This is a genomic window from Telluria sp. ZB4P36, assembly GCF_059685865.1.
In genome coordinates this window covers 226,135-338,860 of record NZ_JCASIE010000001.1, presented here as the reverse complement: position 1 = coordinate 338,860, position 112,726 = coordinate 226,135, and the positions used below count along the sequence as shown (strand labels likewise).

General features: G+C 65.6%; 105 protein-coding genes, 1 tRNA gene and 1 pseudogene (2 of these 107 running past the window's edge). 64 read left to right on the top strand and 43 right to left on the bottom strand.

All coding sequences use genetic code 11. From position 1 onward, the window contains the following. The 6 genes from rplI to pulA all read left to right on the top strand — a co-directional run. Window positions 1–137, top strand: partial view of a 50S ribosomal protein L9 gene (rplI, locus tag AC56LK_RS01620; RefSeq protein WP_497182817.1) — the 3' portion only. It extends 316 nt beyond the left edge of the window; 137 of the gene's 453 nt are visible here — the last part of the coding sequence; the start codon falls outside the window, past its left edge; the stop codon is at window positions 135–137. A gap of 116 nt (window positions 138–253) precedes the next feature. Then, window positions 254–1,639, top strand: a complete 1,386-nt coding sequence (locus tag AC56LK_RS01615) for a replicative DNA helicase (protein ID WP_436104940.1) — start codon at window positions 254–256, stop codon at window positions 1,637–1,639. Between the two features lie 90 nt (window positions 1,640–1,729). Beyond that, window positions 1,730–2,356: a DUF47 domain-containing protein gene (locus tag AC56LK_RS01610; protein WP_436104941.1), complete on the top strand. Its 627-nt coding sequence runs from the start codon at window positions 1,730–1,732 to the stop codon at window positions 2,354–2,356. A 35-nt stretch (window positions 2,357–2,391) separates the two neighbouring features. Further along, complete coding sequence (locus AC56LK_RS01605) at window positions 2,392–3,402, top strand: inorganic phosphate transporter (RefSeq protein WP_497182816.1); 1,011 nt, start codon at window positions 2,392–2,394, stop codon at window positions 3,400–3,402. A 121-nt stretch (window positions 3,403–3,523) separates the two neighbouring features. Continuing rightward, window positions 3,524–6,253: a bifunctional diguanylate cyclase/phosphodiesterase gene (locus tag AC56LK_RS01600; protein ID WP_497182815.1), complete on the top strand. Its 2,730-nt coding sequence runs from the start codon at window positions 3,524–3,526 to the stop codon at window positions 6,251–6,253. A 161-nt stretch (window positions 6,254–6,414) separates the two neighbouring features. Beyond that, complete coding sequence (gene pulA / locus AC56LK_RS01595; protein ID WP_497182814.1) at window positions 6,415–9,504, top strand: pullulanase-type alpha-1,6-glucosidase; 3,090 nt, start codon at window positions 6,415–6,417, stop codon at window positions 9,502–9,504. A 25-nt stretch (window positions 9,505–9,529) separates the two neighbouring features. On the opposite strand, the gene AC56LK_RS01590 is transcribed toward pulA, so the two are convergent. The 3 genes from AC56LK_RS01590 to AC56LK_RS01580 all read right to left on the bottom strand — a co-directional run bounded on the left by AC56LK_RS01590 (window position 9,530) and on the right by AC56LK_RS01580 (window position 13,111). Continuing rightward, a complete protein-coding gene (locus tag AC56LK_RS01590; protein ID WP_497182813.1) occupies window positions 9,530–9,763 on the bottom strand; it encodes a hypothetical protein in 234 nt (77 codons plus the stop codon). A gap of 109 nt (window positions 9,764–9,872) precedes the next feature. Beyond that, window positions 9,873–12,215, bottom strand: a complete 2,343-nt coding sequence (locus tag AC56LK_RS01585) for a GspE/PulE family protein (RefSeq protein WP_497182812.1) — start codon at window positions 12,213–12,215, stop codon at window positions 9,873–9,875. Then, window positions 12,212–13,111, bottom strand: a complete 900-nt coding sequence (locus AC56LK_RS01580; protein ID WP_497182811.1) for an MBL fold metallo-hydrolase — start codon at window positions 13,109–13,111, stop codon at window positions 12,212–12,214. The genes AC56LK_RS01585 and AC56LK_RS01580 overlap by 4 nt, the downstream gene beginning before the upstream one ends. A 222-nt stretch (window positions 13,112–13,333) precedes the next feature. On the opposite strand from AC56LK_RS01580, the gene AC56LK_RS01575 reads away from it, so the two are divergent. The 5 genes from AC56LK_RS01575 to AC56LK_RS01555 all read left to right on the top strand — a co-directional run bounded on the left by AC56LK_RS01575 (window position 13,334) and on the right by AC56LK_RS01555 (window position 23,419). Continuing rightward, window positions 13,334–14,953 carry a GAF and HD-GYP domain-containing protein gene (locus AC56LK_RS01575; RefSeq protein ID WP_497182810.1) on the top strand — a complete coding sequence of 540 codons (1,620 nt, stop codon included), beginning with the start codon at window positions 13,334–13,336 and terminating at the stop codon, window positions 14,951–14,953. A 13-nt stretch (window positions 14,954–14,966) separates the two neighbouring features. After that, window positions 14,967–17,231 carry a CHASE2 domain-containing protein gene (locus tag AC56LK_RS01570; RefSeq protein ID WP_497182809.1) on the top strand — a complete coding sequence of 755 codons (2,265 nt, stop codon included), beginning with the start codon at window positions 14,967–14,969 and terminating at the stop codon, window positions 17,229–17,231. 188 nt (window positions 17,232–17,419) lie between these two features. Next, on the top strand, window positions 17,420–19,030 hold the full coding sequence (locus AC56LK_RS01565) for a ShlB/FhaC/HecB family hemolysin secretion/activation protein (protein ID WP_497182808.1): 1,611 nt from the start codon (window positions 17,420–17,422) through the stop codon (window positions 19,028–19,030). A gap of 8 nt (window positions 19,031–19,038) precedes the next feature. Continuing rightward, window positions 19,039–22,692 (top strand): two-partner secretion domain-containing protein, encoded by a 3,654-nt coding sequence (locus AC56LK_RS01560; protein WP_497182807.1) that lies wholly within the window; start codon window positions 19,039–19,041, stop codon window positions 22,690–22,692. Then, window positions 22,658–23,419: a FecR family protein gene (locus tag AC56LK_RS01555; protein ID WP_497182806.1), complete on the top strand. Its 762-nt coding sequence runs from the start codon at window positions 22,658–22,660 to the stop codon at window positions 23,417–23,419. The genes AC56LK_RS01560 and AC56LK_RS01555 overlap by 35 nt, the downstream gene beginning before the upstream one ends. 5 nt (window positions 23,420–23,424) lie before the next feature. Here the strand turns inward: AC56LK_RS01555 and AC56LK_RS01550 are convergent, their stop codons facing one another. The 10 genes from AC56LK_RS01550 to AC56LK_RS01505 form a co-directional block, all read right to left on the bottom strand. Then, window positions 23,425–24,696 (bottom strand): RNA polymerase sigma factor, encoded by a 1,272-nt coding sequence (locus AC56LK_RS01550; protein WP_497182805.1) that lies wholly within the window; start codon window positions 24,694–24,696, stop codon window positions 23,425–23,427. After that, window positions 24,696–25,124 carry a VOC family protein gene (locus AC56LK_RS01545; RefSeq protein ID WP_497182804.1) on the bottom strand — a complete coding sequence of 143 codons (429 nt, stop codon included), beginning with the start codon at window positions 25,122–25,124 and terminating at the stop codon, window positions 24,696–24,698. The genes AC56LK_RS01550 and AC56LK_RS01545 overlap by 1 nt, the downstream gene beginning before the upstream one ends. A 19-nt stretch (window positions 25,125–25,143) precedes the next feature. After that, on the bottom strand, window positions 25,144–25,575 hold the full coding sequence (locus tag AC56LK_RS01540; protein WP_497182803.1) for a VOC family protein: 432 nt from the start codon (window positions 25,573–25,575) through the stop codon (window positions 25,144–25,146). Window positions 25,576–25,597: 22 nt separating this feature from the next. Beyond that, the gene (locus AC56LK_RS01535; RefSeq protein ID WP_497182802.1) at window positions 25,598–25,966 is read right to left on the bottom strand and encodes a YciI family protein; all 369 of its coding nucleotides are present in this window, start codon (window positions 25,964–25,966) and stop codon (window positions 25,598–25,600) included. A gap of 110 nt (window positions 25,967–26,076) precedes the next feature. After that, entirely contained in the window at window positions 26,077–26,436 is a 360-nt protein-coding gene (locus tag AC56LK_RS01530) for a YciI family protein (protein WP_497182801.1), read from the bottom strand. Next, complete coding sequence (locus AC56LK_RS01525) at window positions 26,411–27,223, bottom strand: hypothetical protein (RefSeq protein ID WP_497182800.1); 813 nt, start codon at window positions 27,221–27,223, stop codon at window positions 26,411–26,413. Before AC56LK_RS01525 ends, AC56LK_RS01530 begins: the two co-directional genes overlap by 26 nt. Window positions 27,224–27,297: 74 nt before the next feature. After that, complete coding sequence (locus tag AC56LK_RS01520) at window positions 27,298–29,139, bottom strand: PhoH family protein (RefSeq protein ID WP_497182799.1); 1,842 nt, start codon at window positions 29,137–29,139, stop codon at window positions 27,298–27,300. Window positions 29,140–29,381: 242 nt separating this feature from the next. Next, window positions 29,382–29,852, bottom strand: coding sequence for a peroxiredoxin (locus tag AC56LK_RS01515; RefSeq protein ID WP_497182798.1), 471 nt, complete (start codon window positions 29,850–29,852; stop codon window positions 29,382–29,384). A gap of 166 nt (window positions 29,853–30,018) precedes the next feature. Beyond that, entirely contained in the window at window positions 30,019–30,393 is a 375-nt protein-coding gene (locus AC56LK_RS01510; RefSeq protein WP_497182797.1) for an SMR family transporter, read from the bottom strand. A gap of 88 nt (window positions 30,394–30,481) precedes the next feature. Next, on the bottom strand, window positions 30,482–30,868 hold the full coding sequence (locus AC56LK_RS01505; RefSeq protein ID WP_497182796.1) for an Mth938-like domain-containing protein: 387 nt from the start codon (window positions 30,866–30,868) through the stop codon (window positions 30,482–30,484). A 129-nt stretch (window positions 30,869–30,997) separates the two neighbouring features. Here AC56LK_RS01505 and AC56LK_RS01500 point away from each other — a divergent pair, with 129 nt between their 5' ends. Together AC56LK_RS01500 and AC56LK_RS01495 are read left to right on the top strand one after the other, a co-directional pair. Then, window positions 30,998–32,224 (top strand): pyridoxal phosphate-dependent aminotransferase, encoded by a 1,227-nt coding sequence (locus AC56LK_RS01500; protein ID WP_497182795.1) that lies wholly within the window; start codon window positions 30,998–31,000, stop codon window positions 32,222–32,224. A 36-nt stretch (window positions 32,225–32,260) separates the two neighbouring features. Further along, window positions 32,261–33,580: a homoserine dehydrogenase gene (locus tag AC56LK_RS01495; RefSeq protein ID WP_497182794.1), complete on the top strand. Its 1,320-nt coding sequence runs from the start codon at window positions 32,261–32,263 to the stop codon at window positions 33,578–33,580. A gap of 81 nt (window positions 33,581–33,661) precedes the next feature. Here the strand turns inward: AC56LK_RS01495 and AC56LK_RS01490 are convergent, their stop codons facing one another. Further along, complete coding sequence (locus AC56LK_RS01490; protein ID WP_497182793.1) at window positions 33,662–33,844, bottom strand: hypothetical protein; 183 nt, start codon at window positions 33,842–33,844, stop codon at window positions 33,662–33,664. Window positions 33,845–34,103: 259 nt separating this feature from the next. On the opposite strand from AC56LK_RS01490, the gene AC56LK_RS01485 reads away from it, so the two are divergent. Next, window positions 34,104–35,990 (top strand): MFS transporter, encoded by a 1,887-nt coding sequence (locus AC56LK_RS01485; RefSeq protein ID WP_497182792.1) that lies wholly within the window; start codon window positions 34,104–34,106, stop codon window positions 35,988–35,990. Between the two features lie 402 nt (window positions 35,991–36,392). Here AC56LK_RS01485 and AC56LK_RS01480 read toward each other — a convergent pair. The 6 genes from AC56LK_RS01480 to AC56LK_RS01455 all read right to left on the bottom strand — a co-directional run bounded on the left by AC56LK_RS01480 (window position 36,393) and on the right by AC56LK_RS01455 (window position 40,600). Continuing rightward, window positions 36,393–36,469: transfer RNA gene (locus AC56LK_RS01480), tRNA-Pro, on the bottom strand. Window positions 36,470–36,621: 152 nt separating this feature from the next. Further along, window positions 36,622–37,182: a D-glycero-alpha-D-manno-heptose-1,7-bisphosphate 7-phosphatase gene (locus AC56LK_RS01475; protein WP_497182791.1), complete on the bottom strand. Its 561-nt coding sequence runs from the start codon at window positions 37,180–37,182 to the stop codon at window positions 36,622–36,624. Then, complete coding sequence (locus AC56LK_RS01470) at window positions 37,179–38,549, bottom strand: glycosyltransferase (protein ID WP_497182790.1); 1,371 nt, start codon at window positions 38,547–38,549, stop codon at window positions 37,179–37,181. The genes AC56LK_RS01475 and AC56LK_RS01470 overlap by 4 nt, the downstream gene beginning before the upstream one ends. Before the next feature lie 7 nt (window positions 38,550–38,556). Continuing rightward, window positions 38,557–39,555, bottom strand: coding sequence for a glycosyltransferase family 2 protein (locus AC56LK_RS01465; RefSeq protein WP_497182789.1), 999 nt, complete (start codon window positions 39,553–39,555; stop codon window positions 38,557–38,559). A 212-nt stretch (window positions 39,556–39,767) separates the two neighbouring features. After that, window positions 39,768–40,085, bottom strand: a complete 318-nt coding sequence (locus AC56LK_RS01460; RefSeq protein ID WP_497182788.1) for a hypothetical protein — start codon at window positions 40,083–40,085, stop codon at window positions 39,768–39,770. Then, entirely contained in the window at window positions 40,082–40,600 is a 519-nt protein-coding gene (locus tag AC56LK_RS01455) for a hypothetical protein (RefSeq protein ID WP_497182787.1), read from the bottom strand. The genes AC56LK_RS01460 and AC56LK_RS01455 overlap by 4 nt, the downstream gene beginning before the upstream one ends. Window positions 40,601–40,917: 317 nt before the next feature. Between AC56LK_RS01455 and AC56LK_RS01450 the strand changes: the two genes are divergently transcribed. The 5 genes from AC56LK_RS01450 (at window position 40,918) to AC56LK_RS01430 (ending at window position 44,561) form a co-directional block, all read left to right on the top strand. Further along, window positions 40,918–41,226, top strand: coding sequence for a KGG domain-containing protein (locus AC56LK_RS01450; protein ID WP_497182786.1), 309 nt, complete (start codon window positions 40,918–40,920; stop codon window positions 41,224–41,226). Between the two features lie 149 nt (window positions 41,227–41,375). After that, window positions 41,376–41,780 carry a hypothetical protein gene (locus tag AC56LK_RS01445; RefSeq protein ID WP_497182785.1) on the top strand — a complete coding sequence of 135 codons (405 nt, stop codon included), beginning with the start codon at window positions 41,376–41,378 and terminating at the stop codon, window positions 41,778–41,780. A gap of 34 nt (window positions 41,781–41,814) precedes the next feature. Continuing rightward, entirely contained in the window at window positions 41,815–42,936 is a 1,122-nt protein-coding gene (locus AC56LK_RS01440) for a M14 family metallopeptidase (RefSeq protein ID WP_497182784.1), read from the top strand. 9 nt (window positions 42,937–42,945) lie between these two features. Beyond that, a complete protein-coding gene (locus tag AC56LK_RS01435) occupies window positions 42,946–43,419 on the top strand; it encodes a CYTH domain-containing protein (protein ID WP_497182783.1) in 474 nt (157 codons plus the stop codon). Continuing rightward, window positions 43,416–44,561, top strand: a complete 1,146-nt coding sequence (locus AC56LK_RS01430) for a serine hydrolase domain-containing protein (protein WP_497182782.1) — start codon at window positions 43,416–43,418, stop codon at window positions 44,559–44,561. The genes AC56LK_RS01435 and AC56LK_RS01430 overlap by 4 nt, the downstream gene beginning before the upstream one ends. Before the next feature lie 274 nt (window positions 44,562–44,835). Here the strand turns inward: AC56LK_RS01430 and AC56LK_RS01425 are convergent, their stop codons facing one another. Then, a complete protein-coding gene (locus AC56LK_RS01425) occupies window positions 44,836–46,089 on the bottom strand; it encodes a DUF2863 family protein (RefSeq protein ID WP_497182781.1) in 1,254 nt (417 codons plus the stop codon). Window positions 46,090–46,306: 217 nt separating this feature from the next. On the opposite strand from AC56LK_RS01425, the gene AC56LK_RS01420 reads away from it, so the two are divergent. After that, window positions 46,307–48,646, top strand: a complete 2,340-nt coding sequence (locus AC56LK_RS01420; protein ID WP_497182780.1) for a TonB-dependent receptor — start codon at window positions 46,307–46,309, stop codon at window positions 48,644–48,646. Window positions 48,647–48,731: 85 nt separating this feature from the next. Further along, window positions 48,732–49,415: a Fe2+-dependent dioxygenase gene (locus AC56LK_RS01415; protein ID WP_497182779.1), complete on the top strand. Its 684-nt coding sequence runs from the start codon at window positions 48,732–48,734 to the stop codon at window positions 49,413–49,415. A 48-nt stretch (window positions 49,416–49,463) separates the two neighbouring features. On the opposite strand, the gene AC56LK_RS01410 is transcribed toward AC56LK_RS01415, so the two are convergent. Beyond that, window positions 49,464–49,610, bottom strand: coding sequence for a lmo0937 family membrane protein (locus tag AC56LK_RS01410; protein ID WP_436104988.1), 147 nt, complete (start codon window positions 49,608–49,610; stop codon window positions 49,464–49,466). Between the two features lie 257 nt (window positions 49,611–49,867). Between AC56LK_RS01410 and AC56LK_RS01405 the strand changes: the two genes are divergently transcribed. From AC56LK_RS01405 to AC56LK_RS01395, 3 genes are all read left to right on the top strand, one after another. Continuing rightward, window positions 49,868–50,281: an ANTAR domain-containing protein gene (locus tag AC56LK_RS01405; RefSeq protein ID WP_497182778.1), complete on the top strand. Its 414-nt coding sequence runs from the start codon at window positions 49,868–49,870 to the stop codon at window positions 50,279–50,281. A gap of 100 nt (window positions 50,282–50,381) precedes the next feature. Beyond that, window positions 50,382–50,768, top strand: coding sequence for a response regulator (locus tag AC56LK_RS01400; protein WP_497182777.1), 387 nt, complete (start codon window positions 50,382–50,384; stop codon window positions 50,766–50,768). A gap of 146 nt (window positions 50,769–50,914) precedes the next feature. Next, window positions 50,915–51,130, top strand: coding sequence for a hypothetical protein (locus tag AC56LK_RS01395; RefSeq protein WP_497182776.1), 216 nt, complete (start codon window positions 50,915–50,917; stop codon window positions 51,128–51,130). 107 nt (window positions 51,131–51,237) lie between these two features. Here AC56LK_RS01395 and acnA read toward each other — a convergent pair whose 3' ends face one another. The 4 genes from acnA to AC56LK_RS01375 form a co-directional block, all read right to left on the bottom strand. Beyond that, window positions 51,238–53,943, bottom strand: a complete 2,706-nt coding sequence (gene acnA, locus AC56LK_RS01390; protein WP_497182775.1) for an aconitate hydratase AcnA — start codon at window positions 53,941–53,943, stop codon at window positions 51,238–51,240. Between the two features lie 72 nt (window positions 53,944–54,015). After that, on the bottom strand, window positions 54,016–54,546 hold the full coding sequence (locus tag AC56LK_RS01385) for a hypothetical protein (protein WP_497182774.1): 531 nt from the start codon (window positions 54,544–54,546) through the stop codon (window positions 54,016–54,018). Continuing rightward, window positions 54,543–55,535: an HpcH/HpaI aldolase/citrate lyase family protein gene (locus AC56LK_RS01380; protein WP_497182773.1), complete on the bottom strand. Its 993-nt coding sequence runs from the start codon at window positions 55,533–55,535 to the stop codon at window positions 54,543–54,545. The genes AC56LK_RS01385 and AC56LK_RS01380 overlap by 4 nt, the downstream gene beginning before the upstream one ends. A 99-nt stretch (window positions 55,536–55,634) precedes the next feature. Continuing rightward, window positions 55,635–56,624 carry a malate dehydrogenase gene (locus AC56LK_RS01375; protein ID WP_497182772.1) on the bottom strand — a complete coding sequence of 330 codons (990 nt, stop codon included), beginning with the start codon at window positions 56,622–56,624 and terminating at the stop codon, window positions 55,635–55,637. A 257-nt stretch (window positions 56,625–56,881) separates the two neighbouring features. Here AC56LK_RS01375 and AC56LK_RS01370 point away from each other — a divergent pair, with 257 nt between their 5' ends. The 18 genes from AC56LK_RS01370 (at window position 56,882) to AC56LK_RS01285 (ending at window position 74,129) form a co-directional block, all read left to right on the top strand. Next, a complete protein-coding gene (locus tag AC56LK_RS01370; RefSeq protein WP_497182771.1) occupies window positions 56,882–57,646 on the top strand; it encodes a GntR family transcriptional regulator in 765 nt (254 codons plus the stop codon). A gap of 212 nt (window positions 57,647–57,858) precedes the next feature. Further along, window positions 57,859–58,284 (top strand): succinate dehydrogenase, cytochrome b556 subunit, encoded by a 426-nt coding sequence (gene sdhC, locus AC56LK_RS01365; RefSeq protein ID WP_497182770.1) that lies wholly within the window; start codon window positions 57,859–57,861, stop codon window positions 58,282–58,284. Window positions 58,285–58,286: 2 nt separating this feature from the next. Then, the gene (gene sdhD, locus AC56LK_RS01360) at window positions 58,287–58,655 is read left to right on the top strand and encodes a succinate dehydrogenase, hydrophobic membrane anchor protein (protein ID WP_497182769.1); all 369 of its coding nucleotides are present in this window, start codon (window positions 58,287–58,289) and stop codon (window positions 58,653–58,655) included. Between the two features lie 2 nt (window positions 58,656–58,657). Further along, complete coding sequence (gene sdhA, locus AC56LK_RS01355) at window positions 58,658–60,436, top strand: succinate dehydrogenase flavoprotein subunit (RefSeq protein ID WP_497182768.1); 1,779 nt, start codon at window positions 58,658–58,660, stop codon at window positions 60,434–60,436. 51 nt (window positions 60,437–60,487) lie between these two features. After that, entirely contained in the window at window positions 60,488–61,198 is a 711-nt protein-coding gene (locus AC56LK_RS01350) for a succinate dehydrogenase iron-sulfur subunit (protein ID WP_436105000.1), read from the top strand. Window positions 61,199–61,333: 135 nt separating this feature from the next. Then, window positions 61,334–61,624 (top strand): FAD assembly factor SdhE, encoded by a 291-nt coding sequence (locus AC56LK_RS01345; RefSeq protein ID WP_436105001.1) that lies wholly within the window; start codon window positions 61,334–61,336, stop codon window positions 61,622–61,624. Between the two features lie 67 nt (window positions 61,625–61,691). Next, window positions 61,692–62,993, top strand: a complete 1,302-nt coding sequence (gene gltA, locus AC56LK_RS01340; RefSeq protein ID WP_497182767.1) for a citrate synthase — start codon at window positions 61,692–61,694, stop codon at window positions 62,991–62,993. Between the two features lie 100 nt (window positions 62,994–63,093). Then, window positions 63,094–63,972, top strand: a complete 879-nt coding sequence (locus tag AC56LK_RS01335; protein ID WP_497182766.1) for a PhzF family phenazine biosynthesis protein — start codon at window positions 63,094–63,096, stop codon at window positions 63,970–63,972. A gap of 17 nt (window positions 63,973–63,989) precedes the next feature. Next, entirely contained in the window at window positions 63,990–64,394 is a 405-nt protein-coding gene (locus tag AC56LK_RS01330; RefSeq protein WP_497182765.1) for a GFA family protein, read from the top strand. 134 nt (window positions 64,395–64,528) lie between these two features. After that, window positions 64,529–64,837, top strand: a complete 309-nt coding sequence (locus AC56LK_RS01325; RefSeq protein ID WP_497182764.1) for a hypothetical protein — start codon at window positions 64,529–64,531, stop codon at window positions 64,835–64,837. Between the two features lie 81 nt (window positions 64,838–64,918). Further along, window positions 64,919–66,892: a TonB-dependent receptor gene (locus AC56LK_RS01320; RefSeq protein ID WP_497182763.1), complete on the top strand. Its 1,974-nt coding sequence runs from the start codon at window positions 64,919–64,921 to the stop codon at window positions 66,890–66,892. 44 nt (window positions 66,893–66,936) lie between these two features. Then, complete coding sequence (locus AC56LK_RS01315) at window positions 66,937–67,320, top strand: hypothetical protein (RefSeq protein ID WP_497182762.1); 384 nt, start codon at window positions 66,937–66,939, stop codon at window positions 67,318–67,320. A gap of 85 nt (window positions 67,321–67,405) precedes the next feature. Beyond that, window positions 67,406–68,614: a TolC family protein gene (locus AC56LK_RS01310; RefSeq protein ID WP_497182761.1), complete on the top strand. Its 1,209-nt coding sequence runs from the start codon at window positions 67,406–67,408 to the stop codon at window positions 68,612–68,614. Next, a complete protein-coding gene (locus AC56LK_RS01305; RefSeq protein ID WP_497182760.1) occupies window positions 68,611–69,159 on the top strand; it encodes a hypothetical protein in 549 nt (182 codons plus the stop codon). The genes AC56LK_RS01310 and AC56LK_RS01305 overlap by 4 nt, the downstream gene beginning before the upstream one ends. Before the next feature lie 2 nt (window positions 69,160–69,161). Beyond that, window positions 69,162–70,271, top strand: a complete 1,110-nt coding sequence (locus AC56LK_RS01300) for an efflux RND transporter periplasmic adaptor subunit (RefSeq protein WP_497182759.1) — start codon at window positions 69,162–69,164, stop codon at window positions 70,269–70,271. Window positions 70,272–70,277: 6 nt separating this feature from the next. Next, window positions 70,278–73,376 carry an efflux RND transporter permease subunit gene (locus tag AC56LK_RS01295; RefSeq protein ID WP_497182758.1) on the top strand — a complete coding sequence of 1,033 codons (3,099 nt, stop codon included), beginning with the start codon at window positions 70,278–70,280 and terminating at the stop codon, window positions 73,374–73,376. A gap of 23 nt (window positions 73,377–73,399) precedes the next feature. Next, the gene (locus AC56LK_RS01290) at window positions 73,400–73,774 is read left to right on the top strand and encodes a hypothetical protein (protein ID WP_497182757.1); all 375 of its coding nucleotides are present in this window, start codon (window positions 73,400–73,402) and stop codon (window positions 73,772–73,774) included. Window positions 73,775–73,778: 4 nt separating this feature from the next. Next, window positions 73,779–74,129 (top strand): DUF3147 family protein, encoded by a 351-nt coding sequence (locus tag AC56LK_RS01285; RefSeq protein ID WP_497182756.1) that lies wholly within the window; start codon window positions 73,779–73,781, stop codon window positions 74,127–74,129. 6 nt (window positions 74,130–74,135) lie between these two features. On the opposite strand, the gene AC56LK_RS01280 is transcribed toward AC56LK_RS01285, so the two are convergent. Next, window positions 74,136–74,549, bottom strand: a complete 414-nt coding sequence (locus AC56LK_RS01280) for a hypothetical protein (RefSeq protein ID WP_497182755.1) — start codon at window positions 74,547–74,549, stop codon at window positions 74,136–74,138. A 115-nt stretch (window positions 74,550–74,664) separates the two neighbouring features. Between AC56LK_RS01280 and AC56LK_RS01275 the strand changes: the two genes are divergently transcribed. From AC56LK_RS01275 to gluQRS, 9 genes are all read left to right on the top strand, one after another. Then, the gene (locus AC56LK_RS01275; RefSeq protein WP_497182754.1) at window positions 74,665–74,988 is read left to right on the top strand and encodes a TfoX/Sxy family protein; all 324 of its coding nucleotides are present in this window, start codon (window positions 74,665–74,667) and stop codon (window positions 74,986–74,988) included. Between the two features lie 232 nt (window positions 74,989–75,220). Then, on the top strand, window positions 75,221–75,880 hold the full coding sequence (paoA, locus tag AC56LK_RS01270) for an aldehyde dehydrogenase iron-sulfur subunit PaoA (RefSeq protein WP_497182753.1): 660 nt from the start codon (window positions 75,221–75,223) through the stop codon (window positions 75,878–75,880). Continuing rightward, window positions 75,877–76,827, top strand: coding sequence for an FAD binding domain-containing protein (locus tag AC56LK_RS01265; RefSeq protein ID WP_497182752.1), 951 nt, complete (start codon window positions 75,877–75,879; stop codon window positions 76,825–76,827). The genes paoA and AC56LK_RS01265 overlap by 4 nt, the downstream gene beginning before the upstream one ends. Before the next feature lie 14 nt (window positions 76,828–76,841). After that, window positions 76,842–79,100 (top strand): aldehyde oxidoreductase molybdenum-binding subunit PaoC, encoded by a 2,259-nt coding sequence (paoC, locus tag AC56LK_RS01260; RefSeq protein WP_497182751.1) that lies wholly within the window; start codon window positions 76,842–76,844, stop codon window positions 79,098–79,100. A gap of 126 nt (window positions 79,101–79,226) precedes the next feature. Further along, window positions 79,227–79,388: a hypothetical protein gene (locus AC56LK_RS01255; RefSeq protein ID WP_497182750.1), complete on the top strand. Its 162-nt coding sequence runs from the start codon at window positions 79,227–79,229 to the stop codon at window positions 79,386–79,388. An 8-nt stretch (window positions 79,389–79,396) separates the two neighbouring features. Further along, a complete protein-coding gene (locus AC56LK_RS01250; protein ID WP_497182749.1) occupies window positions 79,397–80,341 on the top strand; it encodes a hypothetical protein in 945 nt (314 codons plus the stop codon). A gap of 328 nt (window positions 80,342–80,669) precedes the next feature. Next, on the top strand, window positions 80,670–81,077 hold the full coding sequence (rnk, locus tag AC56LK_RS01245) for a nucleoside diphosphate kinase regulator (RefSeq protein ID WP_497182748.1): 408 nt from the start codon (window positions 80,670–80,672) through the stop codon (window positions 81,075–81,077). Between the two features lie 68 nt (window positions 81,078–81,145). Next, window positions 81,146–81,622 carry a nuclear transport factor 2 family protein gene (locus tag AC56LK_RS01240; RefSeq protein WP_497182747.1) on the top strand — a complete coding sequence of 159 codons (477 nt, stop codon included), beginning with the start codon at window positions 81,146–81,148 and terminating at the stop codon, window positions 81,620–81,622. Further along, the gene (gene gluQRS, locus AC56LK_RS01235; protein ID WP_497182746.1) at window positions 81,622–82,548 is read left to right on the top strand and encodes a tRNA glutamyl-Q(34) synthetase GluQRS; all 927 of its coding nucleotides are present in this window, start codon (window positions 81,622–81,624) and stop codon (window positions 82,546–82,548) included. The genes AC56LK_RS01240 and gluQRS overlap by 1 nt, the downstream gene beginning before the upstream one ends. On the opposite strand, the gene AC56LK_RS01230 is transcribed toward gluQRS, so the two are convergent. The 3 genes from AC56LK_RS01230 to AC56LK_RS01220 form a co-directional block, all read right to left on the bottom strand. Continuing rightward, entirely contained in the window at window positions 82,514–83,101 is a 588-nt protein-coding gene (locus tag AC56LK_RS01230; RefSeq protein WP_497182745.1) for a CHRD domain-containing protein, read from the bottom strand. The two genes, gluQRS and AC56LK_RS01230, sit on opposite strands and share 35 nt — an antisense overlap. Window positions 83,102–83,249: 148 nt before the next feature. Further along, on the bottom strand, window positions 83,250–83,840 hold the full coding sequence (locus AC56LK_RS01225) for a CHRD domain-containing protein (protein ID WP_497182744.1): 591 nt from the start codon (window positions 83,838–83,840) through the stop codon (window positions 83,250–83,252). A 148-nt stretch (window positions 83,841–83,988) separates the two neighbouring features. Then, entirely contained in the window at window positions 83,989–84,453 is a 465-nt protein-coding gene (locus tag AC56LK_RS01220) for a DUF421 domain-containing protein (protein ID WP_497182743.1), read from the bottom strand. Between the two features lie 486 nt (window positions 84,454–84,939). Between AC56LK_RS01220 and AC56LK_RS01215 the strand changes: the two are divergent. After that, window positions 84,940–85,291 (top strand): annotated as a pseudogene (locus AC56LK_RS01215) (IS30 family transposase); the annotation flags it as partial. A 550-nt stretch (window positions 85,292–85,841) separates the two neighbouring features. Here the strand turns inward: AC56LK_RS01215 and AC56LK_RS01210 are convergent. The 6 genes from AC56LK_RS01210 to AC56LK_RS01185 form a co-directional block, all read right to left on the bottom strand. After that, on the bottom strand, window positions 85,842–86,498 hold the full coding sequence (locus AC56LK_RS01210; RefSeq protein ID WP_497182742.1) for a hypothetical protein: 657 nt from the start codon (window positions 86,496–86,498) through the stop codon (window positions 85,842–85,844). A gap of 76 nt (window positions 86,499–86,574) precedes the next feature. Further along, entirely contained in the window at window positions 86,575–87,447 is an 873-nt protein-coding gene (locus AC56LK_RS01205) for a hypothetical protein (protein ID WP_497182741.1), read from the bottom strand. A gap of 1,053 nt (window positions 87,448–88,500) precedes the next feature. Next, a complete protein-coding gene (locus AC56LK_RS01200; protein WP_497182740.1) occupies window positions 88,501–88,881 on the bottom strand; it encodes a BlaI/MecI/CopY family transcriptional regulator in 381 nt (126 codons plus the stop codon). Window positions 88,882–88,929: 48 nt separating this feature from the next. Further along, window positions 88,930–89,373: a hypothetical protein gene (locus tag AC56LK_RS01195; RefSeq protein WP_497182739.1), complete on the bottom strand. Its 444-nt coding sequence runs from the start codon at window positions 89,371–89,373 to the stop codon at window positions 88,930–88,932. Between the two features lie 87 nt (window positions 89,374–89,460). Then, window positions 89,461–90,123 carry a response regulator gene (locus tag AC56LK_RS01190; RefSeq protein ID WP_497182738.1) on the bottom strand — a complete coding sequence of 221 codons (663 nt, stop codon included), beginning with the start codon at window positions 90,121–90,123 and terminating at the stop codon, window positions 89,461–89,463. Then, complete coding sequence (locus AC56LK_RS01185; RefSeq protein ID WP_497182737.1) at window positions 90,120–91,676, bottom strand: ATP-binding protein; 1,557 nt, start codon at window positions 91,674–91,676, stop codon at window positions 90,120–90,122. Before AC56LK_RS01185 ends, AC56LK_RS01190 begins: the two co-directional genes overlap by 4 nt. 256 nt (window positions 91,677–91,932) lie before the next feature. On the opposite strand from AC56LK_RS01185, the gene AC56LK_RS01180 reads away from it, so the two are divergent. Then, window positions 91,933–92,244, top strand: a complete 312-nt coding sequence (locus tag AC56LK_RS01180; protein WP_497182736.1) for a KGG domain-containing protein — start codon at window positions 91,933–91,935, stop codon at window positions 92,242–92,244. Between the two features lie 46 nt (window positions 92,245–92,290). Here the strand turns inward: AC56LK_RS01180 and AC56LK_RS01175 are convergent, their stop codons facing one another. Genes AC56LK_RS01175 through AC56LK_RS01155 form a run of 5 tightly spaced genes read right to left on the bottom strand, consistent with a single transcriptional unit; the run spans window position 92,291 to window position 96,694 of the window. After that, window positions 92,291–93,631 carry a sulfite reductase subunit alpha gene (locus AC56LK_RS01175; protein WP_497182735.1) on the bottom strand — a complete coding sequence of 447 codons (1,341 nt, stop codon included), beginning with the start codon at window positions 93,629–93,631 and terminating at the stop codon, window positions 92,291–92,293. After that, window positions 93,628–94,632: an FAD:protein FMN transferase gene (locus AC56LK_RS01170; protein WP_497182734.1), complete on the bottom strand. Its 1,005-nt coding sequence runs from the start codon at window positions 94,630–94,632 to the stop codon at window positions 93,628–93,630. The genes AC56LK_RS01175 and AC56LK_RS01170 overlap by 4 nt, the downstream gene beginning before the upstream one ends. Window positions 94,633–94,635: 3 nt before the next feature. Beyond that, the gene (locus tag AC56LK_RS01165; protein ID WP_497182733.1) at window positions 94,636–95,451 is read right to left on the bottom strand and encodes a DUF4198 domain-containing protein; all 816 of its coding nucleotides are present in this window, start codon (window positions 95,449–95,451) and stop codon (window positions 94,636–94,638) included. A 17-nt stretch (window positions 95,452–95,468) separates the two neighbouring features. Beyond that, complete coding sequence (locus AC56LK_RS01160; protein ID WP_497182732.1) at window positions 95,469–95,972, bottom strand: DUF2271 domain-containing protein; 504 nt, start codon at window positions 95,970–95,972, stop codon at window positions 95,469–95,471. 47 nt (window positions 95,973–96,019) lie between these two features. Beyond that, window positions 96,020–96,694 (bottom strand): PepSY-associated TM helix domain-containing protein, encoded by a 675-nt coding sequence (locus AC56LK_RS01155; protein ID WP_497182731.1) that lies wholly within the window; start codon window positions 96,692–96,694, stop codon window positions 96,020–96,022. Window positions 96,695–96,994: 300 nt separating this feature from the next. Between AC56LK_RS01155 and AC56LK_RS01150 the strand changes: the two genes are divergently transcribed. From AC56LK_RS01150 to AC56LK_RS01125, 6 genes are all read left to right on the top strand, one after another. Then, window positions 96,995–99,850 carry a 2-oxoglutarate dehydrogenase E1 component gene (locus AC56LK_RS01150; RefSeq protein ID WP_497182730.1) on the top strand — a complete coding sequence of 952 codons (2,856 nt, stop codon included), beginning with the start codon at window positions 96,995–96,997 and terminating at the stop codon, window positions 99,848–99,850. 70 nt (window positions 99,851–99,920) lie between these two features. Next, entirely contained in the window at window positions 99,921–101,171 is a 1,251-nt protein-coding gene (gene odhB / locus AC56LK_RS01145; RefSeq protein WP_497182729.1) for a 2-oxoglutarate dehydrogenase complex dihydrolipoyllysine-residue succinyltransferase, read from the top strand. A gap of 97 nt (window positions 101,172–101,268) precedes the next feature. Beyond that, window positions 101,269–101,634: a PspC domain-containing protein gene (locus tag AC56LK_RS01140; RefSeq protein WP_497182728.1), complete on the top strand. Its 366-nt coding sequence runs from the start codon at window positions 101,269–101,271 to the stop codon at window positions 101,632–101,634. A gap of 15 nt (window positions 101,635–101,649) precedes the next feature. Then, window positions 101,650–103,083, top strand: coding sequence for a dihydrolipoyl dehydrogenase (lpdA, locus tag AC56LK_RS01135; protein WP_497182727.1), 1,434 nt, complete (start codon window positions 101,650–101,652; stop codon window positions 103,081–103,083). 74 nt (window positions 103,084–103,157) lie between these two features. Continuing rightward, complete coding sequence (gene zapE / locus AC56LK_RS01130; RefSeq protein WP_497182726.1) at window positions 103,158–104,255, top strand: cell division protein ZapE; 1,098 nt, start codon at window positions 103,158–103,160, stop codon at window positions 104,253–104,255. 13 nt (window positions 104,256–104,268) lie between these two features. Beyond that, the gene (locus tag AC56LK_RS01125; protein WP_497182725.1) at window positions 104,269–104,952 is read left to right on the top strand and encodes a hypothetical protein; all 684 of its coding nucleotides are present in this window, start codon (window positions 104,269–104,271) and stop codon (window positions 104,950–104,952) included. Window positions 104,953–104,980: 28 nt separating this feature from the next. Here AC56LK_RS01125 and AC56LK_RS01120 read toward each other — a convergent pair whose 3' ends face one another. Then, window positions 104,981–105,787 (bottom strand): PP2C family protein-serine/threonine phosphatase, encoded by an 807-nt coding sequence (locus tag AC56LK_RS01120; protein WP_497182724.1) that lies wholly within the window; start codon window positions 105,785–105,787, stop codon window positions 104,981–104,983. Between the two features lie 185 nt (window positions 105,788–105,972). Here AC56LK_RS01120 and AC56LK_RS01115 point away from each other — a divergent pair, with 185 nt between their 5' ends. After that, complete coding sequence (locus tag AC56LK_RS01115) at window positions 105,973–106,173, top strand: YdcH family protein (RefSeq protein WP_027867157.1); 201 nt, start codon at window positions 105,973–105,975, stop codon at window positions 106,171–106,173. Between the two features lie 20 nt (window positions 106,174–106,193). Continuing rightward, window positions 106,194–108,275, top strand: a complete 2,082-nt coding sequence (gene yoaA, locus AC56LK_RS01110; RefSeq protein WP_497182723.1) for a DNA repair helicase YoaA — start codon at window positions 106,194–106,196, stop codon at window positions 108,273–108,275. 1 nt (window position 108,276) lies between these two features. Here yoaA and AC56LK_RS01105 read toward each other — a convergent pair whose 3' ends face one another. Beyond that, window positions 108,277–109,251, bottom strand: coding sequence for an NADPH:quinone oxidoreductase family protein (locus tag AC56LK_RS01105; RefSeq protein ID WP_497182722.1), 975 nt, complete (start codon window positions 109,249–109,251; stop codon window positions 108,277–108,279). Between the two features lie 177 nt (window positions 109,252–109,428). On the opposite strand from AC56LK_RS01105, the gene AC56LK_RS01100 reads away from it, so the two are divergent. From AC56LK_RS01100 to surE, 3 genes are all read left to right on the top strand, one after another. Then, a complete protein-coding gene (locus AC56LK_RS01100; RefSeq protein ID WP_497182721.1) occupies window positions 109,429–110,037 on the top strand; it encodes a toll/interleukin-1 receptor domain-containing protein in 609 nt (202 codons plus the stop codon). A gap of 11 nt (window positions 110,038–110,048) precedes the next feature. Beyond that, window positions 110,049–112,127, top strand: coding sequence for a tetratricopeptide repeat protein (locus AC56LK_RS01095; RefSeq protein ID WP_497182720.1), 2,079 nt, complete (start codon window positions 110,049–110,051; stop codon window positions 112,125–112,127). Between the two features lie 115 nt (window positions 112,128–112,242). Continuing rightward, a protein-coding gene (gene surE / locus AC56LK_RS01090; protein WP_497182719.1) for a 5'/3'-nucleotidase SurE crosses the window boundary here: on the top strand, window positions 112,243–112,726 show its 5' portion. It continues 251 nt past the right edge of the window; only the first 484 of its 735 coding nucleotides appear in the window; the start codon lies at window positions 112,243–112,245; its stop codon lies beyond the right edge, outside the window.

Here is a 112,726-nt window from a genome sequence, read left to right as displayed (position 1 = left end):
GCTTCCCGGTCGAGAAGTCGCAGGTTCGCCTGCCGACCGGCCCGCTGAAGACCACCGGTGAATTCCCGGTCGCCGTCGCGCTGCACACCGACGTCGTGTCGGAAATCACCATCGCCGTCGTCGGCGAAGCTGCTTAATTTGATGTAAGCAGTTGTTGTATAAATGAAAAAGCCGGGTTCGCCCGGCTTTTTTATTGCCGGAAATTCTCGCCAATTATGTCAGCCGTGTGACCGGAAAAGGTATAATGCCCGCCATGAATTCCCCAGCCGATCCGCAAGTCGATTCCCTGCGCATCCCGCCGCATTCCATCGAAGCAGAGCAGTCCGTCATCGGCGGCCTCCTGCGCGACAATGCCGCGTGGGACCGCATCGCCGACTTCATGAACGCGGACGATTTCTACCGCTACGACCACCGCATCATCTTCGAACAGATGGTCCGCCTGATCAACGCCGGCAAGCCGGCCGACGTGATCACGGTCTACGAGGCCTGCAACAACCTCGGCAAGGCCGAGGAAGTGGGCGGCCTGCAGTACCTGAACGCGATGGCGCAGAACACGCCGTCGGCGGCCAACATCCGCCGCTATGCCGAGATCGTGCGCGACCGCGGCATCCTGCGCAAGCTCATCACCGTCGCCGACGAGATCTCGGGCAATGCCTTCAACCCGCAGGGCAAGGAAGTCAAGCAGATGCTCGACGAAGCCGAGTCGAAGATCTTCGCGATCGCCGAAACCGGTTCCCGCGGCCAGCAGGGCTGGAACCCGATCCAGCCGCTGCTGACCCAGGTCGTCGAACGCATCGACGAGCTGTATTCGCGCGAGAACCAGGGCGAGATCACCGGCGTGCCGACCGGCTTCATCGACCTCGACCGCATGACCTCGGGCCTGCAGCCGGGCGACCTGGTCATCGTCGCCGGCCGTCCGTCGATGGGCAAGACCGCGTTTTCGGTCAATATCGGCGAGAACGTCGCGATCGAAGCCGGCCTGCCGGTGGCCGTGTTCTCGATGGAGATGGGCGGCGCCCAGCTGGCCATGCGTATGCTCGGCTCGGTCGGCCAGCTCGACCAGCACCGCCTGCGTACCGGCCGCCTCAACGACGAGGACTGGCCGCGCCTGACGCACGCCATTCAGAAAATGAATGATGCCCAGCTCTACATCGACGAGACCCCGGCGCTGAACCCGATCGAGATGCGCGCACGGGCACGACGCCTGGCGCGCCAGTGCGGCAAGCTCGGCCTGATCATCGTCGACTACCTGCAGCTGATGCAGGGCAGCCAGCCGGGCGACAACCGCGCGGCCGAGATCTCGGAGATCTCGCGTTCGCTCAAGGGCCTGGCCAAGGAACTGCATTGCCCCGTCATCGCACTGTCCCAGCTGAACCGTTCGCTGGAACAGCGCCCCAACAAACGCCCCGTCATGTCCGACCTGCGCGAATCCGGCGCTATCGAACAGGATGCGGACGTGATCATCTTCCTGTATCGCGACGAGGTCTACAATCCCGACTCGCCCGATAAAGGAACCGCCGAGATCATCATCGGTAAGCAGCGTAACGGCCCGATCGGGGCGATTCGCCTTACCTGGATCGGCTCCTATACCAAGTTCGGCAACTACAGCGGCAACCTGAGCGTCTACCAGGGCGATTAAGTTTCAACAAGCCGCGGATTCACCACCTTACGCCGCTGCCAGCCGTGGCAGCGGTTTCGAAGTCCCCAGAGATTCACAACGGAGAACAATATGTTTGGACGCCTGATGCCCCAGGAGGGCAAGTTTTTTGACCTGTTCAACCAGCACGCCGCACTGTGCGTGAAGGGTGCGCAAGAGATGGTTGGCCTGATGACCAACTTCGACGACCTGGAAAACCGCACCCACGCCGTGGAAAGCATCGAGAAGCAGGCGGACAAGATCACCTACGAATGCGTCGACCTGCTGCACAAGACCTTCATCACCCCGCTCGACCGTGACGACATCCACAAGCTGATCACCCGCATGGACGACATCCTCGACATGATGGAAGACGCGGCCCAGACCGTCTCGCTGTACGACCTGCACGCGGTGACCCCGGAAGCCGCGCGCCTGGCCGAGCTGTGCCTGTCGGCCTGCAAGAAGGTCCAGGAAGCCGTCGGCCTGCTGCACGACATGGGCAACGCCCAGAAGATCGTCGCCATCTGCGAAGAGATCGACCGCTTCGAGTCGGACGCCGACCACGTCATGCGCGCCGCCATGTCCAAGCTGTTCCGCGACGAGCCGGACGTGCGCAACCTGATCAAGATGAAGGCCATCTACGAGATCCTCGAGACCGTCACCGACCGCTGCGAAGATGTGGCGAACATCGTCGAAGGCATCATCGTCGAGAACGCGTAACGGACAACAGCGCCACGCGCACAACAAGAATAAACATGGAAACTATTAACATCAGCATTTACGTGCTGGGCATGCTGGTGCTGCTGGCACTGGTGTTCGACTTCATGAACGGCTTCCACGATTCGGCGAACTCGATCGCCACCGTGGTGTCGACCGGCGTGCTGAAGCCGCACCACGCGGTGGCGATGGCGGCCTTCTTCAACTTCATCGCGATCTTCGTGGTCAGCATGAAAGTGGCCCAGACCATCGGCAAGGGCACCATCGATCCGCACGTGGTGGACCATTACGTCATCTTCGGGGCCCTGGTCGGCGCAATCACCTGGAACATCATCACCTGGTACTACGGCATCCCGTCCTCGTCCTCGCACGCGCTGATCGGCGGCCTGGTGGGCGCCGCGGTGGCCAAGTCGGGTACCGGCGCGCTGATCTCCGCCGGCCTGATCAAGACCGTGGTGTTCATCGTCGTCGCGCCCCTGATGGGCTTCATCCTGGGTTCGACCATCATGCTGATGGTCTCATGGATCTTCGTGAAGTCGACGCCGCGCAAGGTGGACGTCTGGTTCCGCCGCCTGCAGCTGGCCTCGGCGGCCGGCTACTCGCTCGGCCACGGCGGCAACGACGCCCAGAAGACCATGGGCATCATCTGGATGCTGCTGATCGCCGCCGGCGTCACCAGCCCGGACGATGCGCTGCCTCCGGCCTGGGTGATCATCTCGTGCTACGCCGCGATCGCCTTCGGCACCCTGTTCGGCGGCTGGCGCATCGTCAAGACCATGGGCCAGAAGATCACCAAGCTCAAGCCCGTGGGCGGCTTCTGCGCGGAGACCGGCGGCGCCATGACCCTGCTGATGGCCAGCTTCTTCGGCATCCCGGTCTCGACCACCCACACCATCACCGGCGCGATCGTCGGCGTGGGCGCCTCGCAGAAGATGTCGGCGGTGCGCTGGGGCGTGGCCGGCAACATCGTCTGGGCCTGGATCTTCACCATCCCGGCATCGGCCTTCATGGCCGCGATCGCCTGGTGGATCGGCACCCACATCATGTAAGAGCGTCTGCTCTCTGGAAGCCCGGCATTGCCGGGCTTTTTTTTGCCCCCGTAGCGGACTGGCGGCGCCGTCCCGCGGGTTATACTGAATCCGCCGCTGTCCATGCCGTACCGGAGGCTCAATGAATCCGCGTGTCGACAAGACCATGCCGGCCGGAACCTCGAACGGTCTCGGGGCGCTCGGCCCGCTACGCCCCTTCCTGGCCTTCCTGCGCCGGCGGGTGTCGATGCTGCTCGTCTGGCCGGCGGCCGCCCTGGTCGCCGCGGCCGCCTGGTGGGGCTACGTCTTGCGCGACATCGAGCTCGAGCGCCGCGAGCGCGTGGCCGAGATCGAACAGCAGGCCGACGCCTATGCGCAGAGCCTGGTCACCCGCACCCGGCGCTCGATCGCCGAGACCGACCGCCTGCTGCTGCTGCTGCGCCACAACTGGGTCACATCCGGCTACCGCAGCAGCCTGGCAGGCACCATGGAATCCGGAATTTTTTCCCAGCAGTATATGTCTGCCGTCGCCCTGATCGACCGCCAGGGGATCGTGACGACCAGCACGCACCCGTTCGCGGTGGGCAGGTATTTCGGCGACAAGCCCTACTTCATCGAGCAGCAGCGTGCCGATGGCGACCGGCTCTACCTGAGCGGCCCGCTCGACGGCCAGCTGACCGGCCGCGAAGTGGTGGCCTTGTCGCGCCCGCTGCTGTCGCCCGAGGAGCGCTTCGACGGCATCGTCCTGATCACCGTCTTGCCGGCGTTTTTCACCCAGCACTACGCCGAGCCCATCCTGCGCGAGCATGGTTTCGTGGCGGTGACGCGCGGCAGCGGCGCCATTCTTGCCAGCCGCGACGGCGCCAGCGTCCATTCATACAAGACACCTTTCCTGCTGACACCGATGCCCGCCGACCAGGCGCAAGGCGTGGCCCGCCTCGACGGCCGCGCATGGTTTGCCGACGGACGCGCCCGCGTGACCGCCTGGCGGCGCTTTCCCGACCTCGACCTGGTCGGCATCGTCGCGGTCGACGAGATCACGGCCATGGCGCCTTACTTTGCGCACCGCGATGCGCAGCTGGCCGGCGCCTGGCGGAGCAGCGCCGGCTTCCTGCTGGCCGCACTGATAGCCACCGGTCTGTACGTGCAGCTGCGCTGGCGCCAGTTCCAGGTCGAGTCGATCCGCGCCACCTACCGCCTGGCGACCGAGGACGCGGGCGAGGGCTTCTTCATCAACCGCCCCCTGCGCGACCTGCACGACGTGGTGCGCGATTTCTCGATCGTCGACTGTAACCAGCACGGGGCCGCCATGTTCGGCAAGCGTCCCGAGGAATTGATCGGGCACCGCCTGTCGGAGTTCTACCAGGGCGAGCTGTTCCGCAAGTCCTGCGAGCGGCTGTGCCAGGCGCTCGACACCGGCATCTACGACCGCGAACTGCCGGTGGCGGCGGCGCCCGACCAGCCCCTGAAGGCGCGCTGGATCCGCTACAAGGCGGTGCGCGCCGGCACCGACCTGGCGGTGACGATCCGCGACATCAGCGAGTCCAAGGCGCACCTGACCGAGCTCGAACGCAGCAGCACGACGGACGCGCTCACCGGTCTGCCGAACCGCTACTGGATCCAGCAATACCTGCCGCAGGCGATCTCCCGGGCGCGCGCGGGAGGGCAGGGACTGGCGGTGCTGTTCATCGACCTGGACGGCTTCAAGACCGTCAACGACGCCCTCGGCCATGCGGCCGGCGACGAGCTGCTGCGCACCGTCGCCAAGCGCCTGAAGCTCGCGATGCGGCCGCGCGACCATGTGGTGCGGCTGGGCGGCGACGAATTCGTGGTGGTGCTGGAGCAGGTCGGCGGCCTCGAGGACGTCGAGCACGTCGCCCACCGCGTGCTCGCCGCCTTCCGTGACGGCTTCCACCTGCAGCATGCCACCCATGTGCTCGGCGCCTCGATCGGCATCAGCCTGTTCCCCGAGCATGGCGACGATGCCCAGACCCTGCTCAAGAATGCCGACATCGCGATGTACGCGGTCAAGACCGAAGGGAAGGGCAACTTCTGCTTCTTCCAGTCGCGCTTCTTCGAGGCCATCCGTACCCGGCTCGAGACCGAGGTGGAATTGCGGCAGGCGCTCGACGAGCAGCAGTTCGTGGTGCACTACCAGCCGCGCGTCGACCTGGTCACCGGCACCGCCTCGAGCATGGAGGCGCTGGTGCGCTGGGAGCGCCCGGGCAAGGGGCTGACCGGGCCGGACCGCTTCATCCCGCTGCTCGAAGAGACCGGCCTGATCGTCCGGCTCGGCGAACAGGTGATCGACAGCGTCTGCCGCCAGCTGGCCCGCTGGGGACGCGACGGCACGCCCCTGGTGCCGGTTTCGGTCAACATCTCGCCGCGCCAGTTCAGCCAGTCCGACGTCATGACCCAGTTCCGCAGTGCGATCGCGCGCCATGGCATCGCCCCCTCGCTGCTGGAAATCGAGGTGACCGAATCGTCGATGATGCAGGAAGGAATCGGCGAGTCCGCCGTGTTCGGCCAGCTGCGCGCGCTTGGCATCAAGCTGTGCATCGACGATTTCGGCACCGGCTACTCCTCGCTGTCCCAGCTGCAGCGAATGCGCTTCGACGTGCTCAAGATCGACCGCGCCTTCGTGCTGCGGATCGAACACCCGGAGGGCGACACCCTGATCGCCTCGATGATCGCGATGGCGCACGCACTGGGCATGCGGGTGGTGGCCGAGGGCATCGAAAGCCGCCAGCAGATGCAGCTGCTCCAGACCCTGGGCTGCGACGAAGGGCAGGGCTATTTCTTCTCGCGCCCGGTGCCCGCCGAAAAGTACCGCGCGCCCGCCGAGGCCTGGGCGGCATGGCCGGCATCCTGAGCGCAGACGCCACACTTGTGCTTGTTCCTTTACATTTTTGCTAACGCTGGTAGTAATATTACACAGTGGCTCCCGCCACTGCTGCCGCCCTGGGCGTTGAATCCCGGGCAATGAGCGTTTAAAACAATGATAAAGGGGACAACATGCGCAATAGAAGTAGTTTGACTTCACGACTACGGTCGTTCGCGAGTATCGGAGGCCTGCTGGTCGCGGTCGCCGGCGGCGGCCTGCCTGCGGCGAGTGCCTTGGCCCAGCAGCCGGCCGCCACGGCCGCCGCGGCGGTCGCGCCGGGCAGCATCCGCATCCACTTCCGCCGCACCCAGAATGACGTCGCCCAGTGGGGCGTATATTCCTGGGACGGCCCGGCCAATCCGAGCTCGGCCTGGATCACCGACCGCTTCATGTTCACCGGGCTTGACGCCTTCGGCGGCTACGTCGACATCCCGCTGGCCGCCGGCAAGACCGCGCTCTGGTTCCTTGTCACCGACGGCAACGGCACCAAGAACTGCGGCGCCGACCAGGGCGCGCCACTCCCCGCAGACGTCGCAAGCAAGGGCCACGAGATCTGGCTGCTCGAGGGCGATTGCAGCATTTATACGGCGCCGCCCGCGCTCAGCTACGGCAACCTGGCCCAGGCCGGCGCCCACTGGCTGGGCGCGCAGACCCTGGCCTGGCCGGGCGTCCCGGCGGCGGGCAGCTACAAGCTGTACTACGCGGCCAACGGCGGGCTCGGTTCCGGCGCGGCCGGCGTGACCGGATCGGACGGCAGCATGGACTTGCGCCTGGCGCCGCTGCCGGAAGCCGTGCGCGCGAAATTCCCGCACCTGGCCGGAGCCACCGGACTGGCGCTGTCCGCGGCGGATGCGGCGAAGCTGGCCGCGCTCGCCAGCGCGCAGTTCGCCATCGCCCAGTTCGACGGCGCCGGCAAGCTGGTGCAGGTCACCTCGCTGCAGAGCGCCGGCATGCTCGACGAAGTCTTCGGCGAGCGCGCGGCCAACGCCCAGCTGGGCGTCAGCTTCAACGGCGCCGGGGTGCCGACCTTCCGGGTCTGGGCCCCGACCGCGAAATCGGTGGCGCTCGACATCTATCCGGACGCGAATGCGCCCGCCGCCAGCCAGCTGCCGATGCGCTTCGACGCCGCCACCGGCGTGTGGAGCTATACCGCGCCGGACGCCGGCTGGACCAACCGCGCCTATTACACCTACACCGTCAAGGTGCTGTCGCGCTGGGCGAACAACACGCTGGTGACGAATACCGTGACCGACCCTTACTCGGTGAGCCTGAACGCCAACAGCGCGCGCAGCTTCATCGCAAATCTGGACAGCGAGGCGCTCAAGCCGCGCGGCTGGGACAGCCACCGCATCCCGAAGCTCGCGCATCCGGCCGACATCTCGCTGTACGAGCTGCACGTGCGCGATTTTTCCGTGAGCGACGACACGGTGCCGGCGGCCCGCCGCGGCAAGTACCTGGCCTTCACCGAAGGCGAGTCGCGCGGCATGCGCCACCTGAAGTCGCTGGAAAAGGCCGGCCTCACCCACGTGCACCTGCTGCCGGTGTTTGACATCGCCAGCGTCAACGAAGCCGGCTGCGCCAGCCCGGTCATTCCGGCTGCGGGACCGGCGTCGAGCGAGCAGCAGGCCGCGATCGATGCGGTGCGCGACGGCGACTGCTTCAACTGGGGCTATGACCCGGTCCACTACAATGCGCCGGAAGGCAGCTATGCCTCGAACGCCAACGACGGCGCCGCGCGCGTGCGCGAATTCCGTGCGATGGTGCAGGCACTGCACGAAACCGGCCTGCGGGTGACCATGGACGTGGTCTACAACCACACCAGCGCCTCGCAGCAGGGACCCTTGTCGACCCTCGACAAGATCGTGCCGACCTATTACTACCGCCTGAACGACAAGGGCGCCAACCTGAACGACAGCTGCTGCGCCGACACCGCCGCCGAGCACACCATGATGGCCAAGCTGATGACCGAGTCGGTGGCGCTATGGGCCAGCGAGTACAAGGTCGACAGCTTCCGCTTCGACATCATGTCCTTCGCGCCGCTCAGCGTGATGAAGGAGCTGCAGGCCCGCGTCAACCGCGCCGCCGGCCGCGAGATCTACCTGTACGGCGAGGGCTGGAACTTCGGCGCGGTCGGCAACGACGCGCGCTTCGTGACGGCGCGCCAGGCCAACCTGTTCGGCACCGGCATCGGCTCCTTCAACGACCGCCTGCGCGACACCGTGCGCGGCGGCGGCTGCTGCGACGGCGGCGAGAACCTGGTGAGCCAGCAGGGCTTCATCAACGGCGTGTGGTACGACCCGAACCACCTGGCGAAGCAGTCGCGCGACGATGCGCTGCGCCTGGCCGACCTGGTGCGCGTGGGCCTGTCCGGCACCCTGCGCGACTACCGCTTCCTTGATCGTTTCGGTTCGCTGCGCAGCAACGCCGACATCGATTATTTCGGCCAGCGCGCCGGCTACACCGCCAGCCCGGCGGAGACCATCAACTACGTCGAGAAGCACGACAACCAGACCCTGTTCGACATCAACGCCTTCCGCCTGCCGCAGTCGACCAGCCTGGCGGACCGGGTGCGGGTGCAGAACCTGGGCGCGGCCATCGTGCTGCTGTCGCAGGGCATCCCCTTCATCCACGCGGGGCAGGAGCTGCTGCGCTCCAAGTCGCTCGACCGCGACAGCTATAACGCGGGCGACTGGTTCAACCGCCTGGACTACAGCTACGCGTCGAACAACTTCGGCGTGGGCCTGCCCTCGGCCGACAAGAACCGCGACAACTGGGGCCTGATGACGCCGGTGCTGGAAAATCCGCTGATCAAGCCCGACAGCCGCGCCATCCTGTCGGCCAGGTCGGCATTCGAGGAGTTCCTGGCGATCCGCAATGACAGCAGCCTGTTCCGCCTGCGTACGGCCCAGGACGTGATCGAACGCCTGGCTTTCCACAACACCGGACCGGACCAGCTGCCGGGCCTGGTGGTGATGCGCATCGACGGCGAGTCGCCGCGCCGCTACCCGGACGCGCAGTACCGCAGCGTGGTGGTGCTGTTCAACGTGGACAAGGAGGCGAAGCGTATCGCCATTCCCGAGCTGAAGGGCCTGAAGCTGAAGCTGCACAAGCTGCAGCGCAAGTCGGATGACGCGGTGGTGAAGACGTCCAGCTATTCCGAAGCGAACGGCAGCTTCACGGTGCCGGCCCGTACCACGGCGGTGTTCGTCGAGCAGGGCGAGGGCCGCGACGAGGATTGAGCGGCGAAAGCGACAAGGGCAGTGCCTACTGCCCTGGCGGCAGTTCGGGCCCCTTGCCCGCATCCATGCGCGCGCTCTCGAGTTCGACCGCGCTCATGGTACTTACCATGGCCGTGCCGTCGCCCTTCTTGCGCGGGATGTTGCTGCCGGTCGGGACGTAAGGGCCTTCCTGGGCCAGGCTGTCGCCGCCGGAAGGGTAGTAGTAGGCACAGCCGCCCAGCAGGGTGGAGGCCGCGGCGGCCATCATCAACTTCTTCATACCTTCCAGCTCCTTTGTGCGTGTCGGGTGTGACCGATTGTAGTGCTGCACGGGCCGGAACAGCGGCTTTTGGCGCTGCCGCCGCACGATTACCCAGGGCGCATGGCGGCTACCTGATGCAGACCGCCCGGACCATCTTGATGTCCGTATGGCCGGCGAATACCTTCTCGATCCCGTCCATCTTCAGGGTCAGCATGCCGTCGTCGAGCGCCGCGCCGAGCAGCGCCGAGACCCGGCTGTGCTCGACCAGCAGGCGCTTGACCGCGTCGGTGCCGAGCATCAGCTCGTGCAGGCCGATGCGGCCGCGGTAGCCCTTGTTGCAGTCGTCGCAGCCGACCGCGCGGTACAGGGTGAAGCGGCCGTCGGAATCGGCGTGGCGTGCGCGCCATCCGCCCAGGATGCGCTCGCGCGCCGCGTCGGGATCGGCCTTGAACGGGGCGGTGCCGCGCAGGTCTTCGCTGTATTCCGCCAGCAGCGCATCGACTTCGGCGCCGTCCGGGTGGTAGGGCTGGCGGCAGCCGGTGCACAGGCGGCGCGCCAGGCGCTGCGCCAGGATGCCCAGCAGGGCGTCGGCGAAGTTGAAGGGGTCCATGCCCATGTCCAGCAGGCGCACCACCGATTCGGGCGCGCTGTTGGTGTGCAGGGTGGCGAACACCAGGTGGCCGGTGAGCGAGGCTTCGATGCCGGTGCTGACGGTTTCCTTGTCGCGCATCTCGCCGACCATGATCACGTCCGGATCGGCGCGCAGGAAAGCACGCATCACGCTGGCGAAGTCCAGGCCCGCCTTGCGGTTGACCTGCACCTGGCGCAGCCCTTTCTGCGTGATCTCGACCGGGTCTTCCGCGGTCCAGATCTTGGTCTCCGGCGTGTTCAGGTGGTGCAGGATTGAATGCAGGGTGGTGGTCTTGCCCGAGCCGGTGGGGCCGCACACGAAGAACAGGCCGTAGGGTTTTTCGATCGCCGGCAGCAGGCGCGCGAGGTTGTAGTCGCTCAGGCCGAGCTTCGCCAGCGGGATCGGCTCGCCCGCCTGCAGGATGCGCATCACCACGTCCTCGACCCCGCCGGCCGAGGGAATGGTCGCCACGCGCAGCTCGATGTCGAGCGGGCCGTACTTGCGGAAGCGGATCTTGCCGTCCTGCGGCTTGCGGCGCTCCGAGATGTCGAGGTCGCACATGATCTTGATGCGCGCCACCAGGGCGCTGCGGTAGCTCGACGGGATCTCGATGTAGGGCACCAGCACGCCGTCCTTGCGGAAGCGGATCCCGGTCTTGCCCTTGCCCGGCTGCGGTTCGATGTGGATGTCCGACACGCCCTGGCGGTGGGCGTCGACGATGACCTTGTTCAGCAGGCGCACCAGTTCGTTCTCGACCGCTTCCGAGACGTCGGACGAGGATTCGTAGTCCTGGTCGTCCTCGAGTCCCGACAGCAGCTCGCCCACGCTCTCGCTGGACGCCGCGCCGGTGCCGAAGAAGGCCTCGCGGGTCTGGAGGAACTCGGCGCGCGTGGTGACGCGCCACGCCACTTTCGCTTTCGGGAACAGCTGGGCGACGATGCGGCTGGCGGCGGTGCGCTCGGGGTCGACCGCCATCACCACCAGCCCGCCCGGGCCGTCCTCGAGCGGCAGCCAGCCGTTCTCCTCGACGTACTGCGCCTTCAGGTTGCGCAGCAGGTCCACCGGCTTGACGCGGTCCGGGCGGAAGGGCTCGTAGGGGACCTTGAAGAAGCTGGCCAGCGCGCCTCCGATGGCGGCGCGGCGTACGTGCAGCTCGCCTTCCAGCACCTCTTCGAGGTCGGTGTCCAGCTCGCGCGCGCGGCGGCCGGCCCCTTCCAGCTCGGCCTGGGTGAGCACCGCTTCCTGCACCAGCGCATCGTATTTGCCGCGCACGCGCTGGGGGCCGAGGCGATGGTCGAGCGCCACCGACAGGGTCTCGCACAACTGGCGCACCGCTTCCATCGCCCGCGGCGGGAACGGGCCGCCGGAGCGATGGTTGATGAACTGGACCACGCCGAGCAGTTCGCCGGCCTTGTCCTGCAGCGGTGCGACCAGCATCTCGCGGGTGCGGTAGCCGGTGCGCTGGTCGACCCCGCGCTGGAAATGCAGCTCGGGCGACAGGCGGCGCAGCTCGGCCTCATCGTAGACGTCGGCGATCTGCACGGCCTGGCGCGACGCTGCCACGAAGCCGGCGATCGAGGAAGGGCCGACCGACAGGCGCAGCTCGCGGAAGGTGGTGAGGCCGGTCTTGACCTTGGAGACGATGTGCTCCTTGTCCGGCGCGACGGCGTACAGCGTGAAGCGGTCGCAGTCGAGCAGCTCGCAGAAATCCAGTCCGAGGTCGAGCATGATCTCCTCGACCCTGGCGGTGGCATGGATCCGGTTGGTGATGCGCTGGAGCTTCTGGAAGAAGGCCAGCTGCCCGGCGGCGTCGTCCTGGTCGACAGCGGGCTGGTTCATCGCAGCACCACTTCCAGGCCTTCGAAGGCCAGGTGGACTTCAAGGCTGCCCAGGCGCTCGCGGTGGCGCGCCATCACGGCGGCGAATGCGGCCTCGAGCTCGTCGTCGCCGCGGGTCGGTTCGTGGTGGGTGCAGTACAGGGCGCGCGCACCGACCCGCAGCGCCATCTCGATGGCGGCATCGAAGGTGCCGTGGCCCCAGCCGGCCCTGGATGGGTATTCCTCGCGGGTGTAGGAGCAGTCGACGATCAGTGCGTCCACGCCGCGCATGGCGGCGTCGATCGCGCGCTCGCGCTCCTCCAGGTGGGCGTCGAAGGCGTCGAAGGCGGAATCGCCCGGCGGGTAGGGGTTGTGCCAGGGCTCGTGGTCGCCGGTGAAGAACAGCGAGCGGCCGCCGCAGCTGATGCGGTAGCCGAGGTTGGTGACCGGATGGTTCATCAGGACGTTGTCCACCACCGTGTCGCCGACCTCGATCGGCCTGCCGATATCCAGGGTGCGGTATTCGATGGTGGCGCCCATCTGGGTTTCGCTGACCGGGAAATAGCTGTTCTGGAGCTGCACCGCCATCACGTGTTCGATGCCGTTGCCGGTCACCGGATCATGGGCGCCGTGCAGGCGCACGCGGCTGCCCTTGATGAACAGCGGCGTGAAGAAGGGCAGGCCGTGGATGTGGTCCCAGTGGCTGTGGGTGATGAAGATGTTGGCCCGGACCGGCGGCTGCGCAGGCTGCGCCAGCAGGTGCTGAGCCAGCGGGAACAGGCCGGTTCCGCCGTCGAGGACGATCAGGGTGCCGTCGTTGCTGCGCACTTCGATGCAGGTTGTGTTGCCGCCGTAGCGCGCCGTGCGTGGACCTGGGGACGGTATCGAACCACGCACCCCCCAGAAGCGGAATTTCATCAGGACTCCCAGCCAGACTGGCTTTACTTTTATGGAATAAGGGGAATGATAACGGCTTTGTTTCCCAAAGCGATCAAAAAGTGCGGATTTTCAACACTCTTGCCACCCTCCCATATACATGAGGTCGTAACGAAGCTACACTTTCAGGAAATTACCAATTGGCAAAAGTGTTGCCGCATGCATATATTCCTCGCGATGCATGTGTTCCCACGCTGACTTATCATGCAAGAGTTGAACCCCACCCAGATCGCGCAACGCCTGCACCAGCTCACCGAAGTCAGCGTGGCGCTCGGGGATACGCACGACACCGGCGCACTGCTCGACCGCATCCTGCGCGTGGCCAAGCACATGACCGACGCCGACGGCGGCACCCTGTACCGCCCGAGCGAAGACCGCAAGAGCCTGTGCTTCCACATCTCGATCAACGACACCCTCGGCATCTACCAGGGCGGCGTGAGCGGCAAGCCGATCGACATCGCGCCGGTACCGCTCTACGACAACTACGGCAACAAGAACCTGGCCTCGGTGGCGGCCTATGCGGCCAACTTCAACCAGTCGGTGAACATCGAGGACGTGTACAAAGCGGACGTGTTCAACTTCTCGGGCATGCGCAGCTTCGACACCGCCTTCGGCTACCACTCGCAATCCTTCCTGACCGTGCCGATGACCGACCACGAGGGCGAGCTGGTGGGCGTGCTCCAGCTGGTCAACGCCAAGGATCCCGAGACCGGCACCATCCGCGCCTTCACCCAGACCGACCAGCGATTCATCGAAGCGCTGTCGGCGCAGGCGGCGGTGGCGCTGACCAACCAGCTCCTGATCCAGCAGCTGGAAAACCTGCTGGAAGCGCTGGTCAACCTGATCAACATCGGCATCGACGAGAAGTCGCCCTACACCGGCCGCCATTGCCAGTTCGTGCCCGAGCTGACCATGATGCTGGCCGAGGCGGTGCACGCGACCGCCGACGGTCCGCTGGCCGCTTTCCGCATGACCGACGCCGACCGCAAGGAGCTGTGGCTGGCCGGCCTGCTGCACGACTGCGGCAAGATCACCACCCCGGTGCACGTGGTCGACAAGTCGACCAAGCTGGAAACCATCTTCGATCGCATCCACCTGGTCGACACGCGCTTCGAGGTGCTGCTGCGCGATGCCGAGATCCGCGCGCTGCGCGCGCGTATCGAGCCGGGCGCCAACGTCGCCGCGATCGAGGACCGCCTGCAGTCGGAACTGGCGCGTATTCGCGCCGACCGCGACTTCCTGCGCCGCGCCAACGTCGGCGGCGAGGGCATGTCGCCGGAAGACCAGGAGCGCGTGCGCCGCATCGCCGAGTACCGCTGGACCGGGCCCGACGGCCAGGAGCAGGCCTTCCTCAGCGAGAACGAGCTGCTCAACCTGACCGTGCGCTTCGGCACCCTGACCGACGACGAGCGCAAGATCATCAACAACCACATCGACGTCTCCGTGCGCATGCTGGAGTCGCTGCCCTGGCCGAAGCACCTCAGGAACGTGCCGGAGTATGCCGGCGGCCACCACGAGCGCATGGACGGCAAGGGCTATCCGAAAGGCCTGACGAAAGACCAGATGTCGGTGCAGGCGCGCATCATGGCGATCGCCGACATCTTCGAGGCGCTCACCGCCTGCGACCGCCCCTACAAGAAGGGCAAGAAGCTGTCCGAGTCGCTGCACATCCTCGGCAAGTTCGCGCTCAACGGCCACATCGACCCGGACCTGTTCGACATTTTCGTGCGCAACCGCGTCTACCTGCAGTTCGCGCACAAGAACATGGACGCGCACCAGATCGACGAAGTGGACGAGTCGGCGATTCCGGGCTACCGGCCCTGAGCTATAGCAGCGCATGAAACGCATTCGCCAGGCCATCTCCCGGTACGGTGCGCGCTGGGCGCTCGGGCTGCTGCTGACCTGTATCGCCGTGGCCTACACGCTCGACTTCTGGGGCAGCCACACGATCGAGCGCCAGGACACCATCATTGCCGACATGCGCATGCGGCTCGAACCCTTCGAGCCCGATCCGGGCATCGTCATCGTCGACATCGACAGCAAGAGCCTGAACGAGGTCGGGCGTTTTCCCTGGAGCCGCAACGTGATGGCCAGGCTCGTCGATCAGCTGACCGGCCACTACGAGGTCGGCGCGGTCGGCTTCGACGTATCGTTTCCCGAGCCGGATACGAGTTCGGGCTACGAGGTGCTGGAGCGCCTTGCCGGGCGCGAACTGAAAGACGTGCCTGGACTGCAGCACCAACTGGGCCAGCTCAAGCCTGCGCTCGACTACGATGGCCTGTTCGCACAGGCCCTGCAAGGGCAGCCGGTGGTACTCGGCTTTAATCTTGCGGACGACCAGGCAAAAGGGGTGTTGCCCCCACCGCTGTTCACCGAAGACGACCTGAACGGCCGCATCTTGCTGGCGCGCGGTACCAAAGGCTACGAAGCGAACATCGCGCGCCTGCAGCAGGCAGCCGCCGGGGCCGGCGTCTTCACCGCGATTCCCGATGCAGATGGCCTGGTGCGGTCCTCGCCCTTGCTGTTCCAGATTGGCGACGCCTACTATCCTTCGCTATCGCTGGCAACTGTCGCCGCGGTCATGCAGGCGACGTCCATCAGGCCGCTCTACGACAGGACCGTCGACACGCTGTCCGCGAACGAGCGTGACGCCAGTGACGTGGAACATGTTGCGCTGTTTTCCAAAGCCGGGAACGTGCGCTTTCCTGTCGGCGAGGGCTTGAGTGCGACGGTCCAGTTCCGCGGCACCGGAGGGCCGGACGGCGGTGCGTTCCGGTATGTATCCGCAGCCGACGTATTGAGCGGAAAGGCGTCGAAAGATGTGCTCGAAGGGGCGATCGTCCTTGTCGGAACGACGGCGCCGGGCCTGCAGGACTTGCGGGCAACGCCGGTGAACAATCAGTATCCCGGGGTCGAGATCCATGCGAACCTGATCAAGTCGATGCTGGACGGGCGCTTCAAGACGCGTCCCTGGTATGCGCAGGCGCTCGAGAGCGTCATGGTTGCGATGGTCGGACTGGTGCTGACCGTCGCGCTGGCGGTGCTGTCGCCTGCCTGGTCGGTGCTGGTGGCGGCTGCCGTTTTCGTGGCCGTGGCCGGGGCAAACTATTACATGTACGCCGAACTGGATGCGGTCCTGAACGTCTTCATCTGCCTGCTCCTGATCGCCGCCCTGTTCGTGCTGAACCTCGCCTGGGGCTACTTCTTCGAATTCCGCAAGGGCAGGGCGCTGGTCTCGCGCTTCGGCGAATACGTGGCGCCGGAACTGGTGGCGCAGATGGCAGAAGACCCGGAAGCCTACAACATGGATGGCGAGAGCCGCGAGCTCACCGTCATGTTCGTCGACGTGCGCGGCTTCACCACCATCTCCGAAGGCCTCAGCCCCAAGGAGCTGCGCGAGTACATCAACCTCTACCTCACCGCGATGTCCGAGGACATCCGCTCCAGCCACCAGGGCACGCTCGACAAGTACATCGGCGACGCCGTGATGGCCTTCTGGGGCGCGCCGGTCAGCTTCCCCGACCACGCCAGCCGAGCGGTCGCCACCGCGCTGCTGATGCAGGACAGCGCGGCACGCCTGAACCGCGACTTCCTGGCGCGCGGCTGGCCCGAACTGAAGATCGGCATCGGCCTGAACACGGGCCCCATGCACGTGGGCGACATGGGATCGAAAATCCGCCGCGCCTACACCGTGATGGGCGACGCCGTGAACCTCGGCTCGCGCCTGGAGGGCATCACCAAGGTCTACGGCGTCGGCATCGCGGTCGGCGCCGCGACCCGCCTGGCGGCGCCGGAATTCGTCTACCGCGAACTCGACCTGGTGCGGGTGAAGGGCAAGAACGAGCCGGTCGCGATCCACGAACCGCTCGGCAAGCCGGCCGGGCTGGCGCCCGCGGTCCTGGACGAGCTGGCGCAGTGGGACGCGGCGCTGGCCCTGGTGCGCGCACAGGACTGGGATGCCGCCCAGGAGGCGATCGGGGCACTGGCAAGCGCCCATCCGGAGCGCGGCCTGTACGCCCTCTATCTGGAGCGCATCCGGCATTACCGCGTCCATCCGCCGGGCCGGGAATGGGGTGGTGTGACCAGCTTCGACTCCAAATAAGCGTGGTGTGACCTTCCAACAACGGCGAGGCCCGGCGTTTCCCCCTTTACATGGGGGAAGTTTCCTTTCCCATCTTAATTTTTCTCCACTGCAACAAAAAGCTCGTTACACTTCCACGAGCAGGGCCGCCCTCCGGCCGTTCAACTATCAGAAACATTGATAAAAACGACACTAATTAAACACATCCGATGAAACAACGCTTTGCGCGCCTGCTTGCAGGTTCGATGCTCGCCATGGCCGTCAGCGCGGCATGGGGGCAGGAAGCTGCGTCCGGCAGCGCCCCGGACGAGATCGTCCGCTTCGAGATCAGCCGGTTCGACGTGACCGGCAACACCCTGTTGTCCGCCGCCGAGATCGAGGCTGCGGTGACGCCCTTTACCGGCAAGGGACGCGACTTCGGCGACGTCCAGCGCGCCCTGGAAGCGCTCGAAGCGCTGTACCAGGCACGCGGCTACAACGTGGTGACGGTGCAGCTGCCCGAGCAGGAGCTGAATGGCGGCGTGGTGCGCCTGAACGTCCTGCAGACGAAGATCGGCAAGATCAGCATCGACGGCAACCGCCGCTTCAGCGAGGCCAACATCCGCCGCAGCCTGCCGGCGCTGCGCGAGGGCCGGACGCCCAACCTGGCCCAGGTGTCCGCCAACCTCAAGCTGGCCAACGAGAACCCGGCCAGGAAGCTCAAGCTGAGCCTCGGCAGCGGCGCCGTGGACGAGACGGTGGATGCGCGCATCGACGTCGTCGAAGAGCGCCCCTGGACCGTCATGGCCAATTTCGACAATACCGGCACCCGCGAGACCGGCAAGACCCACGCCGGCCTGGTGCTGCAGCATGCCAACCTGTGGGACCGCGACCACGTCGCCAGCCTGCAGTACACGACCACGGTCGAGGAACCCTCGCAGGTCGCGGTCTGGGGCCTGGGCTACCACGTGCCGCTCTACGCAGAAGGCGCCGCGCTCGACCTGTACGCCAGCTATTCGGACGTCGACTCGGGCGTGGTGACCGCAGGCGTGTTCGACCTGGCCGTCAGCGGCCGCGGCGCGGTCTACGGCGCCCGCTACACCAAGGTGGCGGCCAAGCGCAGCGTGGCGGGCCGCGAGCTCGAAGGCCGCTTCATCTTCGGCCTGGAAGTGAAGGCCTACAAGAACAGCGTCGTGTTCTTCGACCAGGATTTCGGCAATGATGTGACGGTGCGTCCGTTGAGCGTCGGCTACCAGGGCCGGGTGGCGCTGGACAATGGCGAAGCCAACTTCGCGGCGACCCTGCTGCACAACATTCCGGGCGGTTCGCGCGGCAAGCAGGAAGACTTCACGGTGGCGCGCGCCGGCGCCAAGGCCGGCTACCGCGTGCTGCGCCTGGCCGGCGCATGGAGCCGCGCGCTCGGCGGCGAGGGCTGGATGACGCGCGTGCTGGCCAACGGCCAGTACTCGCCGAACGCGCTGGTGCCGGGCGAGCAGTTCGGCGCCGGCGGTTCGACCAGCGTGCGCGGCTTCGACGAGCGCGCCCTGGCGCTTGACTCGGGCCTGGGCCTGAACCTCGAGGCCTATACGCCGAACCTGTGCAGCCGCAGCGGCTGGCAATGCCGTTTGCTGGGCTTCTACGACAGCGCCTACGGCAAGCGCAACAAGGCGCTGCCGGGTGAACTGCGCAGCACCACGATCGCCGGCGCCGGCCTCGGCCTGCGCTTCTCGGTGGGCAGCGCGGTCAACGTGCAGGCCGATTACGGCAGGGTTGTGAAAGAGGGCGCACTCAGCGGCGCCGGCAAGGACAGGCTGCACGTGCGCGTCGGCCTGGCCTACTAGGAGACATCATGAGGAACGGACTCATTCGACTGAGCAGGGCGGCACTGTGCGTCGCCGCCTGCTTCGGCGCCGCCAGCACCGCGGCAGCCCCCACGCTGCCGAAAGTGGTGGCGGGGCAGGCCAGCTTCTCCCAGGACGGCAACGTGTTCTCGATCACGAACACGCCCGGGACCATCATCAACTGGCAGAGCTTCTCGGTGAATGCGGGCGAGATCACCCGCTTCATCCAGCAAAGCAGCGACAGCGCGGTCCTGAACCGCATCGTCGGCCAGGACCCCAGCCGCATCCTCGGCGCGCTGCAGTCGAACGGCAAGGTCTTCCTGATCAACCCGAACGGTGTGATGTTCGGCCAGGGCGCACGCGTGGACGTGGGCGGCCTGGTGGCCTCGACGCTGAACATGAGCGATGCCGACTTCCTGGCCGGGAAAAAGAATTTCACCGCCGGTCCGAATGCCGGAGCCGTGCGCAATGAAGGCACGATCACGACCCCTGGAGGAGGCCAGGTCTTCCTGGTGGCCCCGAACGTCGAGAACGCCGGCGTCATCACGGCGCCGAACGGCGAGGTGGTGCTGGCGGCGGGCCGCAGCGTCCAGCTGGTCGATGCCGGCAACCCCGACCTGACCGTCGTGGTGTCGGCGCCGAACGACCAGGCCATCAACCTGGGCCAGGTGGTTGCGAACGGCGGCCGCATCGGCATCTACGGCGCCCTGGTGAACCAGCGCGGCGTGGTCAACGCCAACAGCGCGGTGGTCGGCCAGGACGGCAGGATCGTCCTCAAGGCCAGCCGCGACATCGTGCTCGAACAGGGCAGCGTCACCAAGGCGGGCGGCGACATCGACCTGCGCGCAGGGAACCAGCTGAGCCTGGACGCCGGCAGCGCCCTGTACGGCGCCAACTATATCGACCTGAAGGCCGAGCGCATGACGCTGGCCGGCATGATCGACGGCGTCGACGGCGTCAAGCCGGTCGTCTCCTTCAATACCTTCAACAACAGTACCGACATCGTCGTGAGCGTCAACCAGGACGGCAATGCGCTGACGCTGGATCCGGCTCGCCTCGGCGCCTTCAACGCCTACGGGATCAACATCGGCAACAGCGGCCATACCGGCCAGGTCACGATCAATAACGCGCTGAGCCTGGGCGGCAACCTGCTCATCGATACCAACGGCGGCATCGACATCAAAGCGCCGGTCCTGCTGACCGGTGCGACAAGCCAGTTCCTGGTCACCCAGCATACGCCGGGTCACGACTTCAAGGTCGGCAGCGGCGGTTCGATCGATGCCGCGCGCAGGATCGGGGTCGCCGGCGCTGGCCGCATCGCCATCGGCGGCGCCCTGAACGCGGGCGAGATCGACCTCGACGCGGGCGGCAACGGCATCACGCTGACGGCGAACCTGACTGCCAACAGCCGCGCCACGCTGCGTACCGACGGCGACATCAGCCAGGGAAGTGCGATCGTCAAGACCCCCGCGCTGCTGGTCGAAGCGAACAGCGTGACCATGAGCGGCAATAACGAAGTGGGAACCCTGGCAGGCGCCGCCACTGGCGGCAGTTTCCAGTTTGGCTGGACCGGCGACCTGCGCGTCGGCAGCGTCGGTAAACGCGGCGGCCTGGCCTCGCAGGACAAGGTCATCCTCGCCGGCGGCGCTCTGACGGTCGCCGAGGCGGTCGATGCACCCGTGGCCATCGAGGTGAATGCGGCATCGATCAAGGGTGAGGGAACGCTCAGGTCGAATGAGCTGTCGCTGCAGTCTGGCGGCGGCATCGGCGAAGCCACGCGTCCCATGCGCACCAGCACCAATGTGCTCCTGAGAGCGATCAATACCGGAAGCGGCAGCGCACCGATCAATATCGTGAACGACCGCGCGCTCTCCGTCGGCAACGTGGCCCAGGACGGCACGGTCAACGGCGGCGCCGTTTCGATCGAAAGCACGGGCGGCCTGACCGTCGCGGGCGGCGTCAGGACCGGCAGCGGCGACATCAGCCTGGTCACCCATAGCCCGCTCACCATCAACGGCACGGTCAGTACCGTCAGCGGCAACGTCACCCTGTTGGCCGACAATAAGGGCCTGCTCACGATCGGCGCCGGCGGTCAGGTGAAGTCGGCATCAGGCAGCGTCCAGATCACCGCCGGCGACACGGTCATCCCGGCGAACGGCGTCGACGTCGCCCCCGGCAAGCTGTCGGTCACGAAGACCAATGCGCCGCAGGACCCGGGCCTGCCCCCGCCGCTGGACACCTGCCTTGCCAACCCGAATACCCAAGGCTGCGGCAACGTGATCGACCAGGCCACGCGCGCCTGTATCGCCAACCCCGAAGCGGAGCAATGCGGCCGGGTGCTGCCGCCGCCGCAGAGCTGCCGCGAGAATCCGGACCAGCTGGGTTGCGGCGTGTCGCTGGTAAAGGAGTGCATCGCCACGCCGAAGGCGCCGTCCTGCCTCGGCGTGCTGCCGGTGTACGAGACCTGCGAGAAGTCGCCGGGCACCTACGGCTGTGCACCGGTGGTCCAGGAACACAATGCCATCACGGCCTGCATCGCGACGCCGGCGGCGCCGGCTTGCGGCGAGGTGCTGCCGCCGCTGGCGACTTGCCGCCTCGATGCCGGCGTGTACGGCTGCGTGCCGGTGTTGGACCGCGCCGAGTTCCTGGCCTGCGTGGCCAGCCCGACCAGCGCAGGCTGCGCCGCGCGCCTGCCAGGCCTGGCGGTCTGCAAGGCGACGCCCGGCATCGAAGGCTGCGCCCAGGTGCTCAAGCTGACCTTTGACGCCTGCCTGATCAACAACAACGACCCGTCCTGCAACGGCATCCTGCCGACCGTGTCGCAGTGCGTCGCGAACAAGGCCATGGCCGGTTGCGAGGTGGTGCTGCCGACCCTGCAGCAGTGCATCGTCAGCCCGACGCTGCAAGGATGCTCGGTGCAGCTGCCGACGCTGGCGCAGTGCGTCACGAACAAGGCGACGGCCGGTTGCGATGCGGTGCTGCCGACCCTGCAGCAGTGCGTCGTCAGCCCGACGCTGCAAGGATGCTCGGTGCAGCTGCCGACGCTGGCGCAGTGCGTCACGAACAAGGCGAGCGCCGGTTGCGATGCCGTGCTGCCGACCCTGCAGCAGTGCGTCGTCAGCCCGACGCTGCAAGGATGCTCGGTGCAGCTGCCGACGCTGGCGCAATGCGTGGCGAACAAGGCGGCGGCCGGTTGCAATGCGGTGCTGCCGACCCTGCAGCAGTGCATCGGCAGCCCGACGCTGCAGGGATGCGCGGTGCAGCTGCCGACGCTGGCGCAGTGCGCGGCGAACCCGAACCAGGGCGGTTGCGAGGTGTTGCTGCCGCAGCCGAGCTTCTGCAGCACGAACCCGGCCGATCCGAAGTGCGCCGTGTTCAACCCGGCCCCGGTGCAGGGTGGCGGCGAATCGAAGCAGCCGGTGGCGGCGGTCCAGCAGACCACCGTCACCCTGATCAATTCTCGCACCCCGGCGCAAGAGAAGCTTCCGCCCGCACCGGTCCCCGGCGGCACGCAGGATAGCGGCAGCGCGGCCGGCACCGGCGGCGAGGGCACGCCGGCGGAGCAGTCGGAGAAGCAGGCGGAGAAGCAGGCAGGCCCCGCGGCAGCCACGAATACTGGAGTCAAGAATGAAAAACCAGCTGCAAAAATGTACTGCAACTAAGTTGACCCGGCGGGTGCTGGGCGCGCTGCTGTTCGCGGCGCTGTGCGTGACCGGCAACGCGGCCTGGGCCGCGCAGGTGGCCGGGGTGGTGGCGCGCCTGAGCGGTCCGCTGATGGCGAAGAAGGCCGACGGCAGCGTCAAGGTGCTGGGCCTGAAGTCCGAGATCGAGAGCGGCGACACCCTGGTGTCCGAGAAGAACACCTACGCCCAGATCAAGTTCATCGACAACAGCGAGATCACGCTGCGCCCGGGGACCACCTTCAAGGTAGAGAACTTCGCCTTCGACGAAGGCAAGCCGGAAAACGACAGCGCCAGCTACAGCCTGGTGAAGGGCGGCCTGCGTTCGATCACCGGCCTGATGGGCAAGCGCAACAAGGAGAAGTTCTCGCTGAAGACGCCGAACGCCACCATCGGCATCCGCGGCACCACCTTCATCGTGCAGTATGTGTCGTCGACGGACGCGGCGCCCCAGGGCAAGCTGCCGCCCGGCCTGCACCTGTCGGTCAGCGACGGCGCCATCATCGTGACCAACAATGGCGGCTCGCTCGGCTTCCAGGCCGGCCAGTTCGGCTACGTGCCGAACCTGAACCAGGCGCCGCTGATCGTGCCGAGCAATCCGAACATCCAGTTCCTGCCGCCGCCGGCCTTCAACACCGCTTCGGGCGGACCGGCCGCCGGCAACGGCAGCAGCCAGGAGAGTGCGGCTGTCGACTGCGTCGTCCGCTGATCAGGTCAGGAACGCTGGGCGCGGGCGCGTTCGAGCAGCAGTTCGCGCTCGCGGCTGTTGGCGGTCATGGCGGCGGCGCGCTCGAATTCGCGCCGTGCTTCCTCCACCCGTCCCAGCTTGGCCAGCAGGTCGGCGCGCACGCTCGGCAGCCAGTGGTAGCCATCCAGCTTGCCGTCCAGCGCCAGGGCATCGGCCAGCACCAGGCCGGCGGCGGGACCCTCGGCCATGCCGACCGCCACCGCGCGGTTCAGTTCGACCACCGGTGAAGGCTGGACCTGGGCCAGTTCCGCATACAAGGCCGCGATGGCTTGCCAGTCGGTGTCCATGGCGACCTTGGCGCGCGCATGGCAGGCCGCGATCTCGGCCTGCAGCAGGTAGGGACCGCGCGGCAGACCCAGGCGGGCAGCGCGCCCCAGCGCGGCCAATCCGCGCCGCAGCAGCACGCCGTCCCAGCGTGAGCGGTCCTGCTCGAGCAGCAGCACCGGACGCCCTTCGGCATCGAGGCGCGCGCCCATGCGCGAAGCCTGCAGTTCCATCAGTGCGACCAGGCCGTGGGCTTCCGGCTCGCCCGGCGCCAGCTCGGCCAGCATGCGCCCCAGGCGCAGCGCTTCCTCGACCAGGGCCGGGCGCATCCAGTCTTCGCCGGCAGTGGCGGTATAGCCCTCGTTGAAGACCAGGTAGACGGCTTCCAGCACCGCGCCGAGGCGCTCGCCCAGTTCGTTCGGCGGCGGCAGTTCGAAGGGCACGCGCGCCTCGCCCAGGGTCCGCTTGGCGCGCACGATGCGCTGGGCCATGGTCGCTTCGGGCACCAGGAAGGCGCGCGCGATCTCCTGGGTGGACAGGCCGCCCAGTAGTTTCAGTGTCAGCGCCAGGCGCGCGTCCAGCGACAGTACCGGATGGCAGGCGGTGAACATCAGGCGCAGCAGGTCATCGCCAATCACGTCGTTGCGCGCGGCGTCGAGGCTGTCGACGAAGTCTGGCACGATGAGCGCCTCCTGTGCTTCGAGGTCGAGGCCGATCTGCTCGAGCTTCTGCTGGAGCAGGCGGTCGCGGCGCAGCCGGTCGAGCGCGGCATGCTTGGCCGTGGTCATCAGCCAGGCGCCCGGCTTGTCGGGGATGCCTTGCCGCGGCCAGTGCTCGAGGGCCGACACCAGCGCATCCTGGGCCAGTTCCTCGGCCAGGCCGACATCGCGCACGATGCGCGCGATGCTGGCCACGATCTTGGCCGACTCGATGCGCCAGACGGCGGCGATGCTGCGTTCGACCTGCGCGTCCATCAGATCGCGGCTGCTGCGTCTTCAGGCGCCTGCGCGGGCATGCCCTCCATATAGGCCAGCTCCCACATGTGGCCGTCCAGGTCTTCGAAGCCGTGCTGGTACATGAAGCCGTGGTCTTTCGGTTGGTTCGGCCAGCTGCCGCCGGCGGCCTTGGCCTTGGCGGCCATGTCGTCGACCGCGGCGCGGCTGTCGCAGGACAGGCAGAGCAGCACTTCGGTGCTCTTCTTCGCATCCGAGATCGGCTTGTTGGTAAAGCCCTGGAAGAAGGGCTCGGTCAGCAGCATCACATAGATGTCGTCGCTGACGATCATGCAGGCCGCGTTCTGGTCGCTGAACTGCGGATTGAAGCCGAAGCCGAGCGCGCCGAAGAAGGCCTTGCTGCGTTCGAGGTCTTTCACCGGGAGGTTCACGTAGATCTGCTTGTTCATGGTGCTGTCCTTTCCTTGGTTAAGCGGTGGCTTCTTCGGCGGGAGCGGCCTGCTGCTCCGGCATGCTCTCGATGTAGGTCAGTGCCCACATGTGGCCGTCCAGGTCTTCGAAGCCGTGCTGGTACATGAAGCCGTGGTCCTCCACGGCTTCCGGCAGGGTGGCGCCCAGGGCCAGTGCCTTGGCTGCCATGGCATCGACCTCGGCGCGGCTGTCGCAGAACAGGCACAGGAGCGCAATCCTGCTGGTGCGCGGATCGGCCAAGGGCTTGGCGCACAGGGTCCGGGCGATGTCTTCGGAGGCCAGCATCACGGTGATGTCCCTGGAGACGATCATCCCGGCGCCCTGCGGGCTGCTGAAGCGGGCGTCGAAGGCGAAACCGAGTCCGGCGAAGAATGCCTTGCTGCGCTCGAGATCCCTGACCGGGAGAGTGATGGCGATTTGCTGTTTCATGGTCGTCTTCCTTCCTGGTGGTTCAGAACGGCAGGTCGGCCGCTTCGTAGAGCCGGCGCACTTCGATCTCGGCCCTGGCGTGCTCGCCGTGCGGGTTGGGGAAGCGGCGCGACCACTCCATCGCTTCGTCGCGCGACCGCACCTGGATCAGGGTGTAGCCGGCGATCAGCTCCTTGGTTTCGGCGAAGGGGCCGTCGGTACTGCTGCGCCGGCCTTCGTCGTAGCGGATGCGCCAGCCCTCGCTGCTGGGGCGCAGGCCGTTGGCGTCGAGCAGGACCCCGGCGCGAGCCAGTTCCTGGTGGTAGGCCGTCATGGCGGCGAACAGCGGCTCGCCGGGCATGATGCCGGCTTCCGTGTCGGGCGTGGCCTTGACGATGATCATGAAACGCATGGTGGTCTCCTTGTCGTAGGGTGGAAGCGTGTGGTTGGCCTTCATCTGCTACGACGAACGGGAGGGCGGGGATTCGACATCGTGGCCCGGATTTTTTCGGGCCGCCGGTTTTACCGGTCGAAGCAGGGCGCCAGCCCCCTGACCTCGACCGTCGCCCACTCGGCCGCCGGGCACTGCTGCGCCAGCGCGATCGCCTCTTCGCGGCTGTCGACGTCGACCAGGAAGAAGCCGCCCACCATCTCCTTGGCCTCGGCAAACGGGCCGTCGACGATGCGCGCCTTGCCGCCGCCGGGGACGCTGACGCGCACCGCCTTGTCGGCCGAGGCCAGCGATTCGGCGCCCAGCAGCAGGCCGCGGCTGCGCAGGTCTTCGCCCCAGCGCAGCATGCGCTCGTAGACGGCGCGGCCTTCGGGCTCGCTGCGGGTGGCGCGCTGGCCGACGGGTTCATGGATCAACAGCATGTGCGGCATCGGAAGACCTCCTGGTTGGGTTGAACGCGACTATTCTAAGCCCCTGCAGCAGCCAGCGCACGCCCAGCTGCACGGCCAGCGCGGCGCCGGTGGCCAGCAGGAAGGCCGTGCCGAGCGGCTGCACGCGCAGCAGCAGCGACAGCACCAGGCAGAACACCGCGAAGGCGTAATAGCCGTTGACCATGCCGCGCAGCAGCGCCACCGCGAAGCCGGGACCGCTGGCGCGGTGCGAGAAGCCGACCAGCACGGTGCTCATCACGGGGAACATCGCGAACAGGCCGCTCAAGCGCGGGCCAAGGCTGGCCGCGGCACAGGTGACGCCGAGCGCCAGTACCGCGCCGGCCAGCATGCGCCAGGGCAGGTCGCCGGCCGGCTTGCCGATGGACGCCTGGGCAGGGGCGGGCCCGAACAGGCGCGGCGCCGCCGGCAGCGCCAGCAACACAACGGCGAAACCGGCCCACAGCGGCAGCGCAAGGGCCTGCAGCACGAGCACCGCCAGCGCGTAGGCGAGCAGGGCGGCGCTCATCGCGCGCGGCATGCCGAGGTGGGCGCAGCGCGCATAGGCGATGCTGAAGACCAGGATGGCCAGCACCGCCAGCAGGGTGTTGGACGCGGCCGCGGCAGCGAAGTCGCTGCCCTGTTCGAGGGCGATCACCAGCAGGATCGGCCCCGCCACGATGGGAAATGCGGACAGCCAGCCGGCCACCAGGGGCCCCCAGCGGCGGCCGGCCAGGGTGACGAGGGCGATGAGGGAAGGTACCAGCAAGAGTTTCAGGAAGAAGATCATGCGACACGAATAAGGAGCGGAAATAAAAACGCCCGCCTTGGCAGGCGGGCGTTCCGGTTGAGGACAAGGACGGCTTAGAGCACGTCGCTGGCGTGGTCGGCCAGGCGCGAGCGTTCGCCGCGCGCCAGGGTGACGTGGCCGCTGTGGCTCCAGCCCTTGAAGCGGTCGACCACGTAGGTCAGGCCGCTCGAGCCCTCGGTCAGGTAGGGCGTGTCGATCTGGGCGATGTTGCCGAGGCAGAGGATCTTGGTGCCGGGGCCGGCGCGCGTGACCAGGGTCTTCATCTGCTTCGGCGTCAGGTTCTGCGCCTCGTCGATGATGAGGAACTTGTTCACGAAGGTACGGCCGCGCATGAAGTTGAGCGACTTGATCTTGATGCGCGAGCGTATCAGGTCCTGGGTGGCCGCACGGCCCCAGTCGCCACCGTCGCTGTCGGACTTCATCAGCACTTCGAGGTTGTCGTCGAAGGCGCCCATCCAGGGCGACATCTTTTCTTCCTCGGTGCCCGGCAGGAAGCCGATGTCCTCGCCCACCGGCACGGTGACGCGGGTGACGATGATCTCGTTGTACTGCTTGGTCTCCAGCACCTGGGCCAGGCCCGCGGCCAGGGCCAGCAGGGTCTTGCCGGTACCGGCCTGGCCGAGCAGGGTGACGAAATCGCACTCCGGGTTCATCAGGAGATTCAATGCGAAGTTCTGCTCGCGGTTGCGCGCCGTGATGCCCCACACATTGTTCTTGTTGTGGCTGTAGTCGCGCAGGGTCTGGAACACGGCGGTCTTGCCGTTGATCTGTTTTACCTGGCCATAGAAGGGCGCTTCGCCGTTCTGCGGCTCGATGAACACGAACTGGTTCACCAGCAGGGTCGGGATCACCGGACCGGTCACGCGGTAATAGGTGGCCGAGTTGCCGTTCTTGTTTTCCTGCCAGGACTCCATGTCTTTGCCGTGCTTGTTCCAGAAATCGTCCGGCAGCTGGACGATGCCCGAATACAGCAGGTCGGTGTCTTCCAGCACGTGGTCGTTGAAATAATCCTCGGCCGGCAGGCCCAGGGCACGCGCCTTGATGCGCATGTTGATGTCTTTCGACACCAGCACGATGGCGCGGCCGTCCATTGCATCCTCGAGTGCGCGCACGACGCCCAGGATCTGGTTGTCCGCCTTGCCCGAAGGCAGGCCTTCCGGCAGGGGGGCGGAATCCAGCTTGGTCTGGAAGAACAGGCGGCCGCGGGCATCCTTGTTGCCGAGCTTGGCCAGCGGGATGCCGGCCTCGATCGCGTCGTCGTCGACGTTGGCGATCAGGGCGTCGAGGGTACGCGCCACCTGGCGGGCATTGCGCGCGACTTCCGACATGCCCTTCTTGTGGTTGTCGAGTTCCTCGAGCGTCATCATCGGCAGGTAGACGTCGTGTTCCTCGAAGCGGAACAGCGAGGTCGGGTCGTGCATCAGGACGTTGGTGTCGAGCACGAAGACCTTACCGGCGCCGGCCTTGTCGGCCTTGCGGCTGGTGGAGGACTTGACGGTGACCTCGACCGGCTTGTGCTTGACCGGATGCGGCTGGTCGGCGTCGGTTTCTCGCAGGCGCGCGCCGGCGCCATCCTTGGTCTTGCGCGACGGGCCCTTGGCCAGTGGGGCTTCACCGGAAGCCGCTTCGACGCTTGGGGCGCTGACGACATTCACCGGCGCGGTGCCGGTCGGGCCGGCGGCGACGGCGTCATTGGCGGCCGGAGCGGCAGCCTTGGCCTTGCGCGCCTTGTTCGCCTTCGGCGTCGCGACGGCCTGGCCGCTGATCAGTTCTTCGAGGTCGGCATCGGCCTTGGCGGATGCCGGGCGCACGGGCGACTTGCCCGGTTCGGCCTTGGGATAATCTTTTGCCAGCAGCATGGTTGCTGGCTTGGTTGGCATTTTTGGCAGTGGCATCAGGTTCTCGATTCGAAAAAGGACTTAATAGGACGCGCAGGCGCAGCACGGGGCGCGCCGCTGCACGGAAACGATGCTACTTGGGGGGCTTGCTGACGATGTTGCCAGCTGAGGAGCTGCAGCCGGAGGATGCCGGTCCGGCAGCAGCGGGAGGAATGATGCTGATGAGATACTCTGTGACTCAAAATAGGTGGCAATGTCCAGCAAAGTTAATGAACTGGGTTGCTGGAGCCATCCGTTACTCAGGGCTGGCTCTTCAGAAATTCCAGCACTTCGGCCACGTGGTCGTTGACTTTCACGCCACGCCATTCTTTCACCAATCGGCCTTGAGCGTCAATGATAAACGTACTGCGCTCAACGCCGCGCACTTGTTTGCCATACATGTTTTTCATCTTCATGACACCGAACTGATTGCACACCGTTTCTTCCGGATCGGAGATCAGTTCGAAGGGCAGGCCCAGCTTGCCCTTGAAGCCTTCGTGCGAGCGCAGGGAGTCGCGGCTGATGCCGTAGATCTCGGTATTCGCGGCCTGGAAGTCGGGAAAGGCTTCGCGGAAGGCGATGCTCTCGGTGGTGCAGCCCGGCGTATTGTCCTTGGGATAGAAGTACAGCACGGTGTACTTCGCCGGACGGCCAGCCAGCTCGAAGGTCTGGCCGCTGGTCATGGGGGCGGAAAAATTGTCGACGGTTGCGGCGGTTGGGCTCTCGGCCACGGGGCTCTCCTGGTGTCATGGCGGCGGATATCGGAATGATAATCGGCGGCGCCGCGCCTTGCTAGTCCTGTATGTACGGGATGCGCAGGGCATCATCCCGCAAGATGGCGCGGGTTTTCATTTCTTCAAGATATCAAATTGAAATATTTCCGTGCTTAGCGGCGGCTTAACTCCGCGCCAGCAGCACGACGCCCACCACGATGACGGCAAGTGCCAGCATGCGCTGCGGCGAGACGACTTCTCCCAGGAACATCCAGGCCCCGATGGCGCCGATGACGTAGCCGAGCGAGAGCATCGGGTAGGCGACGGTGACGTCGGTGCGCGACAGGCCGAGGATCCAGACCACCAGCGAGATGCCGTAGCACAGCATGCCGACCACGATCGGCCACTGGGAGGCGACCTTGAGGCCGGTGAGGAACCAGTTGTCGCGGGTAAGGTGGATGGCGCCGCCGAGGGCATTGGTGCCGGCCTTGAGCAGGAGCTGGGCGGCGGCGTTCAGGATGACGCCGGTGATGATGAAGGCAAAGGCCGATGGACTCATGTCGTGCTTGTTCTCGTTGTTGTGCAATGTGCCGGACGCAACCGGACCCACCGCGCCGCGGCGCGGAAGGAGCGGCGGTTGCCGGAAATCAGGCGCCCGGGGCGGCGTCGATGATCAGGGCCAGCGTGACCTTGCGGCCTTCGCCCATCAGCACGTTATAGGTGCGGCAGGCGGCCTGGCTGTCCATGCAATCCACACCGACGTGCATGCTGGAGAGGCTGGCCACCAGCTTCGGGTGCACGAAGCGCTGGCGTTCGCCGGTGCCGAGCACCACGACGTCGGGCGCATCCTTGGCGATCTCTTCGAAGTGGGCGGCGGTCAGGTCTTCGAAGCGCGCGACCTTCCAGGGACGCGGCGGCACTTCCGGCATGACGGTCAGGCTGTAGTCGAAACGCTCGGCGTTGATCTCGACCCCGCTGGCGTCATAGCCGGTCACGGTCTGGTATTGCTGGGTGTTGTCGGAATGGAGCTTCATCGTTATCGCAGGAATTGGCCGGCAAAAAAGCCATTGTAACCGGGAGAGGCGAGGTTGCTTAAATCCCGGGCTTTCGGCAGAATGGTATTTTTCGCACTGCAACATAGCGTCACAGAACAGGGGATACTTTTGCGACCGATCCTGAAATCGAACAAGCTGGACGACGTTTGCTACGAAATCCGTGGCCCGGCACTGGAAAAAGCCCGCCAGATGGAGGACGACGGCCAGAAGATCATCAAGCTGAACATCGGCAACCTGGCCGTATTCGGTTTCGACCCGCCGGACGAGATCGTGCACGACATGATCCGCAACATGCACGGCGCGGCCGGCTATACCGACTCGAAGGGCATGTTCGCACCGCGCAAGGCGGTGATGCACTACACCCAGAGCAAGAACATCGAGGGCGTCGGCATCGATGACATCTACCTGGGCAATGGCGCATCGGAACTGATCGTCATGGCCATGCAGGGGCTGCTGAATAACGGCGACGAGGTGCTCGTGCCGGCGCCCGATTATCCCCTCTGGACCGCGGCGGTGAGCCTGGCGGGGGGCAACCCGGTGCATTATGTGTGCGACGAGCAGAGCGGCTGGCTCCCGGACATCGAGGACATGCGCAAGAAGATCACGCCGAACACGCGCGCAATCGTCGTCATCAACCCGAACAATCCGACCGGCGCCCTGTACCACCGCGAGGTGCTGCTCGAGATCGTCGAGCTGGCGCGCCAGCACGGCCTGATCATTTACGCCGACGAGATCTACGACAAGACCCTGTACGACGGCGAGGAGCACGTCTCGATCGCCTCGCTGGCGGACGACGTGCTGTTCCTGACCCTGAACGGCCTGTCGAAGAACTACCGTTCCTGCGGCTACCGTGCCGGCTGGATGGTGGTGTCGGGCGAGAAGCGCCACGCCAGGGGCTATATCGAGGGCCTGAACATGTTGGCCTCGATGCGCCTGTGCGCCAACGCGCCGGGCCAGTTCGCGATCCAGACCGCGCTCGGCGGCTACCAGAGCATCGCCGACCTGGTCGGCCCTGGCGGACGTCTCCTGAAACAGCGCGACCTCGCGCACAAGCTGCTCACCGATATTCCGGGCGTGTCCTGCGTCAAGCCAAAAGCTGCGTTGTACATGTTCCCACGCCTCGACCCGAAGATGTACCCGATCGCGGACGACCAGCAGTTCATTTGCGAACTGCTCTCCGAGGAAAAAGTGCTGCTGGTGCAAGGCACCGGCTTCAACTGGATCGCCCCGGACCATTTCCGGCTGGTGTTCCTGCCTAATTCCGACGACCTGACGGATGCCTGCGGACGCATTGCGCGTTTCCTGGACGGCTACCGCCGGCGCCACGCGCGCTGAGCCCGCTTAGGTCGGAAATCAACGAGATACGAGATCATGAAACCCATCAAAGTAGGCCTCCTGGGCATCGGCACCGTCGGTGCCGGCACCTTCAACGTTCTTCAACGCAACCAGGAGGATATCCGCCGCCGCGCCGGCCGCGGTATCGAGATTACGATGGTGGCGGCGCGTAACCTGGACAAGGCGCGCAGCGTCGTCGGCCCGGGCGTGGAAGTGGTCGGCGATCCGTTCGCGGTGGTGAACCATCCGGATATCGACATCGTCGTCGAGTTGATCGGCGGCTACGAGCTGCCGCGTAGTCTAGTACTGCAAGCAATAGCCAACGGCAAGCACGTGGTGACGGCCAACAAGGCCCTGCTGGCGCTGCACGGCAACGAGATCTTCGCCGCGGCCCAGGGCAAGGGCGTGATGGTGGCCTTCGAGGCGGCTGTCGCCGGCGGCGTGCCGATCATCAAGGCGCTGCGCGAAGGCCTGACCGCGAACCGCATCGAATCGGTGGCCGGCATCATCAACGGCACCACCAACTTCATCCTGTCCGAAATGCGCGAGAAGGGCCTGGACTTCGCCACCGTGCTGAAGCAGGCGCAGGAACTGGGCTATGCCGAGGCCGACCCGACCTTCGACATCGAAGGTGTGGACGCGGCGCACAAGCTCACCATCATGTCGGCGATCGCCTTCGGCATCCCGGTGCAGTTCGACAAGGCCTATATCGAGGGCATCAGCCAGCTGCAGGCAACCGACATCCGCTACGCCGAGCAGCTCGGCTACCGCATCAAGCTGCTGGGCATCACGCGCCGCACCCGCACCGAGTCGGGCGAGGGCATCGAACTGCGCGTGCACCCGACCCTGATCCCGGCGGCGCGCCTGATCGCCAACGTCGAAGGCGCGATGAACGCCGTGCTGGTGCAGGCCGACGCGGTCGGCGCCTCGCTTTATTATGGCAGGGGTGCGGGGGCGGAACCGACCGCATCAAGCGTGATCGCCGACCTGGTCGACGTGACCCGCCTGGCCACCGTCGACCCTTACTGCCGCGTGCCGCACCTGGCCTTCCAGCCGAACGAGATGACCGACGTCGCCATCGTGCCGATGGACGAGATTACCACCAGCTACTACCTGCGCGTCTACGTGAAGGACCAGCTCGGCGTGATGGCCGACCTGACCCGCATCCTGGCCGACGCCGGCATCTCGATCGACGCCGTGCTGCAGAAGGAGCCGGGCAACCAGGTCAACCTCGACATCATCATGCTGACCCACCAGACCCGCGAGAAGAATATCAACGCGGCGATCGCGAAGATCGAGGCGCTGCCGGCGGTGATCGGCAAGGTGACGCGCATCCGCCTCGAAACGCTGGCCTGAGCAAGCCCAGGCCCTGCCGGGCGCAAAACATGATTCGGATTCCGCGGCCTCTGCCGCGAATTCGAATCATTTTTTTTGGCCTCAACTCAGCGGGATATCGAGCGGCTGGTGCGCATGCCGGGGCGGGGCATCGTGCCAGCTTGGTGGCGGAGCGTCATCGTCGTCGATGAAGGCGGAGGAAAGCGCCAGCATGTCATGTTCGATGTGGTCGAACAGCGCGGTCGTCACGCTGGCGTAGCGGAGGAGGAAGTCGGAAGAAGTCATCCGGGGATTCTACCTGCGCTGCGCTGCACAAGAGGCCTGTATGTACAAGTGCTTGAGACGTTTCAATCAAGTTTATCAATGCCGCCGGTTGACATGGCGCGCCGCTTGAACCGTTTGGCGGTCTATGCTTTTTACCCATCCGGTATCGCCAGCCGAGACTTTAGGGTTTAGTATCAGCGACGCAATGATGTAAGCGGGTAATAGCCCCGATCCCTGCTGTAGATTACGAATCCTGTTTACGCCAACCCGAGCACACCGCATGAGCCAACCGAGCCAGTTTTCCCTGCTGACACAGCGCCGCTTCGGCCCCTTCTTCTGGACCCAGTTCTTTGGCGCCTTCAACGACAACCTGTTCAAGACCGCGCTGCTGGTCGCGCTGACCTTCGACACCGCGAACTGGACCACCGCCAACCCGGGCATGCTGAACAACCTGATCGCCGGCCTGTTCATCCTGCCCTTCGTGCTGTTCTCGGCGACCGCCGGCCAGGTGGCCGACAAGTTCGACAAGGCGCGCATGGCCAGGTTCGTCAAGCTCCTGGAAATCGCCATCATGCTGGTGGCCTGCGTCGGCTGGCTGACCCACACGCTGTGGGTGCTGGTGGCCGCCGTGGTCGGCATGGGCCTGCATTCGACCCTGTTCGGGCCGGTGAAGTATGCCTACCTGCCGCAGCATTTGAAATCCGAAGAGCTGGTGGGCGGCAACGGTGTCATTGAAATGGGTACCTTCGTGGGCATCTTGCTGGGCGAGGTCGCGGGCACGCTGCTGGTCGGCGTGAAACCCTGGGGCATCGAACTGGTCGCCGGCGGTACGCTGCTGTGCGCGCTGCTGGGGCTGGCGGCCAGCTGGCGCATTCCGCCGTCGCCGGCTCCGGCGCCGGAACTCAGGATCAGCCGCAACCCCTTCGCTGAGTCGATCCGCAACCTGAAGTTCTCGAGCCAGAACCGCACCGTGTTCCTGTCGATGCTGGGCAATTCCTGGTTCTGGTTCTATGGCGCACTGGTGCTGTCGCAGTTCCCGCTGTACGCCAAGGATTACCTGCATGGCGATCACAGCGTGATCATGCTCTTGCTGACCGTGTTCTCGCTCGGCATCGGCGCCGGTTCGCTGCTGTGCGAAAAGCTGTCGGGCCACAAGGTCGAGATCGGGCTGGTGCCTTTCGGTGCGATCGGCCTGTCGGTGTTCGGCATCGACCTGTATTTCGCCAGCGTGGCCTATACCAACACGGCGACCGTGGACGCGATTGCCTTGCTGGCGCTGCCGGGCGCCTGGCGCATCATGCTCGACCTGGTCCTGATCGGCGTGTTCGGCGGCCTGTTCATCGTGCCGCTGTTCGCCCTGATCCAGACCCGCTGCGACCCCAAGCACGTCTCGCGCACCATCGCCGGCATGAACATCCTGAACGCGCTGTTCATGGTGGCTGCGGCCGGCCTGGCGATCGTGCTGCTGGGGCAGGGCTTTACCATCCCCGAGATGTTCCTGGTGACGGCGCTGCTGAATGCCTGCGTGGCCGTGTACATCTTCTCGCTGGTGCCGGAATTCCTGATGCGCTTCCTGGCCTGGATGCTGATCCACACCGGCTACCGCGTGCGCACCATCGACGCCCATCGCATCCCGGAGCAGGGCGCCGCCGTCCTGGTCTGCAACCATGTGAGCTATGTCGACGCGCTGGTGATCGGCGCCGCCAGCCCGCGCCCGATCCGCTTCGTGATGGACCACCGCATCTTCAAGACGCCCTTCCTGGGCTGGATCTTCCGCGCGGCCAAGGCGATTCCGATCGCACCGGCCAAGGAAGACCCCTTCATGATGGAACGCGCCTTCGTCGACATCGCCCAGGCCCTGCACGAGGGCGAGCTGGTCTGCATTTTCCCGGAGGGGAAGCTGACCCATACCGGCGAGATCAACGAGTTCCGCGGCGGGATCGCCAAGATCGTCGAGCGCAACAAGGTGCCGGTGATCCCGATGGCGCTGCGCGGGCTGTGGGGCAGCGTGTTCACGCGCGACAAGTCGAACGTGTTCGGGCGTTCGTTCGCGCGCGGAATCCGGTCGAAGCTGGCGCTGGCGGTGGGGCAGCCGGTGGCGCCGGACGCGGCATCGCCGGAGTATCTGCAGGAGCAGGTGCTGGCCTTGCGGGGCGATTGGAAGTAAACGGATTCCGGGGGCCAGCCAAGGCGAAGGCAAACCTGTCGGTAAGATTGACAGTTAAGTATTGGTAGATTTCTAATGTAAACTTAACTGTTTGAATTTCAGAGTGATTACGCGCGCTCTTGTTCTGGCCCGAATCACTGTGGCGGCAATCGGCGCTGCATTGTGTGGACTGAGTACATCATCCAATGCTTCGGTACTCGGCCTGGATCTGCAAGGTGAATATACCCGGGTGTCGTCCAGTAGCTGGACACTCGGTTATGAATTCTCGGCCTCGCTTCGGCCCGGCGTCGGCGCAAGGCGTAACACTTCTGGACTTCATGCCGGGATTGGCGGTTCTCGACCATTTTCCGGAGTCAGAAACGACAAAGGCCAACCGCAGGTTGGCCTCATTCCTTGATTTGTTGGTCGGGGCGAGAGGATTCGAACCTCCGACCCCCTGCACCCCATGCAGGTACGCTACCAGGCTGCGCTACGCCCCGACGAACTCTGAAATTATATCAGAGCTCGTCCGAATACTTGAGCTTTTGTTATAGGCTTGCGCTCAGTTTTTTGCGCTTTCGCATGGTTGCGAGCGTCAATACAGCGCCGGCAAGGACATGCCGATACGCCCCGCGTGAGTGCGGCTTATTCGTCATGTCTCCCCTTGGGCCGCGATCAGCACCGCCGCCGCATACAGGTCAGGCGCCATGCGGGTGGGAACGCGGCGTGGCCCGAGCCGCCATTCGGTTTCGTTGCCGTTGTCGATCAGGAGGGTGCGGCAGCCGGCGCGGTTGCCGGCTTCGACGTCGTGCAGGACGTCGCCGACCATCCAGGATTCGCGCAAGTCGATGGCGTGTTCGTTGGCGGCTTTCAGCAGCATGCCGGGCGAGGGCTTGCGGCAGGCGCAGGCCATGGCGTAGTCCCCGACGGTGCCGAGCGGGTGGTGCGGGCAATAGTAGAAGCCGTCCAGCGCCAGGTTCTCGCGAAACAGCAGGTCGGCCAGGCGGTCGGCCACCGGTCCCATCGCTTCTTCGCCGAAACAGCCGTGGGCGATGCCGGACTGGTTGGTCACGACGAAGAAGCGGTAGTCGAGCCGCGCCAGCAGCCGTAATGCGGCGCCGGCGCCGCTCACCAGCCGGATGCGGCGCGGTTCGACGTTGTAGGGGAGGTCGTCGACCAGGGTGCCGTCCTTGTCGAGGAAGATCGCCTTCATGTCGGGGGACCGGATGGGCGAGTGGCTGCCGCGGGCACCGAATGGCGCGCGGCGAGGACGTCTTCGTAAATGGCGGCCAGCTGATTGGCGACATGGCGCCAGGTGTAGTGTTCGCAGGCGCGGCGGCGTCCGGCTTCGCCCATCGCGCGCGCCAGTTCGGGGTGGCGATGCAGGCGCGCCAGCCGGTCGGCCAGGGCCGCCGGATCGCGTGACGGAATCAGGAAACCGGTCACGCCATCGCTGACCGTGCTCTTGATGCCGCCTACTTCGGCGCCGATCACGGGGCGCGCGCAGGCCATCGCCTCGAGGGGCGTGATGCCGAATGCTTCATACCAGGGCGTGGAGACGATGACGTCGGCGGCGCTGTAGTGGTCGCGCAGCATGGCGCCCGCCTGGCGCCCGGCGAAACGCACGTGGGCAGCAATGCCCAGGTCGGCCGCAAGGCAGCGCAGGCGCGCCAGTTCCAGGCCCTGATCGCCCGCTGCGTCGCCGCCGACCACCAGCAACTGGGCATCGACGCCATGGCGCTGGCGCAGCATGGCAAGGCCCTGGATGACGGTGTCGATGCCCTTGCGCGGGGCCAACCGGCCGACCTGGAGCACGACGAAGCGGCCGGCGTCGAGCCCTGTTCGGGCGCGCGCCTCATCCATCGGCACCGGCCAGAACTCGTCGGGGGAGAAGCCGCAGGGCGCGGACGTGATGCGCGACAGCGGCGCGCCGTAGAGCCGTTCCATGTCGTGACGGTCTTGCGGACATGCTGCGATGACGCGGTCGGCCGCGCGCATCAGGGCGGCTTCGATGCGCATGCGGGCGATGGGGAAGGTATCGGCGCTGCCCTGGGCGAGGCGGCGTACCCGTCCGAGCGCATGGAAGGTGATGACGAAGGGGAGCCCGAGCGTCGCGTTCAGGTGTTGGGCGACCATGCCGGACATGAAGAAGTTGGCGTGCGCGATGTCGTAGGGCGCCGGCTGGCGCCGGGTGAAGCGGGCGACATGGCGTGAGAACGCGTCGACGTGCGGCAGCAGCCCTTCCTTCGGCACGTGGTGCGGCGGACCCGCGGGCACATGGACGACGCGGATGCCGTCGCGCCATGCCACCAGCGGGCGCTGCCCTGGCGCGTCGCGGCGCGTGAACACGTCGACCAGGTGCCCGGCGCGCGCCAGCTCGCGCGCGAGCTGGGCCACGTAGACGTGCTGGCCGCCGTAGCCGTCACCGCTGGAGACAGCCAGGGGCGAGGCGTGCTCGCTGATGATCGCGATGCGCCGGCGTGCATCGTGTGCGGCGGCCCGGTGATCGCCGCCTGCCGTGCTGGTATCTGGAGGGGCCTGGTCGAGCGCATCGCCGGTAAGGGCATGGGGATGTCGCATGGCGGTCTCACGCGAAACGGACGCGGTAGCGCACCGCGCCGGCCAGGCGCCAGAACACGGCCAGCGGCGGCAGCAGCGCCGAGGTGACGACCATCTCGGCCACGTGCGCCGGCGTATGCGCGGCGCCGCGCAGGCGGTGTGCGCACAGGCGTCCGGTGAGCAGCAGCCAGGCGGCGAAGCCCAGGCCGGCTAGCACCGGCAGGCTGGCCAGCAGGCCTGCCAGCGCCAGCAGCAGCACGCCGACGATCGCATAGTGGTCCCAGCGCGGGCGTGGCTCGACCTTCTGGCGATACAGTGCCGGGTGCTTCTTGTAGAGCAGGGCGTCGAAGACCGCGTGGCGGATCTGCAGCAGGCTCGCGCCCCAGGGCACCGGCCGCACCGGGTGGACCACGAGCGCGCGCGGCGCGCGCACGATGACGGCGCCGTGTTCCAGCAGCCGGAAGTACATGTCGGCGTCGCTCGCGCGCGGCACGCTGAAGCGTTCGTCGAAACCGTCGAGGCCCTCGAGTACCGGCTTGCGGAAGAAGCAGCTGGCGCTGGTGAAGCCGGCCGCTTCGTGCCCGTGGGCGCTGCGCTGGTATTCGGTGGGCCGGGCCGGAACCGGGGTCCGGATGCGACCGCATACCACTTCGGCATCGGTGCCGAAGGCGGCGAGGCCTTCGGCCAGCCAGTCCGGCTCGGGGACCGCATCGTCGGTGGTGAAGGCGACGATGGGGGCACGCGCGGCGCGCCAGCCGCGGTTGCGGCTCGATGCCGGGCCGACCGGCCCCGGGTTGGCGACGTAGGACAGGCGCGGCCCGCGCTCGAGCGTGCGGGTACGCCAGCCGGCGACCAGGTGCAGGGTGTTGTGGTTGGGCTCATCGTCGACGACGATGATTTCGACCTGTTGCGGGTCGAACTGCTGGCGCATCAGTGCGTCCAGGCAGCGGTCGAGCAGGTCCATGCGGCCGCAGGCCGGGACCACCACCGACACCGCGAGCCTTGCGTCATCCGTCCTTGCTGACATCATTCGTCTCCGCGTGCGCACACGTTCAACGCCACCGCGACGTGCGGACGACGGAGCGTGTCGAGTGCGGTTGGAGTCGGCCGGGAGCGGATGGGTTCCGTCAGGCGGAGGCAGCTTGGAGGTGGATCAAGGTTCGGCTCGCATGACGGCCGGGCGTCCACAACAAAGGGGGGCCGCAGGGCCCCCACGTGAAGCCGGGAATCCGGTCGGCGCTACTTGCGCGAGAAACCCGTATCGTCGTCCATCTTGCGGTCGCCGGCCAGGCGGTTCGCACCTGCCGGGCTCTTCGGCAGGCCGCCACCCAGGTCATTCGATTCGTGGACCGGGTTCTTTTCGGCGTCCACGCTCTGGGCCGGCAGCCAGCCCGGGTTGTCGCTGCGCGGGCCGCTGTTCCCGGGGCTGCGCGGCAGGCCGCCGGTCACGTCGTTCGATTCGTGCCGTTCCGCCTTGCCTTCATTGCCCGCGGACCCGGTCTGCGAGCCCTGGCGGTCGGTGCTGTCCTGGCGGTTCTGGTCCGGTTGCCGGTTCATGGCTTCCTCCCTTGCTGGCTCTGGTGCGGGCCGACCGCCATGCCGGTGCCTTCGCGCGTCCCGGCAGCGCTCTGCCGGTTGCCCTTGGGGTCCTGTAGCGTTCCTTCCTGTTTCTGGTACATGTCTGGCGGAACTTCAGTCGGACGCGTGCGCACGTCGGTGCCGGAATGCTTGTCGCGGTGGCCGACCGGCTGCTCCAGCAGGCCCCAGGCCCCCGAATGCTGCTCCATCTGGCGCTGGTGGCTGTCGGTGATGCCCTGCTGCGGGCCCGAGCCGCCGGTCTGCTGGCTCTGCAGCGAGCCGCCCGGCAAGTCGGCCGGGACAGGGTGGGGCAGGGGGCTTTCATTATCGGCGCGGCTGCCGTCCTCGGCGGCCACTTCCTGCCGGCCCGGTCCCTGCGGATAGGTGTGGTCCATCGGGCCGCTGGTGGTATTGCCCTTGGCGCCCGGCGTCCATTTCTCGTTCGCGCCGTTATTGGTCTGGTTATTGACCTCGCTACGTTGGTTCGCGTCCATATCGACTCCTTTCGCTGTCGCTGCGGTGTGCGGCTGATCCTCTCATGATGCGCGCGCTCACCTCATTACAGTATAGGAAGACGTAGGGGGCCTGTGTAGGACGGATACTGAGGCGTTTGTTGTCGACAGGAAGTACACTTTCGTTGGTGCATTTTCTGTCGCGTGAAGTCCTACAAAGTCATCTGAAAGCGTCCTATACCGGCATTCATCAGCGCTACCTAAGATGATTTCGCCGGTCACTCATCGGGCTTCGATTTGACTGGCAACAGCCTGCCGCAGGACGCGGCGGTTTATATGCATACAGGGAGAAGATCATCATGGCCTCAGGTAATCAAGGTAACAAGCAGGGCAGCAATCAGGGCGGCAACAGCCAGAGCAGCGGCACCCGCAACCGCGGTTTCGCTTCGATGGATCCAGCCCGCCAGCGTGAAATCGCCAGCCAGGGCGGCAAGGCTGCCCACGCCAAAGGTACGGCTCACGAGTTCACCTCGGAAGAAGCCCGCCGTGCCGGCAGCATGAGCCACGGTAACCGCCAGTCGGCCAGCGCCGGCTCGGGTGGCCCGTCGCGTGCCGCATCGAGCAAGGGTGGCCGCAACGCGCAGGGCGGCCGCGGCTCGAAGGAGTAAGGAGGTCTCGGCTGTGCCTGCCTTCAGGCACCAGCCAGCAGACAAGCACGGGGAGCGCAAGCTCCCCGTTTTGTTTTTTGAACCAACGCGGCGGTGGGATGCGGTAGAATCGCTGCGCCTTTTTCAACCTTTTCCCTAGGAATATCGTCGTGAAACCTGCGGTTATTCGTGAAGTCAAGAGCATGGCCATGTCCTGCGATCGCGTCGGCAACCTGTTGCTGGTCAAGTTTGCCTGCAAGGGCGCCAGCGACGTGGGCATCTATGTGCCGGCATCCATCGTGTTCTGGCTGCTCAAGCACCTGCCGGTCAACCGGGACCCGAACCTCATGGCGCCGCCGCCTTGCCCGCCGGTGACCCAGCAGGACTGGGACAATCCCTACACCCCGCGCGCCGAGTACGTGCAGTGCAAGGAACTGCGCGGCCAGCTGCGCATGAACTTCGCCTCCAATGCGAAGGAAGACCTGACCGTCGTGCTGGACCGCAGCAACGTGGAGCTGATGCGCCAGATCATGACGATGTACACCAAGGACTTGATCGACCTCGACGCGCAGTAAGCGCGATTTCGGAGCATTTCACAAGGATTCCGCCATGCCCATCAAAATCAGCCAGACCTTCGACTCCGGCGCCATCGAGGTCGTCCGTGCCGACGGCCCCAAGGCGATCGACCTGAACCTGCGCAAGGATTCGCAGGCCGACATCCACCAGTGGTTCCATTTCCGCCTGCAGGGCGCGCGCGGCCAGGCCTGCACGATCCGCTTCCTGAACGCCGGCCAGGCCACCTACCCAAAAGGCTTCGAGGATTACCAGGTCGCGGCCAGCTACGACACCGAGAACTGGTTCCGCGTGCCGACCAGTTTCGACGGCCAGGTGATGACGGTCAATCACACGCCTGAACTGGACAGCATCTACTACGCCTATTTCGAGCCCTACACCTGGGAGCGCCACCTGCGCCTGCTGGGCGAAGTGGCCGAGAACCCGATCGCGCGCGTGCACGACATCGGCACCACGGTCGACGGCCGCGACATGAACCTGGTCGTGATCGGCAATCCGCAGGCGGAAAAGAAGATCTGGGTGATCGCACGCCAGCACCCGGGCGAGACCATGGCCGAGTGGTTCGTCGAGGGCATGATGGATGCGCTGCTGGACGACGCCAATCCGGTGGCGCGCAAGCTCCTCACCCGCGCCGTGTTCTACATTGTGCCGAACATGAACCCGGACGGCTCGGTGCGCGGCAACCTGCGCACCAACGCGGCCGGCGCCAACCTCAACCGTGAATGGATGACGCCTTCGCTGGAGCGCAGCCCGGAAGTGCTGTGCGTGAAAAACAAGATCCACGAGACCGGCGTCGACATGTTCTTCGACATCCATGGCGACGAAGCGCTGCCGTATAACTTCGTGGCAGGCAACGAGATGCTGGAAGACTTCACCCCGGAGCGCCAGGCGCGCCAGAACGCCTTCGTGCAGCAGTACATGGCGGCCAGTCCGGACTTCCAGGACGTGCATGGCTACGCGGCCAGCAAGTACAACGACGAACTGCTGACCCTGGCCTCGAAGTACATCGGCCACACCTTCAAATGCCTGTCGCTGACCCTGGAAATGCCGTTCAAGGACAACGCCGACCTGCCCGACCCGCACACAGGCTGGAACGGCGCGCGCAGTGCGGCGCTGGGCGCGGCGATCCTGCAGCCGATCCTGCAGTCGCTCGACTGAGCAGTAGCCATGGGCGTCGAAATCGAGCGCAAGTTCCTGCTCATCGGCGACAGCTGGCGCGCGCTTGGCGAGCCCGTGCTGCTGCGCCAGGGCTATCTGTGTTCCGACCCGGTGCGCACCGTACGCGTGCGCATCGAGGGCGAGGCCGGCGTCCTCACCATCAAGAGCAAGAGCGTCGGGGCGACCCGCGGCGAATGGGAGTATCCGATTCCGCTGCAGGAAGCCCGGGAAATGCTCGACCGCTTGTGCGAGCGTCCCCTGGTCGAGAAATACCGGCGCCGCATCGCCTATGCGGGCTTCACCTGGGAAGTCGATGAATTCCTGGGCGAGAACGCCGGCCTGGTGGTGGCCGAGATCGAACTGCCGTCGGAAGATGCCGTGTTCGACAAGCCCGACTGGATCGGGCAGGAAGTCACGGGCGACAAGCGCTACTACAACTCCAGCCTGATCCGTTTTCCATATTCCCAGTGGACAAATCAATGATTCAAGTTTCACGCCGCAACGCGCTGGCACTGTGCCTGGCTGCGCTGCTGCCGGCCGTCGCGAGTGCGGCCGCACCTGCCCCGTATTTCCCGCCCGCCGGCGAATGGGCGCGCAAGTCGCCCGCCGAACTGGGCATGAACCCGGCAGCCCTGGCCGCCGCCGTGCAGTTCGCACAGTCGCGCGAGACCACGCGCGCGGTCGATTTCTCGGACCAGGAAGCAACCTTCGGCAGCCGCCTGGGCTCGATGCCCACCAGGCGCGCGCGCACCAACGGCCTGGTGATCTACAAGGGCTATGTGGTGGCCGAGTTCGGCGACACGCAGTTCGTCGACCCGACCTATTCGGTGGCCAAGAGCATGCTGGCGACCGTGGCGGGCGTGGCGGTGCGCGACGGCCGCATCGCGGTCGACGAAGCGGTCGGCAAGCGCGTGAGCGACGGCGGCTATGCGACGCCGCGCAATGCCCAGGTCACCTGGAAGCAGCATCTCCAGCAGGAAACCGAGTGGGAAGGCAGCCTGTGGGGCAAGAATGCCGACTTCATCGGCAAGGAAGCCTTCGGCGCGGGCGAGCGCAAGCCGCGCGCCTTGCAGGCCCCAGGCAGCTTCTACGAATACAACGACGTGCGCATCAACCGCTTCGCGCTGTCGCTGCTGCGCGTGTTCGACCAGGCCGTGCCGGACGTGTTCCAGCAGCAGGTGATGGACCCGATCGGCGCCTCGAACAGCTGGAAGTGGGTTCCCTACCATCACAGCTACGTTGAACTGAACGGCAAGCAAGTACCGTCCGTCAGCGGCGGCACGCGCTGGGGCGGGGGCATGTGGATCAATTCCTGGGACATGGCGCGCTTCGGCTACCTGTGGCTGCGCGGCGGGGCGTGGCAGGGCAAGCAGGTGCTGCCGCCGTCCTACATCAAGGAAGCGCTCACGCCCAGCGCCCACGGTCCGGATTACGGCTACCTCTGGTGGCTGAACACCAAGGGCAAGAACCTGCCGGGCCTGCCCGCAAACGCCTACGCCGCGCTGGGCGCCGGCAGCAACACCATCCTCGTGTCGCCCGACCACGATCTGGTGATCGTCTGGCGCTGGCATGCCGGAAACGCTGCCGAGTTCGCCACCAAGGTCATCGCCAGCCTGCCGCGCTGACGAAGCACCTACCGGCAGCCAGCGCGCTGCCGGTGACATCCCCCTGGTTTTCTTCAGCCGACCTCGGTCGCTTGCTTGCGCCCTGGCTGCCGTCCTGCTGCCGATGGCCGCCCATGTGAACGAGGCGAACAATGCGGCAAGCCGGCCGGATGACCACCGCGAACGGCGAGAACAGCCTGGCCTACACGCCGAAATCCTCGTTCACGCTGTGGACCTGCCTCGACGTGGCCGGCGTACGGCAGCATCGCGAATTTCACGTTGCCGCCTTGCGCCTTCAGTGGAAGTGCTCGCTACCCGCCGGCGTATCTTCCGGCATCTCGGCATGCACGAGCTCGCCCGTCGGGTCGGCGAACAGCGGGGAGCCGCAGTCGTCGCAGTATTCGGCGACGTAGCGTTCGCTGATGCGCTTGATGTGGGCGACGCCGGCTTCGTTCAGGTGGGCGACGATGTCGTTGATCGGGGTCAGCGGGGCAGGGCCGACGGCGAAGGGACCTTCCATCGGCGTGCCGTTCTCGTCTTCCTGGCCGTACAGCGGCCACACGATGCCGTACATGACGTCGCTGTCCTGGCGCATCGTGAACGAGACGCGGTATTCGTCGATCTGGATGTCGGCCGATTCTTCGCCGAAGCCGGCGATGACGGCGCGCAGGTCCGATGGCTCCACGCCCAGGGTGTGGGTCAGGTAGTGCACGGCGGCGCGGATCGAGATCGGGCGGATCAGTTTATCGGCTTCGCGGCAGGCCACGTAATAGGCTTCCGGCAGCAGCAACTCGACTCCGCAGCCCGGCAGCAGGCGCGCGATGTTGGCCGTGCCCTGGGCACGCCACTGCTCCAGCGCGCGGTTGCGCTCCTCGGCGAATCCGATGTGGTGCTGCGGCTCCTGCCAGCGGAACATCGGCGCGCCCTGCGGCGCCACGATCGCCACCAGCAGGTAGCGGGTGTCGGCCAGGAAGGGTGCGGTTTCTTCCACGCGGGCCGCCGGCTTGACCGTGCCGCCCTTGTGCGCGGCGGCGGCCAGCTTGTGCGTCAGCGCGTAGGTGTCGGCATGGGTGCGTGGCAGCTGGTCGATCGAGTACAGCGTCGGCGCCATCGCGATGCGCGTGCCTTCGGCCAGCAGGTGGGCCGAGAAGTGCGCTTGCAGGGTGCTCAGCATGTCGGCCGGGATATTGCCCGAAGCGATGTTGAAGCGGGTCCAGGCGAGCACGGGCGCGGCCACCAGCAGGGCCTGCCAGGTGAGCTCGGCGCCGTCCTGCTGCTCGACCATGGTGGCCGATTCGCTCACGGCTTCGACCGCATCCATCAGCACGTCGTACGAGGCGAGGTCGTCCTTGAACAGGGCGTTCAGCGCAGCGTCGATGCTGTCCTGGTGGTTGGTCTTGAGCAGCTTCTGCAGTTGCGTGTCCAGTTGGCGCTCCCAGGTCCGTTCCTCGACGCGGCTGGCGGCCTGCATGATGGCTTGCGCGATGCTGACGAGACGCTGGCTCTCGGCGGAGAGTTTAGGGGTTGAATCTTTGGAAGGACGACGCATGGTGCTAGGGGTCTCTCTTTGCAAATAATAGTGAAGGTCATGATAAACCCATATCCTCGGTATTGTAGTTGATTCGGCCACATGCCACGAACACGGGCCTTCGTGATTCAAGGAAAGCACGGCGCTTGCAAAAAACCTCAATCGAAATCATAATGCGAATCGTTCTCATTAAAATTCACGATTCCACGGTGCTGGAGTCCCTTTACCTAAGAAGAAAATGTCCACGATCACCCCGCAAGCAGGCAGCAGCTTCATCAAGAGCAAAAAACACCCCCGTCCTTCTGCACCGAGCCTGTCGGCCCCGGCACTTGCCGTGCTGGCGACGCTCGCCATGCCGCTGGCCCATGCGAACGGCGTGATGGAAGCCCCGGAACTGGCTGAAGGCGCCCCGCTGCCCAAGGTGCTCGTGACCGGCGGCGCCGACCGCGCCGTGCAGGGTCCGGTGAAGGCGAGTTCGGACAAGTTCACCGCACCGCTGCTCGACACGCCGAAATCGGTCACCGTCGTGACCTCGGAAACCATCTCGCAGACCGGCGCCGTGTCGCTGACCGACGCGCTGCGCACCGTGCCGGGCATCACCATCGGTGCTTCGGAAGGCGGCAACCCGGTAGGCGACAACCTGTTCATCCGCGGCTACAACGCCCAGACCGACACCTACATCGACGGCGTGCGCGATTCCGGCTCGCAGTCGCGCGAGATCTTCGCGATCGAGCAGGTCGAAGTGGTCAAGGGTCCGAATTCGGCAATCGGCGGCCGTTCCTCGGCCGGCGGCGGCATCAACATCGTCACCAAGACGGCCAAGGACAGCAACTTCAGCAACGCCACGGCCGGCCTGGGCACCGACAAGTATGCCCGCGGCACCGTCGACCTCAACCGCGTCGTCGGCGCCAACACCGCCTTCCGTCTCAACGCCATGGTCCACAACAACGACATCGCCGGCCGCGACGTCGTGGGCGGCGAGCGCTGGGGCATCGCGCCGACCGTGACCTTCGGCCTGAACGGCCCGACCCGCGCGACTCTGAGCTTCTACCACCTGGAGAGCAGCGAGATCCCGGACACCGGCATCCCCTTCAACAACCCGATCGCCAGCGGCACCGACATGGCGAAGAACGGCGGCGGCACGCCCTTCGTCGTCGACCGCGAAGCCTTCTATGGCCTGAAGAACCGCGATTTCCGCGACACCAAGACCGACGTCGCCACCGTCGACCTGCGCCACGAACTGAGTGCCAATCTGGCGGTGCGCAACGTGACCCGCTGGGGCAAGACCGGCCAGGACTACGTCTACACGCAGCCGGACGACTCGAAGGGCAACACCGTCCGCTACGGCACCGTCTGGCGCCGCGCCAATACCCGCGTGGTCGACACCAGGACCCTGGCCAACGCGACCAGCCTGACCGGAAACCTGACGACGGCCGGCATCAAGCACAGCTTCAACGTGGGCGTCGAGTTCTCGCGCGAGGACACCGACCGCGGCAGCTTCGTATTCACCCCCGGCACCAACAACCCGCTGACCGGCACCTTCACCTGCCCGACCGCGGGTGCCGCCACCCTGTACAACTGCACCACCCTGGTCAACCCGAACCCCAACGATCCGTGGGTCTATACCCGCGCCCAGTCGCCGACCCTGACCACGGTCGAGACCCGCACCCGCGCCGTGTACGGCTTCGACACCATCGAATTCAGCCCGCAATGGCTGCTGAACATCGGCGCGCGCTGGGATGATTTCTCGAGCACGCTGCTCACCCCGGCGGTCGGCAGCACCGGGGCCGTACGCGCCCGCGTCGCGTCGACCTTCGATACCTACCAGGCCGGCCTGGTGTACAAGCCGAAGGCGAACGGCAGCATCTACCTGTCGTGGGCGACCTCGGCGACCCCGCCGGGCAACGACGGCGGCGACGGCCTGGACGCGCTGACCGTGGCGATCCAGAACCTGCAGCCGCAGAGCAGCCGCAGCCTCGAGCTGGGTACCAAGTGGGAAGTGCTGCCGGGCGGCCGCCTGTCGGTCAGCGCCGCGGTCTTCAAGAGCGACATGGACAATGCCCGCGTCACCGCACCGGACGGCACGACCCAGAACGTCGGCCGCAAGGAAATGAAGGGCGTCGAGCTGGGCCTGTCCGGCCGCATCACCAACGCCTGGACCGTGTTCGGCGGCTACACCTACCTGGACGGCGTCATCGCCGACAACGGCTTTGTCAACACCGGCACCGCCTCGGCGCCGCGCTGGACGCCGTCGCCGTTCAACGGCAACGCCTTCCCGACCACGCCGAAGCACAGTGCCTCGCTGTGGACGACCTACGCCGTCAACAAGGCCTTCACGATCGGCGGCGGCGCCAACTTCGTGGATCGCCAGTTCGCCAACGTGAACAACAACAAGTACTCGCCTTCGTACACCCGCTTCGACGCGATGGCGAGCTACACGCTGAACCAGAGCGTGTCCTTCCAGCTGAACATCCAGAACCTGACGGACAAGCTGTACTTCGACCGCGTCTCGTCGCCGCACTATGCCGGCGTGGGCGCAGGCCGTTCGGCCAGCCTGATGGCCAACCTCAAGTTCTGATCACCGCGTACCACCCCCTCCGGGCGACCGGATTCGCCCTCCTGATATGATCCGGAGGGCTTTTTTCTTGTCGGAGGATTGAATCATGATGCTGCACATCCCGGGCGTGCTGACGCGCGAGCAAGTCGTCACCATCCGTGCCCGCATGGAGGCGGCGCCGGAATGGGTGGATGGGCGCGAGAGCGTCGGTGCGCAGGGCGCCCAGGTCAAGCGCAACCGCCAGCTCAAGGAAGGCTCGCCATTGGCGGTGGAGCTGGGGCAGGTGGTGAGTGCGGCGCTGATGAACAATCCGCTGTTCTTCTCGAGCGTGCTGCCATTGCGGATCCTGGCGCCCTACTTCAATGCCTATGGCGGGGGAGAGCACTACGGCCTGCACGTGGACGGGGCGGTGCGGGCCCAGCGCGGCGGCCTGCCGCCGGTGCGGGCGGACGTGTCGACCACGGTGTTCCTGAGCGATCCCGAGGATTACGACGGCGGCGAGCTGGTCGTGGTCGATGCCTACGGCACCCACGAGGTGAAGCTGCCGGCCGGGGATGCGATCGTGTATCCCTCGGGGAGCGTGCACCAGGTGCTGCCGGTGACGCGCGGGGAGCGGGTGGCATCCTTCCTGTGGACCCAGAGCATGGTGCGCGACGACGGGAAGCGCAGCATGCTGTTCGAGCTGGATACGAATATCCAGAAGATCCGGGCGGCGCATGGGGAGAGCGAGGCAAGCGTGGGGATCACGGGGCATTATCACAACCTGCTCCGGATGTGGGCGGAGATGTGAAAAAGCCGAATCCCGAAGGATCCGGCTTATATTTCACGGTGCGCTTTGTCAGAGCACTTTTCTGCCGGTGAACAGGCGAATCAGGATAACGACGGCGGCGATGACGAGAAGAATGTGGATCAGTCCGCCGCCCACCGAAGTGACCATGCCGAGCAGCCACAGGACGAGCAGTACGATTGCAATGGTATAGAGCATGTTGGCCTCCGCTGGATGAGGGGGCAGACCGGTCTTGCTGTCTGCTTTCCCGATAAGCCATCTTCCGCCTCGGCACGCATTTCCTCGGTGCGCAGCCGTACAGAGCGCTTGTTTTCTTGATAATTCTGCTCGGATACCAACAGTCAATCTACGACAGAGTCCAAGTGTCTAGGAAATTCCGAAAATTGCATTTAATATGCTGCATATTCTGCAGCGAAATCGAAATCTTCTAAAAACGGTGTGCCTGGGAGAGTGGCATGAAGTACGCATTGGTTCTGGAACGTAGCTCGGAGACCTGCAACGATACTTCGACCGTCCTGGCATCGTTAGGCTATCTCATCACGCCTGTATTCAGTCCGAAGAAGGCCTTGCACGCTGCGCATATGATCCAGTTCGACTTGATCGTCACCTGGACAACAAGCATTCCGGAGGACAGGCGTTCCCTTACCGGCGAACTGGCGCGATGCTCGCCCGACGCGGCAGTCATCCTCCTGGCTGATCCCCAAAGTGGAATGATCGACGGCACTCTCGACGGTGTCAGTGCAATCCTGTACCGACCTTTTACAGCGAGAGATCTGAAAGCGATTGTCGAGGGCAGATGCGATCCTCCCGTGCTGCGGCCGCCGCCACTGCGTTCGGTCGAGGAAAGGCGTAGAAGGGCCGTCGACTAGGTTCGAATGCCGTCCTGGGACGTTGGAAAATCCGTCATGTTCAGATCGCACAATCGTGAGGCCCATCATGCAGACTGGCTCAACCGACTCTGATGGGCCCGTGAACCAATCCGAATTCCCGTCGGAGGTGCCAGGCGCGCTGTCGCGCAAGCTTCTTCTCGTCGACGACGAAGTCGACGGGGCAGAGTTCGCGGCTGCCCTGTTGAGATCGCACGGCTTGCAGGTCCTTGTTGCTCATTCCGCAACTGAAGCGCTACAGGCACTTCAGGACGACAAAGAAATCGATGCAGTCTTAACTGACGTCATGATGCCTGGCATGAGTGGCCTGCAACTGGCCGACACCGTGCGAAAGGAGTATCCAGCAATGAAGATCATATTGATGTCAGGATACGTATCACCTGAACTACACGATGCTCAGGAGCGTTCCTATTTATTCGCAAGCAAACCCTACCGAATCGATACGATTCTCGGCTTGCTTTGCAGTTAACTACTTAGGCGTATGATCGCCCCAGGGGCTGCCAGCTTTGTAGCCACTTGATCTATTGCTTAAGGAGAACAGCTATGCGCGTTTTCATGTTGATGGCAGCAAGCGCACTCTGCTTGCTGGGGTGTGCGACGCCACAGGAGCGGGCAATGAAGCAACAAGCCGAGATGGAGCGCATGATGGCCGAATACGGCCCGGCGTGCGCCAAGCTGGGCTATGCGCAAAACTCGGATCCCTGGCGGGACTGTGTTCTTCAATCGGCCGCGAAAGACGGCCGCAGCGGGGTCTCGACCTCCATCTTCGGCGGCTGGGGCAGTGGAGGGCGCGGTTCCGGCATCGGTATCGGTATCGGGATAGGACGCTAGCGCGTTCACTTACAGCGATCTGCCCGCGGAAAACAAACGGGCTGGAACCCTTGCAGGTTCCAGCCCTTTTTGTTGCCCCTCGGGTGAGCCGAGGGGTATTCACTTCATTACGCAGCCAGCAGCTGGCGCAGCACGAACGGCAGGATGCCGCCATGCTTGTAGTAGTCGACTTCGATCGGGGTGTCGATACGCAGCAGCACTTGCACTTCCTGCGATTCGGCGCCTTCGCGGTGGATCACCAGGGTCGCCAGTTGTTGCGGCTTGATCTCGCCTTCCAGGCCCTTCAGGTCGTAGGTTTCCTTGCCGGTGATGCCCAGGCTTTCGACGCTGTCGTTGCCGATGAACTGCAGCGGCAGCACGCCCATGCCCACCAGGTTCGAGCGGTGGATACGCTCGAAGGAACGGCAGATCACGGCCTTCACGCCCAGCAGCTGGGTGCCCTTGGCGGCCCAGTCGCGCGACGAGCCGGTGCCGTACTCTTCACCGCCGAAGATCATGGTCGGGGTGCCTTCGGCGATGTACTTCATGGCCGCGTCGTAGATCGACAGCTGTTCGCCCGACGGCTGGTGGATGGTGATGCCGCCTTCGACTGCCGAACCGTCCGCCTTGGCCGGGATCATCTTGTTCTTGATGCGCACGTTGGCGAAGGTGCCGCGCATCATGATCTCGTGGTTGCCGCGGCGCGAGCCGTAGGAGTTGAAGTCGGCCTTCAGGACGCCATGGTCCTTCAGCCACTTGCCTGCCGGGCCGTCTTCCTTGATCGAACCTGCCGGCGAGATGTGGTCGGTGGTGATCGAATCGCCGAACACGCCCAGTGCGCGCGCGCCCTGGATGCCGGTTGCAGCGGCTTTCGGGGTCATCTCGAAGTCGGCGAAGAACGGCGGCTCGGCGATGTAGGTCGACTCAGGCCAGTTGTACACTTGACCTTCGGTCGAGGACACGCGCTCCCACAGTTCGCCCGGGTTGCCCTTGACGTCGGCGTAGTTCTTGCGGAAGACCTCCGAGTTCATCGCGAAGCGCATCAGTTCGCCCACTTCCTGCGAAGTCGGCCAGACGTCGCCCAGGTAGACGTCGACGCCGTTCTGGTCCTTGCCCAGCGGCTCGCTCATCAGGTCCTTGGTCATGTTGCCGGCGATGGCGTAGGCGACGACCAGCGGCGGCGAAGCGAGGAAGTTCGAACGGATGTTCGGGTGGATACGCGCTTCGAAGTTACGGTTGCCCGACAGGACGGCCGACGCGACGATGTCGTTCTCGGTGATCGCGGCGTTCAGTTCCGGGGTCAGGTCGCCGGCGTTGCCGATGCAGGTGGTGCAGCCGTAGGCGGTGACGCCGAAGCCCAGCTTGTCCAGGTAAGGCAGCAGGCCGGCGGCGGTCAGGTACTCGGTGACCACGCGCGAGCCGGGGGCCAGCGAGGACTTGATGTGCGGGGCGACGCTCAATCCGCGCTCGACCGCCTTCTTGGCCAAGAGGCCGGCAGCCAGCAGCACGCTCGGGTTCGAGGTGTTGGTGCACGAGGTGATCGCGGCGATCAGGACGTCGCCGTTCTTCACGCGCACGCCGTTGGTGGTCTCGTAGACCTTGTGCAGCTCGTCCGGCGACTTGTTGAAGCCGTTCTGGGTGGTCGGCTTGCTGAACAGGTCGGTGAAGGTGTTCTTCACCGAGCCCAGTTCGATACGGTCCTGCGGGCGCTTCGGGCCGGCCAAGGAAGGCGTAACGCTCGAGAGGTCGAGGTGCAGCACGCGGGTGTAGTCGATCTCGCCGGCCTGCGGCACGCCGAACATGCCCTGGGCCTTGTAGTAGTTCTCGAACGCGGCCAGTTCTTCTTCGGTACGGCCGGTGCCGCGGAAGTAGTCGACGGTCGCTTCGTCCACCGGGAAGAAGCCCATGGTCGCGCCGTATTCCGGGGCCATGTTGGCGATGGTGGCGCGGTCGGTGGTCGACAGCGAGCGGGTGCCTGCGCCGAAGAACTCGACGAACTTGCCCACGACTTTCTCTTTACGCAGCATCTCGGTGATGGTCAGCACCAGGTCGGTCGCGGTGCAGCCTTCGCGCAGCTTGCCGGTCAGGTTGACGCCGATGACGTCCGGGGTCAGGAAGTAGACCGGCTGGCCCAGCATGCCGGCTTCCGCCTCGATGCCGCCCACGCCCCAGCCGACCACGCCGACGCCGTTGATCATGGTGGTGTGCGAGTCGGTGCCCACCAGGGTGTCCGGGTAGTACACCTCGCCCTGGCGCATCACGCCGCGGGCCAGGTATTCCAGGTTGACCTGGTGGACGATGCCGAAGCCCGGCGGCACGACGCCGAAGGTGTCGAAGGCTTGCATGCCCCACTTCATGAACTGGTAGCGCTCGTTGTTGCGCTGGAATTCCAGCTTCATGTTCAGGTCCAGCGCGCCCGGCTCGCGGAAGTGGTCGATGGTGACCGAGTGGTCGACCACCAGGTCGACCGGCACCAGCGGCTCGATCTTCTTCGGATCGGCGCCGGTCTTGGCGGCGACGTTGCGCATCGCGGCCAGGTCGGCCAGCAGCGGCACGCCGGTGAAGTCCTGCAGCACCACGCGGGCCACGACGAAGGGGATCTCGTCGGTGCGGTCGGCGGTCGCGCCCCAGTTGGCGAGCTGCCTGATGTGTTCTTCGGTGACCTTCTTGCCGTCGCAGTTGCGCAGCACGGACTCGAGGACGATACGGATCGACACCGGCAGGCGCGACAGGTTCACACCGAGGGCTTCACCCAGGGCTGGCAGCGAGTAGTACTGGCCAGTGCCGCCGGCAACAGGGAATTCCTTCAGAGTGTTCAGGGTGTTGTGAGACATTATCTCTCCTTCAGTGGGATATTGTTATTGCAATACCAAAACAATTAGGCGATCCAGGGCGTGTGCCGCGGATCAGCTTTTCTTTTCCTCAGGCAGTGCCGCAACGATCGGCGCGGCCTGTTCGGCGTTCTTGCATTCATTGGCCAGCTGGCGGTTCAGCTTCGAATCCAGCAGGATGCCCTTGGCCGGGATGCCGATCCAGATCAGGCCCCAGTGCGGGTTCTCGAAACGCTGCGCGCCGGTCGTCGTGCCGACGCGGCTCAGGCGGTGCAGGCGCTTCTTCCAGCGCAGGGCGATGTGGGCGCCGTCGTTTTCGTTCGTGTAGATCGTGATCTTGTTGCCAAATTCGCAAGCGTACTCGGTGACGATCGTGTCGGTGATATCCGGCTCGTCGACGATCTCGGCGCCGTAGGCCGGAGCGGCGACTGCGGCAGCGGCAGCGGCGGCTGCAGCCTTCGTGGACTTCGCTTTCGGCTTGGCCTTGGCTTTCAGGACCGCTTCGGCCTTCGGGTGTTTTTCGGGTGCTGCCTGGACCGGCGCGCAGATGCCGGCGGCCGCCAGCGCAAAGGCGCAGGCGGTGAGGAATCGGGGGAGGAGGGTCATGGGTTGGAATCCGCTTGGTTGACGATCGCCGCAGCGGCTTCCGGCAGCGCAAGGCCGGCCAGCTTCGCGCGCTGCAGAACGGTCCAATAATATCGGTAGCTTGCGCGGTCGTGCAAGCGGCCGTGTTGGGCGATCGGTCCCCATCCGGCGTTCATGGCCTCGGTCAGGATGTTGGTGGCTTCGTTCACTTCCGACAGGCGCGGCGTGAAGGCCTTCAGGATCGGCTTGATCTGGTCCGGGTGGATGCTCCACATGCGGGTAAAGCCGAATTCGCCGCCGGCGCGCTGGGCGTCGTTGGCCACCACCGCGCTGTCCTTGATGTCGGTGGTGACGTTGTGCGAGGCCACCTTGCCGTGCGCGTGGCAGGCCGCGACCATCTCGAGCTTGGCGCGCACTACCAGCGGATGCGTGAACTGGCCCGGGGTGCGCATCGCGCTGGCCGGCACCGCGCCGTAGTGGGCCGAGACGAAGTCCATGATGCCGAAGGACAGGCACTCGACCTGGGGCAGGGCGGCGATGTCGTAGGCTGCGCGCAGGGCGCCGTGGGTCTCGACCAGCACGTGCACCGGCAGGTCGTCGCGTCCGGCGGCGCCGGCGTGCTGGTTGATCAGGTCGATGGCGCGGATGACTTCGGCGACGCTGTCGACTTTCGGCAGCACCACGTAGGCCAGGCGTTCGGCGGCGCTGCCGACGATGGTGGCGACGTCGTTGGCGAAGTGCTCGCTGCCGCTGTCGTGCAGGCGCACGCCGATGCGGTTGAAGCGGTTGTCTTCGCTATTCACGAGCGCGGCCACCAGGGTGGCGTGCGCGGCTTCGCTGCCGGCGGCGGCGCCGTCCTCGCAGTCGAAGGTGATGTCGAAGACCGGCCCAAGCTCTTGTTGCAGGGCCATCGATTTGCGCATCAGCTTCTCCGAGCCGGCATAGTGGTCGCAGGCGGGGAGCAGGAGCGGCTGGCGTTTGCCCTGGAATAAAACCTCGGAAGGATGCATGGTATGTCTTGAAGCGAGTCGGCCATGCCGCAACGAACACGGCATGGCGCGGTTAGCGCGGCCCGCTGGCCGCGCCGGGATGAAGCTTAGGCCAGCAGCTCAGTTCAGCAGATGAGCGACGCCGGCTTTCTCTTCTTCGAGCTCTTTCAGCGTCAGGTTGATGCGTTCCTGCGAGAAGGCGTCGATCTCCAGGCCCTGGACGATGGTGTACTCGCCGTTTTCGGTGGTCACCGGGAAGCCGAACATGGTGCCTTCCGGGATGCCGTACGAACCGTCCGAGGGGATGCCCATGGTGGTCCACTTGCCGTTGGTGCCCAGCACCCAGTCACGCACGTGGTCGATCGCTGCGTTGGCGGCCGAAGCAGCCGACGAGGCGCCGCGCGCTTCGATGATGGCGGCGCCGCGCTTGCCGACGGTCGGCAGGAAGGTGTCGCGGTTCCAGACGTCGTCGTTGATCGCATCCTTGACCGACTGGCCGTCGATGGTGGCGAAGCGGTAGTCGGCGTACATGGTCGGCGAGTGGTTGCCCCACACGGCCATCTTCTCGATCGAACCGACCGGCTTGTTCAGCTTGGCGGCGACTTGCGACAGGGCGCGGTTGTGGTCCAGGCGCAGCATGGCGGTAAAGTTCTTGGCCGGCAGGTTCGGGGCCGACTTCATGGCGATGTAGGCATTGGTGTTGGCCGGGTTGCCGACCACCAGGACCTTGACGTTGCGCGAAGCGACGGCGTCCAGCGCCTTGCCCTGCACGGTGAAGATCTGGGCGTTGGCTTCCAGCAGGTCCTTGCGCTCCATGCCGGGGCCGCGCGGACGGGCGCCGACCAGCAGGGCCACGTCGGCATCCTTGAAGGCGGTCATCGGATCGCTGTGGGCCGTCATGCCGGCCAGCAGCGGGAAGGCGCAGTCGTCGATTTCCATCATGACGCCCTTGAGCGCTTTCTGCGCCTTCTCGTTGTCGATCTCGAGCAGCTGCAGGATGACCGGCTGGTCCTTGCCCAGCATGTCGCCGTTGGCGATGCGGAACAGCAGGGAATAGCCGATCTGGCCGGCCGCGCCGGTGACGGCGACGCGCATTGGGGTTTTAGCCATGATGAATCTCCAAAGTGGGGAAAAAAACTGTCGAGCCGAAGCTGCTAATTGGGGAAAACTGCAATGATACCAAAAGCAGCACGTGTCAATTGGATATCGCGCGCGTATGAGAGATAGGCACGGAGGTCCAAGCCGACCGCGAGTTTATGCCCCGACTGTTCAGTCTGTCAATTCATATCATATGTCTTATATAAGACACATGTCTTGGCGGTCATATACTGGACTTGCATGGGGGTTTTGTGGTGAAATCGCGGTCTATGAACCCCCTTTCGCCCACCAGCAGCGATGCACCAGGCAATGACGCATCGCCTTCGTTCCGTCCGCTGTACCAGCAGATCAAGGCCCTGATCACCCAAAGTCTGCAGTCGGGCGAGTGGAAGCCGGGTGAACTGATGCCGAGCGAAGTCGAGCTGGCCGGACGCTTCAAGGTCAGCCAGGGCACGGTGCGCAAGGCCATCGACGAGCTGGCGGCCGAGCACCTGGTGGTGCGCCGGCAAGGGAAGGGCACCTTCGTTGCCACCCATGCCGAAGAGCGCGCCCACTTCCGCTTCCTGCGATTGATGCCCGACGAGGGCGTTCCCCACCATCCGGACAACCGTTTCATTGCCGTGCTGCGCATCCGCGCCACGTCGGAGGTGGCGCGCCTGCTCGAGCTGAAGTCGGGCGACGCCGTGGTCTACATCAAGCGCGTGCAGTCCTTCGACGGCGTGCCGACCATCCTCGAGGAACTGTGGCTGCCGGGCCAGCTGTTCAAGGGCCTGACGGCCGAGCGCCTGGTGGAGTACAAGGGGCCGATGTACGGGCTGTTCGAGTCGGAATTCGGCACCCGCATGATCCGGGCGACCGAGAAGATCCGCGCGGTGGCGGCGGATGCGGTGGCTGCCGAGCACCTGAAGGTGGCGGAAGGCACGCCGCTGCTGTGCGCGGACCGGGTGTCCTTCAGTTACGGGGACAAGCCGGTCGAGCTGCGCCGCGGAATTTATTCGACGGCGCGCCACCATTATCAGAACGAGTTGTCATAAGGGATACATGTAGATGGGTGGGAACCCGCCACCCTACAGCAGGGATCGCTCCAAGCGATTAAAATAAGTTGGTTTTGCGTAAGCGACGAACACTGCCCGGTTCGCCGCAGGGATGCCCCGGATATCTGCATGCAGATGCTTGGTGCCCCGCCACAAAATCGGCGAAAATGAAGGGTTCATTAAAAAACTGTCGTCATAGAGGGAGGTGTTTCATGTCCGAAGCCGTGAGAGAAGCTGCAAAAAAAGGGCGGCCGGAGTTCCGCAACGTTGGCATTGGTGATATTACGGGTAAATATCGCATGCCGCCATCGGCCATCGTGTCGATCCTGCACCGCGTGAGCGGCGCCGGTCTGTTCCTGTTCCTGCCATTCCTGCTCTACCTGCTGCAGGAAAGCTTGCTGTCGGAAATCTCGTTCGAGCATTTCCGCGGCGTCGTTGGCAATCCGTTTGCCAAGATCATCCTGCTGGGTCTGTCGTGGGCTTACCTGCACCACTTCGTCGCCGGCGTGCGCCACCTGTTCATGGACAATCACCTTGCCCTGGATAAGGATGCCGCCCAGAAGACCGCACGCTGGGTGCTGGTCATCAGCCTGGCGCTGACCGCGCTGGTTGGCCTGAAACTGTTCGGAGTGTTTTAATCATGGCAAACAAGAATAACATCGGACCGCGCCGCCTCGTCGTCGGCGCCCACTACGGCGTCAGGGACTGGCTGGCGCAGCGCGTCACCGCCATCGTGATGGCCGTGTTCACCGTCGTCCTGCTGGTCTCCTTCCTGACCGGCCAGAATTTCACCTACGAAGGCTGGGCCGGGCTGTTCTCGCGCCAGTGGTTCAAGCTGTTCGCGCTGGTGACCTTCCTGGGCCTGTTCTATCACGCCTGGGTCGGCATCCGTGACATCTGGATGGACTATGTGAAGTCGGCAGGCCTGCGCCTGTTCCTGATGCTGGCAACGATCTTCTGGCTGCTCGCCTGCGCTGCCTGGACCGTGCAAATTCTCTGGAGTGTGTAATCGTGGCAGCTATCAAAACTGCAATCCCTACCCGCCGCTTTGACGCGGTCATCGTTGGCGCCGGCGGTTCCGGCATGCGTGCATCGCTGCAGCTGGCTGAAGCCGGCCTGAACGTCGCGGTGCTGTCGAAAGTGTTCCCGACCCGTTCGCACACCGTGGCTGCCCAGGGCGGCATCGGTGCTTCGCTGGGCAACATGAGCGAAGACGACTGGTACTGGCACATGTTCGACACCGTCAAGGGTGGCGATTACCTGGGCGACCAGGATGCGATCGAATTCATGTGCCGCGAAGCACCGAAGGTCGTGTACGAGCTGGAACACTTCGGCATGCCCTTCGACCGTAACCCGGACGGCACCATCTACCAGCGTCCGTTCGGCGGCCACACCGCCAACTTCGGCGAAAAGCCGGTCCAGCGCGCCTGCGCCGCGGCCGACCGTACGGGCCACGCGTTGCTGCACACCCTGTACCAGCGTAACGTGCGTGCCCGCACCCACTTCTTCGTCGAGTGGATGGCCCTCGACCTGATCCGCGACGCCGACGGCGACGTGGTCGGTGTGATGGCCCTGGAAATGGAAACCGGCGACGTCATGATCCTGGAAGCGAAGACCACCATCTTCGCCACCGGCGGCGCAGGCCGCATCTTCGCCGCATCGACCAACGCCTTCATCAACACCGGTGACGGCATGGGCATGGCGGCACGCGCCGGCCTGCCGCTGCAGGACATGGAGTTCTGGCAGTTCCACCCGACCGGCGTGTCCGGCGCGGGCGTTCTCATCACCGAGGGCGTGCGCGGCGAGGGCGGCATCCTGATCAACTCGAACGGCGAACGCTTCATGGAGCGCTACGCGCCGACCCTGAAGGACCTGGCGCCGCGCGACTTCGTCTCGCGTTCGATGGACCAGGAAATCAAGGAAGGCCGCGGCTGCGGTCCGAACAAGGACCACGTGCTGCTGGACCTGCGTCACATCGGCGCCGACACCATCAAGAAGCGCCTGCCGTCGATCCTGGAAATCGGCCACAAGTTCGCCAACGTCGACGCGACCAAGGAACCGATCCCGGTCGTCCCGACCATCCACTACCAGATGGGCGGCATCCCGACCAACATCCACGGCCAAGTGGTTGCTCCTGACGGTACCGGCGGCCAGAAGATCGTCAACGGCCTGTACGCGATCGGCGAATGCGCCTGCGTCTCGGTCCACGGCGCCAACCGCCTCGGCACCAACTCGCTGCTCGACCTGGTGGTGTTCGGCCGCGCGGCCGGCAACCACGTCGTCGCCTCGAACCTGAAGCAGAAGGTCAACAAGCCGATGCCGAAGGACGCCGCCGACTTCGCGCTGGATCGCCTGAACCGCCTCGAGACCTCGACCGGCAGCGAGAAGGTGCAGGGCGTCGCCAACGACATCCGCGCCACGATGCAGAAGTACTGCGGCGTGTTCCGTACCCAGGAACTGCTGGATGCCGGCGTCAAGGAAATCATGAAGCTCGACGAGCGCCGCAAGCACGTCTCGTTCAAGGACAAGTCGAAGGTGTTCAACACCGCCCGCGTGGAAGCGCTGGAACTCGACAACCTGATCGAAACCGCGAAAGCGACCATCGTGTCGGCCGCCGCACGTCCGGAATCGCGCGGCGCCCACGCCCACAGCGACTACCCGAACCGCGACGACGAGAACTGGATGAAGCACACCCTGTGGTTCTCGGATAGCAACCGTCTCGAGTACAAGGCTGTGGTCACCAAGCCGCTGACCGTCGACACCTTCAAGCCGAAGGCCCGTACTTTCTAATTTTTCCAAGGGCCGCGCCGGCTGGCGCGGCCCGATAAGACAGGTAAAAACATGGCACGCACCGTCCAACTGAAGATCTACCGCTACGATCCTGACAAGGATGCGAAGCCTTACATGCAAGACGTCACCGTCGAGCTGCAAGACACCGACAAGATGCTGCTCGACGCCCTGCAGCGCATCAAGTCCGACGTCGATGATTCGCTGGCCCTGCGCCGCTCCTGCCGTGAAGGCGTGTGCGGTTCGGACGCAATGAACATCAACGGCAAGAACGGCCTGGCCTGCACCACCAACCTGAATGAGCTGACCCAGCCGATCGTGCTGCGTCCTCTGCCGGGTCTGCCGGTGGTCCGCGACCTGATCGTGGACATGACCAACTTCTTCAAGCAGTACCACTCGATCAAGCCTTACCTGATCAACGACTCGATCAAGCCGGAGAAGGAACGCCTGCAGTCGCCGGAAGAGCGCGAAGAGCTCGACGGCCTGTACGAGTGCATCCTGTGCGCCTGCTGCTCGACCTCGTGCCCGTCGTTCTGGTGGAACCCGGACAAGTTCGTCGGCCCGGCCGGCCTGCTGCAGGCCTACCGCTTCATCGCCGATTCGCGCGACGAAGCCACCAACGAGCGCCTGGACAACCTGGAAGACCCGTACCGCCTGTTCCGCTGCCACTCGATCATGAATTGCACGGACGTGTGCCCGAAGGGCCTGAATCCGAACAAGGCGATCGGCAAGATCAAGGAACTGCTGGTTCGTCGCGCGATTTAAGGCGCTCCGCCGTTTCACGCGTGATGCAAAGGCGCGCACGGTGTCGCCGTGCGCGCAACTTGCGGCATCCGGCCGTAAAGATTCCGCAAATACAGTAAAAGTACCGTACTGCCTATTCCCGGCCTACGGAGTATGATGTTGACCCAACAACGGACTCTAGTGAAAACGCATCAATCCGACCCCGCCAACCGTGCCCGCCTGCGCTGGCGCGCCCGCCGCGGACTGCTCGAGAACGATTTGATCCTCACGCGCTTCCTGGATGCGCATGAAGAAGAATTGAGCGACGAGGAAGTCGATGCGCTGACCCGCTTGCTCGACCTGGCGGACAACCCGCTGATGGACCTGCTGCTGGGCCGGACCGAGCCTGAAGGCGAGGTCGACCAGCCGCACGTGCGCGCCCTGCTGGCGCGCCTGCGCCAGGCGTAGTTCAGCTGGGCCTTACAGCCAGTTTCGTTTTTTGTTTATAGATCCACTCCCACAAGAAGGAAGTGCCATGAATATCTCTGATACCAAAGCCACCCTGTCGTTCTCCGACGGCAGCCCGTCGGTCGACATGCCGATCTACAAGGGCACCATCGGCCCGGACGTCATCGACATCCGCAAGCTGTACGGCCAGACCGGCAAGTTCACCTACGACCCCGGCTTCATGTCGACTGCCTCGTGCAACTCGAGCATCACCTACATCGACGGTGACAAGGGCGAGCTGCTGTACCGCGGCTACCCGATCGAGCAGCTGGCCGTCAATTGCGACTTCCTGGAAACCTGCTACCTGCTGCTGAACGGCGAACTGCCGAACGCCCAGCAGAAGGCGACCTTCACCGACACCGTGACCAAGCACACCATGGTCCACGAGCAGATGCAGTTCTTCTTCCGTGGCTTCCGTCGTGACGCGCACCCGATGTCGGTGCTGGTCGGTACCGTCGGCGCCCTGGCTTCGTTCTACCACGACTCGCTCGACATCAACGACGCCAAGCAGCGCGAGATCTCGGCGATCCGCCTGATCGCCAAGCTGCCGACCCTGGTCGCGATGGCCTACAAGTACTCGATCGGCCAGCCGTTCATGTACCCGCGCAACGACCTGTCGTACAGCGCCAACTTCATGCACATGATGTTCGCCAACCCGTGCGAAGAGTACAAGGTCAACGACGTGCTGGTGCGCGCCCTGGACCGCATCCTGATCCTGCACGCCGACCACGAGCAGAACGCATCGACCTCGACCGTCCGCCTGGCCGGCTCGTCGGGCGCCAACCCGTTCGCCTGTATCGCTGCCGGCATCGCCTGCCTGTGGGGCCCGGCGCACGGCGGCGCCAACGAAGCCGCACTGACCATGCTGAAGGAAATCGGCTCGGTCGAGAACATCCCGGCCTTCATCGAGAAGGTCAAGGACAAGAACTCGGGCGTGAAGCTGATGGGCTTCGGTCACCGCGTGTACAAGAACTTCGACCCGCGCGCCAAGCTGATGCGCGAGACCTGCCACGAAGTGCTGAACGAACTGGGCCTGCAGGACGACCCGCTGTTCAAGCTGGCGATGGAACTGGAACGCATCGCGCTGGAAGACGAATACTTCGTCTCGCGCAAGCTGTACCCGAACGTCGACTTCTACTCGGGCATCGTGCAGTCGGCCCTGGGCATCCCGGTCTCGCTGTTCACCGGTATCTTCGCGATGGCCCGTACCATCGGCTGGATCGCCCAGTGGAACGAAATGATCGCCGATCCGGAACAGAAGATCGGCCGTCCACGCCAGCTGTTCGTGGGCTCGCCGGTGCGCGACGTGCCGGCGATCGACAAGCGTTAATTACTACGCGGCGTCGTCAGGAAAGCGGACTTCGGTCCGCTTTTTTATTTGCAGCGGTACACTAGTGGTCAGCCATTCTCTTCACGCACCGGAGACCAGCATGCCACGCCTGCCACTCAAGACCGTCGACGTCTTCACCACCGTCCCGTTCAAGGGCAATCCGGTCGCCGTCGTACTGGATGCCGCCGGACTCTCGGCTGGGCAGATGCAGCAGATCGCCAGCTGGACCAATTTGTCCGAAACCACCTTCGTGCTGCCGCCGACGGCGCCAGGTGCGGACTACCAGGTCCGTATCTTCACGCCCGGCGCCGAGCTGCCGTTCGCCGGCCATCCGACGATCGGCACCGCGCATGCCCTGCTGGAAGCAGGCATCGTTGGGGCAAAGGAGGGGGTCCTGGTGCAGCAATGCGCCGCCGGACTGGTCAAGCTGACTGTAGAGCAGGAACGGCAGGGTGCGCCCTGGATTTCCTTCGAGCTGCCCACGCCAAACTTGACGGCCCTGGACGCCGGCCAGGCCGCGCAACTCGAATCGATCCTGGGCGCGGACCTGGAAGTGAACGTCGTGCCCTACCTGGTCGATGTCGGCGCACGCTGGGTGATTGCCCAGTTGACGAGCGCGCGGGCGGTACTGGCTTGTGAACCGGACCTGCAGCGCATGAAGGCGCAGGACATCAAGGGCAGGCATACGGGCGTCGTCATCTTCGGTGAGCACGACCCGGGCGGCACGGCAGGCATCGAAGTGCGCGCCTTCGCGCCGGCCCATGGCGTCAACGAAGATCCGGTCTGCGGCAGCGGCACCGGCGCCGTGGCGGCCTACCTGCTCCATACCCGGCAGCTCGGGACTTTCGGAAGCGAGCTGCTGGCCACCCAAGGTGAGATGGTCGGGCGCGCCGGGGTGCTGCGGCTCTCGATCTCGGACGAGACGATCCGGGTCGGCGGCCATGCGGTCAGCTGCATCGACGGCACACTCTCTGTATGAACCGAACAGGAGGCGACATGATCAAGCAGGTAGGGCCAACCCTCATCCAGCCGAAGCACCGCGCAAGCTGCCACTGCGGTGCGGTCGAACTCGAACTGAGCCTGCCGAACGGCATCGAGAACCCGCGCCGCTGCGACTGCTCGATCTGCCGCCGCAAGGGCGCCATCGTGGCATCGGTGCCGCTGTCCGGCATCCGGATCGTGACAGGCCACGAGGTGTTGAAGCTGTACCAGTTCAACACCATAACGGCGAAGCATTACTTCTGTTCGGTATGCGGGATCTACACCCACCACCAGCGCCGCTCCAATCCGGAGCAGTACGGGTACAACGTGGGCTGCCTCGAGGGCGTCAATCCTTTCGACCTGGGCGAGGTCCCGACCAATGATGGCGTCAACCACCCGGCCGACCGCAACTCAGCATAAGCGATCCTGCTTGTCCATTGTGCCAGCCGGAGCGTTATAATGCTGCCTTCTGCACCAGCCCACGTTCCGGCACCTCGTCAAACCAGATGTTCGCCAGCCTTCCACGCATTCGGTCCGCCCGCTTCGTCATCGTCATGATGCTGACGTTGGCGATGGTCTGCGCGCACTGGCAGGGCCTGGCGCACCGGATCGCGCACGCATCGCAGCACGTGGCCATGGCAGGGGACTCCGGCAAACACGCCTCGTCGCCGGCCGACACGAAGGCCGTGCCGCACTCCTGCCTGGCCTACGATGCCGCCACGGTATCGCCGGCACTGCACACCCCGGCCTGCACCACGGCGGTCTTGCCGGCCGGCCGCGTGCTGGCCCAGTGGGCTGCATTCGAGTCCTGGCATGCGCCGTTCACGCCGTATTTCTCTTCCCGCGCTCCCCCCGTCGCCTGATGTCCTGACTTTCCTGACCGCTGTGCGCCGGCATTGCCTGTGCACGCGCGTCCTTTCAGTTTTCGTTTCAAGGAATTCATCATGCACGTCCAGCGTACTATCCTGGCGAGCGCGGTCCTGGCCGCCCTCGCACCGTTCTCGTTTGCCCAGACCACCAGCCAGCCGGTCGCGACCGTCGTCGTCACCGCTACCCCCTTCAATGCCGCCGAAGGCGACCAGATCCTCACGCCGGCCAAGGTGCTGGCCGGCGACGAACTGCGCACGAAACTCGGCAGCTCGCTGGGCGACACCCTGTCGAATGAACTCGGCGTGTCCGCCTCGGCCTTCGGCGCCGGCGCATCGCGTCCGATCATCCGCGGCCTGGAAGGCAACCGCGTCAAGGTGCTGGAAAACGGCATGTCGGTGTCCGACCTGTCCGGCCTGTCGAACGACCACGCCGTCACCGGCGAAGCCGCCACCGCGCGCCAGATCGAAATCCTGCGCGGGCCGGCGGCGCTGCTGTACGGCTCGGGGGCGATCGGCGGCCTGGTCAACGTCGTCAACGAGCGCATCCCGACCGAGCTTCATGAGAAGCCCACCGGCGTGGTCGAGACCCGCTACAGCAACGTCGACCACGGCCGCGCCGTCTCGTTTTCGGGCGATGCCGCGGCCGGCAAGGTCGCCCTGCACGTCGACGGCAGCGGGCGCGACGCCGGCGCTTACCACATCCCGGGTTCTCCCGATGGCGACACGCTCGCCAACTCGGAGCTCCGCCAGCACACCCTGGGCGCGGGCGCCTCGTACATCGGCGAGCGCGGCCACCTCGGCGCCTCGGTCAGCTCGCTCAAGAAACGTTATGGCATCCCGGGCGGCGAGGGCGCAAAGATCGACCTCGACCAGACCCGCTACGACATCGACGGCCAGCTGGATGCACCGCTGCCGGGCTTCGAGAAGCTGCGCTTCAAGGCCGGCCATACCGACTACGGCCACGTCGAACTGAATGCCGAAGGCGGCCCGGAGACCGTGTTCGCCAACCGCTCGACGGAAACGCGCCTGGAAATGGCCCACAAGCCGCTGGCGGGCTGGGAAGGCAGCTTCGGCGTCCAGACCGAGCACACCCGCTTTTCCGGCCTGAGCGCGGACAGCGGCGAATCGGCGACGGTGCCGGTGACGGTATCGGATACCCATGCCGCCTTCCTGGTCGAGCAGCGCCAGTTCGGCAAGACGCGCGTCAACGCGGGCGTGCGGGTGGAATCGGTGAAACGCGAACCGGAAGGCGCCCGCCGCCGCAGCTTCGACCTGCTGTCCTACTCGGCGGGCGCGGTGTGGCCGCTCGCCAGGGACTACACGGTGGGCCTCACCGCCTCGGTGGCGCAGCGCGCGCCGGCCGCGGACGAACTGTACTCGGGCGGGCCGCACGAATCGACCCTGACCTTCGACATCGGCAATCCGAATTTCAAGAAGGAGACCTCGCGTAACATCGAGCTCTCGTTCCGCAAGGTCGAGGGACTGGTGCGCTGGCAGGCCAACCTGTTCCAGAACCGCGTGCGCGACTTCATCTATGGCGAGGTCAACGACACCCTGCTCGACGACGAAGGCAATCCGGGCGACGAACTGCGCGAGCGCATCTTCCGCCAGGCGAATGCGACGATCCGCGGCATGGAGGCCGAGATCAGCTACAACCAGCACCCGCACACCCAGGGCCTGGCGCTGCGCGCCTTCGGCGACCTGTCGCGCGGTTCGCTGGACGATGCGGGCAGCCTGCCGCTGCAGCCGGCCAAGCGGATCGGCCTCGAAGCCGGCTACCGCCAGGGGCCGCTGCGCGGCGGCGTCTCGGTGCTGCGCGCGTTCAAGCAGGAGCGCCTGGCCTCCTTCGAATCGACGCCGACCCCGGCCTACACCCAGCTCGACGCCAACCTGTCGTACACCCAGCGCTTCCAGAACGTGGACCTGACCTGGTTTATCATCGGCAAGAACCTGCTCGACGAGGACATCCGGATCTCGACCTCGGTGCTGAAGGACATCGCGCCGCTGCCGGGACGGAACCTCACGGTCGGCGTGCGCGCAGCCTTCTAAGGGCGGTACGCTGCTATAATCGGCGCACTCTTCGGGATTCCCTCGTGCGCCGCTTTATCTACCTTCTCCTGCTGCTGTGCGTTCCCCTGTATGGTTTCGCCATGCAGGGCGGCCTGCCGCAGGCCTATGGAGGCGAATCGCTGGCGCATGAACTCGTGCACGAAGAGGGCGTCCACCACCATCACCACGCAGAAGACGGTTCGGTGCACTACGACGAATCCGACGAATCCTTCGCCCACGTCCACGAACATTCCTGCGCGCAGCCCATCAGCTGCAGCCTTCCCTCGCTGACGGTTCCGCCGGAACAGCAGGTGTCGGAGCCGGCGCCCTTCGTTGCGCGGGCGGCACCCGAACCCTTCCTGGACGGACCACGAAAACCTCCTCGCCACGCCCTCGGCCACGCTGCCGGGGGAATGCCGCACGCCTGATCGACGCTTGATCGACGGCTGAAGCGCGACATCGTCGCGCCCGTGCGCCTCTCCCGGTGATTCATGATCATCCGATGGAGAACACATGCGCACCAGCCGCCTGTCCTTTTACCTTGCCGGTGCCGCCTTCGCCCTGCCATGCTGGGCCCAGGCCGCACCGCCAGTCACACTCAAACACGCCGTCGACAGCGCCTGGCAGCGCGCGCCTGCCGCGCGCACGATCGAAGCGCGCCAGGACGAGGCCGCCGCCGGCCGCGCCAGCGCCGGCTCCTGGCTCGCGTCCGCTCCTTCGCTTGGCCTGTCCCAGCGCAGGGACGAGGGTGGGTCCGAACGCGAGGGGCGCGAATCCGAGATCTCGGTCTCGTCCTCGTTCTGGCTCCCGGGCCAGAAGTCGGCCCGCGAAGCGCTGGCCGCACGCAGTAGCGAGGAAGCCGCCGCCCAGCTTGCCGAGACCCGCCTGGCCGTGGCCGGCCTGGTACGCAACCGGATGTGGGAAGCCGCCGCCGCCCAGGTCACGCTGGAAGAGAAGCAGGATCACCTGCGCCACCTCGAAGGCCTGGCCGACGAGGTACAGCGCCGCGTCAAGGCGGGCGACCTGGCGCGCAGCGACGGGCTGCTCGCCGAGCAGGAGGTGCTGGCCGCGCGCATCGACGTCGGGAAGGCCCGCACCGCCGCCACCGAGGCCCTGGCCCGCTTCCAGGTAGCGACCGGCTTGCCGGAACTGCCCGCGCTGGAACCGGAGCCCCTGCAGGAGCGCGATGCGCCGTCCGATCTGCGCCTGGCCGCGGCGCAGGCCTCCGAGCAGCGCGCCCGCGCCGCCCTGCGCCTGGCGGAAGCCAGCCGCGCGGCGCCGCCAAGCATCGCCCTGTCGGTGCGCCGCGAGGAAGAGCGCAGCTGGCGCGAGCCGGCGCGCAGCGTCGGCGTCGCCCTGCAGATCCCCTTCGGCAGCGCCGCGCGCAACCGCGGCGTCGAAGCCCAGGCCCGGACCGTGATCGCGACCGCGGCCGCCGAAGCGGCCGAGGCGCAGGCGGCAAGCGGCGCCGAGCTCGCGGTGGCACGCGCGCGGCTGGCAAATGCCAGGGGCGCGCTGGACGACGCGATCGCCCGCGCCAAGGCCCTGCACGAGCACACCGCGCTGTTCGAGAAGGCCTTCCGCCAGGGCGAGCGGGGCCTGGCCGAGCTGCTGCGCTCGCGCGCGCTGACCCACGAGGCCGACGTCGCCGTGGCCCAACAAAAAGTCGCCATCGGGCACGCCCATGCGCAACTCAATCAAGCACTAGGAATCCTTCCATGAAATACCTGAACTTCTTCGCCGCCGCCATGCTCGCCATGTCGGCGGCATTCGCCGGCCCCGGCGCCCACGGGCCGAACGGCGAACACGTCGACGCCCCGGCGGCGGCCCCAGGCGCCGTCGTTCCGCGCCTGGAAACCTTCACCGAAGCCTTCGAACTGGTGGGCCAGCTCTCCGGCGGCGAACTGTCGATCATGATCGACCGCTACGAGACCAATGAACCGGTCCTGAACGGCAGGCTGGAAGTCCAGTACAAGAACCTGAAGGCGACCGCGAAATTCCATGCCGATATGGGCGATTACGCCGTCGACGATCCGGCTTTGCTGGCCGCCATTTCGAAGCCGGGTGCGCATCCGCTGCTGTTCACCCTGGTCGCGGGAGAAGAGAGCGACCTGCTCGAAGGGACGCTGCAGGTCGGCGCCGAAGCGGACGACCATGGCCACGCGCATCCGGCCTGGCGGCCCTGGCTGTTCGCCGCCATTGCAGCACTTGTCCTGGTCGCGGCGCTCGTCGTCGTGCTCCGCATCCGTCGACGCAAGGAAGCCTGAACATGAAACAACGCATCTTTGCCGGCCTCCTTGCCGGCCTCTTCACGACTTCCTTGCTGGCCTCCCCGGGCGCGCATGGCCCGAACGGCGAGCACCTCGATGAAAAAGCGGCGGGCAGCGCCAGCGGCCTGGCGCGCCTGCCGGACGGCAGCGTCAACGTGCCGAAGCTGGCGCAGCGCCGCATGGGCGTGCGCACGCTGATGGTCAAAGAGGGAGAATTCGCGCGCACGGTGCTGCTCAACGGCCGCGCGGCCATCGATCCGAACGCCGGGGGCCGGGTGCAGGCGCCGTTCGCGGGCCAGATCGCGCCCGGCCCGAAGGGCTTGCCGGTAGCCGGCGAGCGCGTCGTCAAGGGCCAGGTGCTGGCGCGCCTGCGTCCGACCGGCGACGCCATCGAACGCGGCAACCAGGCGGCCCAGCTGGCCGAACTGCGCGCCAATCGCGGCTTGCTTGACAAGCGTGTCCAGCGCCTCAAGTCGCTGGAAGGCGTGGTGCCGGCCAAGGAAATCGAAGCGGCCCAGGCCGAACTGGCTTCCACCATCGGCCAGGAAAGCGCCGTGGCGAAGTCGATCGGCGGCGTGGAAAACATCGTTGCTCCCGCCAGCGGCGTCATCGCCAGCGCGTCGGTGCTGAACGGGCAGATGGTGGAATCACGCGAGGTGCTATTCGAGATCGTCGATCCGCAACGCATGCTGGTCGAAGCCTTGTCCAGCGACGCTTCGCTCGCGCGCAAGATCAGCAGCGCGAGCCTGGCCGAGGTGGCGGACGTCGAGCTCACTTTGCTCGGCGGCGGGCGCAGCCTGCGCGAGGGCGCGCTGCCGCTGAATTTCCGTGCGCGCGGCGCCAACCTCGACCTGGCGGTCGGGCAGCCGGTGACCGTGCTGGCCAAGCTGAACACGACGGTGAAGGGCATCGCCCTGCCGGCGGCGGCCCTGGCCCGCAACCCGGCCAATGAAACCGTGGTGTGGATCAAGTCCGGCGCCCAGCGCTTCATCGCGCTGCCGGTAGAGGCGACCGCGCTGGATGCGGGCACCGTGATCGTCACCCGCGGACTCAGCGCCGACAACCGGGTCGTGGTCAGCGGCACCTCGCTGATCAACCAGATCAGGTAAGCGACCATGTTCAATACAATCGTCCGATTCAGCCTGCGCAACCGCCTGTTCGTCCTGGCGGCGGCGCTGCTGCTGATGGTCTATGGCGCCCTGAGCGCCTGGCGCACCCCGGTCGACGTCTTCCCCGACCTGAACAAGCCGGTCGTCACCGTGCTCACCGAGGCCGGCGGCATGGCGCCCGAGGAAGTCGAGCAGCTGGTGTCCTTCCCGATCGAGACCTCGCTCAACGGCATGCCGGGCGTGACCCGGGTGCGCTCGGTGTCGGGCGTCGGCCTGTCCATCGTGTACGCGGAGTTCGACTGGGGCACCGACGTCTACCGCAACCGCCAGCTCGTGTCCGAGCGGATCACCCTGGTCAAGGAGCAGTTGCCCGGGAATATCTCACCGATGATGGGACCGGTGTCCTCGATCATGGGCGAGATCATGCTGATTGCGCTGCCGATCGACGTGGCCAGGACCGACCCGATGAAGGCGCGCGAGTACGCCGACTTCGTGCTGCGTCCGCGCCTGCTGTCGATCCCCGGCGTGTCGCAGGTGATCCCGATCGGCGGTGAAGTGCGCCAGCTGCGCGTGCAGCCCGATACGGCGCGGATGGCGCAGTTCGGGGTCTCGCTGGAGCAGGTCACGAATGCGCTGCGCGGCTTCGCCGGCAACACCAGCGGCGGCTTCATCGACCTGAACAACCGCGAGTACCTGATCCGCAACCTGGGCCGAACCACCCGCCTCGAGGACGTGCAGGGCCTGGCCGTGGCCTTCCGCAATGGCATGCCGGTACTGCTCGAGCAGGTCGCGAGCGTGGCCTACGCGCCGGCCTTCAAGCGCGGCGACGCCGGCATGAACGGCAAGCCGGCGGTGATCGTCAGCGTGCAGAAGCAGCCCGCCGGCGACACCGTGCGCCTGACGCACGACATCGAGGCCGCGCTGGCGGAGCTCAAGCAGGGCCTCCCGGCCGGCATTTCGCAGCCGGTGGTGCTGTTCCGCCAGGCGAACTTCATCGACGCCTCGATCGGCAACGTGGTCGAGGCGCTGCGCGATGGCGCCATCCTGGTGGCGATCGTGCTGTTCGCCTTCCTGCTCAGCGCCCGCACCACCCTGATTTCGCTGGTGGCGATCCCGCTGTCGCTGGCGGTGACGGCGCTCGCTTTCCACCTGCTGGGCCAGTCGATCAACGTCATGACCCTGGGCGGCCTGGCGATCGCGATCGGCGAGCTGGTCGACGATGCGGTGGTCGACGTCGAGAACATCATGCGCCGGCTGAAGGAGCGCGGCGAAAACGGACCGTCGGTGCTGGAAACGATCTGGCATGCCTCGGTCGAGGTGCGCTCCGGGATCGTCTACGCCACCGTGATCGTGGTGCTGGTGTTCATTCCGCTGTTCGCCCTGCCGGGCATCGAGGGCCGCCTGTTCGCGCCGCTGGGCATCGCCTACATCGCCTCGATCCTGGCTTCGATGCTGGTGTCGATGACGGTCACGCCGGTGCTGGCCTACTACCTGCTGCCGAAGATGAAGCGCCTGCACCGCGGCGACAGCCCGATCGTGCGCCGCCTGAAGCAATGGGATACGGCCGCGCTGGCGTGGTCGCTGCCGCGCATCCGCCCGGTGCTGGCCGGCGCATTGATCCTGGTACTGGCTGCCGCGGCTTCGGTGCCCTTCTTCCCGCGCGCCTTCCTGCCGGCCTTCAACGAAGGTTCGCTGGTGATGGGCATGAGCTTCACGCCCGGGACCTCGCTGGCGGAGGCCAACCGCATGGGGGCGCTGGCCGAGACCCTGATTGCGCAAGTGCCTGAAGTGAGCAAGGTCGGGCGCCGCACCGGCCGCGCCGAGCTGGACGAGCATGCCGAGGGCGTGCACTCGTCCGAGATCGACGTCGACCTGAAGCCGTCCGAACGCAGCCGCGAAGAAGTCATGGCGAGCATCCGCAACCAGTTGTCGAGCATCCCGGCATCGGTGGCGATCGGCCAGCCGATCTCGCACCGCCTCGACCACCTGCTGTCCGGCGTGCGCGCACAGATCGCCGTGAAGATCTATGGCGACGATCTCGATACCCTGCGTGGCCTGGCCGACGGGCTGCAAGGGCGTCTGGCGGGCGGGCACGGCCTGGTCGACCTCTCGGTCGAGCGCCAGGTCCTGATCCCGCAGGTCAAGGTGCGCATCGACTACCGCAAGGCGGCCCAGCACGGGCTGGCTGCAGGCGACGTGCTGCAGGCCTTACAGGCGCTGTCGGAAGGCAGCCGCGTGACCCAGGTGATCGACGGCGCGCGCCGCTTCGACCTGGTGCTGCGCCTGGCCGATGCCGACCGCTCGCCGCAGGACCTGGGCCGCGTGATGCTCAACACGCCGGCGGGGCCGATCCCGCTCTCGAGCGTCGCCACCGTGGAAGAGGGCGACGGCCCGAACCAGATCGGCCGCGAGAACGGACGCCGCCGCATCGTCGTGTATGCGAACACCGACGGTTCCAACATGTCGAACATCATCGAGGACGTACGCAAGGCCGTCGCGGCAACCCAGCTGCCAGGCGGCTACTTCGTGAGCATCGAGGGCCAGTTCCAGGCGCAGGAACAGTCGCAGCGGCTGATCGCCGGCCTGTCGCTGGCTTCGCTGCTGCTGATCTTCCTGGTGCTGTATTCGCGCTACCGGTCCTCGACCCTGGCGCTGGTCATCATGGGGAATATCCCGTTCGCGCTGGTCGGCAGCGTCATCGCGATGTGGATCGCGGGCGTGTCGCTGTCGGTCGCCTCGATGGTCGGCTTCATCACGCTGGCCGGCATCGCGACCCGCAACGGCATCCTCAAGGTCAGTCACTACATCAACCTCTGCAAGTTCGAGGGCGAAACCTTTGGCTGGCCGATGATCGTGCGCGGCTCGATCGAGCGCCTGACGCCGGTGCTGATGACGGCGCTGGTCGCGGCCTTCGCGCTCACGCCGCTGCTGCTGGCGGCGGATGCGCCGGGCAAGGAGATCCTGCATCCGGTGGCCGTCGTCATCTTCGGAGGCCTGATCAGTTCCACCTTGCTCGATTCGCTGCTCACGCCCCTCATCTTCTGGAAGCTGGGGCGGCGTCCGCTGGAACGGCTGCTGGCGGAAAAAAGCAGCGATACTTATTAACCGATATTGTCAGGAGTAGAACCATGAAGAAGATCTTTTCAGTCGCAGCACTCGCGGCCGGCGTCATCCTGTCGGGCCAGGCCCTCGCACACGGCGCCAAGCCGAAGCACGGCGGCATCGTGCAGGCGGCGGGCGACCTGTCCTTCGAGCTGGTGGCCAGGGACGGCAGCGCCACCATTTATGTGGACGACCACGGCCGGAACAAGCAGACCGGGGGCGCGACCGGCACCCTGACCGTGCTGAAGGGCACGCAGAAGACCCAGCTGCCGCTCGAATCCGGCGGCGACAATACCCTGGTCGTGAAGGGGGAGGCCAAGCTTGAAAAGGGCAGCAAGGCCGTGGCGGCGGTGACCTTCGCGGACAAGAAGACCGTCAGCGTACGCTTCTCGGTCAAGTAAGCCGATGAAGTGGATCATCACCAAGTACCTGCTGACGGCGGCCGTGGTGGTCCTCGTCTCCGAGGCCGCCAAGCGCAGCGACCGCATCGGCGGCTTCATCGCGGCCCTGCCCCTGATCACCATCCTGACCCTGGTCTGGCTGCACATCGAGAACCAGCCGGCGGCGCGGGTTGCCAACCACGCCTGGTACACCTTCTGGTACGTGCTGCCGACCCTGCCCATGTTCCTGGCTTTCCCGTGGCTGCTGCCGCGGCTCGGCTTCTGGTGGACCCTGGGCGCCTGCACCCTGATCACGGTGCTGTGCTTCTGGCTGTTCGCGCTGTCTGTGAAACGCTTCGGGATCGAGCTGCTCTGAGCTTGCTCAGCGGTTCCAGCTGCACTTGCCGCGCATGATGGCGGCGCCCCAGAAGGGCAGTGCAGCCAGACCGCCGAAACCGAAGTTCCAGTTCTTGGTACTGAAGCCGGCCGGCTGGTGCTTGAGCGCGTTCGGCCCCATGCAGTGCGGCTTTTCCGCGTCCGAGAACTTGCGCGCAAACTCGCGGTAGGGCCCGCCGCTGAGCGCGGTGCCGCTGGCCGGCAGGGGGGCGGCCGGCATCTCGTCCAGCGTGGCGCGGACTGCCGCCTTGATCGCCTCGTCGCTCGGGCGCGCACTGAAGCTGCGCGGCGCAGGCTGTTCAAGGGGAGCGGCGAACGGCGCGGGCGGGGCATCCGCATGAACGAAGAGCGCCGGGCCGGCCGCCAAGGGCACGAGGATCGTCAGGAACCTGGCTTTCATTGGCATAGGGCAGAGTTGATGAGCAGCCGACTGTAGCTGAACCATGTGCCAAATGCTTAAGCCCGCATGAAGGCTTGCATTATTATGTGGGCCGGATAAACGACAAGGACAGCGCATGGCAACCGAACGAAGCTTCGTGGACTACGTGACCGAGGTGGCCGGGCTGGGCAGCCGGCTGACGCACAAGAAGCTGTTCGGCGAATACGCCCTGTACCTGGACGGCAAGGTGGTCGCCTTCGCCTGCGACAACAGCCTGTTCATCAAACCCTCGCGGGCGGTCGAGACGCTCGCGCCTGACCTGCCGAAAGGCCCGCCTTACCCCGAGGCCAAGGATTACCCCATCGCCGACGAACTGCTCGACGATCCGGAGGCGCTGCGCCGCCTGATCGAGGAAACCGCGGCCCTGATGCCCTTGCCCAGGCCCAAGAAGAAGCCCTAGCCGGCGCCAGCCTTCCCATGAATCAGGTGCCCTGATTCATGACTCCCATTCATAAGCCCTTGCATTTTTCACATGCAGTGCGGCCCCTCCACGCACCTACAATCCCTGGGTTTGCCACGCAGGCGAACTGCACGCCTCGAAAACCTAAAAAGGGCTATGTTCTTGGCTTCCATCCCGATGGGATACCTGCGCCACCGGTCACATATTGCCATTGTTCAAGAAAGGAACAACGATGCCCGACTTCGATCCCAACCGGCGCCAGCTGCTCAAGGCGTCGACCGTCGCCGTCGGCGGCGTCGCCGTGGCTTCCCAGATGGCGCCCAGCGCCGAAGCTGCTCCAGCCGCCCGGCCGGCCGCCTCCACGACACCGGCCACCATGAACATCCGGCTCAAGGTCAACGGCATCGAACACCAGCTGGTGGTCGACCCGCGCACCACGCTGCTCGACGCGCTGCGCGACCGCCTGCACCTCACCGGCAGCAAGAAGGGCTGCGACCAGGGCCAGTGCGGCGCCTGCACGGTGCTGGTCGACGGCCGCCGCGTGACCTCCTGCCTGACCCTGGCGGTGATGCAGGAAGGCCATGAGGTCACCACCATCGAAGGCCTCGGCACCCCGACCAACCTGCACCCGCTGCAGCGCGCCTTCATCAAGCACGACGGCTACCAGTGCGGCTTTTGTACCCCGGGGCAGATCTGTTCTGCCGTGGGCATGCTGGAAGAGATCCGCTCCGGCGCCCCAAGCCACGTGACGGCCGACCTGAACGCGCCGCCGCAGGCCGGCGAGATGGAGTTCCGCGAGCGCATGAGCGGCAACCTGTGCCGCTGCGGCGCCTATTCGAACATCCAGGAGGCAATTGCCGAGGTTGCCGGCATCGCGGGGGTGAAGCGATGAAAGCCTTCACCTACGAACGGGCCAAGACACCGCAGGAAGCCGCGGACGCCGCCGCGCGCCACCCGAACGCGCGCTTCGTCGCGGGCGGCACCAACCTGCTGGACCTGATGAAGCTCCAGATCGAAACCCCGTCCCACCTCATCGACGTCAACGACCTCGCGCTCGACCGCATCGAGCCGGCGCCCAACGGCGGCCTGCGCATCGGCGCCCTGGTGCGCAACTCGGACCTGGCGGCGGACCTGCGCGTGCGACGCGACTACGGCGTGCTCACGCGCGCCCTGGTGGCCGGCGCCTCGGGCCAGCTGCGCAACCAGGCCACCACCGCCGGCAACCTGCTGCAGCGCACCCGCTGTCCCTACTTCTACGACACCAACGTGCCCTGCAACAAGCGCAAGCCGGGCAGCGGCTGCAGCGCCATCGGCGGCTTCACCCGCCTGCACGCCATCGTCGGCCAGAGCGATGCCTGCATCGCGACCCACCCGAGCGACATGGCGGTGGCCATGCGCGTGCTCGACGCCCAGGTCGAGACCGTGGCCCCGGGCGGCGCCACGCGCGTGATCCCGATCGCCGATTTCCACCGGCTGCCGGGCAACACCCCGCACATCGACCATACCCTCAAACCCGGTGAGCTGATCACCGCGGTGATCCTGCCGCCGCCCGTGGGCGGCGTGCAGAGCTACCGCAAGGTGCGCGACCGCGCTTCCTATGCCTTCGCGATCGTGTCGGTGGCCGCCATCGTGCAGCGCGACGGCAGCGGGCGCGTGGCCCTGGGCGGCGTCGCCCACAAGCCCTGGCGCGTCGAGGCGGCCGAAGCCGCCTTCGCGCGCGGGGCCCAGGCCTTCGCCGGCGCGCTGCTGCAAGGCGCGCGCACCACCGAGGACAACGCATTCAAGGTGCCGCTCGTCGAGCGCACGCTGGCCGCGGTTATCGCGGACGCTAAAGCTTAAGCAAAGGGCTCGCCATGAAATTCAACGAACCAGCCACCACCAACCCGATCGACCAGCTCAAGGTCGTGGGCCAGCCGATCGACCGCATCGACGGCCCGCTCAAGACCACCGGCACCGCGCCCTACGCCATGGACCGCCACGACGTGGTGCCCAACCAGGCCCACGGCTACGTGATCGGCTCCGCCATTCCGACCGGGCGCATCGTCTCGATGGACCTGGCGGCGGCCAGGGCCGCGCCGGGTGTGATCGCCATCGTCACCGCCCAGAATGCCGGCAAGCTCGCCAAGGGCAACTTCAACACCGCGCTGCTGCTGGGCGGGCCGCGCGTCGAGCACTACCACCAGGCCGTGGCCCTGGTGGTGGCCGAGACCTTCGAGCAGGCGCGCGACGCGGCCTCGCTGGTACGCATCAAGTACGAGCGCGACAAGGGCAGCTTCGACCTGCACGCGGTGAAGAACAAGGCCGTCGCGCCCAAGAAGGAGGCGGCCGAGACCAAGGTCGGCAACTTCACCGGCGCCTTCGCATCGAGCCCCGTCAAGCTCGATGCCGAATACCACACCGCCCACGAATCGCATTCCATGATGGAGCCGCATGCCAGCGTCGCGGCCTGGGACGGCGACCAGCTCACGGTCTGGACGTCGAACCAGATGATCGCCTGGGCCAGGGGCGACCTTGCCAAGACCCTGGGCATTCCGAAGGACAAGGTGCGCGTGCTGTCGCCCTATATCGGCGGCGGCTTCGGTTCCAAGCTGTTCCTGCGTGCCGACGTGGTGCTGGCGGCGCTGGGCGCACGGGCGGCGCGCCGTCCGGTGCGGGTGCCGCTGCAGCGCGCGCTGATCCCGAACAACACCACCCACCGCTCGGCCACCATGCAGCGCATCCGCATCGGCGCCACGCGCGAAGGCAGGATCACGGCGATCGGCCACGAAAGCTGGTCCGGCAACCTGAAGGAAGGCTCGCCGGAAAACGCCGCCACCCAGACCCGCTCCCTGTATGCCGGCGAGCACCGCATGACATCCAACCGGGTGGCCGAGATGGACCTGCCGGAAGCGAACGCGATGCGCGCGCCGGGTGAGGCGCCGGGCATGGCGGCGCTCGAGATCGCGATGGACGAGATGGCCGAAAAGCTCGGCATGGATCCGGTCCAGTTCCGCATCCTGAACGACACCCAGGTGGTGCCGGACAATCCGGAAAAACCCGATTCGGCCGATCCGCAGTCGAAGAAGCCGGAGAAAGAGAAGCACGATCCGCATCCGCCGTTTTCCAAGCGCCAGTTCATCCAGTGCCTGCAGACCGGAGCGCAGCGCTTCGGCTGGGAGCGCAGGGGGGCCAAACCCGGCACCGTGCGCGAGGGCCGCTGGCTGGTCGGCATGGGCATGGCCTCGGCCTTCCGCGACAACCTGCTCACCAAGTCGGCCGCGCGCGTGCGCCTGGACCGGCGCGGCATCCTGACGGTGGAAACCGACATGACCGACATCGGCACCGGCAGCTACACCATCCTGGCCCAGACGGCCAGCGAGATGATGGGCGTGCCGCTCGAGAAGGTGAGGGTGCGCCTGGGCGATTCAAGCTTCCCGGCTTCGTGCGGCTCGGGCGGGCAGTGGGGCGGCAACAACTCGTGCGCCGGCGTGTACGCCGCCTGCATGAAGCTGCGCGAGGCGGTGGCGCGCCAGGCCGGCTTCGAGCCGGAACGCGCCATCTTCGCCGATGGCCTGATCCGCGCGGGCGAGCGCAGCATGCCGCTGGGGCAGGCGGTCGGCGAGCGTGAGCTGGTGGGCGAGGACCTGATCGAGTACGGCGACATCAACAAGCGCTTCCAGCAATCGACCTTCGGCGCGCACTTCGTGGAAGTGGGCGTGGATGCCGTGACCTGCGAGGTGCGCATCCGGCGCATGCTGGCGGTGTGCGCGGCCGGGCGCATCCTGAATCCGAAGACGGCGCGCAGCCAGGTGATCGGCGCGATGACGATGGGCGCCGGCGCGGCCCTGATGGAGGAGCTGGCGGTGGACAAGCGGCTCGGTTATTTCGTCAACCACGACCTCGCGACCTACGAGGTGCCGGTGCATGCCGACATTCCTCACCAGGAAGTCATCTTCCTGGACGAAACCGACCCGATGTCCTCTCCCATGAAGGCCAAGGGCATCGCGGAGCTGGGCATCTGCGGGGTGGCCGCGGCCATCGCCAACGCCGTGTACAACGCGACCGGCGTGCGCGTGCGCGAGTATCCGATCACGCTCGACAAGCTGATCAGGAAGATGCCGCTGTCGGTGTGATGTCGCAGGCCGGGTGGCTTTGCCGCCTGGCCTGCGGCACCCAATTCCGTCAAAGTGAAAATGCGTGTATTTATTGGTGGGCGCTTCTGCTATCCTGCGCCGCATCGACGCGTTTCACTCTGATTCATGAAGCAATTCTTCTTCACCGCAGCCGGTGCCGCCACAGGCACGCTGATCTACACGGGTTTCATCAGCAGCGCTCAGGAACCGGACTGGGGCCGTGCCCTGTTCGTCGGCATCGCCTGCGGCTGCGGCGCCGTGTTCTGGCCCCGGAAAAAGCCGGAGTAGCAGAACCGATGCTGTCAGCACCACCCTTCAGTCCCACCCTTGGGGCCGAGCGCCGTATCGACTGGCTCCAGCTTGCCGCGGCCTTCACGCTGCTGTCCTTCCTGATGATGGTTTGGCGCTGGGGCGGCACGATCGCCGACTCGCAAGCCTATTACGACACGGCGCGCTGGCTGCGCGGCGAGTTGCCGGCCGGGAGCCTGGTTGCCCCTTTCCCTTACCGCCTGCTGGTGCCGGCGCTGGCCGCCGTCATTCCGGGCGACCTGCGCAACGGCTTCGCCATGCTCAATTGGGTGCTGGTCACGGCCGGCGCATGCCTGATGTCGGCCGCCGTGCTGCGCGCCGGGCTCGGGAACAGGCGTGCCATCGCCGCCGGCCTGATGATGATCGTCTCGCTGCCCACCTTCTGGTATGCGCCCTACCTGCTGGTCGATCCGGGCTCGGTCTGCGCGCGCGCCGCCTTCGTGCTGGCGGTGCTGTGCGGGCAGCCCTGGCTGGCCGCGCTCGCGGGCCTGCTCGGCACCGCCGTGCGCGAAGAGAACATCCTGCTGCTGGTATGGCTGCTCGCGATGCGCCGCATCGCCGTCTTGCCCGGCCTCGCCGCGCTGGCGGCGGCGGGGGCGTGGATCGTGGCGGTGCGCTGGTGGCTGGTCGGCGGCCTGCCGGCCTACGCCTGGGTGCCTAGCCTGGCGCAGCTGCTGCACGCGCTGCAGGACCTGCGCTCGCTGGTCACCATCCTGGGCAGCGCATGCCTGGCCGTGCCGCTGGCGCTGCTGGGCTGGCGCGCCGCGCCGGCCGCGCTGCGGCCCTTCGCCGGCCTGCTGGTGCTGATGGCGCTGCCGCCGCTGTATGCGGCGCTGTGCGTGCGCATCGACGGCCGCGCGGTGTGGGGCCTGTATCCCTTCCTGCTGCCGTTCGCGGTCTGTACTGGCCTGGATCGAGGCGCGCGAGGTTGACGGATTCTCCACAAGGGCTATACTGGCCCTTGGCTTTTCCCGTATCCCCATGAACCCACCACGCTTCACATCGCCGCGCTCCAGCGCCTGCCAGCAAGGCAGAGGCTTCGCCGCGTCCGTCGAGCGTGACTGCGCCGCCGTATCGCGAGCGGTGCAGCAGTCGTCCCGCAACCTCGCCTGGCTCGTCCGGGCTCGGTGAGGACCGCTGCACGCCCCGATTCGTCCTCCCGAGCCGCCCCGATCCCGACCACCGGCCGTTCGTTGCAAACCTGAACAGCGGCTGTCTCGAATTCCGCCCGCAGGCTGCGGGCACCATCAGGAGTGAACAATGAAACCTTCCATCCTCGTCTCATGGCTGGACATGGACCGCCTCGACCGCATGCTGGATTCGCTTCCGGCCGGCCAGGCCAATGCGCGCGACGCGCTGCTCGATGAACTGGGCCGCGCCGGCCTCGCCGAACCCTGGGAGATGCCGCCCGACGTCGTCACCATGAATTCGCGCGTGCGCTTCTGCTTCGACGATTCGGAGCAGGAAGTGACAATGACGCTGACCTATCCGAAGGACATGAACGGCGACCCCGAGCAGCTGTCGATCCTGACCCCGGTCGGCACCGCATTGCTGGGCCTGAAGGTCGGCGACAGCATCAGCTGGGAGCGCCCGGACGGCGCGCTGTTCGAGCTCAGCGTGCGCGGCATCGAGTACCAGCCGGAACGCGACGGCCAGTACCACCGCTAGGGCGGCGTTGGCAAACGCGCACCTTTGGATTATCGTTAGCGCGTTTGCCCACTTCACCGAAAGAGACCATGAAACGCTTCCTCGCCGCCGCCTTCTTTTCCCTGGGTCTTCTCGGCGCCGCCCACGCGGCCACCGACCCCGTCCTGACCAGGCAGGTGAACGCCTTCGTCGACGAGTGGCACGACGACGCCGCCAACGCGCGCCTGGCCTATTTCGACAAGATCGCAGCGGACGGCGTCTACATCGGCACCGACCGTACCGAGCTGTGGAAGCGCGACGAGTTCAAGGCCTGGGCGAAAAAGCAGTTCGAGCGCAAGTCGGCCTGGAGCTTCAAGGCCACGCGCCGCAACGTTTATTCCACACCCGACGGCGCGCTGATCTGGTTCGACGAGTTGCTCGACACGCCGAACATGGGACCCTGCATGGCCAGCGGCGTAATCCGCAAGACCGCCAAGGGCTTCGAGATCGTGCACTACCAGCTCTCGATGGCGGTGCCGAACGAGGTGGCGGGGCAGGTGACCAAGCTGATCGCCGGACAGAAGTAGTGGTTCCTCCCTACGTCGGCCGCTTCGCGCCGTCTCCGACCGGCCCGCTGCATGCGGGCTCGCTGGTCGCCGCCCTGGCCAGCTACCTCGACGCCCGCGCCCACCACGGCACCTGGCTGGTGCGCATCGAGGACATCGACGAGGGCCGCAGCGTGGCCGGTGCGGCCGAGGGCATCCTGGCGCTGCTGGACACGCTCGGCATGCATCCCGACGGCGAAGTCGTCTGGCAGAGCCGGCGCAAGGATCTTTACCAGGCGGCCGCCGAACGCATCGCCCTGCACACCTATCCCTGCGGCTGCAACCGGCGCGAGATCGCCGACTCGCGCCTCGGCTTCGCGCCCGACGGCGCCGCAATCTATCCCGGCACCTGCCGCTACGGCCTGGCCGAGGGGCGCAGCATGCGCAGCTTGCGCCTGCGCGTGCCGGAGCCGGGCTACGACCTCATCGGTTTTACCGACCGCTTCGCCGGCGAGCTCACGCAGCGCCTTGGCGCCGAGTCGGGCGACTTCGTGCTGAAGCGCGCCGACGGTTTCTGGGCCTACCAGCTGGCGGTGGTGGTGGACGACGCCGAGCAGGGCGTCACCGACGTGGTGCGTGGGGCCGACCTGATCGATTCCACGCCGCGCCAGATCTTCCTGCAGCGTGTGCTCGGCGTGCCGACGCCGCGCTACCTGCACGTGCCGGTGGTGCGCAACGAGAATGGCGAGAAGCTGTCGAAGCAGACCGGCGCGCTGGCGGTGGCGCCGGGAGACGAAGCGGCCGCGGTGGATGCGCTGCTGCAGTCGGCGCGCTTCCTCGGCCTGGGCCTGGAACGGCCGGCATCGCTCGACGCCTTCTGGCGCGCGGCGATACCGGCCTGGCGCCAGTTGCTGGCGCAGCGTGGTGCGGGACTTATTCAGGACGGGGCCGACGGCGGCGCGCCATGACACCGACACCGATGAGGCCCGCACCGAGCATGGCCCAGGATTGCGGTTCCGGGATGGCCGAGACCAGGAAGCCGCGAATCTCGCCGCCCGGATACTGCGCCGTATGGATGTTCAGGTAAACCTGGTTGTCGGCGAGGGCATCGAGCATGGCTGCGCTGGCGCTCGCCGCGGTGCCTCCGAAGGCCGTGAGGAAGGCGGCGTCGTAGATGGCGGGATCGGCCAGGTCGAAGGTCTGGCTGTAGCTGCCCGACGTGGTCCCGAGCGGGAAGCCGAACAGGGGAATGGCGACGCCCGCCGTGCCGGTGAGCGAGTCGGTGGTGCAGCAGTGGAGGTGGGCGCTCACCGTGGGGGTGGTCAGGTCGCTGAACGGGATGTTGGCGGTCAGGATCGTTCCGTCGATTTCAAACGTGGAAATGCTGTAGCCCGGTGAAGGATTGGGTGTCGCCTCGCTCGGCCCGCTGGCCACGGCCCGGTAGAGATCCTGCGCCAGGCTCGCCGGGGCCACCGTCATGGCGGACAGGGTGAGCGCGAGCGCCGAGAGTACTTTTTTCATGGCATACCTCCTGAATAGGAAAGAAACCAAAGCAGCGAACCCGCCCGGGTGCGCTGGAAAAAAGTAACACAGGCGAACGCCGCAGCCCACACCATACGAGCCGGAAAATGACGCAGGAAGGCTAGTGCCGGGATAGCTCAGGCGGCCCTTACACTGCCGGGCTGGGCCGGCGGCGCGCCATCACCGCCAGTCCTGCCAGGCCGACACCCAGCATCCCCCAGGTCGCCGGCTCCGGAATCGGCGCCGCCACCACGAAGCCGCGCACTTCGCCATTCGGGTAGGCGCTCGTGTGGATGTTGAGGTAGGCCTGGTTGCCGTTCATCGCATCGACCAGCGCGGCAGTAGCCGCTGCCGTGGTGCCGCCGAACGAGGCCAGGAAGGCCGGCTCCCAGACCGCGGCCTCACCCAGGTCGAAGCTGTGGGTGTACTCGCCGGCCGTGACCATCAGCGGGAAATCCACCAGCGAAATCGCGGGCGGCGCGACGCCGGTGAAGGCTTCGGTCGTGCAGCAGTGGATGTGGGCCACGGTGGTCCCGGCGACGAGGTCGCGGAACGGCACTTCGGCCCGCAGGATCGACCCGTCGATCTCGAAGGTGGCGACGCTCGATCCGGGCGAGCCGTTGGGCGGCGACTCGGCCGGGCCGCTGGAGACGGCGCGGTAGATGTCGGCACCCTGGGCTGCCGGTGCGAGCGCCAGTGTCGACGCGGCCAGCGCAAGCGCGGTCAGTACTTTCTTCATGGCAGTCCTCCTGACTAGGAAAGAGTCCCTTACAGCACACCCGGCGGGTGTACTGCTGAAAAAAGTAGCGCATCAATTGTCACGCCGCCCACACGGTACGGGGGATAAAAGTACCTTGGGCACAGGCGCGAAAGAAAGCACCGGCGCATTACTGCGGATTGCGCAGGATGCTGATCTCGCTGTCGGCCTCCAGGAAGGCGCATTTCATTTCCGCGCGCGGGCAATCGTGGGTGCGCAGGGCCTCATCGAGGTCGCTCTCGGACAGGCGGCACTTGCGCACGACCTTGTCGAAGAACTGGCCGTCGCGGCCGATCAGCACGGCGCTGCCGTCCACCAGCTTTTCGAAGCCGGCGCTGCGCGAACTGCTGAAGGCGACCAGGGAGTTGATGGCGACCAGGGTTGCCGCCGCGATCAGGCCGCCGACCAGGGACTCGTCGCCGCCGTTCAGCGAATTCGATACCGCTTCGGACAGCAGCATGACGACCAGCAGGTCGAAGGGCGTGAACTGGCCCACCGTCCGGTGGCCGGACAGGCGCACCATGATCAGCAGCTGGATGTAGACGGCCAGCCCGCGTACAACAAATTCCCACCAGGGAAGATTCATGTCGAACATATCCCCTCCGTGAACAAACCGATGGGTCCATTCTAATCAAAATGACAAGCTGGTGATTTTCAAGCGTGCGCGGCGGCGCTGCTCAGGAGGCGGACGGCGGTGTCGTCTTGCTGGCGCCTTCCCAGGTCGCGAGTTCGCGTTCGTAGCGCTCGGGCGCTTCTTCGTAGAGCTCGAATGCGCAAGAGACGCTTACTTTAGGGTTAGGAGGCCGATTTGCGCTCGGATGCTTTCTTGGTTTGCAGTCTGAACTTACTGCTCCAGAAGAAAATCCGATTTCGCTTGAAAAAGAATTACCGAGGCAACCAAGCGCCAGTTCGACTACAAGGTCAGCTCCGGCGAGGAGCTGTCGTTCATCCAATAGGCAGCCATGTGCCTTTTGCGTTACATTTTTGGGAATTATTCTATTTATTAAGTCCACAATAAAGCTGAATAATGAGTACAGCTTTGCCGGAAACTGGACGAAGAGGCAATGGATAGGTAAATCACTACGTCATGCTCGTGAAAACCGCTGGCAATGACACGCATCGGTTGTCGATACACTATGATGAATGGCGGAAACTGCCGCCGAAGCTGTATAAATCACTGATGTGGGACAGCGGAAAGGAAATGGCTGACCACAAGCGCGTTATTTTGGATCCAAATGTACTTCTGCGATCCTCCTCAACCATGGCAACGCGGATCAAACGAAAATACCAACGGGTCGCTCCGGTAGAATTTTTCAAGAGGGCTGGACCTCTCGACATACTCGCAGGAGAATCTAGACGAGGTAGCCAGGCTGATAAATGAGCGGTCGAGGAAGACTCTCAATTACGAAACACCCGCGCAACGATTTCATTAATGTGTTGCTTCGGCCGATTGAGTATGCACTACTAAGCGGACCATGCTTCCAAACTTGCTGATCCAATTGAGCTGAGACAAAGGGATTGAAGATCATTAATAAAGTTGTCTACCAAAACTGCTTCGGTGTACATGTAAAACTTGGCCTCAGCGAAGGTTTCTTTCTCGTCAAATATGAAGATGTGACTGCGGGTAGAAATAGACATCTGTACCTTAGCGTTAGAATCCATCTTGAATACGCATCTGACTGCACCGCCTACAGTTGAGCACTCAAATGAACCTATATCAAAACTGACTTCATTCCGGAGGTTAAATGGGCCAAAGTTCTTTAAGGTCTCTGTTATTACCTTCAGTGACTCATGCGTCAAATAAAGCGATATCGCGTGCTTCAAGTTCTCCATCTGCACGGTAACTTGGAATCGGCATAATCCATCGTCATAACTGACCTGCTCAAGGCTCAATCCATACATATAAATTCTTCCAGGTGTAAGGCACCGAGCGAAAGCTCAGCCCGGCGCCATTTATAATCCCAGCTACGATCATCCTAGCCTTTAGTTCACCCGCACTCCGTGACAGCCAGACTCATATGAACTCTTGAGTTTATACTGAGTCGACTGCTTCGTTATCCTATTGAACATATAGTGAACGTGCATCTGCTTTCGTATTTTGATGTTCGTCCTTGGGTCGGTCGTTGCCGCAATGTTTGAAGTAATAGCATATTTCACCCAGTTGCCGTCGCTAAATGCTGGATCATTGAAGTGCCACATAATTGCTGTCCCAACTGGCTCTCCAGACGTGCTAACAATTGCCTGAATCGATTCTACATATAGTTGCTCAGCTAAACAGCCAGGTTGCCTTCCATTCGACACCTCACCAACGCCCCTCGATCCATCGTCATAAAAATACGGTAGACTGCCACCTGCGCTCACCCCAACAATACTGACTATAGGATAGCTCGTCGTCCACACAGGATAATACCCGTTATTATCCGGCGGCAGCTGCCCTGTGACGACGACTGTCTGTATCGTTACGGGAGCATCGTCACATTGCGTCGAATAATCGCCCTTTTTGGTTTTGCTGATGCTCGTGGTTTTACTCATTGAATCTTTACCCGGCTGAGTGCTCGCCGGCAGAGTAATTTCACCACATGCATATGCCACTCCTGACTGCAAAAACAACCAAAGTGCCACAACGAGAATTTTTCTCATGTCATCTCCGATGTCTAGTGATTAAAAGCGGATAGCTGAACTTCTCCTTTCAGCGGGTTACGAAGCGGTGCCTATTTCAACTCGAGAACGGGTTTGTTTTATTCGATTTTTGGGCGCATCCAAATGCAATTCTTTCAGCTTTAGAAATACCGTCTTTGCCAAGTTGCATCTTAAGCTGACTAGCATAACTTTCTGCTTCCTCGTCCGCGGAAGATTCCGAAATCGGCAATAAGTAGGCATATGCCAACAAGGGATCTCGTATGCCAAATAGTCCGGTATAATAAGCTCGGCTCATGAAAACATATGCTTCGTATATTCCTGCTTGAGCGGCATCTTTGCCAAATTGTTCTGCGCGACGTGTTATATTCTCTGACTCAGCTATGGATTCGTTCGTGTTTTTTTCTCGCGCAATTGTAATGGCCAGCGGGGCGTTCAATGCATACACATATTTTGCGTGAATAGATCCTCTGTCAGCGGCACGCTCTAGGATTTTAATACGATTTTCAACTATGAAAGCTGGCAGCGCTGGGCAGTTCGAATAGCCCGTTACAAGATTCTGTGAATTTCCATACTCCCTTTTGCGGGCAAAACAAGATTCTATGATCTTGTATAAAGCTATCGCGGCCGAACCATTCCCTTTCTCAGCCATCTCGATTAGAGGAGTCGGATTGGAGTTGTAAGCTTCGTACATCTCGTCCACGTCAGCTTCTTTATTTTTGATCGAGTAGATGCTAGATGCCGATATCTTTCTCTTCTCTACATCACCGTTGCAGCCGTTGTCGGGACCTTTAGGAGGATTAAATTCCGGCACTGCGCTGAGCCAAGTTAATTGATTCGCTGGTGTTAATTTATTGGGTGAATTTGGCTCCAAAGTTGTATCGTCCCGCCATATATACAAGAGCATGACTGAGACAGCCATTAGTAAAATAAAGAGGTTGGAATTCTTCATTATCACGATTCCGGCAAATTTATAAGTAGTACTTCAGGTATAAATTTTCTCAATTCGTTCTGCTGCAGCTTTTCCGCTACAATTTCATTTTGGTATCGAATATTTCGCGCTCGAAACTCGATTAGTTTTGCATTTTGTTACGAAACGGTCTTAAGCGGAATTTTAAGGACAAAAGGTAGAAATTGCTGAGATCTTTTTTCGAGCGTGTGGAGTTAGGCAAGGTGCATAAATCTGAATCGCAGCTCCATGGCATAGTCACCCATTGGATGTGTGGTCTCAGGTGAACAAGCTCATGAGTTGATTGCCGATTCGCGTGTGTAGCTTCAATTCATAGTCTTTGCACGCCGGCGCTAATGCTCGCAGTTACTTGTTTGAACGATAGTTTCTCTCACTCGCGCGTTCTGAACGTGGGTCCTGTGTAGGAGATCGTTAACCGAGTCAGGAAATCGGACGAGCGCGTGTGGAGCTTGCTAGACGCGAGCGGTGCCCAAGTAGCCCCAAGGCCGAGCACGCTGAGAGCCGCCACATCCTCACAAACATAACGGAAGGCTTTACGATCTCAGCACCGACCTGCAAATCAAGCAGACAAATGCACTCTGCTTGAAGGTGGGCTAACGAGTGGAGGAAGTCGTTGCTGGCCGTTCGCTCTGGAACGTTGGCTAGAGACCATCGTCACCGGGCTCGAGACGCGCTGTCGTCGGGTTATGGTGTAACCTAACACTGAGACTTCGAAGGGCTTGTGGCGTTTTCGAACGGGGACCGTGTTTTGCTAGGACTGCGGCTGTAACGATGACTTACTGACGCGTGGAGCTTCTCTACGGGAACATTTGCGAGCGGTCGGGGTGGCCGTGCTGGCTATGTTTTTGGAGATTTCCGTTACGAGGTGGTCATGCAGTACAGCTCGTGGGACGCTTCAAGGAAGGCAGCGGCCGAGTAGCAAAACGTGCTCCTGCTCGATGCTTGCTTAAGCCTCTATTGTAAGCGTGCAGCCGCTGCGGCAGCAGTCTTCCAGCGCGGGCTGGACCGGCGGGACCGGACGTGGCTGCGGCATGCTCAATCCTTCCGGTTCAGGATCTGCTGGATTTCCTCGCGCTCTTTCTTGCTGACGTGGCCACGCAGGGCGGCCAGTACCAGTTCCTTGCCGGAACCGGAGAAGGCTTTGTGGATGAGGTCCTTGATGAGGCCGGACTGGTGGGTGTCCTGGGGCTGGGCCGGCGCGTACACGTGGGCGCGCGCGCTTTCGTCACGGGTCAGCAGGCCTTTCGCGTGCATCACCTGCAGCAGGCGCAGCACGTTGGCATAGGCCATGTCGGGCCGCGTCTCGACCGCCGCCTCGTGCACCTGGCGCGCCGTCGCGGGGCCGAGTTGCCACAGCAGGCGCAGCATTTCCAGTTCGGACGGGGTCGGCTTGGCGGGAAGATCTGGAGTACTCATGGGTCTAGAATAAATGATCTAGACCGCCAAGTCGAGCCTGGGTACTCGTCAGTCCTCGATGCGGTACTCGCGCAGGTCGAACACGTTCTTGCCGTCTTCGCGCAGGCACACCCCGGTCATGGTCTCGCCCTTGCGCAGCACGTGGGTGATGCGGGTACCGACGGCCTTGCCGGCGCAGGCCGCATGGGCCGCGGCCGGCACCTCCGGGAGCGGCGGCGGTTCCGGCGGCGCCGGCGGTGCGGGGAGGGAGGGCAGCTCGGGCGGGGCCGGGGGCGCAGGCGGGGCGAAGCCGTCGTACGAGGCGAGCGGCGGCGGTGGGGCCGGGGCGCGCGGCGGCGCCGGCGGCTGGGGCGGGGCCGGGGGAGGCGGGCATTTGCCCTTCACGGTCGATTCGCACTTGTAGTGGACGCGCACCTCGGCTTGGGCGCCGCCGGCGATGCTGGCCAGCAGGGCGAGTGCGGTGAGGCACAGGGTCGTGTTCTTGATGTTCATGGCAGTCTCCTTTGGCTGCGGCCCGCGCCGTGCGGCGGGCCATGGACACATCCTGCCTGTCAAATGTGGAGAAAAGATGGAGTGCGCTTACAGGTCGCAGCGGTAGCCGAGCCCATAGATCGAGCGGATCGCTTCCAGGCCCGGCGCGGCGGCGTCGAGCTTGCGCCGCAGGTTCTTGATGTGGCTGTCGATGGCGCGGTCGGTGGCGTCCAGGCTGTCGGCGCGCGCGGCGTCGAGCAGCTGGGCGCGCGAGAACACCTGGCCGGGACGGCGCGCCAGCGCGGCCAGGATCGCGAATTCGCTGGGCGTGAGGTCGAGCGGCTGTCCGTGGACCGTGATGCGGCGCGCGGCTTCATCGATGGCGAGCACGCGCGCGGGCTGGGTGCCGCCCGCGCGGCGCAGGATGGCCTTGATGCGGGCCATCAGTTCGCGCGGGCTGAAGGGCTTGCACAGGTAGTCGTCGGCGCCGGCTTCGAGGCCGAGCAGGCGGTCGATTTCCTCGACCCGCGCGGTCACCATGATCACAGGTACATCGCTGAACTCACGCAGGGCGCGGCACAGCGCCAGGCCGTCGAGGCCGGGCAGCATCAGGTCGAGCACGATGAGCGCCGGCGGCTCGGCGCGGATCGCGGCCAGGGCCTCTCTGCCGTCGCCGCACACCCGCGGAACATAGCCGGCGGCGCGCGCGTAGTCGGCTACCAGGGCGGCCAGTTCCGGCTCGTCCTCGACGATCATGATGGCCTGGCTCATGCGGCGTCTCCGGCCAGCGGCAGCGACAGGATCACACGCAGGCCTCCCAGCGGCGAATGGGCGAAGGCGAGGCTGCCGCCCTGGGCTTCGAGCAGGCGCCGGCACAGCGCCAGGCCCAGCCCGGCGCCGCCGTGGGCGCGGCTGCGCGAGGCGTCCACGCGGTAGAAGCGCTCGGCCAGGCGGCCTAGTGCTTCGTCGGGCACGCCGGGCGCGCTGTCGTCGATGAGGAGCTGCAGCTGCGCCGCTTCGTCTTGCGCGTGGAGGCAGATGCGGCCGCCAGCCGCGGTATAGCGCAGGCTGTTCTCGAACAGGTTGTCGAGCACCTGGCGCAGGCGGTCGGGGTCGGCCAGTACCTGGCTGCGTGCGGGCGCGGCGCCCGTGTCGAGCGCCAGTCCGGCCGCCTGCAGGCGGGCGGCAAAGCCCTGCGCATGCGCATTGGCGAAGGCCCACAGGTCGAGCGGCACGGGCTTGCAGTCGAGCGCACCGACGTCGGCGCGCGCCAGCGCATACAGCTCGTCGATCAGCTTGTTCAGCGCCAGTACCTGGCGCAGCATGGCGTCCAGGGTGTCGGGCGTGGCGCTGCGCACGCCGTCCTGCACCGCCTCGAGCTGGGCGCGCAGCACGGCCAGCGGGGTGCGCAGCTCGTGCGAGGTATCGGCCACCCACTGGCGGCGCGCGCCTTCGGCGCTTTCCAGCTGCTGGGCCAGCGCGTTGAAATGGCGTGCCAGCTCGCCCAGTTCGTCGCTGCGCGCGGCCGGCAGGCGAACCACGTAGCGGCCGCCGGCCAGGGCGCCGGCGCCCGCGGCGAGTTGCCGGATCGGCTGGCGGAAGTGGCGCGCCAGCAGCACTGCGGCGAGCGCGCTCAGCGCCACCGCCGCGGCGACGATCAGCCACAGGCTGCCGCGCAGCTGCTCGAGGAAGGCGAGCGCCATCGCGTCGCTGGGCCGCGGGCTGCGCGCCACGCCGAGGTAGCCGACCGTACGGCCGTCCACCGCGATGGCGCGGCGCGCGAGCGGCAGCGCCCCGGGGATGCGTCCGGCCAGGTAGCCGCCGCCGGCGTCCAGCAGGGTGACGCGCTGGTGCAGGTCATAGGTGACGCCGTCGGCGCGCGGAGCATCGAGGCGCGGCGGCGGCAAGGGGAGCATCGGGGGCGCGGGCGGTGCCGGGGGCGCAGGCGGGACCGGCGGTGCAGCCCCATCCACCGGCGCCGGTGGAGCAAGGGAGACTGGCGCCACCGGCCCGGCAGGAGGCGCGGGTGCCGGCGGCGGCGCGTCCGCGCGGCGCTGCCGCAGGTCCTGCAGCCGGGCCAGCTCGGCCGCGATCCAGCCGCGCCGCTCGTCGCCGGCGGGCAGGAATTGCCAGCCGCCCCGAGCCCGGTAGCGTGCGGACAAGGCGCCGGACAATTCGTCCAGACGGTCGAGTTCGATGCCGACGGCGTAGTCGCCGAAGCTGGCCAGGACGTTTTGCCTCAGCAGGTAAACGGCGCTCGCCGCCACCGCGAAGATGGCGAGCAAGACCGAGAGGAACAGCCGGTGGCCGATGGAGAATCTCACAATGTCGAGTCAGCGTTGGACTACAGGGTGGAGGCGATTCATTCCTGAAATCGATAACGAACGATCATCCTATTCTAGAGCTGGCAAAAACACCACATTCCTTTCTCCAAGTCTGACGGAGGATACGCCAGGCCGGGCAAGGTGCAGTCCTACAAAGGCACTGCCGATTTTGGGTGGTCCGATGAGTGTGTCATCGTTAGGATGGTCCTGTCTCAGCCACTTCCGGCTGGTGCTAAACGATGAACAGGAGGCAACTATGGCGTCGAATAAGCAAGGCGGCAACAAGGGCGGTAACCAGGGCAGCAACAAGCAGAGCGATACCAGCAACCGCGGTTTCGCATCCATGGATCCGCAGAAGCAGCGTGAAATCGCTTCGGAAGGCGGCCGTGCGGCCCATGCATCCGGTAATGCCCATGAGTTCACCTCGGAAGAGGCCCGCAAGGCGGGCTCGTTGAGCCACGGCGGCGGTGGCGGCGGCAGCCAGCAAAACGGTGGCGGCACCCGCGGCGGCACGCCGGAGCAGCACGCCAAGGCTGGAGCGCAGAGCCACAAGAACGACAAGAAGTAAGCGACATTCGTTCTCCACAGGGTGGCCGGCTCGCCGGCCACTCTGCTTAATAGACGTCGCGGCGGTAGCGCCCCGCGGCCGTGAGCGCGTCGAGCGTCTCCGCACCCAGCACTTCCAGCAAGGCCTCGTGCACGCCGCCGGCCATGCCCTGCAGGCTGCCGCACACATAGATGGACGCGCCCTTGTCGACCCAGCTGCGCAGCGTCTGCGCGTGTTCGCGCACCAGGTGCTGCACATAGCGCGGCGTCGACTGGTCACGCGAGAAGGCGAGATCGAGCCTGGCCAGGCTGCCCGCGGCCAGCCATCCCTGCAGCTCTTCGCGGCACAGGTAGTCGTGCGCCGCATTGCGTTCGCCGAACAGCAGCCAGTTGTCGCCATGGCCGGCGTCGATGCGCGACTTGAGCAGCGCCCGCAGGCCCGCCAGCCCGCTGCCGTTGCCGATCGCGATGAGCGGACGCGCGGCATTGCCGTTCAGGCGGAAGCGCTGGTGCGCGCGCAGGCGCAGCCTGATCACGTCGGTATCAAGGGCCGTTGCGCACAGCCAGCCCGAGGCCGCCCCCAGGCTGCCGTCCTGGCGCCGCTGCAGGCGCACCATCAATTCCAGCCGGCCCTCGGCAGGCAGGGAGGCGATCGAGTATTCGCGCGGATGCTCCGGATCGGCGGGCGCGCTGAGCTGCGCCAGGTCGCCCGCCTCCCAGGCCGGCAGCGCGCCCTCGAGCGGTAGCAGTGCGATGCGGTAGAGCGGGGCGCCGGCGCTGCCCGGATTCGCCAGCACGCGGCTGGCGATGCGCCAGTCGCCGTAGCCTGGCGCTTCCCAGTCGGGCGCGTCGGCGGTGCCGGCCAGGCGGCCGATGTGCTGCTGCCATTCGGCCAGCGCGGAGGCCTGGCCGCGGTCGACGTCGATGCGTTCGAACAGCGGGGTGGCGCCGTGCGCCGCGAGCCAGCCGTCCAGCGCGCGGCCGAAGCCACAGTAATTCGTGTAGCTGCTGTCGCCCAGCGCCAGCACAGCGTAATGCAGGTGCGACAGGTCCGGCGCACTGTCCATGGTCTCGCCCGCATAACGGGCGGCGGTATCGGGCGCGTCGCCTTCGCCATAGGTGCTGGCGATGAACAGGATGCGGCCGGCCTGCGCCAGTGCGCCCGGAGGCAGGTCGGACATGCAAACGGCGCGCGCGGACAGGCCGCCGGTGCTCAGGGTGGCGGCGGTCCGGCCGGCCAGGTATTCCGCGCTGCCGGTCTGGCTGGCGTACACCACCAGCCAGTCGGCATGCGTCGTCTGCGGCGTCTTGCGCGCGGCGCGGGCGCGCCAGATCGCGAAGCACATCGCGAGGTAGCCGCTGGAGAGGGCGAGCGCGCCGCCCAGGCGCATCGGGTCGATGGTGATCATTGCAGCAGCTCGCGCCAGGCGGCGGAAGCATATTCGGCCAGCGCGCCCTCGCGCCGCACCAGGTAGCGCGCCGCGATGCCGCGCGCGTCGGCGAACGCGAGCCCGGCGTCGAGGCCCATCACGGTCAAGGCGGTGGACAGCGCGTCGGCGGCCATGCAGGTGGTCGCCACCACCGTGCACGAGGCGACGCCATTGGCGACCGGGTGGCCGCTGCGCGGATCGAGCGTGTGCGAGGCGCGCCGCTGGCCGTGCGTGAAATAACTGCGGTAGTCGCCCGAGGTGGCGATCGCCAGGCCGTGCAGGGCGACCACGGTCTGCGCGCTGGAAACCGCATCCGGCACCCCTTCGATCTCGACCCACCAGGGCTCGCCGTCCGGCTTCATGCCGGCGCCGCGCAGTTCGCCGCCGACTTCGACCAGGTAGTGGCGCACCCCGAGGCGCTCCAGGCAGAGGCCGAGGCGGTCGACGCCATAGCCCTTGGCGATCGAGGAAAAATCGAGGATGGCGCCGCCCGGCTGCAGCAGGCGCCGGCCGCCGCGGTCGAGCTGCGGCGTGGCGCCGGCGCGGCGCGCCAGTACGCCGGCCACGTCCGCGGCGGATGGCGCACGGAAGCCGGCCCCGTCGTGACGGCCATCCGATCCGAAGCCCCACAGCTTGACCAGGGCGCCGGCGGCCGCGTCATAGGCGCCGGCCGTGTCTTCATGCACCTGCAGCGCGAACTCCGCCACGTCGAAGAACTGCGGCGGCAGCGCATGCCAGCTGCCGCCCGGCGCGCGGTTGTAGCGTGTCAGCAGCGAGCCTTCTTCCCAGTGGCTCATCTGCGCGACGATCTCGTTCAGTTCGCGCTGCAGCACCATCCCGAGGTCGGCGTCGAGCCCGGGCGGCACCAGCATCTGCGCCGACCAGGTCGTGCCCATCGAGCGGCCCGCGGCCTTGCGCAGCACGCTGCCGCCAGGGGGCAGGGCCAGGTCGATGTCGAGCGGGACCAGGACGGCGCGCACCGCTTACTCCGGCAGGATCTCGAAGGTGGCCGAGTAGGCGTAGCGGCGCGAACCCGGCTCGCCCGGGCCCTTCGGCTGCTCGACCGGGTACTTGGCGCTCAGCCAGTAGCGGTTCGGCGCCGGCAGGGTGAAGCTGGCTTCGCCCTTGGCATCGGTGTTCAGGCGAATCTCGTTGATGGTGCCGCGGAACTTGACGCCGGCCGGTACCAGGCTGAACGGGAAGTTGGCGAGCGGCTTGCCGTCGAGCTGGAAGCGGAACTTCGCGGTCTCGCCGGCACGCAGGTCGTTCGGGTGGGTGACCGGCACCAGCTCCAGGCCTTCGCCGCCCGGCTTCAGGGCGCCGGTGGACAGCTTGTTGGCCGTGACGAAGGTTTCCATGCGGGTGTGGGTGGTCGACTTCTGCACGTCAAGGGCGCCGGCCGGGATCTCTTTCGCCACGCTCTGTTCGGTGCCGCGGAAGCGTTTCACTTCGCCGTTCAGCTTGTAGCTGCCCATGACGTTGTTGCTGACCATGGCGATGCGGTAGGTGCCGTCCTTCGGCAGGCGCAGGTCGAGCGTGCTGCGCAGCTTGCCCAGCACGGCGCCGGCGGCGGCCTGGGTGGCGCCGTCCGGATCGGTCACGCTGACGTGCTCCATGCGCAGGGGCACATGGTCGAACTCGAACAGGCCTTCCGAGATGGCGCCGTCGATGGTGACCCAGGCTTCTTCCTTCTCGACGAAGGTGGTGCTGGGCAGCATCCAGCCGCGGTGGGCGCTGGCGGCGAAGGAAACGCCGGCCAGGGCCAGGGTCAGGACGGCTTTCTTGACGAGGTGGTTCATCGTGGTCTCCGGGTGTCTTATTTGACTGCGATCGATACGGCGCCGAGTTCTTCCTTGCCGGTGGCATTCGCCGCCAGCTTGCCCTTGGCGGGGAGCGTGAAGGGCACGCGCACCAGTTCGCGGCCGCCCGCTTCGCGCGCGGCTTCCACCACCAGCTTGTACTCGCCGGCCGGCAGCTTATCAAGCGCGCCCTTGAAGTCCATGGTGTGGCTGCCGGCCGCCTTGGTGGCGCCGCTCAGGCCGTCCACCGGCAGCGCGATGTCCTTGCCGCCCTTGCGCCACCAGGTGCGCAGGTCCTTGATCCACTTCTCGCCGGCCTTGTCCTTCTTCTTGACGTCGTACAGCAGGGCCAGGTTGGACGCGACCGCCCCGTCGCCCTTTTCGATCCAGATCGCGACGTAGGGCTTGTGGTATTCGGCGACCTGCAGCTGCGGCAGTTCGAACTTCACGGACAGGTCGGCGGCCACGGCCCAGCCGGAGGCCAGCGGCAGGGTCAGAGCGAGCGAGTGGGACAGTTTCATTAGATCGCCTTATATATAGACTAGTGATTAGAAGAGAAGCTTATGAATCAATGCACGAACAGGAGTGCGAGCACGGCCGGCAGCACGATGCCGAAGCCGATCACCGGCCAGGTCGAGGGCCGGTTGGCCGCGTGGTATTTCAGGATCAGGAAGCCGGTGAGGCAAAAAATCACGCAGGCGATCGCGAAGATGTCGATGAACCAGCTCCACACAGTGCCGGTGTTGCGGCCCTTGTGCATGTCGTTCAGCCAGGAGATCCAGCCGCGCGAGGTCGACTCGTATTCGGCCGCGCCATCCGCCGCGATGCGCAGCCAGGCGTCGCCGCCGGGGCGGGGCAGGGCGATGTAGGCGTCTTCCTCGCTCCACTCGGCGCGCTTGCCGCGCACGTCGACCGGGAAGGAGGCGTTGGCCCAGTCCGCGATCTCGCTCGGCAGCGGCACTTCGGCGTCGGCGTGACTGGCGGCGTATCGTTCGAGCTGGGCGCGCAGCGGCTCCGGCAACGTCGCCTTCAGGCGCGTCACTTCCGGCTTGGCCTCGATCTGGGCCGCATGGTTCAGGGTAAAACCGGTAAAGCTGAACAGCAACATCGCCATCAGGCAGATCGCTGAACTGATCCAGTGCCACTGGTGCAGCTGTTTCAAATACACGGCGCGGCGCGCACCCGGCAGGGCGGTGGATGCCGTGACGGAGGGTGCGGAAGTGGTCGGTCCAGTTGAGCTCATCCTTAAATGATAACGATTATCATTTACGTGGTCAACGCCTGATGCACCTTTACAAATAGAAATAAATAATTGTTGGCCGCAGGGGCCGCTTTGCGCTAGCGCATGCGTTACAATATCGTGCGTTAAAAGGCAGAATACTTGCTTTGAGGCATGTATCGCATTTGATGCGGATGTTCCAGATTTTCGTCCTTCCCCCACAACTTGAGAAGTAAGTGCGATCCGCTAACCGGTCAGGCCGTGTCGCGGAAGGTTAGACTAACCCGCCCCATACTCGCGAAGCGCGAAGAAAGGTGAGCAAGAATGATGCAGCAACAGAATGCGAACTCGTACCTGTTCGGCGGTAATGCGCCCTACGTGGAAGAGTTATACGAAGCGTACCTGAACAACCCGGGATCGGTCCCGGAAAACTGGCGCGCCTATTTCGACCAGATGCAGCACGTGCCAGCCGTGGACGGTTCCAACCGCTCCGACGTGGTGCACTCGTCGGTCATCGCCTCGTTCGCCGAACGCGCGAAGCAGGGCCCGATCCGCACCGTCAGCGCCAGCACCGACCCGGAAATGGGCCGCAAGCGCGTCGCCGTCACCCAGCTGATCGCCGCCTACCGCTACCTCGGTTCGCGCTGGGCCAACCTCGACCCGCTGCAGCGCCAGGAACGTCCGCCGCTGCCGGAACTCGACCCGGCCTTCTACGGCTTCACCGAAGCGGACCTCGACACCGTCTTCAACATCAGCAATACCTACTTCGGCAAGGAAACCGCGCCCCTGCGCGACATCCTGAACTGGCTGCGCGACACCTACTGCCGTTCGATCGGCGCCGAGTTCATGTACATCAGCGATCCGACCGAAAAGCGCTGGCTGCAGGAACGCCTGGAGTCGATCCGCTCGACCCCGGTCTTCAATGCCGAAAAGAAAAAGCACATCCTCGAGCGCCTGACCGCGGCCGAAGGCCTGGAACGCTACCTCCACACCAAGTACGTCGGCGCCAAGCGCTTCTCGCTGGAAGGCGGCGAATCCTTCATCGCCTCGATCGACGAAGTCATCCAGCGCGCCGGTGAAAAAGGCGTGCAGGAAATCGTCATCGGCATGGCCCACCGCGGCCGCCTGAACGTGCTGGTCAACACCCTGGGCAAGAGCCCGGCCGACCTGTTCGAAGAATTCGAGGGCAAGCACGCCGACGACCTGCCTGCGGGCGACGTCAAATACCACCAGGGCTTCTCGAGCGATATCTCGACCCCGGGCGGCCCGGTCCACCTGTCGCTGGCCTTCAACCCGTCGCACCTGGAAATCGTGAATCCGGTCGTCGAAGGCTCGGTCAAGGCGCGCATGGAACGCCGCGGCGACCGCAAGGGCAAGGAAGTGCTGCCGATCCTGGTGCACGGCGACGCCGCATTCGCCGGCCAGGGCGTGGTCATGGAAACCCTGAACCTGGCCCAGACCCGCGGCTACGGCACCGGCGGTACCGTCCACATCGTCATCAACAACCAGATCGGCTTCACCACCTCGGACCCGCGCGACGCCCGTTCGACCATCTACTGCTCGGACGTCGTCAAGATGATCGAAGCACCGGTGCTGCACGTGAACGCCGACGATCCGGAAGCGGTCGTGATGGCCTCGCAGATCGCGATGGACTACCGCACCGAGTTCGGCAAGGACGTGGTCGTGGACATCGTCTGCTACCGCAAGCTGGGCCACAACGAGCAGGACACCCCGGCCCTGACCCAGCCGCTGATGTACAAGAAGATCGCCAAGCACCCGGGCACCCGCAAGCTGTACGCGGAGAAGCTGGCTGCCCAGGGCACGATCGCGGCGGACGGCGGCGACACCCTGGTTGCCGAGTACCGCAACGCGATGGACGCCGGCAAGCACACGGTCGACCCGGTGCTGACCAACTTCAAGAACAAGTACGCCGTCGACTGGGCGCCGTTCCTGAACAAGAAGTGGACCGACGCCTGTGACACCTCGGTGCCGATGACCGAGCTGAAGCGCCTGGCCGAACGCATCACCAAGGTGCCGGAGAACTTCAAGCCGCACTCGCTGGTCGAGAAAGTCCTGAACGACCGCGCCACCATGGGCCGCGGCGAGATGAACCTCGACTGGGGCATGGGCGAGCACCTGGCCTTCGCCTCGCTGCTGGCCTCGGGCTACGCGATCCGCCTGTCGGGCCAGGACGCCGGCCGCGGCACCTTCGTGCACCGCCACGCCGTGCTGCACGACCAGAACCGCGAGCGCTGGGACCAGGGCATCTACCTGCCGCTGGCCAACGTCTCGGACAACCAGGCCAATTTCACCGTGATCGACTCGGTGCTGTCGGAAGAAGCGGTGCTCGGCTTCGAGTACGGCTACTCGACCGCCGAACCGAACACCCTGACCATCTGGGAAGCCCAGTTCGGCGACTTCGTCAACGGCGCCCAGGTCGTCATCGACCAGTTCATCGCCTCGGGCGAAGTGAAGTGGGGCCGCGCATCGGGCCTGGTCATGATGCTGCCGCATGGCTATGAAGGCCAGGGTCCGGAGCACTCGTCGGCACGTATCGAGCGCTTCCTGCAGCTGTGCGCCGACAACAACATGCAAGTGGTGCAGCCGACCACGGCCGCCCAGATCTTCCACCTGCTGCGCCGCCAGATGGTGCGCCAGTTCCGCAAGCCGCTGGTGATCTTCACGCCGAAGTCGCTGCTGCGTAACAAGGACGCCGGCTCGCCGCTGACCGACCTGGCCAAGGGCGGTTTCCAGACCGTCATCGGTGAAGTGGACGAGAAGATCGACGCAGCCAAGGTCAAGCGCGTCCAGGTCTGCTCGGGCAAGGTCTACTACGACCTGGCCAGCGCCCGCAAGACCCGTGGCGCCAACGACGTCGCCATCATCCGTATCGAACAGATGTATCCGTTCCCGCACAAGTCGTTCGTGGCCGAACTGAAGAAGTTCCCGAACGCGACCGAAGTGGTGTGGGTGCAGGACGAGCCGCAGAACCAGGGTCCGTGGTTCCAGATCCAGCACAACATCTTCGAAAGCATGGAAGATGGCCAGCGCCTGGCGTATGCCGGCCGCGCGGCGTCTGCGTCCCCGGCTGTCGGCTACGCCGACAAGCATGTGGCGCAGCAGAAGGAATTGCTGGAAACTGCGTTCTCGAAACTCAAGGGTTTCATCCTGACCAAGTAAGCAGGACAGACTGCCCCGGACTCCGGTCCGGGGTTTTTGCACAGAATACATAAACGGAGTTACAAACAACATGGCACAAATCGAAGTCAAGGTCCCCGTCCTGTCGGAATCGGTCGCTGAAGCAACCCTGCTGTCCTGGCACAAGAAAGTCGGCGAGCAAGTCTCGCGCGACGAGAACATGATCGACATCGAGACCGACAAGGTGGTCCTGGAACTGCCGGCCCCGAGCGAAGGCGTGATCGTCCAGCTGCTCAAGGCCGACGGCGCGACCGTGGTGGCCGGCGAAGTCATCGCCATCATCGATACCGAAGCCTCGGCACAGACCAGCCCGATCCCAGTGAAGGCCGTCCCGTCGGCAGCCCCGAACGCACCGATCGAAGCCGCACCGCCGGCAGCCACCACCGGCTCGAAGGGCGACGTCGCCATGCCGGCCGCCGCCAAGATCCTGGCTGACAACAACATGAGCGCCGCGGATGCCACCGGCACCGGCCGCGACGGCCGCGTGACCAAGGGCGACGCCCTGGCCGCAGTCGCCAACAAGCCAGCCGCCGCAGCCGCACCGGCTCCTGCCGCCAAGCCGGCCCTGCAGCAAGTGGCCGCGCCGGTCGCCAACCTGGGCGACCGTCCGGAAGAGCGCGTGCCGATGAGCCGCCTGCGCGCCCGTATCGCCGAGCGCCTGCTGCAGTCGCAGCAGACCAACGCCATCCTGACCACCTTCAACGAGGTGAACATGGCGCCGGTCATGGAACTGCGCAACAAGTACAAGGACAAGTTCGAGAAAGAGCACGGCGTCAAGCTGGGCTTCATGTCCTTCTTCGTCAAGGCCGCCGTCGCCGCACTGAAGAAATACCCGATCCTGAACGCCTCGGTCGACGGTAACGACATCGTCTACCACGGCTACTTCGACATCGGTATCGCCGTCGGTTCGCCGCGCGGCCTGGTGGTGCCGATCCTGCGCAACGCCGACCAGATGTCGATCGCCGAGATCGAGAAGAAGATCGGCGAATTCGGCCAGAAAGCCAAGGACGGCAAGCTGACACTGGAAGACCTGTCGGGCGGTACCTTCTCGATCTCGAACGGCGGTGTGTTCGGTTCGATGCTGTCGACCCCGATCATCAACCCGCCGCAATCGGCAATCCTGGGCGTGCACGCGACCAAGGACCGCGCCGTGGTGGAAAACGGCCAGATCGTGATCCGTCCGATGAATTACCTGGCAATGTCCTACGACCACCGCATCATCGACGGCCGCGAAGCCGTGCTGGGCCTGGTGGCCATGAAGGACGCGCTGGAAGATCCGGCCCGCCTGCTGCTCGACCTGTAATCGGCAGCACGTAGTGCAGTGCGGACATGCCGCCCCAGGGCGCATGTCCGCTGACACAGCAGCGCGGGCATGCCCGCGAAAACCAGTGAGGACTGCCATGATCTCCGATGAAATCCGACGTTTGCACGAGTTGCACCAGGCCGGCGCGCTGAGCGATGCCGAGTTCGAGCAGGCCAAGGCGAAGGTCCTGGCGGGCGAGCGGGTCAACCTGGAGAAGGACCGCGGTGGCACCGGCAGCGCCGGCGGCTTCGGTCGGCAGGGCAGCGACTTCGAGACGAAACTGCGCAGCCTGCGCCGTTTGCGCGGCGACCGCTGGCTGGCCGGCGTCTGTTCCGGCCTCGGCGTCACCTTCGGCATGGATGCCTGGGTCTGGCGCCTGATCTTCGCGCTCCTGACCGTGGTGACCTCGGGCCTCGGCGCCGTGGTGTATCTGCTGATGTGGATCTTTGTCCCAGAAGAATAAATAAGGAAGCTATTCATGAGTAACGAGAAACAATTCGACGTCGTCGTGATCGGCGGCGGTCCTGGCGGCTACATCGCCGCCATCCGTGCGGCGCAGCTGGGCTTCAAGACCGCCTGCATCGACGAGTGGAGCAACGCGGCCGGCAAGCCGGCCCCGGGCGGCACCTGCACCAACGTCGGCTGCATCCCGTCGAAGGCCCTGCTGCAGTCGTCGGAACACTTCGAGCACGCCGGCCACGCCTTTGCCGACCACGGCATCAAGGTCGGCGGCCTCGAGCTCGACCTGCCGACCATGCTCAAGCGCAAGGACACCATCGTCAAGCAGAACAACGACGGCATCCTGTTCCTGTTCAAGAAGAACAAGGTCACTTTCTTCCATGGCCGCGGCGCCTTCGCCGGCAAGGCGGAAGGCGGCTACACCATCAACGTGACCGGTCCTACCACCGACACAATTAGCGCCAAGAACGTGGTCGTCGCGACCGGTTCGAACGCACGCCAGCTGCCGGGCGCGGAATTCGACGAGAAGCTGATCCTGTCGAACGCCGGTGCACTGGCGATCGACGCCGTCCCTGGCAAGCTCGGCGTCATCGGCGCCGGCGTCATCGGCCTGGAAATGGGTTCGGTGTGGCGCCGCGTCGGTGCCGACGTCACCGTGCTGGAAGGTCTGCCGACCTTCCTCGGCGCGGTCGACGAGCAGATCGCCAAGGAAGCGCACAAGCTGTTCACCAAGCAGGGCCTGAAGATCAACCTGGGCTGCAAGATCGGCAAGATCACCAAGGGCGACAACAGCGTCACCGTGGAATACGCGGATTCGACCGGCGCCGAGCAGGCCGCTACTTTTGATCGCCTGATCATCTCGATCGGCCGGGTGCCGAACACCAACGGCCTCGGCATCGAAACCGTGGGCCTGCAGCTCGACGAGCGCGGCTTCGTGGTCGTGGACGACGAGTGCCGCACCAGCCTGCCGGGCGTGTGGGCGGTGGGCGACGTGGTGCGCGGCCCGATGCTGGCGCACAAGGCGGAAGAAGAGGGCGTCGCGGTTGCCGAGCGCATCGCCGGCCAGCACGGCCACGTCAACTTCAACACCATCCCCTGGGTCATCTACACCTCGCCGGAAATCGCCTGGGTCGGCAAGACCGAGCAGCAGCTCAAGGCCGAAGGCGTGTCCTACAAGGCCGGCACCTTCCCGTTCATGGCCAACGGCCGTGCGCGCGCGCTGGGCGATACCTCGGGCATGGTCAAGTTCCTGGCCGATGCAGTCACCGACGAAATCCTGGGCGTGCACATCGTCGGCCCGGTCGCTTCGGAGCTGATCTCGGAAGCCGTCGTGGCGATGGAGTTCAAGGCCTCGTCGGAAGACATCGCCCGCATCTGCCACGCGCACCCGTCGCTGTCGGAAGCCGTGAAGGAAGCGGCGCTGGCGGTGGACAAGCGTTCGCTGAACTTCTAAGTACCTAGGCGTTTCACGCCTTTGTAGAGTGGGCGGCTCTGCCGCCCACTCTACGTTAACCCCCCCATCGCATCATGAACGTTCAAGAGTACTACCAGCACGCGCTGACCGAGCGCGGCTTCAAGTCCGATCCGGCCCAGCAGGCCGCGGTCGACCGCCTGCAGCAGGCGTACGACGACTGGGTCCAGTACAAGGCCCAGCGGTCGTCCGCTTTCAAGCGCCTCATCAACCGCCCGGATGTGCCGAAGGGCGTCTACATGTGGGGCGGGGTGGGACGCGGCAAGTCCTTCCTGATGGACTCCTTCTATTCGGTGGTGCCGGTGGTGCGCAAGACGCGCCTGCACTTCCACGAATTCATGCGCGCCGTGCACGGCCAACTGGATGAATTGAAAGGCGTCGCGGATCCGCTCGACGAAGTCGCCAAGCGCATCGCCAGGAAGTATCGCCTGATCTGCTTCGACGAATTCCACGTCTCGGACATCGCCGACGCGATGATCCTGTATAACCTGCTCAAGGCCCTGTTCGACAACGGCGTGAGCTTCGTGATGACCTCGAACTACGAGCCGTCCACCTTGTACCCGGACGGCCTGCACCGCGACCGCATGCTGCCGACCATCGCACTATTGCAGGAGAAATTGGATGTCCTCAACGTCGACGCCGGCAACGACTACCGCAAGCGCGCGCTCGAGCAGGTCGAGGCCTATTACACCCCGCTCGACGCCAAGTCCGACCACGCCCTGCGCGAGGCCTACGCGAAGGTGGCCGACACCGCCGACGAGAGCCCGATCGTCCACATCGAAAACCGCGAGATCCGCGCCCTGCGCCATGCCGGCGGCGTGATCTGGTTCGACTTCGCCACCCTGTGCGGCGGGCCGCGTTCGCAGAACGACTACCTGGAGCTGGCCTCGCGCTTCCACACCGTGATCTTGTCGGGCATACCCGCCATGTCGGCCGGCCAGTCCTCGGAAGCGCGCCGCTTCACCTGGCTGGTGGACGTGTTCTACGACCACAAGGTCAAGCTGATCATGTCGGCCGCGGTCGAGCCTGAGGAGCTGTACACCCAGGGTATGCTGGCGAACGAATTCCACCGGACCGTCTCGCGTATCATTGAAATGCAGTCGCGCGAGTACATGCTCGCCGAGCGCCGCGGCGCGGCGGACGCCATCGCCTGATCGAAAGGACATCATGACGAGTCATCCAGTAGTGCGCATCTTTGCGGCGGCCGTGCTTGCGGCCGCCTTGTCGGCCTGCGCCAGCGTCGAGCCGGGTCCCGCGGTGGCGACGGTCGACCCGACCACCTCGGTGGCGCAGGCCGATGTCCGGCTGGCGGCGGTCGCCGCCGAGCGCGCCGCCATCGAGGCGCGGTATGCGGAGCGCGAAGCGGTGTGCTACGACAAGTTCTTCGTGAATCACTGCCTGGACGACGCCAAGGAACGCCGCCGCGTGGCCCTGAACGCCCAGCGCAACATCGAAATCGAAGCCGAGCGCTTCAAGCGCCGCGTGAAGGTCGAGGAGCGCGACCGCGAGATCGCCGCTGCGGAAGCCGAGTACAAGGCCGAGGAAGCCCGCCTGGCGGCCGAACCGCCGCCGGCCCCGCGCGACACCACGGCCCTGCCGCCGCCGAAACCGTCCCCGGCCGCCTCGCGCATGGCGCGCCGCAATGCCAAGGCCGCCGAAGAAGCCGCCCGCGCACCGGAAGAGGCGGCGAAGGCGGCCGCGAACGCGCGCGCGTTCGAAGCGCGCAAGCGCAGGTCGGAGCAGAAGCAGAAAGAGGTCGCCCGGCGCGTCGCGGAGCGCGAGGCGAAGGCGGCCGCGCGCAAGGCGGAGGAAGAGAAGGCGAAGGCGGCGGCGCCGGCGGCGACCAGGTAAGGCTGCGCTCACGCAGCCTTGGGTGCGTTCAGACGGTCCGCCCCAGTTTTCCCGCCAGGCCGTCCTGCGCCGGCTTCACCAGCTTCACGATCGCCATCGAGCAGTTGCCGCCCTTGCCCTGCGACCGTTCCCCGGCCTTGTTGATCAGCATTTCCGAAGCCTGGCGCGGCGTGGCCCTGGCGGTCGCCGCCGCCAGTTCGGCGTCGGTGAAGAAGTGCCACAAGCCATCCGAGGCCAGCAGGAACACCTCTCCCGGCGCCAGCCCGGTATGGCTGCCGATGGTCACGAAGGGCTCCTTGCGGCTGTTCCCCATCACATTCAGCAGCAGTTTCGACTTGCGGTGGTTCTTCGCCGCTTCCTCGGGCAGGCGGTCGCTGGACACGAGGTGCTGCACATAGGCCGCATCATTGCTGCGCGCCAGGCACTTGCCGTCCTTGAAGTGGTAGAGCCGGGAGTCGCCCACATGGCCCCACACGGCCTCGCCATGCGGACTGAGGACCAGCCCGACGAAGCTTGCATGCGCCTCCGCCTGCTCGCTGGCCCCACCCATCATGGCGTTCATCTTGATGACCAGGTGGGTTTCGGTGACGATGTCGCGCAACAGCTGGCCGAGCCGCTCCGGGCTGGGGTGGTCGCCCGGTTTGAATTCGTCGAAGACCTGGCGCGCCGTATGCAGCACCTGGTCCGCACCACCTGGCCCGGCGATGCCGTCCGACAGCAGCGCCAGCACGTAGCCGGGCGCGCGGGCGCCGCTCAAGAGAGCGACGCGGTCGTTCTGCATGGGACGGTTCCCGATGTGCTGGGCGGTCCCGGCTTCGATCTTGTATGTTGTCATAAACCTTTATTTCCGTAGCGCCTGTGCCAATCTTTGTTGGCGGCAACCTCAGCGTAGATTAAACTATGCACCGAGATGCCGTGGTGTTGCAAGCCGAACACAAGCGGCCGCCATCAGGCGCCCGCCGCCGTCTTCAGCACCATGCCCCGCAAACGCTTTCTACAGAACTGTTTGGAACAGCAACCATGACCGACGTCCAGGACATCCAGCGCCGCATCATTGAACTCGACGTGGAGCATCGCGACCTCGATGCCGTCATTTCGATGCTGGCCGCGGACGGCCATGCCGACCAGCTCCAGCTGCGCCGTTTGAAAAAGCGTAAGCTGCAGCTCAAGGATCATATTACGCTGCTGAAGATGCAACTGGTGCCCGATATTCCGGCGTAAGCTTTTTAGAAACAAGTACTTTGACCGATTATCTCCCTGTTCCCGGTGTTAACGCCGCCGAGCCGGCGGGCGCGTCACCGCAGGGTGACGTCCTCCCGGCCAGCACCCGTCCGCCGGGCAAATACGACGAAGAACTCGACCGCCTGTTCGGGGCCGGAGGCCCGCTCGCGCCCAATGTCGGCACCTACAAGCCGCGCCAGTCCCAGACCGAGATGGCCAAGGCCATCGCCGCGGCGATCGCCGACCAGAAGGTACTGATGGCCGAGGCCGGCACCGGCACCGGCAAGACCTTCGCCTACCTCGTTCCCGCGCTGCTGTGGGGCGGCAAGACCATCATCTCGACCGGGACCAAGAACCTGCAGGACCAGCTGTTCCTGCGCGACATCCCGACCATCCGCGCCGCGCTGCGCGCGCCGGTGTCGGTGGCCTTGCTCAAGGGGCGCTCGAACTACGTCTGCCACTTCCACCTGGAACGCACCCTGAACAACGGGCGCCTGACCTCGCGCGACGACGTTGGCCACCTGCGCGAGATCTCGCGCTTCATCAAGATGACCAACTCGGGCGACAAGGCCGAGCTGGCCAAGGTGCCGGAAACCGCCACGGTCTGGAATCTGGTGACCTCCACCCGCGACAGCTGCATGGGCGCCGAGTGCCAGTACTACCAGGACTGCTTCGTCATGAAGGCGCGCCGCGAAGCGCAACAAGCCGACGTGGTGGTGGTCAACCACCACCTGTTCTTCGCCGACGTGGCCCTGAAGGATACCGGCGTCGCCGAACTGCTGCCCTCGGCCAACACCATCATCTTCGACGAGGCGCACCAGCTGCCGGACACGGCCACCCTGTTCTTCGGCCAGTCGGTCTCGACCTCGCAGGTGCTGGAACTATGCCGCGACGTGCTGGCCGAAGGCCTGGCGCATGCGCGCGGCCCGGACTGGGCCAAGGTCGTCACCGTGGTCGAAAAGGCCGCGCGCGACCTGCGCCTGACCTTCCCGGAAGGCGGCACCCGCCTGTCGCTGCCGCAGATCTTGCCGACCTCGGCTTTCTTCCCGGCGCTCGAGAAGTTGAAGGAAGAGCTGTCCGGCATGATCACGGTGCTGGAAGAACACTCCGCGCGTGCCGAGACGATCGAGGCCTGCCGTGTCCGCGCGCACGAGCTCAGCGCCTCCTTCGACGCCTGGAAGCCGGATAACAAAAAGGGCAAGCTCGTGGAGGGCGACGACGCCGCCGTGCTGTGGGTCGAGGCCTTCAATTCCTCGCTGCAGCTGCACAAGACGCCGCTGTCGATCGCCCCGATCTTCTCGGGCCAGCGCGAAGGCACGCCGCGCAGCTGGATCTTCACCTCGGCGACGCTGGCGGTGAAGAACGACTTCAAGCACTTCTCCGACCAGATGGGCCTCACCGGCGAGCCGGCCATGACCTGGCCCAGCCCCTTCAACTACGGCGAGCAGGGCATCCTGTACGTGCCGACCGGGCTGCCGGAACCGAACTCGATGCACTTCACCGACGCGTGCGTCGACACCGCGCTGCCGGTGATCGAAGCGGCCGGCGGACGCACCTTCTTCCTGTGCACGACGATCCGCGCGGTCAACAAGGTGGCCGAGCGCCTGCGCGCCGAGTTCGCCGAGCACGGGCTGGATTTCCCGCTGTTGGTGCAGGGGGAGCGCGGACGCACCGAACTGCTCGACTCCTTCCGCAACGCCGGCAACGCCGTGCTGGTGGGCAGCCAGAGCTTCTGGGAAGGCGTGGACGTGCGCGGGGACGCGCTCTCGCTGGTCATCATCGACAAGCTGCCCTTCGCCCCGCCGGACGATCCGGTGCTGGCCGCGCGCATCGAGGTGATGGAAAAGCAGGGCCTGAACGGCTTCATGCACCACCAGCTGCCGGAAGCGATCATCACGCTGAAGCAGGGCGCAGGGCGCCTGATCCGCGACGTGGACGACCGCGGCGTGCTGATGATCTGCGATCCGCGCATCATCACCAAGCCGTATGGACGGCGCATCTGGCAAAGCCTGCCGCCGTTCAAGCGCACCCGGGTGCAGACCGAGGTGATCGAGTTCTTCAAGCCGGGGACGATGGCGGATGCGGCGGATCTGAACGCCTGACCTAGGGCGTGATGACGACTTTGCCGGTGACCTTGCGCGCCGCCATGTCCTTCAATGCCTGCGCCGTATCCTCCAGCCTGTACCGCGCCGACACCAGCGGCTTGAGCTTCCCTTCCGCCATCCACGCCAGCATCTCCCGCATCGCCGCCTGGTTGGCCTGCGGCTCCTTGCGCACGAAATCCCCCCAGAACACGCCGATCACCGAGGCGCCCTTCAGCAGCATCAGGTTCCACGGCAGCCTGGGGATCTCGCCCGCTGCGAAGCCCACCACCAGGTGCCGTCCGCGCCAGGCGATCGAGCGCAGCGCCGGTTCGCTGTAGGGGCCGCCGACCGGGTCGTAGACCACGTCTGGCCCACGGCCGTTGGTCGCCGCCTTGATCGCCTCGCGCAAGTCTTCCTTCTCGTAATTGATCACCGCATCGGCGCCGTGCGCGCGGCAGATTGCCAGCTTCTCGTCGCTCGAGGCCGCCGCGATCACGCGCGCGCCGAGCGCCTTGCCGATCTCGATGGCGGCCAGCCCGACGCCGCCGGCGGCGCCCAGCACCAGCATGGTCTCGCCCGGCTGCAGGGCGGCGCGGTCGACCACGGCGTGGTGCGAGGTGCCGTAGGTGAGCGTGATCGCCGCGGCGGTATCGAAGTCCATGCCGGGCGGTATCGGCATCAAGGCTTCCACCGGGGCCAGGGCCTGCTCGGCGAAGGCGCCGGTGCGGGTGAAGCCGATCACCGGCTGGCCCGGCGCGAAGGCTGTGACGCCTTCGCCCACGGCGCGCACCGTGCCGGCGAACTCGTTCCCCGGCGTGAAGGGCAGGGCGGGCCGCACCTGGTATTTGCCCTGCACCGTCAACACGTCAGGAAAATTCACGCCCGCCGCTTTCACATCGACCAGCACTTCGCCGGCCCCCGGCACCAGGCCGGGCAGGTCCTCGATCACGAGGCTGTCGATCGGGCCCCAATCCTTGCAACGCACGGCTTTCATTTGTTCTCCTTCATCTTCAATCGCGTGTTATTTAATGGGCGGAATTATGCCTGATGCCGATGCGCGGACTATGCAGACGAGTCCGCCGGCGCACTTGTGCGCCCGCAAAATGGCCGGGGTCGGTAACGCTAGAGTCGAATAGTGAACCACTGGTTCCAAAGAGAATGGGGGGCAGGCATGGCGATCCGTTACGGTAGTTTCTTCAGCTACGCACACGGCAGGCACGACCTGATGAAACGGTTCAAGACCGCCCTGGCCGACGCGCTGCGCTGCTATCTCGAACCTCACTTCGACAACGAAGACGAACTGTTTATCGACACCGAACAGCTGGGCGGCGGCGACGACCTCGACCGCAAGATCGCACGCGCCATGTGCGAGAGCGTCTGCATGATCCTGATCTACACGCCCAAGTACGAGGCGCATGCCTACACCCGCCGCGAGTACGCGGCCATGCGCGAGCTCGAGCGCGAGCGCTCAGCCTGGTACAGCTTGCCGAGCCGCCTGATCATTCCGGTCATCATGACGCGGCATCCCGAGTCGCTGCCGCTCGAAATTACCGAGAACACTTTCTACGTCGACTTCTCGCACTTCACGATGGCGACTAGCGACCTCAAGTCGAATCCCGACTTCCTGCCCGACATCGACAAGATGGTCGAGCGCATCGCCACGCACTACCAGTGCCAAAAAAAGCATACGCCACCCGGCCACGACTGCAACCAATTCGTGCTCCCCGATGTCCCACCAGAATGGCGCGCGCTGCCAAGCCTGACTTTTCCAAAAAAATAATGAGGAGCTCCATGGAACAGAACCGCTCTCCGCTTCTACCGCTGGACAGCCCCGGCCAGGTGAGCACCTTTTATTCCTACGAAGGCGGTCCCGCCCGCAACGGCCTGCTGGCCGCCATGGCGCTGCAGCTGGCCGGCGCTCCGTCCGCGGCGCCGGTGCTGATGATCGACTGGGACCTCGCATCGCCTTCGCTCCACCACTACCTGGACGATCCGCCGGGCGACACCGAGCCTGAGCCGCCGGGCCTGGTGGACTACATGGGCGCGCTGCGCGAGGAGCTGCAGCGCCGCCGCATCGCCCGCGACGACGGCGCCGAAGACATTGCAGACGCCATCCTCGATGCCGTCGACTGGCGCCGCTACATCCGCCTGGCCGATGGCCGCCGCCCGCTCTACCTGATGCGCGCCGGCCGCTTCGACGACGGCTATGCCGAGCGCGCCGAGCGCCTCGACTGGGTCGCCCTGTTCGATGCCTGTCCGGCCCTGCTGCGCCGCCTGGGCGCGCGCCTGGCCGCGCACTTCGGCCACGTACTGGTGGCCGGCAGCGCCGGCCGCTCGGCGGCGGTCAGCGCCTGCACCACGCTGCTGTCCGACCGGCTGGTGGGCCTGTTTACGCCGGCTCCCGGCAGCCTCGAGGGGCTCGAAGGGGTGGTGGAGCGCGCCATCGACTACCGCGGCACGCATGAAGACGAGCATCGTCCCTTGCTGGTCTATCCGGTCGCTTGCGCCGCCGACGGCGCGCGCAGCGATCCGGGCCAGCGCTGGCGGCGCGGCGACCCTGCCCCGGGCCAGGCCGGCTACCAGCCGCGTCTCGAAGCGCTGCTGCGCGGCGCCTATGGCATCGGCTGGCTGCGCCTGGACAGCTGGTTCGACGAAGTCCAGCTGCCGCTGTGCGAGGCGGTGGCCATTCCCGGTCCCGACAGCGCGCGCCAGGCGCTGGCGCGGCCGGCCGCCTGCCTGCTGTCCTGGTTCGGGCGGGCCTGGTTCCCGTGGCAGTCGCTGGACGAGATCCGGCTGCGCAGGCGGCTCGCGGAGGCGCGCGCGCAAGACCGGGACCGCGCAGCCCTGGCCGGACTGCTGGCGCAACTGGGCGTGCGATGCCAGGAAGAAGGGCGCTTCCATGAAGCCGGCGCGCTGCTGCGCGAAAGCCTGGACCTGCGCCGCGCCGCGCATGGCGGCGAGCATGCCGCGGTGCGCGCCGGCCTGCGGGCCCTGGCCGACCTGCAGCTCGCCAGCGGCCGCCTGAAGGACGCGCGCCCCGCCTACGAGCTGCTGGCCCAGGCCTGCGCGCGCAGCGTGGGCGCCGACCATCCCGAGACGCTGGCGGCACGCTCCGCCCTGGCATCCGTGCTCGGCCGGCTGGGCGAGGGCGAGCGGGCGCTGGCGCTGCACGAACAGGTGGTCGCCGCCTGCGAGCGCCTGTGGGGCGATGCCCATCCGGCCACGCTCGACAGCCTCGAAGCGCTGGCCCTCACCCTGGACGGGCAGCACGAGAACGACCGCGCACGGATCCTGTTCGAGCGCGTGCTCGACGGCCGCCGCCGGCTGCAGGGCAGCGAACATGAAGACAGCCTGCGCTGCGGCGAGCGGCTGGCCCGGCTGCTCGGCGAGATGGGCGACCTCGGCAATGCCCGGCGGCTGTTCGAAGGCGTGATGCGCGCGCGCGAGCGCCATGACGGCGCCTGGGCGCCGCCGACGCTGCGGGCGCGCGCAGCCCTGGCCGGAATCTACGCGGCCCAGGGCGACATGGCGGCGGTGCGCGGTATCGGGATCCGACACGGGAACGGGCCTGGCGAACCCGACGGGCATCCCGCCCTCGACGGCCTGCAGCGCCAGCTCGCGCAATTGCAGGCTCTGATCGACAGCGACAGCAAGCGCGAAGCGCGCGCCCTGGCCGACAGCCTGCGCCATTCGGTGCAGTGGCCGAGTGTGGCACTTCCGCTACGCAAGCGCGGGGCCGAGATGATCGAGCAAGTCTACCTGCAGGACGGGGACAAGGACGCCGCACTGGCCTTCAACAAGGACCTGGTTTCCTCCCTGGAGGGGGCGCTGGTCAGGGCGGGAGCAAGGCCCCCCCCGGCATTGTCTTAGCGATCAATGTGCTTGCCGGAGTGACAATTCTATGACTTAAAAAAATCTCCACCGGGCAACAAAAATAGCGCCGGCGGCGAACGAGGGAGGCGTTGCTTCAGGTAAAATCGCAAACATGCGAATTCTTATCAGTAACGATGACGGCTACCTGGCGCCCGGTATCAGCGCGCTGGCCGATGCCTTGTCCGCGATCGCGGACATCGTGGTGGTCGCACCCGACAGCAACCGCTCGGGTGCGTCGAATTCGTTGACGCTGGACCGTCCGCTGTCGGTCCAGAAGGCTGCTAACGGCTTCCATTTTGTCAATGGCACGCCGACCGACTGCGTCCACATCGCCCTGACCGCGATGGGCGATGCGCTGCCCGACCTGGTCGTCTCCGGCATCAACAATGGCCAGAACATGGGCGACGACACCCTGTATTCGGGCACTGTCGCCGCCGCCACCGAGGCCTATTTGTTCGGCATCCCCGCGATCGCGTTTTCGCAGGTGAATCCGGGCTGGGCCCACGTCGACGCCGCGGCCAGGGTCGCGCGCGAGATCGTCGAGCGCCGTTTCGACAAGCTCGAGCTGCCCTTCCTGTTCAACGTGAACATCCCGA

What these genes read in the sequence shown, in the direction of transcription:
- AC56LK_RS01615 (WP_436104940.1), top strand. Translation starts at nt 254, where the DNA reads ATGAATTCCCCAGCCGATCCGCAAGTCGATTCCCTGCGCATCCCGCCG.
- AC56LK_RS01610 (WP_436104941.1), top strand. Translation starts at nt 1,730, where the DNA reads ATGTTTGGACGCCTGATGCCCCAGGAGGGCAAGTTTTTTGACCTGTTC.
- AC56LK_RS01605 (WP_497182816.1), top strand. Translation starts at nt 2,392, where the DNA reads ATGGAAACTATTAACATCAGCATTTACGTGCTGGGCATGCTGGTGCTG.
- AC56LK_RS01600 (WP_497182815.1), top strand. Translation starts at nt 3,524, where the DNA reads ATGAATCCGCGTGTCGACAAGACCATGCCGGCCGGAACCTCGAACGGT.
- AC56LK_RS01590 (WP_497182813.1), bottom strand. Translation starts at nt 9,763, where the DNA reads ATGAAGAAGTTGATGATGGCCGCCGCGGCCTCCACCCTGCTGGGCGGC.
- AC56LK_RS01585 (WP_497182812.1), bottom strand. Translation starts at nt 12,215, where the DNA reads ATGAACCAGCCCGCTGTCGACCAGGACGACGCCGCCGGGCAGCTGGCC.
- AC56LK_RS01580 (WP_497182811.1), bottom strand. Translation starts at nt 13,111, where the DNA reads ATGAAATTCCGCTTCTGGGGGGTGCGTGGTTCGATACCGTCCCCAGGT.
- AC56LK_RS01575 (WP_497182810.1), top strand. Translation starts at nt 13,334, where the DNA reads ATGCAAGAGTTGAACCCCACCCAGATCGCGCAACGCCTGCACCAGCTC.
- AC56LK_RS01570 (WP_497182809.1), top strand. Translation starts at nt 14,967, where the DNA reads ATGAAACGCATTCGCCAGGCCATCTCCCGGTACGGTGCGCGCTGGGCG.
- AC56LK_RS01565 (WP_497182808.1), top strand. Translation starts at nt 17,420, where the DNA reads ATGAAACAACGCTTTGCGCGCCTGCTTGCAGGTTCGATGCTCGCCATG.
- AC56LK_RS01560 (WP_497182807.1), top strand. Translation starts at nt 19,039, where the DNA reads ATGAGGAACGGACTCATTCGACTGAGCAGGGCGGCACTGTGCGTCGCC.
- AC56LK_RS01555 (WP_497182806.1), top strand. Translation starts at nt 22,658, where the DNA reads ATGAAAAACCAGCTGCAAAAATGTACTGCAACTAAGTTGACCCGGCGG.
- AC56LK_RS01550 (WP_497182805.1), bottom strand. Translation starts at nt 24,696, where the DNA reads ATGGACGCGCAGGTCGAACGCAGCATCGCCGCCGTCTGGCGCATCGAG.
- AC56LK_RS01545 (WP_497182804.1), bottom strand. Translation starts at nt 25,124, where the DNA reads ATGAACAAGCAGATCTACGTGAACCTCCCGGTGAAAGACCTCGAACGC.
- AC56LK_RS01540 (WP_497182803.1), bottom strand. Translation starts at nt 25,575, where the DNA reads ATGAAACAGCAAATCGCCATCACTCTCCCGGTCAGGGATCTCGAGCGC.
- AC56LK_RS01535 (WP_497182802.1), bottom strand. Translation starts at nt 25,966, where the DNA reads ATGCGTTTCATGATCATCGTCAAGGCCACGCCCGACACGGAAGCCGGC.
- AC56LK_RS01530 (WP_497182801.1), bottom strand. Translation starts at nt 26,436, where the DNA reads ATGCCGCACATGCTGTTGATCCATGAACCCGTCGGCCAGCGCGCCACC.
- AC56LK_RS01525 (WP_497182800.1), bottom strand. Translation starts at nt 27,223, where the DNA reads ATGATCTTCTTCCTGAAACTCTTGCTGGTACCTTCCCTCATCGCCCTC.
- AC56LK_RS01520 (WP_497182799.1), bottom strand. Translation starts at nt 29,139, where the DNA reads ATGCCACTGCCAAAAATGCCAACCAAGCCAGCAACCATGCTGCTGGCA.
- AC56LK_RS01510 (WP_497182797.1), bottom strand. Translation starts at nt 30,393, where the DNA reads ATGAGTCCATCGGCCTTTGCCTTCATCATCACCGGCGTCATCCTGAAC.
- AC56LK_RS01505 (WP_497182796.1), bottom strand. Translation starts at nt 30,868, where the DNA reads ATGAAGCTCCATTCCGACAACACCCAGCAATACCAGACCGTGACCGGC.
- AC56LK_RS01495 (WP_497182794.1), top strand. Translation starts at nt 32,261, where the DNA reads ATGAAACCCATCAAAGTAGGCCTCCTGGGCATCGGCACCGTCGGTGCC.
- AC56LK_RS01490 (WP_497182793.1), bottom strand. Translation starts at nt 33,844, where the DNA reads ATGACTTCTTCCGACTTCCTCCTCCGCTACGCCAGCGTGACGACCGCG.
- AC56LK_RS01485 (WP_497182792.1), top strand. Translation starts at nt 34,104, where the DNA reads ATGAGCCAACCGAGCCAGTTTTCCCTGCTGACACAGCGCCGCTTCGGC.
- AC56LK_RS01475 (WP_497182791.1), bottom strand. Translation starts at nt 37,182, where the DNA reads ATGAAGGCGATCTTCCTCGACAAGGACGGCACCCTGGTCGACGACCTC.
- AC56LK_RS01470 (WP_497182790.1), bottom strand. Translation starts at nt 38,549, where the DNA reads ATGCGACATCCCCATGCCCTTACCGGCGATGCGCTCGACCAGGCCCCT.
- AC56LK_RS01465 (WP_497182789.1), bottom strand. Translation starts at nt 39,555, where the DNA reads ATGTCAGCAAGGACGGATGACGCAAGGCTCGCGGTGTCGGTGGTGGTC.
- AC56LK_RS01460 (WP_497182788.1), bottom strand. Translation starts at nt 40,085, where the DNA reads ATGAACCGGCAACCGGACCAGAACCGCCAGGACAGCACCGACCGCCAG.
- AC56LK_RS01455 (WP_497182787.1), bottom strand. Translation starts at nt 40,600, where the DNA reads ATGGACGCGAACCAACGTAGCGAGGTCAATAACCAGACCAATAACGGC.
- AC56LK_RS01450 (WP_497182786.1), top strand. Translation starts at nt 40,918, where the DNA reads ATGGCCTCAGGTAATCAAGGTAACAAGCAGGGCAGCAATCAGGGCGGC.
- AC56LK_RS01440 (WP_497182784.1), top strand. Translation starts at nt 41,815, where the DNA reads ATGCCCATCAAAATCAGCCAGACCTTCGACTCCGGCGCCATCGAGGTC.
- AC56LK_RS01435 (WP_497182783.1), top strand. Translation starts at nt 42,946, where the DNA reads ATGGGCGTCGAAATCGAGCGCAAGTTCCTGCTCATCGGCGACAGCTGG.
- AC56LK_RS01430 (WP_497182782.1), top strand. Translation starts at nt 43,416, where the DNA reads ATGATTCAAGTTTCACGCCGCAACGCGCTGGCACTGTGCCTGGCTGCG.
- AC56LK_RS01425 (WP_497182781.1), bottom strand. Translation starts at nt 46,089, where the DNA reads ATGCGTCGTCCTTCCAAAGATTCAACCCCTAAACTCTCCGCCGAGAGC.
- AC56LK_RS01420 (WP_497182780.1), top strand. Translation starts at nt 46,307, where the DNA reads ATGTCCACGATCACCCCGCAAGCAGGCAGCAGCTTCATCAAGAGCAAA.
- AC56LK_RS01415 (WP_497182779.1), top strand. Translation starts at nt 48,732, where the DNA reads ATGATGCTGCACATCCCGGGCGTGCTGACGCGCGAGCAAGTCGTCACC.
- AC56LK_RS01410 (WP_436104988.1), bottom strand. Translation starts at nt 49,610, where the DNA reads ATGCTCTATACCATTGCAATCGTACTGCTCGTCCTGTGGCTGCTCGGC.
- AC56LK_RS01405 (WP_497182778.1), top strand. Translation starts at nt 49,868, where the DNA reads ATGAAGTACGCATTGGTTCTGGAACGTAGCTCGGAGACCTGCAACGAT.
- AC56LK_RS01395 (WP_497182776.1), top strand. Translation starts at nt 50,915, where the DNA reads ATGAAGCAACAAGCCGAGATGGAGCGCATGATGGCCGAATACGGCCCG.
- acnA (WP_497182775.1), bottom strand. Translation starts at nt 53,943, where the DNA reads ATGTCTCACAACACCCTGAACACTCTGAAGGAATTCCCTGTTGCCGGC.
- AC56LK_RS01385 (WP_497182774.1), bottom strand. Translation starts at nt 54,546, where the DNA reads ATGACCCTCCTCCCCCGATTCCTCACCGCCTGCGCCTTTGCGCTGGCG.
- AC56LK_RS01380 (WP_497182773.1), bottom strand. Translation starts at nt 55,535, where the DNA reads ATGCATCCTTCCGAGGTTTTATTCCAGGGCAAACGCCAGCCGCTCCTG.
- AC56LK_RS01375 (WP_497182772.1), bottom strand. Translation starts at nt 56,624, where the DNA reads ATGGCTAAAACCCCAATGCGCGTCGCCGTCACCGGCGCGGCCGGCCAG.
- AC56LK_RS01370 (WP_497182771.1), top strand. Translation starts at nt 56,882, where the DNA reads ATGAACCCCCTTTCGCCCACCAGCAGCGATGCACCAGGCAATGACGCA.
- sdhC (WP_497182770.1), top strand. Translation starts at nt 57,859, where the DNA reads ATGTCCGAAGCCGTGAGAGAAGCTGCAAAAAAAGGGCGGCCGGAGTTC.
- sdhD (WP_497182769.1), top strand. Translation starts at nt 58,287, where the DNA reads ATGGCAAACAAGAATAACATCGGACCGCGCCGCCTCGTCGTCGGCGCC.
- AC56LK_RS01350 (WP_436105000.1), top strand. Translation starts at nt 60,488, where the DNA reads ATGGCACGCACCGTCCAACTGAAGATCTACCGCTACGATCCTGACAAG.
- AC56LK_RS01345 (WP_436105001.1), top strand. Translation starts at nt 61,334, where the DNA reads ATGTTGACCCAACAACGGACTCTAGTGAAAACGCATCAATCCGACCCC.
- gltA (WP_497182767.1), top strand. Translation starts at nt 61,692, where the DNA reads ATGAATATCTCTGATACCAAAGCCACCCTGTCGTTCTCCGACGGCAGC.
- AC56LK_RS01335 (WP_497182766.1), top strand. Translation starts at nt 63,094, where the DNA reads ATGCCACGCCTGCCACTCAAGACCGTCGACGTCTTCACCACCGTCCCG.
- AC56LK_RS01330 (WP_497182765.1), top strand. Translation starts at nt 63,990, where the DNA reads ATGATCAAGCAGGTAGGGCCAACCCTCATCCAGCCGAAGCACCGCGCA.
- AC56LK_RS01325 (WP_497182764.1), top strand. Translation starts at nt 64,529, where the DNA reads ATGATGCTGACGTTGGCGATGGTCTGCGCGCACTGGCAGGGCCTGGCG.
- AC56LK_RS01320 (WP_497182763.1), top strand. Translation starts at nt 64,919, where the DNA reads ATGCACGTCCAGCGTACTATCCTGGCGAGCGCGGTCCTGGCCGCCCTC.
- AC56LK_RS01310 (WP_497182761.1), top strand. Translation starts at nt 67,406, where the DNA reads ATGCGCACCAGCCGCCTGTCCTTTTACCTTGCCGGTGCCGCCTTCGCC.
- AC56LK_RS01305 (WP_497182760.1), top strand. Translation starts at nt 68,611, where the DNA reads ATGAAATACCTGAACTTCTTCGCCGCCGCCATGCTCGCCATGTCGGCG.
- AC56LK_RS01300 (WP_497182759.1), top strand. Translation starts at nt 69,162, where the DNA reads ATGAAACAACGCATCTTTGCCGGCCTCCTTGCCGGCCTCTTCACGACT.
- AC56LK_RS01295 (WP_497182758.1), top strand. Translation starts at nt 70,278, where the DNA reads ATGTTCAATACAATCGTCCGATTCAGCCTGCGCAACCGCCTGTTCGTC.
- AC56LK_RS01290 (WP_497182757.1), top strand. Translation starts at nt 73,400, where the DNA reads ATGAAGAAGATCTTTTCAGTCGCAGCACTCGCGGCCGGCGTCATCCTG.
- AC56LK_RS01285 (WP_497182756.1), top strand. Translation starts at nt 73,779, where the DNA reads ATGAAGTGGATCATCACCAAGTACCTGCTGACGGCGGCCGTGGTGGTC.
- AC56LK_RS01280 (WP_497182755.1), bottom strand. Translation starts at nt 74,549, where the DNA reads ATGAAAGCCAGGTTCCTGACGATCCTCGTGCCCTTGGCGGCCGGCCCG.
- AC56LK_RS01275 (WP_497182754.1), top strand. Translation starts at nt 74,665, where the DNA reads ATGGCAACCGAACGAAGCTTCGTGGACTACGTGACCGAGGTGGCCGGG.
- paoA (WP_497182753.1), top strand. Translation starts at nt 75,221, where the DNA reads ATGCCCGACTTCGATCCCAACCGGCGCCAGCTGCTCAAGGCGTCGACC.
- AC56LK_RS01265 (WP_497182752.1), top strand. Translation starts at nt 75,877, where the DNA reads ATGAAAGCCTTCACCTACGAACGGGCCAAGACACCGCAGGAAGCCGCG.
- paoC (WP_497182751.1), top strand. Translation starts at nt 76,842, where the DNA reads ATGAAATTCAACGAACCAGCCACCACCAACCCGATCGACCAGCTCAAG.
- AC56LK_RS01255 (WP_497182750.1), top strand. Translation starts at nt 79,227, where the DNA reads ATGAAGCAATTCTTCTTCACCGCAGCCGGTGCCGCCACAGGCACGCTG.
- AC56LK_RS01250 (WP_497182749.1), top strand. Translation starts at nt 79,397, where the DNA reads ATGCTGTCAGCACCACCCTTCAGTCCCACCCTTGGGGCCGAGCGCCGT.
- rnk (WP_497182748.1), top strand. Translation starts at nt 80,670, where the DNA reads ATGAAACCTTCCATCCTCGTCTCATGGCTGGACATGGACCGCCTCGAC.
- AC56LK_RS01240 (WP_497182747.1), top strand. Translation starts at nt 81,146, where the DNA reads ATGAAACGCTTCCTCGCCGCCGCCTTCTTTTCCCTGGGTCTTCTCGGC.
- AC56LK_RS01230 (WP_497182745.1), bottom strand. Translation starts at nt 83,101, where the DNA reads ATGAAAAAAGTACTCTCGGCGCTCGCGCTCACCCTGTCCGCCATGACG.
- AC56LK_RS01225 (WP_497182744.1), bottom strand. Translation starts at nt 83,840, where the DNA reads ATGAAGAAAGTACTGACCGCGCTTGCGCTGGCCGCGTCGACACTGGCG.
- AC56LK_RS01220 (WP_497182743.1), bottom strand. Translation starts at nt 84,453, where the DNA reads ATGTTCGACATGAATCTTCCCTGGTGGGAATTTGTTGTACGCGGGCTG.
- AC56LK_RS01210 (WP_497182742.1), bottom strand. Translation starts at nt 86,498, where the DNA reads ATGAGAAAAATTCTCGTTGTGGCACTTTGGTTGTTTTTGCAGTCAGGA.
- AC56LK_RS01205 (WP_497182741.1), bottom strand. Translation starts at nt 87,447, where the DNA reads ATGAAGAATTCCAACCTCTTTATTTTACTAATGGCTGTCTCAGTCATG.
- AC56LK_RS01200 (WP_497182740.1), bottom strand. Translation starts at nt 88,881, where the DNA reads ATGAGTACTCCAGATCTTCCCGCCAAGCCGACCCCGTCCGAACTGGAA.
- AC56LK_RS01195 (WP_497182739.1), bottom strand. Translation starts at nt 89,373, where the DNA reads ATGAACATCAAGAACACGACCCTGTGCCTCACCGCACTCGCCCTGCTG.
- AC56LK_RS01190 (WP_497182738.1), bottom strand. Translation starts at nt 90,123, where the DNA reads ATGAGCCAGGCCATCATGATCGTCGAGGACGAGCCGGAACTGGCCGCC.
- AC56LK_RS01180 (WP_497182736.1), top strand. Translation starts at nt 91,933, where the DNA reads ATGGCGTCGAATAAGCAAGGCGGCAACAAGGGCGGTAACCAGGGCAGC.
- AC56LK_RS01175 (WP_497182735.1), bottom strand. Translation starts at nt 93,631, where the DNA reads ATGATCACCATCGACCCGATGCGCCTGGGCGGCGCGCTCGCCCTCTCC.
- AC56LK_RS01165 (WP_497182733.1), bottom strand. Translation starts at nt 95,451, where the DNA reads ATGAACCACCTCGTCAAGAAAGCCGTCCTGACCCTGGCCCTGGCCGGC.
- AC56LK_RS01160 (WP_497182732.1), bottom strand. Translation starts at nt 95,972, where the DNA reads ATGAAACTGTCCCACTCGCTCGCTCTGACCCTGCCGCTGGCCTCCGGC.
- AC56LK_RS01155 (WP_497182731.1), bottom strand. Translation starts at nt 96,694, where the DNA reads ATGAGCTCAACTGGACCGACCACTTCCGCACCCTCCGTCACGGCATCC.
- AC56LK_RS01150 (WP_497182730.1), top strand. Translation starts at nt 96,995, where the DNA reads ATGATGCAGCAACAGAATGCGAACTCGTACCTGTTCGGCGGTAATGCG.
- odhB (WP_497182729.1), top strand. Translation starts at nt 99,921, where the DNA reads ATGGCACAAATCGAAGTCAAGGTCCCCGTCCTGTCGGAATCGGTCGCT.
- AC56LK_RS01140 (WP_497182728.1), top strand. Translation starts at nt 101,269, where the DNA reads ATGATCTCCGATGAAATCCGACGTTTGCACGAGTTGCACCAGGCCGGC.
- lpdA (WP_497182727.1), top strand. Translation starts at nt 101,650, where the DNA reads ATGAGTAACGAGAAACAATTCGACGTCGTCGTGATCGGCGGCGGTCCT.
- zapE (WP_497182726.1), top strand. Translation starts at nt 103,158, where the DNA reads ATGAACGTTCAAGAGTACTACCAGCACGCGCTGACCGAGCGCGGCTTC.
- AC56LK_RS01125 (WP_497182725.1), top strand. Translation starts at nt 104,269, where the DNA reads ATGACGAGTCATCCAGTAGTGCGCATCTTTGCGGCGGCCGTGCTTGCG.
- AC56LK_RS01120 (WP_497182724.1), bottom strand. Translation starts at nt 105,787, where the DNA reads ATGACAACATACAAGATCGAAGCCGGGACCGCCCAGCACATCGGGAAC.
- AC56LK_RS01115 (WP_027867157.1), top strand. Translation starts at nt 105,973, where the DNA reads ATGACCGACGTCCAGGACATCCAGCGCCGCATCATTGAACTCGACGTG.
- AC56LK_RS01105 (WP_497182722.1), bottom strand. Translation starts at nt 109,251, where the DNA reads ATGAAAGCCGTGCGTTGCAAGGATTGGGGCCCGATCGACAGCCTCGTG.
- AC56LK_RS01100 (WP_497182721.1), top strand. Translation starts at nt 109,429, where the DNA reads ATGGCGATCCGTTACGGTAGTTTCTTCAGCTACGCACACGGCAGGCAC.
- AC56LK_RS01095 (WP_497182720.1), top strand. Translation starts at nt 110,049, where the DNA reads ATGGAACAGAACCGCTCTCCGCTTCTACCGCTGGACAGCCCCGGCCAG.